This is a genomic window from Pseudomonas sp. P5_B3 (assembly GCF_056400405.1).
On sequence record NZ_JBFULI010000002.1, the window covers coordinates 56,243 to 171,585 of the forward strand.

Below are 115,343 nucleotides of genomic sequence, written 5' to 3' on the forward strand. Positions count from 1 at the left end.
ACATCGAGCGCTGTTCGGCATCGGGCTCGACGCGGTCCTTGAGGTAGCGCTTGAGCGCCTGGCTCAGCGCGGTGGTTGCACGATTGTGCAAGAGTGCAAGCCGGTCCACGGCTTGCTCGGCGGTTTGAACCACAATAAAAGCTTCGGTCACGATCAGCATCCTGTGTTCTGACTTGCAGACCTTCATCTTGCCTGCATCGTCGCTTCACGGGAACAGTGGCGTGTTGGCAATGCATCATTGCGGTATACACAGAACAACTGTAGGAGCGACGGTGCGGCGATCCGACCTGCTCGCGATAGCGGTGTATCAGCCAACACAAATGTTGAATGTTACTCCGTCATCGCGAGCAGGCTCGCTCCTACAGGTTCTCTACAGTGCTTGCGGGGTCGAGCGAGCGACAATGGCTTCCACGTCCAGGCCGCGTGGCAATGCGCCGTACACTCGGCCACCACCATCCAGACGGCTGGCAATAAACGCATCACTGACCACCACATTCCCGGCTTCCAGCAACAACTTCGCCTGCAACCCCAAGGCGATGTCCTCCGTCAACTGCCGGGCACGGTACTGAATGTCGCTGGTGTCCTTGAAGGCCGCCTGCAATTGATTGATATGCGCAGCCAGGCGCTTGTCGCCATGGCCATCGCCCAACTCGCTGAACAACGCATCGAGCACGCCCGGCTCTTTCGACAGGGCACGCAGCACGTCCAGGCACTGCACGTTGCCGGAACCTTCCCAGGTCGAATTCACTGGCGCTTCGCGGTAGAGGCGCGGCAGGATGCTGTCTTCGACATAACCGGCACCGCCCATGCATTCAGCGGCTTCGTTGATCATCCCGGGGGCACGTTTGCAGATCCAGTACTTGCCCACCGCCGTCACCAGCCGGGCGAATTTCGCTTCCTGCGAATCATCCAGATGATCCAGCGCCCGCCCCATGCGCAGACTCAAGGCCAGGGCGGCTTCGCTTTCCAGAGCCAGATCCGCCAGCACGTTCTGCATCAACGGCTGCTCGCTGAGCAGTTTGCCGCCAACCGAACGGTGAGCGCAGTGATGACTGGCCTGGGTTAGCGCCTGGCGCATCAGAGAACTGGAGCCGACCATGCAATCGAAGCGGGTCATGGCGACCATTTCGATGATCGTTGGAACACCCCGGCCCTCTTCACCGACCATCCACGCCAGTGCGCCACGGAACTCCACTTCGCTGGAAGCGTTGGAGCAGTTGCCGAGCTTGTTCTTCAGGCGCTGGATGTAGAACTGATTGCGCGTGTCGTCCGGACGATGGCGCGGCAACAGGAAACAGGTCAGGCCCTTGTCGGTCTGCGCCAGGGTCAGGAAGGCGTCGCACATCGGCGCCGAACAAAACCACTTGTGCCCCACCAGCTCATAGGCCTGGCCCGGACCGCTGGCACCGACCGGATACGCCTTGGTCGTATTGGCCCGCACATCGGTGCCGCCCTGTTTCTCGGTCATGGCCATGCCGATGGTGACCCCGGCCTTGTGGGCCATGCCGACGTTGCGCGGGTCGTATTCGGTAGCGAGGATTTTCGGCAGCCACTTTTCCGCCAGGTCCGGTTGCAGGCGCATGGCTGGAACGCTGGCGAAAGTCATGGTCAGCGGGCAGCCGCTGCCGGCTTCGGCCTGGCTGTGCAGATACGACATGCTAGCGCGGGCAACATGGGCGCCGTCCTGCGGGTGCGCCCAGGGCAGCGAGGTGAGGCCGTGCTCGACCGCCGTGCGCATCAATTGGTGATAGGCCGGATGAAATTCCACCAGGTCGATGCGATGACCAAACCGGTCATGGCTGTTGAACACCGGCTTGTTCTGATTGGCCAGGAACCCGGCTTCCATCAACGGGCCACCGGCCAGCGCGCCGTAGGCGTCGATCCGCGATTCGGCCCAACCGGCCCCGAACCGCCGCGACCATTCCTGCAACGGCAAGTCGATGCGGTACAGGTTGGCGCCGTCCAGTGACGGTGGCTGGTTGGTGACTTCGTGGGTTTCGGCGAACTGATGCAGGTTCATGACAGGGCTCCTTTGGTCGGCCAAGGGACTTCAGTTAAGCACCGCCCCTCGGCCGATCAAAGTGTCATATCCGCCTAACTGTCGGCGCTTTCACCCTGTTGCGAGCAGAGCACGCGGCGGTAGAGGGCGGCCTGCAAGTCTTCGAATTTCACCGGTTTGTTCAAGTGATCAATTACCGCGCCGGTCGGGCAGCGCTCACGGTCGCCGCCCAGGGCCATCATGAACAGCGGCAGTTCGGCATAACCGGGTAACGCGCGGATCTGGCAGCACACCGGCTCACCGCCCTGCAGCGGCAACTGACAATCGACCAGTACCGCGTCAAACACTTCGCGCTGCAAGAGATCGAGTGCAACATCGGCTCCGTCGGCCGTACGTACGCGAAAGCCCAGCTTGAGCAACATGCCGCGCATCACCAACTGGCTGATACTGTTGTCATCCACCAACAGCACGGCACAATCCTGAGGCAAGCGCAGGCGCGGAAAATCCCGGGGCATCAACGGCATCACCGGACGTTCGGCCACCGGCAGCCCGACTTCCACATCCAGCTGAAACCGGCTGCCGCGTCCTGGCTCGGTGCGATGCGTCAGGCGTCCACCCAGCAATTCGACCAACTGTCGGCAAATCGCCAGGCCAACACCCAGGCCACCGTACTCACGGGTCATCGAGCCATCGAGCTGGAAGAACCGTTGATACATCGTGGCCTCCCCCAAATCAGTGAAGCCAATGCCCGTATCGATCACCGCAAAGGTCAACGCCAGCCGGTCGGGCTCAATGGCCTTGCCGGTCACCCGCAGGGCCAGGCCGCCGATCCTGGTGAACTTGATGGCATTATCCAGCAGACATTCCAGGCACTGCGCAATCTTGACGTTGTCGCCGTGCAAACGATCCGGCACACCTGGCGCGACATCGACCTTGAAGTCCAGCGACTTGCTTGATGCGTTGCCCTCGAACTGCATGCGCAATGCCTCGACCATGCCGCGCAAGCTGAAGGTGTCGGCCGAGGCCTTGAGTTTGCCGGCCTGCAGTTCGGTGAGGGTGAGGATGCCGTTGACCATGCGCATCATGTCCCGCGCCGATCCCGCAGCCGTCAGCTGATACTGCTCGAGCTCCGGGTCCATTTCGACCGTCTGCATCAGCTCCAGCGAACCGATCACGCCGTTCATCGGCGTGCGCAGTTCGTGGGTCAGGGTGGCAAGGAACTCGTCCTTGAGCTTGTTACTGCAAGCCAGTTGCTGGTTGAGCACTTCAAGCTTCTGGCTGGCGTCGAACAGGGTTTGTGCCTGCTGCTCGCGCATGTCGTTGATGCGGTCGGCCAGTGCCAGGGACAGCAACGCCACTTCGATGGCCGAGCCGATCTGGCTGGAATACATGGTCAGGAACACGTTCGGCAGGTAGCCCAGCACCATTAGCGTATTGACGATGCCGCCGAGCAAAAACGCCGACCAGGCAATAATGAAATACCGCGCCACCCGCAGGCCCCGCAGCCAGGCAAAGATCCCGGCGGCAAAAATCACCACGGTGAACGTCAGCGCCAGCGCCGTGGCCAGCCGCAGGGCCAGGGCGTAACTGCTCATCAACGACAGTCCGACCACCAGCGCACCGAACGCAACCAGCGCCTGCAACAAGCGGTCAAGCCAGCGACTGTGGGTAGCCATTTGCAGGAAACTGCGGGCGAACTGACTGCCGAACAAACCCGCACAGCCGATGAAAAACGGCGTCGCGGCGTTGGCCCACCAAGGGTTGTCCGGCCAGAAATACTGCACAGCCGCACCGTTTACCGACAGCTGATACAAGCCGAACGAGGCGATATAGAAGATGTAGTAGAGGTAACTGGTGTCGCGCACGCTGAGGTAGATGAACAGGTTGTAGACCAGCATCCCCAGCAGCACGCCGTAGATCAGCCCCAATACGTAGAGGCGCACAGGCTGATCTTCGAGGTAGGCGGTGCTCGACCACAAGGTTACCGGTGCCTGGATCGAACCTTCGCTTTGCAATCGCAAGAATACGGTTTCGGCCTGGTCAGGTTTGAACGTCAGGTCGAACAAATAGTTGTTCTGACGAATCTCGCGGCTGGCGAACGGCAAGGCATCGCCGGTCTGCCTGACCAACTGATAGTTGCCGGCCGCATCGGGCAAATAGAGATCGAGATGATCGAGGGGCGGATAGGCCAATTCCAGCAGCCAGGTCCGTTGCGCCGCCGGATTGGCCGGACGGAAATGCAGGTCGATTTTCAGCCAGAATACCGAACGCGAGTACCCGGCGTTGAGCGTGTCTTTTTGGTGCGATTTGAAGTTGCCGGCCGCCGCTTGCGCACGGATATCCGCGATGGTCGCCTGACCACCTGCGTCCTCGTAGACCTGCAGGGTTCGGCCCAAGGGGAGGCTTTGAGTGAACTCATCGAACTCGACGGCGTTTGCCAGGAGGGGCAAACACAACAGCAACATCAGCAAATAGTGCATTGAAGCCCCAGCGTGGCCTGTCCGGTTCTGTCAGGAAGCCCCCCATTCCTTTTGAGCAGACGTAAAACCGGTATTACCTGTTATTGGTTTGGATCCACTCTAGCATAGCCGTTGATAGCCATTAAGCACCATTGAAATTTTTCCTACAAAGGCTCTAGGACGGGCGTTTCAGCAACATCACCAGAACACATTCAGAGGCAGGCAAATCACTGTGGCGAGGGAACAGCCGGACTGGATGTCGCTACACCCGAAAAACGTTGTTTGGTGGTAAGCTCGCGCACCATGAATATCTACAGCTCTCGCCCCGTTGTCCTCTGTCTCTCCGGCCACGACCCAAGTGGTGGCGCCGGCTTGCAGGCAGATATCGAAGCCCTGCTAGCTCAGGGTTGCCATGCGGCTCCGGCCGTCACCGCCCTGACCGTGCAAGACACCGTCAATGTCACTGACTTCCGCGTCCTCGACCGTGAGTGGGTACTGGCCCAGGCCAATGCCGTGCTCAACGACTCCGAAGTCGCGGCGGTCAAACTGGGCATGCTCGGTTCCCTGGAAATGGTCGACACCGTGGTCGAACTGCTTTCGGCGCATCCGCACTTGCCGGTGGTCTGCGACCCGGTGCTGCGCGCCGGCGGCGGCGGACGCCTGGGCAAGGACGAAGTCGGCTATGCCATGCGCGAACGCCTGCTGCCCTTGTCGATCATTGCGACCCCCAACCTTCCCGAAGCCCGGATCCTCGCCGAACTGCCTGAAGGCACTGCGGACGAGTGCGCTGAAAAACTGCTGCCGTTCGTCAAACACCTGCTGATCACCGGCGGCCATGGCGACGAAACCGAAATCCACAATCGCCTGTACAGCCGCGACGGCCAGCGCGAAACCTTTACCTGCCAGCGCTTGCCGGGCAGCTATCACGGTTCCGGCTGCACCCTGGCCAGTGCGCTGGCCGGTCGTCTGGCCCAGGGCGAAAACCTCGCCAGTGCCGTACAGACCGCGCTTAACTACACTTGGCGCACCCTGCGTGATGCCGAGCAGTTGGGCAAAGGCCAGTTTGTGCCGCGCCGTTTGCCACTGGATTTCTGTTCGTAACTTCTATTTGTAATGCGGTGAGGCTTGCCCGATGAAACTACGTGGCCTGTACGCCATTACCGACAGCCATTTGCTGGACGGTAAGTTGCTCAAGTACGTGGAGGCGGCGCTGGAAGGCGGCGTCACCTTGCTGCAATACCGCGACAAGAGCAGTGACGACGCCCGCCGCCTGCGTGAGGCCGAAGCCTTGCGCGAGTTGTGCGAACGTTACAAGACGCAGTTGATCATCAACGATGACGCCGAGTTGGCGGCACGCCTGAACGTGGGCGTACACCTGGGCCAGACCGATGGCCCACTGACTCCGGCCCGTGCACTGCTCGGGCGTCAGGCGATCATCGGTTCAACCTGCCACGCGCAGCTCGAACTGGCCGAACAGGCTGCCAAAGAAGGTGCCAGCTACGTCGCCTTCGGCCGCTTCTTCAATTCGAACACCAAGCCCGGCGCGCCGACCTGCAGCCTCGACCTGCTCGACCAGGCCCGCAAGCAGTTGCACTTGCCGATCTGCGCGATCGGCGGCATCACCCTGGATAACGCTGCCCCGCTGGTGGCCCATGGCGTCGATCTGCTGGCGGTGGTGCATGGCCTGTTTGGCGCCGAGAGCACGGTCGAAGTGACCCGCCGCGCCCGCGCCTTCAACGAACTACTGAAAATCTGATTTGAGAGCCCGACCATGTCTCGTTCCGAAACGCTGTTTGCCAATGCCCAAAAACACATTCCCGGTGGCGTGAACTCGCCGGTTCGCGCGTTCAAGAGCGTCGGTGGCACGCCGTTGTTCTTCAAGCACGCCGAAGGCGCCTACGTCACCGACGAAGACAACAAGCGCTATGTGGATTACGTCGGTTCCTGGGGCCCGATGATCCTCGGCCACAGCCACCCGGACGTGCTGGACGCGGTGCGCAAACAGCTTGAGCACGGCTTGTCCTACGGCGCCCCGACCGAGATGGAAACGCAGATGGCCGACCTGGTCTGCTCGCTCGTGCCGTCGATGGAAATGGTGCGCATGGTCAGCTCCGGCACCGAAGCGACCATGAGCGCTATCCGCCTGGCCCGTGGCTTCACCGGCCGCGACAGCATCATCAAGTTCGAAGGCTGCTACCACGGTCACTCCGACAGCCTGCTGGTCAAGGCCGGTTCCGGTGCACTGACCCAAGGCGTACCGAGCTCGGCCGGTGTACCGGCAGCATTTGCCAAACACACCCTGACCCTGCCGTTCAACGACATCGATGCCGTTGAGAGCATGCTGACCGAAGTCGGCCAGGACGTAGCCTGCATCATCGTCGAGCCAGTGGCCGGCAACATGAACTGCGTACCGCCTGCTCCGGGCTTCCTCGAAGGCCTGCGGACTCTGTGCGACAAGCACGGCGTGGTGCTGATTTTCGACGAAGTGATGACCGGTTTCCGTGTCGCCCTCGGCGGTGCCCAGGCGTACTACGGCGTGACACCGGACCTGACCACCTTCGGCAAGATCATCGGTGGCGGCATGCCGGTCGGCTGCTTCGGCGGCAAGCGCGAAATCATGCAGCGCATCGCTCCGCTGGGCCCGGTCTACCAGGCCGGCACGCTGTCCGGTAACCCTCTGGCGATGGCCGCCGGCCTGACCACCCTGCGCCTGATCAGCCGCCCGGGTTTCCATGCCGAGCTGACCGACTACACCACTCGCCTGCTCGACGGTCTGCAACAGCGCGCCGATGCGGCCGGCATTCCGTTCGTGACCACCCAGGCCGGCGGCATGTTCGGCCTGTATTTCAGCGGCGCCGATGACATCGTCACCTTCGATGACGTCATGGCCAGCGACGCTGCCCTGTTCGGTCGCTTCTTCCATCTGATGCTGGAAGGTGGCGTCTACCTGGCACCGAGTGCATTCGAAGCCGGCTTCACCTCGATCGCCCACGGCGAAGCTGAATTGAAGCTGACCCTGGACGCCGCCGAACGCGCCTTCGCTGCCTTGAAGTAAGCCCCTGAAGCTGACGTTGGCCATTGCCAGCGTCAGCTTTCACCTACACGCCCGCCTGTATTCCTGCGCGTTCAGCAAAAATCCCCCGCAAAACGGGTGATATATTTCCCGCGCAGCAGAAAAACGAGTAAAGACTTTGTAAGGTTGCCCCTGCTTATTTCATAATGCGCGCTTATTGGATCCCTCGATGGGTCCGCGCGCCCTTCAGAGGTAAGTCGATTCCCATGAACCGCACCGGCCGCACCCTTGCACTGGGCTGCCTGTTGCTTCTTCAGCCCCTGCTCGCGCACGCACAAGCAGGCGGCAACTCGTTGTTAATCCCAGCGATGGGTCGCTGCACCCTCAATACCCAGCCACAAGACCTGGAACAGGCGCTCGCCGCCTGCCAGAAAGCGTCGGATGAAGGGGATGCACAAGCGCAATACGAGTTGGGTGAGTTCTACTACGAAGGCAAAAACGCGCCGCGCGACCTCAATCAAGCCCTGAGCTATTTCGAAAAAGCCTCGCTGCAGGGCCACGCCCAGGCGCAATTCAAGCTCGGCACCATGTTCTTCCGCGGCGAAGGCGTGCCGGCCAATAACGTTCAGGCGTACATCCTGCTGAAGATGGCGGCGGTCAACGGTGCCGAAGATGCACTGGACACCGCCGACGAAGTCACCGAAAAAATGCCCCGCGAAGAACTCGAAGTCGCCACCCAGGTGCTCGGGCAAATTTTCCGTAAATATTTGATGGAGTTGCAGAGCGCTGACGGGCGTACGCCTTTCGCGCCTCTACCCTGATTCCTGTGTTGATCTGACTGGCCCCATCGCGAGCAAGCTCGCTCCCACAGTTGATCTCCAGCGTTTGGAAGATCAAMTGTGGGAGCGAGCTTGCTCGCGATGGGGGCAACTCGATCTTGAGATTTACTTCTCAGGCATTGGCATCGGAAACGGCATGACATTGCCGACCGCGCCACGGGCTTCGCTGATTTTCGGTGTCCCCAGACGCTCGACTTCATCGATACGCACGATCGAATGCATCGGCACAAAGCTGCGCACCACGCCTTCGAACTGAGCCTTGAGCTTTTCTTCGCTCGGATCGACGACCACTTGCGTACGCTCGCCAAAGACGAACTCTTCCACTTCCAGAAAGCCCCACAGATCACTTTGATAGATCTGCTTGGCGTACATTTCGAACACCTGGCCCTGATTGAGGAAAATCACCTTGTAGATTGGAGCTTCACGTTTGGTCATGGTGGGCGGGTAACACATCGGGGTAAAAATGAGGGCGCAAACTATAGCACGTCCGCCGGACGCGCAACGGTAGGAACCACGGGACATGTTCCCTATAATGTGCGGTTCTTTGAATCAGGTGATGACTCTTTCCATGGCCAAGAAGCTTTACATCGAAACCCACGGTTGCCAGATGAACGAGTACGACAGCTCGCGCATGGTCGATCTGCTGGGCGAACATCAGGCCCTGGAAGTCACCGCCCGTGCTGAAGACGCCGACGTGATCCTGCTCAACACTTGCTCAATCCGCGAACGTGCCCAGGATCGCGTCTACTCGCAGCTCGGCCGCTGGCGCGAACTGAAGCTGGCCAACCCGGACATGGTGATCGCCGTCGGCGGTTGCGTGGCCAGCCAGGAAGGCGCGGCCATCCGTGATCGCGCGCCGTACGTCGACGTGGTCTTCGGCCCGCAGACCCTGCACCGTCTGCCGGAAATGATCGACGCCGCGCGCATCAGCAAGCTGCCGCAAGTCGACGTCTCGTTCCCGGAAATCGAAAAATTCGACCATCTGCCCGAACCGCGCATCGACGGCCCGAGCGCTTACGTGTCGGTGATGGAAGGTTGCAGCAAGTACTGCACGTTCTGCGTGGTGCCCTACACCCGCGGCGAAGAAGTCAGCCGGCCGTTCGACGACGTGATTGCCGAGATCATCCACCTGGCCGAAAACGGCGTGCGGGAAGTGACGCTGCTGGGGCAGAACGTCAACGGCTATCGTGGGACTACTCATGATGGGCGCCTGGCCGACCTGGCCGAACTGATCCGCGTGGTCGCCGCGGTCGATGGTATCGACCGCATCCGCTACACCACGTCGCACCCACTGGAGTTCTCCGACAGCCTGATCCAGGCCCACGCCGACGTGCCGGAACTGGTCAAGCACCTGCACTTGCCGGTGCAGTCGGGCTCGGACCGCATCCTCGCCGCGATGAAGCGCAACCACACCGCGCTGGAATACAAATCCAAACTGCGCAAACTGCGCGCCGCCGTGCCGGGGATCTGCATCAGCTCGGATTTCATCGTCGGCTTCCCGGGCGAGACCGAGAAAGACTTCGAGCAAACCATGAAGCTGATTACCGACGTCGGCTTCGACTTTTCCTACTCGTTCGTCTACAGCCAGCGCCCGGGCACACCGGCCGCCGATCTGGCCGACGACACGCCGCAAGAGCTGAAAAAAGAGCGCCTGAATGCCCTGCAACACCGCTTGAACCAGCAAGGTTTCGAGATCAGCCGACAAATGGTCGGCTCGATCCAGCGGATCCTGGTGACCGATTACTCGAAAAAGGACCCGGGCGAGCTGCAGGGCCGGACCGAGAATAACCGTATCGTCAACTTCCGCTGCGACAATCCGACCCTGATCGGCCAGTTCGCGGACGTGCACATCGATGCCGCGCAGCCGCATTCGCTGCGGGGTTCGCTGATCCAATAACACCGCATACCCCTGTGGGAGCGAGCTTGCTCGCGATTGCGATCTGACATTCAGCAAAGGTATCGACTGTCACGCCGCCATCGCGAGCAAGCTCGCTCCCACAGGGATAGCGTCAGACCAGCGAATCAACTTGGTCTGTATAAGAGCTTTCGCGCCCACGCCACTGGCGCTATCCTTGATTCATCACTATTTCCCCAGGGCGGCTAAATACGACCTTGAACGCACCCATAGAACCACATCGTTTCATCCTCGAGCCTTTTGAAGCTCGTCGCTTCGCCAATCTGTGCGGGCAATTCGACGAGCATTTGCGCTTGATCGAACAGCGCCTGACCATCGAGATCCGCAATCGCGGAAACCAGTTCGAGCTGATCGGCGAACCCAAACACACCACCTCCGCGGAAAACCTCCTACGCCGCCTGTACCGGGAAACCAAGGGTACCGAGCTGTCGCCGGACATGGTTCACCTGTTCCTGCAGGAATCGGCCGTCGAACAGCTGGACAACCACTCCCCCGCCGAACCGTCCGTGGCCCTGCGCACCAAGAAAGGTATGATTCGCCCCCGCGGCTTGAATCAAGTGCGCTACGTGAAGGAAATTCTCGGTAACGACATCAACTTCGGTATCGGTCCGGCCGGTACCGGCAAGACCTATTTGGCCGTCGCCTGCGCGGTCGATGCACTGGAGCGCGAGCAGATCCGCCGCATCCTGCTGGTACGTCCGGCGGTCGAAGCGGGTGAAAAACTCGGCTTCCTGCCCGGCGATCTCGCACAGAAGATCGACCCGTACCTGCGTCCGCTCTATGACGCGCTCTACGAAATGCTCGGCTTCGAATACGTCGCCAAGCTGATCGAACGACAGGTGATCGAAGTCGCGCCGCTGGCCTACATGCGCGGCCGGACGCTGAACAACAGCTTCATCATTCTCGACGAAAGCCAGAACACCACGGTCGAGCAGATGAAGATGTTCCTGACCCGGATCGGCTTCGGCTCCACGGCCGTCATCACCGGGGACATCACCCAGGTCGACCTGCCACGCGGCACCAAGTCCGGCCTGCACCACGTGATAGAAGTGCTCAAGGATGTGCCGGGGATCAGCTTCACCCATTTCCAGCCCAAGGACGTCGTGCGCCATCCACTGGTGCAGCGCATCGTCGAAGCCTACGAGCGCTTCGAAACCAAAGCGGCCGATGATGCCGCCGCCAAGGATAGCCGCCGCGATGCTTGAGCTTGACCTGCAAATCGCCACCCAAGACTGCGCCCCCAGCGAAGCCGAGTTCCGCCAGTGGTGCGAACTGGCTTTGCGCCAGCGCACCGCCGATTCGGAGATGACCATTCGTCTGGTCGACGAAGCCGAAGGCCGCGAGCTGAACCACACCTGGCGACAAAAGGATTACGCAACCAACGTCTTGTCATTCCCGGCCGATGTGCCGGATGAGTTCCTCGACATCCCGCTGCTGGGCGATCTGGTGATCTGCGTGGCCGTGGTCGAGCGCGAAGCCGCCGAGCAAGGCAAGGAGCTCAGGGCCCATTGGGCACACCTGGTGATTCACGGCTGCTTGCATCTGCTCGGTTACGACCATATTGAAGACGACGAAGCCGAAGAGATGGAAGCACTGGAACGAACGTTGCTTGCAGAACTGGGCTTTCCCGATCCGTACGCGGACGACGAAACCGACGCATTCCCCACCGAAACAACAAAGGATTCAGAGTAATCGCTATGAGCGAAGATCGATCGAGCAACGGGCAGAAGTCATGGCTGGGTAAGCTCACCCAGGCTTTTGCCCACGAGCCGAAAAACCGCCAGGAGCTGCTGGAGCTGCTGCGCGATGCACACCAGAACAAACTGCTGGACAGCGAAGCGCTGGCCATCGTCGAAGGCGCCATCCAGGTGGCTGACTTGCAGGTTCGGGACATCATGGTCCCGCGCTCGCAAATGGTCAGCATCAAGGCGAACCAGACACCCCGCGAGTTCCTGCCTGCCGTGGTCGACTCGGCCCACTCCCGCTATCCGGTCATCGGCGAAAGCCACGATGACGTGATGGGCGTGTTGCTGGCCAAGGACTTGCTGCCGTTGATCCTCAAGGAGAACGGCGACAGCTTCAACATCAAGGACCTGCTGCGTCCGGCCACCTTCGTGCCGGAATCCAAGCGCCTTAACGTGCTGCTGCGCGAATTCCGCGCCAACCACAATCACATGGCCATCGTCATCGACGAGTACGGCGGCGTGGCCGGTTTGGTGACCATCGAAGACGTGCTGGAGCAAATCGTCGGCGACATCGAAGACGAACACGACGTCGAAGAAGACAGCTACATCAAGCCGCTGCCCAGCGGTGATTTCCTGATCAAGGCCCTGACACCGATCGAGAACTTCAACGATTTTTTCGACAGCGAGTTCTCCGACGATGAGTTCGATACCGTTGGCGGCCTGGTGATGAGCGCGTTCGGGCATTTGCCAAAACGTAACGAAATCACTGAAATCGGCCCGTACCGCTTCCGCATCCTGAACGCCGACAGCCGTCGGATTCACTTGCTTCGCCTGACGCCCATTGCTCGCTAAGGATTGAAATGCGCTGGACAACCCGCCCCGGCTGGCCCGGTAACCTGCTGGCCGTGGCGGCCGGTGCAATCACCACCCTGGCCCTGGCGCCGTTCGATATCTGGCCACTGGCACTGCTCGCCGTCGGCCTGTTCTATGCCGGTTTGCGCGAACTGAGCCCACGCCAGGCGCTGGGTCGCGGCTGGTGTTTCGGTTTCGGCCTGTTCGGTGCCGGCACCAGCTGGATCTACTACAGCATTCACCACTTCGGCGGCGCGTCGATGCTGCTGGCCGGCTTCCTGATGCTGCTCTTCACGGCGGCGATTGCCTGGTTCTTTGCCCTGCCCGCCTGGATCTGGGCGCGCTGGCTGCGTCGCAATGAGGCACCGCTGGCCGACGCACTGGCCTTCGCTGCGCTGTGGGTTGGCCAGGAAGCTTTCCGTGGTTGGTTCCTGACAGGTTTCCCGTGGCTGTATTCCGGTTACAGCCAGCTCGATGGCCCGCTGGCCGGGCTTGCTCCCATCGGCGGGATGTGGCTGATTTCCTTTACCCTGGCCCTGACAGCTGCGCTGATCTACAACGGCTTGCGCCTGGTTCGCACAGGGCGTAAAGGCTTCATCGCAGCCGGTATATTACTGCTGGTCGGCCCATGGCTGGTCGGTACGGCACTCAAGCACCACGCCTGGACCAGCCCGTCGGGCCCGCCACTGAGCGTCGCCGCCATTCAGGGCAACGTCGAACAAAGCATGAAGTGGGACCCGGCGCAGCTCAACGCGCAATTGGCGTTGTACCGCGACATGAGTTTCAGCTCCAGGCGCGCCGATCTGCTCATTTGGCCGGAAACGGCGATTCCGGTGCTCAAGGAGTCCGCCGAGGGCTACCTGAACATGATGGGAAGCTTCGCGGCCGAACGTAAATCGGCGTTCATTACCGGTGTCCCGGTGCGCATGGAAGTACGCCACGAAAAGCGACTCTTCAATGGCATCACCGCTACCGGTGAAGGCGACGGCACTTACCTGAAGCAAAAACTGGTGCCGTTTGGTGAATATGTCCCCTTGCAGGACATGCTGCGCGGACTAATCGCTTTCTTCGACCTGCCAATGTCGGACTTCGCTCGCGGCCCGGCCGACCAGCCGCTGCTGCAAGCCAAGGGTTATCAGATCGCGCCGTTCATCTGCTATGAAGTGGTTTATCCGGAGTTCGCCGCCAGCCTTGCCGCCCGCAGCGACCTGCTGCTGACCATCAGCAACGACACCTGGTTCGGCACCTCCATCGGCCCCCTGCAACACCTGCAGATGGCGCAGATGCGTGCACTGGAGGCCGGCCGCTGGATGATCCGCGCTACCAACAACGGCGTATCCGGCCTGATCAACCCGTTCGGTCAGATTACCGATCAGATCCCGCAGTTCGAGCGCGGCATCCTGTATGGCGAAGTGGTGCCGATGCATAACCTGACGCCGTACCTGGAATGGCGTTCGTGGCCATTGCTCATTGTCTGCGTGTTGTTGTTCGGTTGGGCGCTGATTGCGAGCCGGATGGCCAAGACCGTCTAAAAATTGATACAGAACACTTGTGGCGAGGGAGCAAACTCCCTCGCCACAAGGTTTAGCTCTCAGCGATAGAACAACGAATAACCGATCTGCCCCACCGCCTCGTTCATCAATTGCCCGTTCTGCCAGATCGCCTTGAACTCCGGCATCCAGCCACCCAGTGGCCGCGCGTTGTCGCCGCCCAGAAACCCTACCGGCGCCGGCACCACCTCAAACCCGGCCTTGCGGAAACTCCAGACCGCTCGTGGCATATGCCAGGCCTGAGTCACGAGTACCACACGCTTGACGCCCTGTGGCAGCAACACCTCGGCGCTGAACTGCGCATTTTCCCAGGTCGTGCGGCTGCGCCCTTCCTGCCAGCGCACGCTCACGCCAAAATCGTCACGCAAGGAGTCAGCCATCATCTGCGCTTCGCTTGGCGGCGTGTTGTAATGCAAGCCGCCGCTAGTCAGCACCGGCAGACCGGAAGCCTTGGCCAACCGCGCAGCAAAGCGCTGGCGCTCCAGGCCGACGCCCGTGGGCTGGTCGGCGCCCCAGGCCACGTCACCGCGTTCGCGCCCCGAGCCGAGGATCACGATCGCATCCGCGCGTTGCCCCAGGACGGCCCATTCATCGCGGGCCAGCGGTGGCTCCCGCTCGAGCAGGCCGGCACTCCACTGCACCACCACCGGCAGGCTCATCAGCCAGAACCCCCCCAGGCCCAGCGCAAAGCACGCACCGGCAAGCCTTGGCCTGGATCGGCGCAACCACCAGGCAAGCAAAAGCAGCAGCAATAGAATGCCGGGTGGCAAAAGAAGTTGTTTTACGAAATAACGAAAAGGCATTGAGCATCTCCCGGAGATGCCCGAAGCCTAAGTGGGTTAGCGCAATGCGACAATCATTACGCAAGGACTATGCTGCAAAAATGCATGGAGCATGGCTCTGTGCCCTATTTGAACTGGAAAGACCGGACCTTTACCGCGTCTCTACCGGGAGCCTTGTCCTTGAGCCAGATAATCTTGGCCGAACGTGGTACGTCGAGTTGCTTTACCGCCTCTGACAAGCATCCGTGTGTCTCACGCTCACTGCGATCCAGATACGCCTTGACCAGTGCAAACTCTGCGGGGCTCAGACCACGCAGTTCCAGTTCCAGAGGGTGTTCGTCGCGCAACCGGCCAGCGGTCCTTGCCGCATCCAGGGCCAAGGCCAAACGATCGATCAGCCTTTCGTACAGCTCCGGTTTTGTAGCTTTTTGCTGAGACTCAACCATCCCTCACCTCATTGGAAGATAAGACCTACTCCCCAGTTAGAGCTTAGCTTCCATGAACAAACCGGCTGAACGCCGCGACCAACGGCCCTCGCAGCGCTTTTTGCAGGACGTGCGGCAGCAATCAGGGTTTCCCTCGGTAGAGCGCGGTCATGTATGCTACGGCGCTTCCTGTAACTCCACTTCCAGCTCGGCTGGGCCTCGAAAACGCCAATGTGGCGTGTTCACCGTCCAGCGTTGCATTGAAGAGGATTAGGCCACCCCTATTCAGTTCAAAAGTAGCCATGCACGAACAATATCAGCCCCGTGAAATCGAAGCCGCCGCCCAGTCGTTCTGGGACGAGCAAAAGTCCTTTGAAGTCAGTGAACAGCCAGGCAAGGAGACTTACTACTGCCTGTCGATGTTCCCTTACCCCAGCGGCAAGCTACACATGGGGCACGTGCGCAACTACACCATCGGCGACGTGATCTCCCGCTACCAGCGCATGCAAGGCAAGAACGTCCTGCAGCCCATGGGTTGGGACGCCTTCGGCATGCCGGCGGAAAACGCCGCGATGAAGAACAACGTAGCGCCCGCCAAGTGGACCTACGAAAACATCGCCTACATGAAAAGCCAGCTGCGCAGCCTGGGCCTGGCGGTGGACTGGTCGCGCGAAGTGACCACCTGCAAGCCCGATTACTACCGCTGGGAACAATGGCTGTTCACCCGCCTGTTCGAAAAAGGTGTGATTTACAAAAAAAGCGGCACCGTGAACTGGGACCCGATCGACCAGACCGTCCTGGCCAACGAGCAAGTGATCGACGGTCGCGGCTGGCGTTCCGGCGCGCTGATCGAAAAGCGCGAAATCCCGATGTACTACTTCAAGATCACCGCCTACGCGGATGAGCTGCTGGAGAGCCTCGACGACCTGCCGGGCTGGCCTGAACAGGTCAAGACCATGCAGCGCAACTGGATCGGCAAATCCCGCGGCATGGAAGTGCAGTTCCCGTACAACGTCGATTCCATCGGCGAAGCGGGCACGCTGAAAGTCTTCACCACCCGTCCGGACACTCTCATGGGAGCGACCTACGTCGCCGTGGCCGCCGAACACCACCTCGCCACCCTCGCTGCACAGAACAATCCTGAGCTGCAAGCGTTCATCGCAGAATGCAAGGGCGGCAGCGTGGCTGAAGCCGACGTCGCCACCCAGGAGAAAAAAGGCCTGCCGACCGGCCTGTTCGTCGAGCACCCGCTGACTGGCGAAAAACTGCCGGTATGGGTCGCCAACTATGTGCTGATGCACTACGGCGATGGCGCCGTGATGGCAGTTCCGGCCCACGACGAGCGCGATTTCGAGTTCGCCCACAAGTACAACCTGCCGGTTAAATCGGTCGTGCGCACCAGTTCCGGTGACAGCAACCCGGCGCCATGGCAAGACGCCTACGGCGAGTACGGCACGCTGATCAATTCCGGCGAGTTCGATGGCCTCGACTTCGCGGGTGCCTTCGACGCCATCGAAGTGGCGCTGATCAAGAAAGAACTGGGCGCCTCGCGCACCCAGTTCCGCCTGCGCGACTGGGGCATCAGCCGTCAGCGCTACTGGGGCTGCCCGATCCCGATCATCCACTGCACCACCTGCGGTGATGTGCCGGTACCGGAAGATCAATTGCCGGTCGTACTGCCGGAAGACGTGGTGCCGGACGGCGCCGGCTCGCCACTGGCGCGCATGCCTGAGTTCTACGAGTGCAACTGCCCTAAATGTGGCCAGCCTGCCAAGCGTGAAACCGACACCATGGACACCTTCGTCGAGTCGTCGTGGTATTACGCCCGCTACGCCTCGCCGCACTTTGAAGGCGGCCTCGTGGAAAAATCCGCAGCCGACCACTGGCTGCCGGTGGATCAGTACATCGGCGGTATCGAACACGCGATCCTGCACCTGCTTTACGCACGCTTCTTCCACAAGCTGATGCGTGACGAAGGCCTGGTGAGCTCCAACGAGCCGTTCAAGAACCTGCTGACCCAGGGCATGGTGATCGCCGAGACTTACTATCGTCGCGAAGCCAATGGCGCTTACACCTGGTTCAACCCGGCGGACGTCGAGCTTGAGCGTGACAGCAAGGCCAAGGTTATCAGCGCCAAATTGAAAGCTGACGGCTTGCCGGTGGAAATCGGCGGCACCGAGAAGATGGCCAAGTCGAAGAACAACGGTGTCGACCCACAGTCGATGATCGACCAGTTCGGTGCAGACACTTGCCGCCTGTTCATGATGTTCGCCTCGCCGCCTGACATGAGCGCGGAATGGTCTGACTCCGGCGTGGAAGGTTCGCACCGTTTCCTCAAGCGTGTCTGGCGTCTGGCTCAAGCCCACGTCACCCAGGGCCTGCCGGGCAAACTGGACGTCGCCATCCTGAATGACGAGCAGAAAGCCGTTCGTCGCTCGATCCACCTGGCCATCAAGCAGGCCAGCCAGGACGTCGGCCAGAGCCACAAATTCAACACCGCCATCGCCCAGGTGATGACGCTGATGAACGTGCTGGAAAAAGCCGCGCAAGGCACCGGGCAGGATCGCGCACTGATTCACGAAGGTCTGGAAACCGTGACTCTGCTGCTGGCTCCGATCACGCCGCATATCAGCCACGAACTGTGGAATCAACTGGGTCACGCTGATCCTGTGATCGACGCCGGTTGGCCGGTGCAGGACGACAGCGCACTGGTGCAGGACAGCCTGACGCTCGTCATCCAGGTCAACGGCAAGCTGCGTGGCCAGATCGAAATGCCCGCCAGCGCCAGTCGCGAGGAAGTCGAAGCCGCCGCCCGCGCCAACGACAACGTCCTGCGCTTCGTCGACGGTCTGACCATCCGTAAAGTGATCGTAGTGCCCGGGAAACTGGTCAATATCGTCGCCAGCTAATTGGATCGGGCGCCAGGTGAGCCTGGCGCCGAGTAAAACCTTTCGGGCCGCTTGATCGGCCCACATGGTTTCAAGGGGAGCAACAAGATGATCAAACGCAATCTGCTGGTGATGGGCCTCGCGGTTCTGTTGAGCGCCTGCGGTTTCCAGCTGCGCGGCACCGGCACCGACGAACTGGCGATCAAGGAACTCGACCTGAGCGCCCGTAACGCTTACGGCCCAACCGTGACCCAATTGCGTCAGGTACTGGAGGGCAGCGGCGTCAAGGTCTACAACGGCGCACCTTACAAACTGGTGCTGACCGATGAGCAGGAAAGCCAACGCATCCTCAGCTACGCAGGTGCCGGTCGTGCTGGCGAGTACCAGGTGACCACCGTATTGAACTACGACATCCGTGGTCGCGGTGACCTGCCACTTATGAGCGACAAGCTTGAAGTGCAGAAAATCTACATGCACGACGGCAACAACCTGGTGGGTTCCGACCAGGAAGCCGCAACGGCCCGGACAGAAGCCCGCCGCGAGCTGGTTCAGCGCATGATGCTGCGCCTGCAACAACTGAGCCCAGGTCAACTGGATCAGCTGCAGCAGACGGCTGAAGCCAGGGCCAAGGCTGATGCCGCAGCACTGGAAGCGGCAAAGAAGGCTGAAGCGGATACCCCGCGTCAGTCGCCTGTCGAACTGCCGCAGCAGTAAGACTTACGGGGCGCTCAGGCGCCCCGTTCGCCCTCTCTTATGAAACTCGCCCCCGCCCAACTCGCCAAACACCTGCAAGGTGCCCTTGCGCCGGTCTACATCATCAGCGGCGATGACCCGTTGTTGTGCCAGGAGGCGGCCGACGCTGTTCGCGCCGCCGCCCGTCAGCAGGGATTCGATGAACGCCAGGTGTTTGCCGCCGACGCCAGTTTCGACTGGGGGACGCTGCTGCAAGCCGGTGCCAGCATGTCGCTGTTCGCCGAAAAGCGCCTGCTGGAACTGCGCTTGCCTTCCGGTAAACCCGGCGACAAAGGTGCCGCCGCGCTGATCGAGTACTGCTCGCGCCCGGCTGACGACACCGTACTGCTGATCAGCCTGCCGAAACTCGATGGCAGTGCGCAGAAAACCAAGTGGGGCAAAGCGCTGGTCGAAGGACAGCAGACCCAGTTCGTGCAGATCTGGCCAGTCGATGTCGCCCAGTTGCCAAGCTGGATCCGCCAACGCCTGTCCCAGGCCGGGCTTTCCGCCAGCCAGGACGCCGTTGAGCTGATCGCGGCGCGGGTCGAGGGCAATTTGCTGGCCGCCGCCCAGGAAATCGAAAAGCTCAAACTGATGGCCGAAGGGGGTCAGATCACCGTTGAAACCGTGCAGGCGGCGGTGGCCGACAGTGCGCGCTTCGACGTCTTTGGCCTGACCGATGCGGTGCTCAATGGTGAAGCGGCCCATGCGTTGCGCATGCTCGAAGGCTTGCGCGGTGAAGGCGTCGAGCCGCCGGTGATTCTCTGGGCCCTGGCCCGGGAGTTGCGCCTGCTGGCCAACATTTCGCTGCAATACAGCCAGGGCACGCCCCTGGACAAGGCCTTCAGCCAGGCCAAACCTCCGGTCTGGGACAAGCGCAAACCGTTGATGAGCAAAGCCCTGCAACGCTATTCGGCCCAACGCTGGGCGCAGCTTTTGCTCGAAGCACAGCGTATCGACGCACAGATCAAGGGCCAGGCTGCGGGTTCGCCGTGGATGAGCTTGAGCCGGTTGACGTTATTGATGGCTGGGCAAAAATTGACGTTGCCTGCCGAGTGAGATCAAGAGATCTTTCTTCCTACAAAATCCACATCCATCGCCCCTATAGACAGAACCTGTACTTCGGCCGATGATTTGCCCCGCAAAAACCACTCACTTGCGAGAAATCATCATGAGCAAAAAGCCATCGAAGCATGGCCCCAACAAGGCCAAATCCATCATTGCCCGGCCATTGTTCCGCAGCCGCCAGGAACGCCCCACCAAGGGCAAAGGCAGCTACCGCCGCGAAGCCTTCCAGTCTGACAGCTGGGAGGCTTCTTACTTTCTGGCGGCCTGAAAGGCAAGCATCCGCTCAACATGTTAAGGTCTGCACCTGATCCATATTCCCTGGACCCGTGCATGCCCTTTTGTCTTTCCCGTCGTTGGCACTTGCGCCAATTGATTGCTGCCTCCAGCCTCGTTTTGCTAGTCGCCTGCGCGGAAAAACCCACCGCCGCCGACGCCCAGCCGCTTCAGACCCTCCCTGTCGCCACCGCCCCGGCGGTTATTCCGCCTGTGGTTCCGAACGGTGAGAACCTCGACATCCAACCCACCCAGACCTTCGCTGAATGGCAGGCGGGTTTCCGCAAGGATGCCTTGGCCGCCGGTATCCGCGCCGATCTGTTTGATCGCGCTTTCGCCGATGTCAGCTTCGACCCCAGTGTGATTCGTGCCGATCGCAGCCAACCGGAATTCGCAAAACCGGTGTGGGAATACCTCGACGGCGCCTTGTCGCCACTGCGGGTACGCAAAGGCCAGTCGCTGGTCAACCAGTACGCCGACATCCTGCAAAGCATCGAGCAGCGTTACGGCGTTGATCGTCAGGCGCTGGTGGCCGTGTGGGGCATGGAAAGCAACTTTGGCCAATTCCAGGGCAGCAAGTCGGTGATCAACTCGCTGGCGACCCTGGCCTACGAAGGCCGTCGCCCCGGTTTCGCCCACGCACAATTGATTGCCGCCCTGCAAATCCTGCAACAAGGCGATATCGAACCCGAGAAGATGCTCGGATCCTGGGCCGGTGCCATGGGCCAGACCCAGTTCATCCCGACCACCTACAACACCCATGCCGTGGACTTCGATGGCGACGGACGCCGCGATATCTGGGGCAGCTCGGCTGATGCCCTGGCCTCGACCGCGCATTACCTGCAAAGCTCAGGCTGGCAGAGAGGCCAGCCGTGGGGCTTCGAAGTGCAGTTGCCAGGCGGGTTCAATTACGTGCTGGCCGATGGCACGACTCGCAAGAGCGTCGCCGAATGGCGCCAACTGGGTGTTACGCTGCCCAACGGCAGCCAGGTCCCGGCCGGCTCCGAGCAATTGTCCGCGGCCCTGCTGCTGCCGGCCGGTTACCGTGGACCGGCGTTCCTGGTGCTCGATAACTTCCGGGCGATCCTCAAGTACAACAACTCGTCCTCCTACGCCTTGGGGGTGAGCCTGTTGTCCGAACGCTTCAATGGCGCGGGACTGATCAGCGGCACGTGGCCAAAGGATGACCTGCCACTGAGCCGTACCGAGCGGATCGAGCTGCAAAACCTGCTGAGCACACAAAACTACGATGCCGGCACTGCCGACGGAATCATTGGCGCCAACACGCGCAAGGCGATCCGCAGCGCCCAACAGTCGTTTGGCTGGCCGGCGGATGGGTACCCGACGCACAAATTGCTGGAAGGATTGCGTAACCGATAGTTTGTCGTATGGCGAATACCGCCATCGCGAGCAGGCTCGCTCCCACAGGTTCAAAGGTGATCACGCCACTTGCGTACACCTCAAACTTTGTAGGAGCGAGCCTGCTCGCGATGACTGCCTGACAGGCGAAAAATATCTAGCGCCTGGTAACCACATCCTGTTCCAACAGCAACTCCTTGTTCCCCGCATCCAGCCGCACCAACGCCCCCATCGGCAACGTCAGGTTCGGGTTGCAATGCCCACTGCGCCAGCCGGACAGCACCGGAATCGGCAATGGCTCGAACGTCTGCTTGAGCAAGCGCTCCAGCGCGACCACCTCAACTCCCGCGATGTCCCCCACCAGCACCCCACGCAGCTTGTGCAGGGTTCCCGCAAGACGCAGATGGGTCAGCAACCGGTCGATGCGATACAGCGGCTCGTTGATATCTTCGATGAACAGAATGACGCCCTCGGCATCGATCTGGTAGGGCGTACCCATCGTCGCGGCAATCATCGACAGGTTGCCACCGAGCAGGCGCCCATGAGCGACACCCGGTACGATCGTTGTCAACGGGCGGCCAATCGGATGCGTGAGCACGCTACCGGCCCTGCATTGCCCACGGAGCATGTTAAAAAAAGAGGATTCGGTAGGTGGCAGCCGCTCACCCAGCAGATCGGCGTTGAGCAGCGGGCCATGGAAGGTCACAAAACCCGCATAACGGCTGATCGCCAAATGCAACGCGGTGATGTCGCTGTAGCCGATGAATGGCTTGGCGTGGTGGCGCAGCAACTGGAAATCGACGCGATCAAGCAACCGAGGCGTGCCGTATCCGCCGCGCAGGCAAATGATGGCATCGACCTCCGGGTCGGTGAACGCGGCGTGCAGGTCATTGAGTCGTACATCGTCGCTGCCGGCGAGGTAGCCATCCTTCTCGAACACCCCGGGAAATATCCGCAGCGAGTAACCACGTGCGCGCATCCAGGCTATGGCCTTGCCGGTGTCCAGCGCAGCAGGGCCGGCAGGCGCGATCACGGCGATCAACCCTTGCATCGGCAACGCCGGTACAGGCGTGTGAGGCATGAGCGTGGGGTCAGGTCTTGCGGTCATCCATGGATCTCCCAGCGTAGAAGCGTCAAGCACACATTAGTCAGGAACGGCGACAAACAGAAGGGGATCAATCGTCCCGTCGTTCGCAGGAAAGGGCCGAAATCACTGTCAGACGGGCAAAAAAAGCCCGCAAGGCCGATTAAACCTTGCGGGCACTTTTCACAGCGCAGAATCAGGACGACATCAGCTCGGCCTTGACCAGCTTGGCCTGCTCGTCAGCGTGATACGAAGAGCGTACCAACGGACCGGACGCCACGTTCTTGAAGCCCATCTTGTAGCCTTCCTCGGCGAACCAGGCGAAGGTGTCCGGGTGCACGAAGCGCTGCACCGGCAAGTGGCTGCGGGACGGTTGCAGGTACTGGCCGAGGGTCAGCATGTCGATGTCGTGTTCGCGCATGCGCTTCATGACTTCGATGACTTCTTCGTCGGTCTCGCCCAGGCCCAGCATCAGACCGGACTTGGTCGGAATGTGCGGCATCATCTGCTTGAAACGTTGCAGCAGGGTCAGCGACCACTGGTAGTCCGAGCCCGGACGCGCGGCCTTGTACAGGCGCGGCACGGTTTCCAGGTTGTGGTTGAACACATCCGGTGGCTCGGCAGCGGTGATTTGCAGCGCGATGTCCATGCGGCCACGGTAGTCCGGGACCAGGGTTTCGAGCTGCACATTCGGCGACAGTTTGCGGATTTCGCGGATGCAGTCGGCAAAGTGCTGGGCACCGCCGTCACGCAGGTCATCACGGTCCACCGAGGTGATCACCACGTACTTGAGTTTCAGGTCGGCGATGGCGATGGCCAGGCTTTCCGGCTCGTTGACGTCCAGTGGCTTCGGACGGCCGTGGCCGACGTCGCAGAACGGGCAACGACGGGTGCAGATGTCACCCATGATCATGAAGGTCGCGGTGCCGCCGGAGAAGCACTCGCCCAGGTTCGGGCAGGACGCCTCTTCGCACACGCTGTGCAGCTTGTGTTTGCGCAGCAGGGCCTTGATGCGGTCGACTTCCGGTGAAACCGGGATGCGGACACGAATCCAGTCCGGCTTTTTCGGCAATTCCGTAGTCGGGATGATCTTCACCGGGATGCGTGCAACCTTTTCGGCGCCGCGCAGCTTGACGCCGGCTTCTACCTTGGGACGCGGGGCCGGGCGCTCGGTGACATCGAGCGTCGGGATCATGGTTTGCACTGCATCAGTAGTCATATCAGTCGATTCCGCCCGTCAGGGTCGTCTGCTCAGCATAGTCGAGGTGTTTGACGAGCTGCGCGCGCAGCCGGGCACTTACCTCGGCAAATTCAATCGATCCTGCGTGATCGCTCAGCTGGGTCATCGCCAGCCCGGCATAGCCGCAGGGATTAATCCGTCGAAACGGTTCCAGGTTCATGTCCACGTTCAGGGCCAGGCCATGAAAGGAGCAGCCATGGCGGATCCGCAGACCCAGCGAGGCGATTTTCGCCCCGTCGACGTAGACACCCGGTGCATCGGGTTTGGCCACGGCGGTTACGCCGTAACTGGCCAGCAGCTCGATCAGGCACTGCTCCATCCGGGTGACCAGATCGCGCACACCAAACCCGAGCTTGCGCACGTCCAGCAGCAGATAAGCCACCAACTGGCCAGGCCCATGGTAGGTCACCTGGCCACCACGATCGACCTGCACTACCGGAATATCACCGGGGAGCAGCAAATGTTCGGCCTTGCCCGCCTGGCCCTGGGTGAACACCGGTGGATGCTCTACCAGCCAGATCTCGTCGGCGGCATCGCTGCCGCGTTCGTTGGTGAAGCGTTGCATGGCATGCCAGACCGGCTCGTAAGCCATCTGGCCGAGCTCGCGAAAGCCCAGCGCGCCAGACATCACAGCACCATGTGCACGAAACCGGTGGCCCGCAGTTCGCTGTTGATGTTGTACAGCTGGTCCTGGTCGGTCGCGACGATGTGCAACTGAATGGTGGTGTATTTGCCGTTGCTGCTCTGGCGTTCGTCAACACGCTCATCGTTGATCTTGGCGTGTTTCTCGACGATCTTGATGATCTTGTCCTTGTTGCCCACACCGGTATCGCTGATTACCTTAACGGGATAGTCAGTGACCGGGAATTCGATCTTTGGCGCCTTTACTTCGGTATCGGTCATGGCGTAACGGCCTCGTAAGCGTAAGCCGTGGCGACGGGCATGGCTGCGCGCCAGATCAACGCGGAGCCATGCAGGTGCACACTAAATTCAGTTGAACAAGCCGTAGAAGAATAGACGGATGCTATCCCACATGCGGCGGAAGATACCACCTTCCTCGACAGCGTCCAGAGCGATCAGATCAGCGCTGTGCACGACCTTGTCGTCCAGTTTCACTTCGACTTTACCGATCACGTCGCCCTTGGCGATTGGCGCGACCAGCTGCGGGTTCATGGTCATGCTGGCAGCGAGCTTTTTCAGCTGGCCTTTGGGCAGGGTCATGGTCAGGTCTTCAGCCAGGCCAGCCTTGACCTGGTTCGTGGAGCCCTTCCAGACTGGAGCCTGAGCCAGCTCGGCGCCCTTCTGATAGAAGGTCTGGGTTTCGAAGAAGCGGAAACCGTAGGTCAGCAGCTTCTGGGTTTCTGCGGCACGAGCCACTTCGCTGTTGGTGCCGAACACCACGGCGATCAGGCGCATGCCATCACGTACGGCCGAAGACACCATGCAGTAGCCGGCTTCGTCGGTGTGGCCGGTTTTCAGGCCATCGACGGTCTTGTCGCGCCACAGCAGCAGGTTACGGTTCGGTTGCTTGATGCCGTTCCAGAAGAACTCTTTCTGCGAGTAGATCGCGTAGTGAGCCGGGTCTTCGTGGATGATCGCGCGGGCCAGCACAGCCATGTCGTGAGCCGACGAATAGTGCTCAGGGTTTGGCAAGCCGGTCGGGTTCATGAAGTGGGTGTTGGTCATGCCCAGGTCGGCGACGGTCTTGTTCATCAGGTCGGCGAAAGCGTCTTCGCTGCCGGCGATGTGCTCGGAGAGCGCGACGCTGGCGTCGTTGCCCGACTGGATGATGATGCCGTGCAGCAGGTCGCTGACAGTGACCTGCGAACCGACCTTGATGAACATCCGCGAACCGCCGGTACGCCAGGCGTTTTCGCTGACGGTCACCGGATCGTTTTCGCCGATCTGGCCGCGACGGATTTCCAGGGTCGCGATGTACGCGGTCATCAGCTTGGTCAGGCTGGCCGGCGGCAGACGCTGATCACCATTGTTCTCGACCAGCACGTTGCCGCTGCTGGCATCCATGAGCACGTAGGCCTTGGCAGCCAGTTGCGGTGGCGACGGCATCATCTCGACCGCGAAGGCGGCTGGAGAGAGGAGCAGCGGGACTAGAAGGCACAGGCGTTTGGCAAAGGTGGTGATGTTCATCCGTCTCTCGAAATCGCTAATGGAAACTGCCCGAAGGCAAAATTTAATCAGATGACTTTCTAACGAGTCATCGCGTGTTCAGTTGCTCACTCCAGCCACCCTTTGCCGGGCTTTTGTTCTTCGACGAGCCAACAACCTGGTTCATCCCCCAAAACTGCAGACGAACCGTCAATCAAGTTCTACGTTTTACTCAGTCACAACACTTGGCGAACCGAGATTGGCCAGGCGCACACTGTTCTGCACCTGCTGGATTTCACCCGGCGATCCGATCGGGCCCAGGCGAACCCGATGCAGGGTCTGCTGATTGCGCACGATCGAGCTGATGAACACCGGAGCGCTCACCATCCCGCTGAGCTTCGATCTCAGGAGTTCTGCAGCGTCCGGGTTGGCGAACGCGCCCACCTGCAGATACTGGCCAGAGGCTGGTGCAGAAGCGTTTTTTTTTGCGTCAGCAAGTTGTACGGGCACAACGGCTGCGGCGTGTTGCTGCGGCGGTGGTGTCCATTGCTCGACGGTGCCGGCCGAGGCCGTGATCACCGGGGCGCTATTCTGCGCGACTTGCGGCTCGTTGAGCATTAAAGGCGCCGGACGGCCCTTGGCGGCCCACCACTGTTGTGGATCGATGCCCTCGACCTTGACCCGCGCGGTACCGGTCTCGGCATAACCGAGTTTCTTGGCGGCCGCGTATGACAGGTCGATGATCCGGTCCGAGTAGAACGGCCCACGATCGTTGACGCGCAGGATCACGCTCTTGTTGTTGTCCAGGTTGGTCACCCGAACGTAACTCGGCAGCGGTAAGGTCTTGTGTGCGGCACTCATGCCGTACAGGTCATAGACTTCGCCGTTGGCGGTGTTCTGACCATGGAACTTGGTGCCATACCAGGACGCCGTACCCGACTGCACGTACGTCTTGGATTCTTGCAACGGAAAATAGGTTTTGCCCAGTACCGAGTACGGGCTGGCCTTGTACGGGCCGGTATGCAGGGTCGGCGTGGCGTCCGGGATGCGCGACACATCGACATCCCACCATGGCGCGCCATCCTTGTGGGCACGGTTGATGTCCAGCCCCGGCGTCGAGCGCACGGCGGTGGTGGACTTCTGGGCTGGCGCGCGGCTGGTCGAACAACTGGCGACCAGCACAGCCAACGCGGCGAATGCCATCAACTTCAGGGGTTTATTGATAGGCAATGCCCGCATTACTTGACGCCCCGTGCTTGGACCAGCTGTTCAGACAGTTGATGTACGGCCATGGCGTACATCACGCTGCGGTTATAACGCGTGATCGCGTAAAAATTCTTCAGGCCCATCCAGTACTCGGAGCCATTGTCGCCTTCCAGGCGGAAAGCGGTAACCGGCATATCATCGCGCAGCGCATCATGACTTGACCACCCCAGGGCTCGCAACTCCCCGACGGTTTTCGTTGGTTCGATTCCTGCGGTCAAACCCTCGTCGACCTGATCGCCACGGACATCGGCACGGCTGACCACCGGTTCGCCGGCGCCCCAGCCATGACGCTTGAAGTAACTGGCGACACTACCAATGGCATCGTCGGGGTTGGTCCAGATGTTGATATGGCCATCACCGTCGAAATCCACCGCATAGGCGCGGAAACTGCTCGGCATGAATTGCGGCAACCCCATTGCGCCGGCGTAAGAGCCTTTGAGCGTCAACGGATCGACCTGCTCTTCGCGGGCCAGCAGCAGGAACTCACGCAATTCCTTGCGGAAAAACTCGGCACGGGGAGGATAGTCGAAACCCAGGGTCGACAAGGCATCGATCACCCGGAAATTTCCGGTATTACGGCCGAAAAAGGTTTCAACGCCGATGATCGAGACTATCACCTGGGCCGGAACGCCGTATTCCTGCTCGGCACGGGCCAACACCGCTTCGTGCTGACGCCAGAAATCCACACCCCGGGCTATGCGCGCATCGGTGATGAACATCGGGCGATATTCGCTCCACTGCTTGACCCGTTCGGCGGGTTTCGAAATGGCGTCCAGAATCGACTGCTTGCGCTCGGCTTCGCGGAACACGCCCATCAATTGTTCACCGGCGAAACCATAGTCGCGGGTCATTTCACCGACGAATTCGGCCACCTGGGGTGAGCCTTCGTAGTCGCCGGCCAACGCTTCCTGCACGGTGCCAAGGATGCTTACCAGGCCGACCCATGGCGCATACCGAGTCACCCAGCCACGCATTACTTGCATTGAAAGTTTCACCTTATTCAAACCTGTGCGATCCACTTGCGATGGGTATGGATCGACATCAAAACCCCAAACGCTGACAGCAGCGTCACCAGCGAAGTTCCTCCGTAGCTAATGAACGGCAACGGCACCCCCACCACCGGCAACAGGCCACTGACCATACCGATGTTGACGAAAACATAAACAAAAAACGTCATGGTCAGGCTGCCCGCGAGCAACTTGCCGAACAATGTCTGCGCCTGGGCGGTAATCACCAGTCCGCGGCCGATCAACAGCAGGTAGATCAGCAACAGCGCGCAGATCCCCACCAGGCCGAATTCTTCACCCATTACTGCAATGATGAAGTCGGTGTGGCTTTCCGGCAGGAAGTCCAGGTGCGACTGGGTGCCCAGCAACCAGCCCTTGCCGAACACACCGCCGGAACCGATGGCGGCCTTGGACTGGATGATGTTCCAGCCCGTACCAAGCGGATCGCTCTCCGGATCGAGGAACGTCAGAATTCGCTGCTTCTGGTAGTCGTGCATGATGAAGAACCACATGGCAACCGCCACGGGCACGGCGGCGGCCAGTACGCCGAGGATCCAGCGCCAGCGCAAGCCACCCATGAACAATACGAAAGCGCCGCCGGCCAGGATCAGCAGCGAAGTGCCGAGGTCCGGTTGACGCACGATCAGAATGAACGGCACGCCGATCAGCATCAGGCTGACGCCCACATGCTTGAGCTGGGGCGGCAAGGTGCGTTTGGACAAGTACCAGGCGATCGTCGCCGGCATCAGGATTTTCATGAATTCCGAGGGCTGGAAGCGGATCACCCCGGGAATGTTGATCCAGCGGGTGGCGCCCATGGCGTTGTGGCCCATGATGTCCACCACCAGCAACAGCATTACCCCGACCACGTAGCCCAGCGGCACCCAGCGCGCCATGAAGCGCGGCTCGAACTGGGCGATGACGATCATCGACACCAGGCCGATGCCGAACGAAGTGGCTTGCTTGCCCAGCAGATCCCAGCTTTTGCCACTGGCCGAATACAGCACGAACAGGCTGCCGGCGGCGAGAGTCAGCAGCAGGATCAACAATGGGCCGTCGATGTGCAGGCGTTGCAGCAGCGTCGCACGGCGACGCATCACATCCTCGCTGGAGAGCATGCGATCGAAGTTATTCATCACGGGCGGTAGCCTCTGCACTGATAGGGCTGGCGTATTCGGGCTTCAACCGACCGTCCTGGTCCAGGAGCCAGGCATCCATGACTTGACGCACCACAGGAGCTGCGACGCCGGAGCCGGACTCGCCGTTCTCGACCATCACCGACACCACGATTTTCGGGTCGTCGGCCGGCGCGAAGCCGACGAACAAGGCGTGGTCACGGTGACGCTCCTGGACCTTGGAGCGGTCGTACTTTTCACCCTGCTTGATCGCGACCACCTGGGCCGTACCCGACTTGCCGGCGATTCGGTATTGCGCGCCGATCGAGGCTTTGCGCGCCGTACCCCGGGCACCATGCATAACCTGCTGCATGCCGTGGTTGACCTTGGTCCAGTCCGACGGGTCGCGCAGGATAATGTCCGGCATCGGGTTAGGGTCCACTGGCTTCTCGCCTTCGATGGTCCTGGCCAGGTGCGGACGATTCCAGATGCCTTTGTTGGCCACCAGTGTGGTGGCCTGGGCCAGTTGCAACGGGGTCGATTGCATGTAGCCCTGACCGATCCCCAGAATCAGCGTTTCACCCGGGAACCAAGCCTGCCGGCGGGTCGCACGCTTCCATTCGCGGGTCGGCATCAGACCCGGCGACTCCTCGAACATATCCAGGGAAACCTTCTGACCGATGCCGAACTTGGACAGATACGACGACAACCGATCGATCCCCAGCTTGTGGGCCAGGTCATAGAAGTAGGTGTCGTTAGAACGCATGATCGCCGTATCGAGGTCGACAAAACCGTCGCCGGTACGGTTCCAGTTACGGTATTTATGGTCGTAGTTGGGCAGCATGTAGTAACCAGGGTCGAACACTCGGGTCGAAGCGGTCACCACGCCGGAATCCAGGCCGGCAATCGCCACCGCCGGCTTGATGGTCGAGCCCGGCGGGTACAGGCCACGCAGCACGCGGTTGAACAACGGCCGGTCGATGGAATCGCGCAGCTCGGAATAGGCCCTGGAGCTGATGCCGGTGACGAACAGGTTCGGGTCGAAACTCGGCTGGCTGACCATCGCCAGCACTTCACCGGTTTTCGGGTCCAGCGCTACCACCGCACCACGACGACCACCCAGCGCAGCTTCGGCGGCTTCCTGCAATTTGATGTCCAGGCTCAGGACGATGTCCTTGCCGGGAATCGGATCGGTACGCTTGAGCACGCGCAATACGCGGCCCCGGGCGTTGGTCTCGACTTCCTCGTAACCCACCTGGCCGTGCAATTCAGGCTCGTAGAAACGCTCGATGCCGGTTTTGCCAATTTGATGGGTGCCGCTGTAACTCACCGGATCCAGAGTCTTCAACTCTTTCTCGTTGATCCGCCCCATGTAACCCACCGAGTGCGCAAAATGCGCACCCTGCGGATAGTGACGGACCAGTTGCGCGACCACTTCTACGCCTGGCAGGCGGAACTGGTTCACGGCGATGCGCGCAATCTGCTCTTCGGTCAGCTCAAACAGGATCGGCACCGGCTCGAACGGCCGGCGGCCCTGACGCATGCGCTTCTCGAAGATCACCCGGTCCTCGGGCGTCAGTTGCAGCACTTCGACGATCACGTCGAGCACCTGCTGCCAGTCGCCGGAACGCTCGCGGGTCATGCTCAGGCTGAAACTCGGCCGGTTATCGGCAATCACCACGCCATTGCGGTCGAAAATCAAGCCACGGGGCGGCGGAATCGGCTGCACATGGACGCGGTTGTTTTCCGACAGGGTCGAGTGGTACTCGTACTGGATCACCTGCAGGAAATACAGGCGCGCGATCAGCACGCCAATCAGCGCCACCACTGCAATGGCCCCGAACACGACGCGGCCACGCACCAGACGGGCGTCTTTTTCGTGGTCCTTGATGCGGATCGGCTGGGACATGAGGGCAGAGCTACTTGTGGTAAGGGTGACCGGACAGCACGGTCCAGGCACGGTACAACTGTTCGCCGATCAGGATCCGCACCAGCGGGTGCGGCAAGGTCAGCGGCGACAACGACCAGCGCTGGTCAGCCCGGGCACAGACTTCCGGCGCCAGCCCTTCGGGGCCGCCGACCATGAAGTTGACCGTACGCGAGTCCAGCCGCCAGCGATCGAGCTCGACCGCCAGCTGCTCGGTGCTCCAGGGCTTGCCGTGGACTTCGAGAGTGACAATCCGCTCGTTCGGCCCGACCTTGGCCAGCATGGCTTCGCCTTCCTGACGGATGAAGCGAGCCACGTCGGCGTTCTTGCCACGGGTATTGAGCGGTATTTCCACCAGTTCCAGCGCCAGCTCGGACGGAAGACGCTTGGCATATTCATGCCAGCCTTCTTCCACCCATTTGGGCATGCGTGAACCGACGGCGATCAGTCGCAGTCGCACAGCGGTCCCTTATTCCTGGTCTTTGTTGAGCTTGTTGAAGTGCTCGTGACCAACTTCAGGGCTGTGGTGTTTGCCATCGGCCGCGCGGCTCTGCTCGGCACCTTTCCACAGGCGCTCCAGGTCGTAGAACTGGCGTGCATTGGAAGTCATCATGTGGACGATCACGTCGTCCATGTCCAGCAGCACCCAGTCGCTATCGCCCTTGCCTTCTTCACCCAGCGGCTTGATGCCCAGGGCTTTGACCGCTTCGCGGACCTTGTCCAGCATCGCGCCGATCTGGCGGTTGGAGGTACCGGTGGCGATGATCATGTAGTCGGTGATGCTCTGCTTGTCGCGAACATCGATCACCAGCACGTCCTGGGCCTTGACGTCTTCCAGGGCGGCTACGGCGATCTTGACCAGCTCGTCGCCTTTAGGCGGCTCGGCAGCGAGGACTTTCTCAGGCAGCGGGGCGCTCTTGAACGTGCCTTTGCGTTTTACTTTGGTTTCGTTGTTGCTCGTCATATAAAACTCGTTTTGCTCGTATGTTCGGGGCTTCGATACACGTTGTTGCCACGTGCCTTGAAGCACTCCTATTCAGTTCGACGCACGGTAGAGACCGTGCGCATCGATGTAGGCCAGGACCGCGTCGGGCACCAGGAAACGTACCGACTTACCGCTGGCCAGCAGTTGACGGATCTGGGTGGCGGATACCGCGAGCGGTGTCTGCCAGACGAATGCAATCTGTCCGCTCGGCCCCTTGAGGGCCAGCGGGTCGCTCACCGAGCGCGCTGCCAGCAGGTTGCGCAAGGCATCCGGCGGTTCGCTGTCGGCATCCGGGCGTTGCAACACCAGGATATGGCAATGCTGGAGCAACTCTTCCCAGCGGTGCCAAGTGGGCAGGCCGCAAAAAGCGTCCCAGCCCAAAAGCAGAAAAACCTGGGTCTCGGCGGCCAGTTCGGCGCGCATCAGCTCCAGGGTATCAATGGTGTAGGACGGTTTGTCCCGCTGCAATTCGCGGGCGTCCACCACCAACGGCGCCACACCGGCTACCGCGCACTCGACCATCGCCAGACGGTCTTTGGCTGACACCTGCGGCGTATCCCGATGGGGCGGCCTGGCACTGGGTGTCAGTCGCAGTTCATCGAGCGCCAGTGTTTCGGCGACTTCCAGCGCACCACGCAAATGGCCGATGTGCACCGGGTCGAACGTTCCGCCCAGCACGCCAATGCGGCAAGGCACTGGCTCGCTGACGGCGATCGGGGCTGGCAGGTCTAAGTCGCCCAAGTCAGGCTGGCTCCTGTCCGCGCAACTGCCCGTCGCCGACCACGATGTACTTCTCGCAGGTCAACCCTTCGAGGCCCACCGGGCCGCGGGCGTGCAGCTTATCAGTAGAAATGCCGATCTCGGCACCCAATCCGTATTCGAAGCCATCGGCGAAGCATGTCGGGGTATTGATCATCACCGACGAGGAGTCGACTTCAGCCACGAAACGCCGGGTTTCGCCCTGGTGTTCGCTGACAATCGAATCGGTGTGATGGGAACCGTAGTGGTTGATGTGCTTGATGGCCTGGTCCATTCCGTCGACTACACGGATCGACAGAATCGGCGCCAGGTATTCGGTGCTCCAGTCTTCTTCAGTGGCGACCACGGCATCGATGATTGCCCGGGTACGTTCACAACCGCGCAGTTCGACGCCTTTTTCGCGGAACTGTGCCGCCATCGCCGGCAGGAAATCCCTGGCGACGGTTTGATCCACCAGCAGCGTTTCCATGGCACCGCAGATGCCGTAACGGTAAGTCTTGGCATTGAACGCAATGCGCTGGGCCTTGGCCAGATCGGCGTGTTCACTCACGTAAACGTGGCAAATGCCGTCCAGGTGCTTGATTACCGGTACGCGGGCGTCACGGCTGACACGTTCGATCAGGCCACGACCGCCGCGCGGCACGATGACATCGACGTATTCAGGCATGGTGATCAGCGCGCCGACGGCCGCGCGATCGGTGGTTTCGACCACTTGCACCACGGCGGCCGGCAACTCTGCTTCGGCCAGACCGCGCTGAATGCACGCGGCAATCGCCCGGTTGGAATTAATCGCTTCGGAGCCACCGCGCAGGATGGTCGCGTTGCCGGACTTCAGGCACAAGCTGGCGGCATCGATGGTCACGTTAGGACGGGATTTGTAGATGATCCCGATCACGCCCAGTGGCACGCGCATCTTGCCGACCTGAATGCCCGACGGACGGAAGCTCATGTCGCGGATCGCACCGACCGGATCCGGCAGCGCAGCAACCTGACGCAGACCGACGATCATGCCGTCGATGCGTGCCGGGGTCAGTTCCAGACGCTCCAGCAACGCTGGCTCCAGACCATTGGCACGACCGGCAGCCAGATCCTGTTCATTGGCTGCTGCAAGCTCGGCGCGAGCGGCGTCCAGGGCATTGGCAGCAGCCTGCAAGGCGCGGTTTTTCTGCGCGGTGCTGGCACGGCCGATGACCCGGGAGGCTTCACGGGCGGCGCGACCCAATCGGGTCATATAGTCAAGAACGGACTCAGTCATGGTCTGCTGGGGTCTTGGCAAAGAGGAAAGCGGCAGATTATAGCTGTCGCGTCCCGGGACTAACAGCGGTGACGGGCGGATGGTCGAAATGAACGCTGATTCGCCAGCGTTCAGGCCCAATTAAGCCGTGCATTGTTATCATCACGACCTCTTCAGTCTGGATAAACGTTGCCTGCCATGTCCAATCTGACCGTTCGCAACCGCGCCGAGCGCCTGCCGCTGGGCTTACCGGATGCCTTTTTCGACCGAGATGCGCAAATGCTGGCGCAGGATCTGCTCGGTAAAGTCATCCGTCATCGGGTCGGCGATCTGTGGCTGAGCGCGCGGATCATCGAAACCGAAGCCTATTACTGCGCGGAAAAAGGCAGCCACGCCTCGCTGGGCTACACGGAAAAGCGTAAGGCTTTATTTCTGGATGGCGGCCACATCTATATGTATTACGCCCGTGGCGGCGATTCGCTGAACTTCAGCGCTCAAGGGCCAGGCAATGCGGTGCTGATCAAATCGGCTTATCCGTGGGTCGATGAAATCAGCGGGCCGGCGAGCCTTGCGCAGATGCTGCTGAACAATCCCGATGCTCAAGGACGTGCGCGGCCATCGCAGAAACTCTGCGCCGGGCAGACCTTGCTGTGCAAGGCACTGGGGTTGAAGGTTCCGATGTGGGATGCCAAGCGTTTCGATCATGACGTTCTTCTGGTAGAAGACACCGGGCCGGCGCCTTCGCACATCATTCAAACCACACGCCTGGGCATTCCCCATGGCCGTGATGAGCACCTGATGTACCGCTTTGTCGACGCGACCTACGCGCAATGGTGTACGCGCAACCCGCTGCGACGCGGCCAGGTCGAAGGCCGGGATTATTTCTTGCGGCCCTGATATGCGCTAAATCCGCGACAAATGAAATCCCACAAGGGGGAACTGAGTGCTGCTGAAGATTGCCTGCATCCTTTGGGATCAATTGAAGTTTTGATGGAGTGGTTTTATGGGCCCATGGCTCGATAGCGTGACCGGATGGCTGGCGGCCAATCCGCAGTGGCTGGCTGCTGCGGTCTTCATTGTTGCCTTTGTGGAGTGCCTGGCGATTGCCGGCTTGATCGTGCCAGGCACCGTGCTGCTGTTCGCCGTCGCCGTTTTGGCCGGCAGCGGCGCGCTATCACTGAGCGAAACTTTGTTGCTGGGCTTTCTCGGCGGGATTTTCGGTGATCTGATCTCGTACTTCCTCGGGCGCCATTTCCACCAGAACATCCGAAGACTACCGGGGTTGCGCCATCATCCTGAATGGATGGCCGGCGCTGAAAGCTATTTCCAGCGCTACGGCATTGCCAGCCTGTTGGTCGGTCGCTTCATCGGCCCGCTGCGACCGATGTTGCCAATGGTCGCCGGGATGTGCGACATGCCCTTCCCGCGCTTCGCTGCTGTCAGCCTGCTGGCCGCCGCCGGCTGGAGCCTGGCTTATCTGCTGCCGGGTTGGGCCACCGGGGCGGCCTTGCGCCTGCCATTGCCTGAAGGGTTCTGGCTGGAAGCCGGAATTGTCGCAGGCAGTATTGCGGTGATGATCGGACTCAGCGTCAACAGCAGCCTGCGCCGCCACCGTCGCGCAACCATCTGGATCGGCAGCATGAGCCTGTTGATTCTGATCGGCCTGTTCATCGGCTATCCGTACCTGACGGCACTCGATCAAGGCGTGATGACGCTGGTGCAGGAACACCGCCAACCCGTGCTGGATGAAATCGCGATCACACTCACCCTGATCGGTGAGTTCCGCAACATGCTGCTGTTCAGTGCCCTGCTCACCGGCCTGCTATTGCTGTGCCGACAATGGCGCCAGGCGCTGTTTGCCGGCGGCACCCTGCTCTGCACCGCCCTGGCCAATACCGCGACCAAGAACTTCTTCGCCCGGGTACGCCCGGAAGTGCTCAGCGACCCCTTGACCAGCTACAGCATGCCCAGTGGCCACGCTTCGGGGGCGTTTGCCTTGTTTCTGACCCTTGGGGTACTCGCCGGTCGCGGACAGCCCCCGCGTATGCGCCTGACCTGGCTGCTGCTGGCCTGCCTGCCGGCACTGTCGATCGCCTTGTCCCGGGTTTATCTCGGCGCACATTGGCCCACCGACGTGCTGGCCGGCGCCATGCTGGCAGCGTGCGTGTGTGCCGTGAGCTTGTGGCTGAGCCAACGCCAGACGTCCCTCAATGCCATGCCCTTCAAGGTCTGGTGGCTGATCCTGCCGGCACTGTTGGCATTGTTCAGTTTTTTCGCCTTGCGTCATCTGCCCCCTGCAATGTTGCGGTACGCCTACTGACATCACGGGTTCGCCAGTCTATCGACTCACAGCAACAGAGTCCCTTCTTCGCCACGCTTCAAGGAATTCTCCGACAAGCGTGGTGCTTGATCTCGCGAGTTGCCTGATTGCGACGCGGCCGCGTCTTCGCTGAACATCCGCCTGACTAATAATCGAAGTTACATATTTTCCCGTCACTTCCAAAGTCTTCACCTTTCACGACCTGAAAAATCAATTACATTAAAACCCACTTTGTCGTGAACCACGCACAATCCATATTTCAACAATGTAACTACTAACTTATCGCTTTTTCATATTCACCAAAAATGCCATCAGGCGGATCAACATAACTTATCAATTTTATTTTATAAGCGAGTTTGCCATGAGTCCCAAAACACCCCGCAAGCCACCCGTAACAACTCCGAATAAACCGGTATCAACGAACGAGCCAACAATAAGGCCTGATTCGAGCACTTCAATATTCGTGCCCCATAGAACCTGGCCTGCCGACGCCACTGCTCCTTTGAGGTCCAATAATGGTCTTGCAACTCGCCCGGACATTGATCCACCTGTCCACCCTGCCATTGAAATAACCGATTTGCCGACTCGAACAATAACCGATTCTTCGCAGAGCGATACATCATTGACCAAATACTGGTTATCTGCGAACTTTCTGCGCGGCATGCAAGCACCGGATGCAGACGGCTTGCGCTACATCGTCGGGCGCAAATTTGTCGATGTAGACGATGGCGGCGTTTTACAGACCGCTCATGTCGATCTGGATGCAAAACTCGGTGTCTATCGAATGAAGTTACTGACGGAGCAACATCCGTCCGGCCCGATCCTTTATAAAAACGAAACAGGTTCCACCTGGCGCCTGACAGCGCAGATCAGTGAAAAACCTGTTACCGGCGATGACTTCCAGACAGGCAGTGGCACCGCGACGAAGCGACCCGCGCCATCATCGAGCGAGCAGCCTGCGACAATGGTCGTACCGAAACGACCACGATCTTCGGACACGCCAACCTACATCAATCAAAGACTGTACACCGCATCGATGCGCTCGCCGGATGCCCAGGGTTATCACGAGTTCAAGCCAAGGTCGGGGTCGAATCAATCGGACACACGGTTTGCGTTCAAGGATCGTTACGGAAACTGGATTGAGGTCGACCCTCCCGCAGGAGGATTCGGCTCGCAACCCACCCACCTGACACACTGGACCGACCGGGAGATCTGGGAGCTCTACGGGATTCACGGTCGGGATATCGAGCGCTTCCGCAGCGAAGCACAAGCCTCGGGCAAGCCCCCACAGTGGGTCGAACCCAATGTAACGGAGGACCCGGTCGTCAACCTGCTGCGAGATTCACTGCGCTGGCTGCACCCGACCCTGACCTCGAACGAACGCCAGGCGCTCTTGCAATCCTACAACCTGCTGCCGAGCCAACTGTCTCGCCTGCAACAGCACCTGCAGACCGAGCTGACATTGCCGCCATGGGCACTAGCGCACAAACGCATGACTGAAGACGTTGGCAATCCACTTTACCTCGATCAATTCAGCCGAGACGCCATCAATGAGCTGAATCTCAAGCGTGATGCCCGGCATGACGGCTATGACCCCGAGACCAGCCTGACCCCCGCATTGCGCGAGGCGCTGCTGGCGAAACTGGGCTATCGGCGTAACAAGAACAACTGTCTGTATCGAACGGACATACCGGCTCTGTTCAGGGGCGACGAGCGCACCCCGTTCGAAGTGGCGAACGACGGCGCCATGCTGCCTCGCTATGCGCACCACCCCGGCGCCACCACCCATAAGCCGATGAGCGCCACCTTCAGCCTCAATGAGGGCCTGATGTACGCCTCAACCCCCGATCCCGAGTACTTGCGATTCAACTCGCAAACCAACAAATACCCAGGACGAAACACTGACGATTCGGACAGTGATGCAAGCAATGCAAGCGATACGGACAGCAGCGAATCTTCCGAATGGTCGGATGCGGGAAGTCCGATCCCCTGGGATCATGAACGCAATTACCAAAGCACCAGAGCGCGGCAAACGGAAATGTTTTTGTATGCGCTGGACACCCGCAACCTGGAAGTGGTCCCGCATGAAGAAAACCACAGTTTCAATTCAGCGGCCCGCGACACGCCGCCCACCTGGTTTCCCGACGATGACTACGAAGGATTGATTTCGGTGACTAAAAAGGGGCTGGAGGCAGAGCGTATCTGGCTGTTGAACTCAGCCCTGACAAAGGGCGCAAAGGTATACGACATCGAGGCGCAAGCCGGCAGTCGCGGCGCACGTATCGAAGCCGCTACCCATGCGGGTCACGCCAACAAACATGAATACGACCAATTGATCGATGAAGTGGAGGCCGCGGGTAAACCGATGCTGAAGCTGTCTGGCAATAAAAACGAATTTGGCTATGACGTCATATGGCCTTGAGGGAAACACCCGACCTTGCGCACCGGTAAAAACCGGGGCTTATAACATTCATTATTTAAAGGATTAAACAATGGCCAAACTTATCGAACCCGCCATGGAAACTTCAACCCACTTACCGATGCAGGTCACGGCGATCAGCGCATCGGCCAACAGTCATGCGCCGCCCGCCGGCCAGATTGATACTTCTCCCAGCGCTCCACCTCTGACACCTGGGCCAACGGACGTGATTGATACGTCTCCCAGCGCGCCACCCCTGACACCTGCGCCGGACGCTGTAACAGCCAACTCTTCATCTGCCGACACGCTTGCCTCGCTGGATAAAAAGCTGGGGCCACTGCGTTTTGGCGAAAGCACCATAAGCCGTGTGGAACTCAGCAAATTGGGCGCGAAGATCGCTGGCCAAGACATCAGCGCGGCAAACACGAACTTTAAAAAGCCCTATCAGGATTTCCTCGACGCTCTGAGCATCGATCCGGCCAAGGTCATGGCCCGGGACATTTCCGCCAATCCCGCAGACAGTGGCAAAGTGACCACGTTCATCTTCGAACTGGCCTGCTTGCGCTCGGAGAACGCCCCACGCCTCATGGCCGCCGACAAATCAATCACGCCTGGCAGCCCGACGGATCGTTTCGCGAGGCTGGCCGACGCAGCCCAGAAAATCGACATTCATCCAGCCGACGTTCCTTTGCCACCTTGGGTCAATAAAAATCTCAGCCGCTTCGGCGTAGGTATGCAGGCCTATGGCATTTACAGCGGCATGCGCGGAATCAGGGACGCCGTTGACGCCGGTGAATGGCTTGATGCAGGAATAAACGCCGGCGGTATCGCAAGCGAAGCAGGTTCACTGATCGTCGAACGAGGCCTGTCCAAAGTCGGTATAAAGATGCTCGTAGGCGGCGGAACGGCCTTCAATGGGTACTGCGCCACATCGGTGGGGAAAACCCTGAGTCGAGGGGCCGGGTTATTTGCCAGCGTCCTCACTCTGCCATTCGACATTTACGGAGCCGTCAGTTCCTTCCAGGCCGCTGCGGGCAAGCAAGGCAAGGCAGCACAGGATGACTATGTCAGCGGCGCGATGAACGTGACGAGCGCGATACTCAGTCTTTCGCTGGGCGCGGCAGCGCTGGCCGGTTTCGGCAGCGTCGCCGGTCCTGTTGGCCTCGCCGCCGCTGCGATCCTCATCGTGGGAGGGGAAATCTACCGGGCCGCACGGATCGTGGACGATATTGATGATTACGTTGAACTGGACTTTGGCGAACGGATGCTTGCCGGATTGCTCGCCTTCTTTCGTCAAGAAGTGCAAAAGGATGTGATGGACCGCTTCAAAATTAACAAGACCTTGAGTGATTACACCGCACAGTTAGAGCTTTCGGCAAAAACCTTACTTGAAGGTCCTTATAAAGAAGAACTGGAATACATCGTAAATGGCGGTTTCGACGTCACACTGAAGACAATCAAAATCTGGCACTACCAATGGGACGAAAACGCCGGAGAAGAACCCTACAAGCTTGATACGGAGCCGGCTATCGTTGAGACCGACGATATTATCCTTGCGCGTGACGGGCTTCCGTCAAACCTCAAAGGCAGTGTCAAAGGCAGCGGAGGCGAAAACAAAGGCATTCTTTGGCGACTCGGTGACGGCGATGATCAGGTCTACGCCCCCAAGGACAAGCCCAATATTTTCGTCTATCGCAACGGGGTCAAAAAACTGGTCGGTGGTGACAAGAATGACAGTTTTTACTTCGAAACAACCGAAGCGGAACTGAACCGGCCAGTGCAGCCGGCACGCACCAGTGTTCTGGACGGTTTTGAGGGCTCCGACACCCTGGCCTTCGAGGGTTCCCGTCCCCGCGCTGATACACTTCATGTCGGTTACGATGTCAACCTGCAGACCGGCAAGGTGGCCTTGCGTCATGAGGACCGTGCGAAAGACGACATCCTGATCGCGGAGTTCACCTCCATCGAAAACATCTCGACCTTGCGAAAGGGTTCAAATCGAGTCACCGGGGACGACAAAGCCAATCAGATCTCGGCCAACGGTTACGACCACATCGATGCCGGACCAGGAGATGACACGATCGCGATCCGCGGCTGGGACGCTCGGGTTGATGGCGGCCCCGGAACGGACCGCTACTACATTGCGGATACAAACGCTCGAGTATCACTAGTCGAAGACGGCGAACAAGCGAGCCTCATCGAATTCGGCTGGCCCATGGAGCGCATTCAAAGCTGGAGGATCATCGATACCTCGCTGGTCATCCGTTCGTTGCGGGACACGGACGGCGAGCTCCCGCAACACGCGCTGACCGTCGAGAATATCTATGAACATGTCGACGGTCTGCGCCGGGTGAAAAACAACCGGTTGCAGTTTAGAACCCAGGACGGTTACCAGCTGGTGCCCATCTTGCCTGCTCAACTGCCTGACTCACTCGATTACGATGTAGAGTGCGAGGCGACTGGCGGCCCCCCGGCGCCGGCGCCCTATATAACCAACAGCGGAGCAGTGGTGATCGCCAAGCGGGATTCGCCGCACTACTTTGTTTCGCGCGATGGCCGCAGAGTCAACTTCATCGCCGAAGCCAACACGCCTGAAACTTCCGTCGCGGTATATCTGGACTACAAAGATGAGGAAATAGATGAAATTAAAGTCAGCTATACCGTCGAAGCGGAAACGGGCATCTCGGGCTACACGTTTCTGAAGTATTCAAACTTCAATATATGGATTTTTCTGCCTTCGAAAATTGTTAATCTCACAGGCATCATTCGCGAAAAACAACAGCGACACATAGCGGCCTATATGAATAGCGGCATTCGGATCGCCGGCATTCACTGCGCGCATGACGTTGTCCTGGTGATGCAGGATGGCAAATCCTATCGACTGGTCCCCCCGAATATTTCCTACCGTGAGGACGCAACCAATCCGGGTTACAAATCACGTAGCACCCGGGAATGCCTGAAGCTTCGTCACGGGCACTATCGCTTTCTCAACCCCGTACGCATCAAGCCTTATTTGCTTGCCGCCAGTCCGCAGAAGGTCAACTTCCCCCCGCCCCCGCATAAAGGGATCTATGTCGTGCATGGCCAAGCCTCGACCTACGATGTGTATCCCCTCAGCAACACCCTGTTCAGCCTGTCCACACCGGGTGCCGTCGCGCAAACCTCTAACGCATCGACCTGGACCCTCTTCAGTACGCAATTGACAGAAACCGTTACGCGCAACGAAATACACCTGACGTCCGAAAAACTGAAAGTCGGTAGCGCAGCGATCCTGTTGCCGAGTGTGGACCATCCGGGGCCGGTAGACTCCATCAGCGTAGCGACTTCATCCGGAAACATTTATTCCGTCGAGCTTTTATTTGAAGTGCTGCAACTCTACCTGATCAACGCGCGAGGCTACGCCAGCATCGATGCCTTGCTAATCGACATCCGGGCCCACCGGCAGCGAGAAGAACTGGCCGCAAAAATTGTTGTTGAACATATCGGCTTCTCGCCACGGATTGACGGAACGGTGTACTACAACTCAACCGACGATTATTGGGGCATCGATACGGATCCCGACTACCGCATTGCCCCCCAGGCTCTGTTTATACAACCGATCCAGCCTGGTTGATCAGCCTGTCATCGACTTATCACCGCAAGCCCGACGTGACGTTCATCGTCACGTCGGCGCTGGCCTCATTCAGCCGAAGGAATGGCTGATTCATTAAAGATGGAGTGCACCCTCATGCGTCAAAAACCTGGAATCCGTCCCACCACCCCAACGGTCGAAGCACCAGGAACCTCAACGCAGCGACCGAGAACGCCGGACGGCTCGACCGACGATCCAGTGTTCGGTCCAGCAAACCGATTCTGGCCCGAAGGCTCAACCGTCTCCTCCGCCCCTGTGAAACCGGCCCAGGACCCTGCGCTCGACAACACTGCGCTCAAGTTACCAATCGTGGTGGCGACCGGAATCCCTGCTCCCGCCACATCCCACCATGATGTCAGGACTCCACTGTTGGAGCCCTATGTACAACAGGTTTCCAGCAAGTTACCCGCACCCGACGAGAATGGACTGAGGATTTTCAAGAACAGACGGTTTGTCGACGTCGAGGTCGTCGACGGCGTGGGTAACAGTACACAAACAGTGATGGTCGAGTTCGATACCAGACTCAACACTTACCGCGCAAAGTCACCCCAAGAACAAGGCGCTTTCGGGCCACCGCTTTATCGAAGCGTCACGGGCGATGTCTGGAGCCTGAACAAACCCACCACTTACTTCGACAGCAACCGATACACCGTCAGCCATCTACCGGATGCCCAGGGGTATTACGCAGTCAGCTACGGCGGCTCGCCTTTTCAAGCCCCCGAGAGTGGTTTCGCCTTCAGGGATGAACAACACCGATGGGTTCGCGTGGATCCAGCCCAAGCCAGGGGTGATGCGTCTGTACCGGTGAACCTGGCGCAATGGACCGATGGCGACATCTGGAAACTGTATCGGATTCACGGCCCGGAAATTTTGCTATTCCGGGCAGAAGTGCAACAAACCGGTAAAGTGCCGTTATGGGTCAGGCGTTTCGCAGAACCTGCCACCCACCTCTATTTAACCGATTCATTGAAATGGGTTTATCCGCAGCATTCCTTTGCCGAGCGCGCGAAACTGCTGCGCAGCTACAACCTGAGCGAGAACCAACAGGCACGGTTGCGCCAGGAACTGGCAAGCGGACAAATGCCTGAGTGGGCTGAACAACACAAGCTTTTGACTCAAAATAAAGACGACGATCAGAGATTTAAACTGGTCGCTGAAGAGCTGGAACCGTACATCTTAAAATTGCGAAATGAAGGCGACGATTATGGCCGCCAGCACAAACTTCGGGATAGGTTTACTGAAGAATTCTTTGACGAATTTCTGCAACACGCTGGCTATCAGCGCAACCTGCACGGCGCTTTATACCGAACGGATATTCCATCGATGTTCAGGGGCGATCATCGTACACCGATGGAATTGGCCCGAGACAGGCGCATGATCCACCTTAAAGGCAATGCAACCGGCTCCACCACAAAACGGGGATTCAGCGTAACGTTCAGTCTGGGTAACGCCATCGGGTATAAAAAACATCTCGGCGGTTATGAGCACCCACTGAAGTACAACTCTCAAGCCAACCTCTACCCCGCCAGGAATTCGGATTCGGACAGCACTGTTACAGAAGGAAATCGTGACGGCTCCGAGTCGGACTCTGACAGCTCCTTTGTGTTTGACGACTCAAAAGACTATCCGGCGCTCAGACGCAACCAACACTTGGGATTCATCTATGTCATTGACACACGCGGGATCGAGGTCGTACCCGGCTGGGAAAACATTGAACTAAATCGAACTGGAATACATTTTGACCCGGATGCACTGGAAGGCCGCATATCAATGCCCACCCGAGGCATCAGTGCGGAGAGGATCTGGCTGGTGAATTCAGAATTGACCCGGGCCGCCAGGGTCGACGATATTTACACACAAGCCGGGGCCGACGCTGACGCTATCGAGAAAGCAACCTGGGCGGGAGACAACCAGGCCGTATCCTATCGAAAGGAGGTAGTGCCGGGTGATGGGACTTTCTTCGTACCGGTGACTCGCTATGATCAGCTGATAGACGAGGTTGCCGCTTCGGGAAAACCGGTGCTGGAACTTCCCAGAGATGTGGAGGTATTTGCCAACGATATCGTCTGGCCAGTTCCCGAGCATTACAGAACCTGATTCTGTAAAATCGATCCCACCCACCGGCGTGCTACCCATAAAAAACGACGCCTGGAGACTATCCTGGCGTCGCTATGGGTTATCGATGGGCGGCAGGTGCTTCACTGCTCACGGAGCGAACAAACTGCCAGATAAGCAACAAAAAAAGTCAGCGCCTCAGGCAAACAACTCCCCTTGCAACTCATCCAGCAACGCCTGAATCGCATCCAGTCGTTGCTGCGGATCGTCGAGTTGCAGCAGGTCGATCTTGTCCAGTTCAGCGAAGGGCAACAAGTACGCCAACTGATTGGCCAGTGACTGTTGCCCGGTCGCTTCAGTGCCCATGTTCAAGGCTTCAACCATCGGGTGTTCCGCCAGGGCCTTGAGCAATGCCACCAGGTCGGCGTCCTCGTCCTGCAGTGGCTGCTCCGGTTCGTCTTCCAGCCACTCGACCTCGGCGACGGTCAATTGATCGCGCTGGATTTCCGATCGTAATACATGGAAACGCCGTCCGCCTCGAACCCGAATCCCCAACAGACCGTTGTCCTGTTGATTGAAATCGGTGATCAGCGCTTCGCAACCCACCAGCGCGTAGCCGGCCGGGGCGATCCCGACCTCTTCACCCTCGAGGATGCACACCACGCCGAAACCACCGCCCTGTTTCATGCAGCGGCCGATCATGTCCAGATAGCGCGCTTCGAAAATCTGCAGGTCGAGGATGCAGCCTGGAAACAGCACTGTGTTCAACGGAAAAAGCGGCAGACTCATAGACATTTCCTTACACCACCATCGACACCGCCAGCGGCAGGAGAACCGCCGTGGCCACACCCATCAGACTCATCGCCAGCGCCGCGAAGGCGCCGCACTCTTCATTTTCCTGCATCGCCACGGCCGTGCCGACAGCGTGGGCCGTCATGCCCAGCGCCATCCCCCTGGCTTCCGGGCTGTGCACGCCGAGCCGGGTCAACAGGGCCGGGCCGAAAATCGCCCCGATCACACCCGTAATCAAGACGAACACCGCTGCCAGCGCCGCGACACCACCGATCTGCTCAGCCACCAACATGGCAATCGGCGAGGTTACCGACTTCGGCGCCATGGTCATCAGGATCATGTGTTCGGCACCGAACCACCAGCCCAGCAGCACGCCCATGCCCGTAGCCACGACACCACCTATCACCAGCGTAGTAAATATCGGCCAGAACAACTGCCGAATCCGTCGCAGGTTGAGGTAAAGCGGCACCGCCAGCGCGACAGTGGCCGGGCCGAGCAGGATGCTCAGGATCTCGGTGCTCTTGCGGTACTCGGCGTAGGTCAGGCCGCAGCCCGCCAGCACGCCGATCACCAGTAACATGGAGACCAGCACCGGCTGCAAAAAGATCCAACGGGTTTTCTCGAATGCCGCCAGGACGAGTTGATAGGCGCCAAGGGTAATGCCTATGCCGAACAATGGATGGTGAATCACCGACGTCCAGGCGCCGTGCCAGTCAAAGATCATTGGCTGTCCTCGGAGTGAGCGTGACGCTTGACCATGCGCTGCATCAGCACCCCGGCGAAGGCCATCGAAAGCAGCAGCGACAACACCAGCGCACCGACAATGGCCCAGAAGTCCGCCGCGATGTCAGTGGCATAGACCATCACGCCCACGGCTGGCGGCACCAGCAACAGCGGCAGGTAGCGCAACAGGCTGCTGGCCGCCAGGTTCAGTGGCTCGCCGACCTGTCCGCGATAGATGAGGTACACCAGCAACAGCAGCAACCCCACAATCGGCCCCGGCAGCACGGGCAAAAACAAATGATTGATCGCCGTGCCGAGCAATTGGAACAGCACCAGCCACGTCAGACCCCGTAGCAACATTGTTGACCTCCCGCAAAATCCGTCACCCGCATTGGCCGGGCATTATAAGCATGCCCGCGCTATAGACCGGCATTCGCCAAAAGCATGGTCAGTTGACCGGAGCGTTTGGTCATGTTGATCTAAAGTGGTAAGCCGGGAGGTCAGATCCCCGCAAGCCAAAACTAAAAAACCGATGAACCCAAGGAGAGTCTCAATGCCCTATGTTCCAGTTGCAGAGCTCAAAGATTATGTCGGCAAGGAACTTGGACGTTCCGAATGGCTCACTATCGATCAGGAGCGCATCAACCTGTTCGCCGAAGCCACAGGGGACTTTCAGTTCATCCACGTCGACCCGGTCAAGGCCGCGCAAACGCCATTTGGCAGCACCATCGCTCACGGCTTTCTGACGCTGTCGCTGATCCCGAAACTGATGGAAGACATCCTCGTCATGCCCGAAGGCTTGAAGATGGTGGTCAACTACGGCCTCGACAGCGTGCGCTTCATTCAGCCGGTCAAGGTCAATTCGAAAGTGCGACTCAAGGTCGACCTGACCGAAGTCATCGAGAAAAAACCCGGCCAATGGCTGCTCAAGGCCACCACCACCCTGGAAATCGAAGGTTCGGACAAGCCGGCGTACATCGCCGAACCCCTGTCCCTGTGCTTCGTATAAACCTTCCCGGATGCGAAGCAGCTCATGCTGTTTCGCGCCTTCTAGCGGCACCTCACCCTATATAAGGACACATAGCTGCGGCATACTCCCTCGCCTAATTGCCCGGAATCCGCTATGCGCCCACTTGCACTCCTTGCCTTGACCCTGATGCTCACCGCTTGCGGCGACGGCGAATCGCTTTTGGCCCCCGACGCCCGCCTGCCGGATGGCGGACGCTATCGTGGTGACCTGGTCAATGGCTTGCTGCAAGGCAAGGGACGCATCGACTACCCGAACGGCAGCTGGTACGCCGGCGAATTCGACAAAGGCCAGTGGCATGGCCAGGGCGAATGGCACGGCAGCAACGGCGAGGTCTATCGCGGGCAGTTCAATCAGGGACTGTTCGACGGCCAGGGGGCGCTGACCACCAATACCAGCAATTACAGCGGCGGCTTCAAGGCCGGCCGACGCGACGGCGAAGGCACCCTCAAAGAAAACGGCATGAGCTATCGCGGAGAGTTCAAGGCCGATCAATTCGCCGGCCTGGGTCGCCTCGAACTTGAAGACGGCAGCACCTATCAGGGCCAGTTCGCCCACGGCAAACCCAATGGCGAAGGCCAGCGCAGTGACGGCAACGGCAATCAGTTCACCGGGCACTTCGTCGAAGGCCAACTGGAAGGCAACGGCACGTTCAACAGTGCCGATGGCGACATCTATGTCGGCAGCTTCAAGAACAATCAACTGCACGGCAAAGGCCGCTACGAAAACGCCGACGGCGATGTCTGGCTGGGCCAGTTCAAGGAAGGCTCGCTGAACGGCAAGGGCGAGTTGATCGGCACTGACGGCAGCCACTACATCGGCCAGTTCAATGACTGGCGCTTTTCCGGCCAGGGCCGACTGAACCTGTCTGACGGCAGTTTTTACACCGGTCAGTTCGACAACGACAGTTACCAGGGGCGCGGCACATTGGTGCTGACCGACGGCACCGTGCTCAGCGGCACCTGGATCAGCGGCCAGCGCGTGCGCGACGCCGAGGGCAAGTTATTGCCCGACACCCTGGAACTCGGCCTGCTGGCCCAGGGGCGCTTGCTCGACGCAGCGCTGACCAATATTCCGCCCTCGACCCCAGCGGTGGAACTGTATTCGTTGACCCTGGGCGGTGATGGCAAGCAAAGCGTGTTTCTGCGCGAATCCGACTACGTCGCCAATATGCTCAACAGCCGTTTCGGCGCTTTCGGCCAGATCCGCCTGGTGAACCATCGCGATCACCTCGCCGACCGCCCGATGGCGACTCGGGAAAACCTGCGCCGTGCCGCCCTGACGCTCGCCGAGCGCAGCGGGCCGGAAGACCTGATTTTCATCTACCTGACCAGCCATGGCACCAGCGAACACGAGCTGGTGCTTGACCAGCCACGCATGGAGTTGGCCGACCTGCCAGCCGACGAAATGGCTGCTGTCCTCGCCCCGTTGAAAAACCGCGACAAGATCATCGTGATTTCGGCCTGTTACTCCGGCGGATTCCTCCCCGCCCTCAAGGATGAACGAACCCTGATCATGACAGCCTCGCGGGCCGACCGGGTGTCTTTCGGTTGCTCGGAAGAGGCCAACTTCACTTACTTCGGCGATGCACTGTTCGCCCAGGCCCTGAACCAGACCGATGATCTGGAACAAGCCTTCAAACTGGCCAAGGCCACTGTCGCCGAACGTGAACTGGCAGACGGTTTCGAAGCCTCCGAACCACAGATCTGGGCACCGAAAACCGTCCTCTCGCATTGGCAATTACTGCGCAAACAGCAGGCACGAAAAGCCCTGCAAAGTGCGTCTATCGAAAGCAAGGATGCAAACAGCAACTAAGCTGAACAGTATCAAGGGAGAAACACTATGTACTTGACGCCCCAGCACGTGCTGCTTGCCGGAGCCACTGGTTTGACGGGTGAACACCTGCTTGATCGCCTGCTTAACGAGCCAACGATTGCCCGGGTATTGGCACCCTCACGCCGGCCCCTGGCCAAGCACCCCCACCTTGAAAACCCGGTCGGCGACCCGGTGGAGCTTCTGCCGCAGTTGAACGGTCGTGTCGACATCGCCTACTGCTGCCTGGGCACCACCATCAAACAGGCGGGCTCGGAACAGGCGTTCCGCGCGGTGGACCTGGACATGGTCGTGGCCTTTGCCAAACGCGCACGGGAGATGGGCGCAAGGCATTTGATCGTGATCAGTGCACTGGGAGCCGATCGCAGATCCACAATTTTCTACAACCGGGTCAAAGGCGAGATGGAGTACGCACTGCGCGCGCAGGACTGGCCGCAGCTGACTATTTGCCGACCTTCGCTGTTGCTGGGCGAACGCACCGAACCGCGACTGGGCGAGAAAGTCGCCGGCCCGTTGTCACGACTGATCCCTGGCAAATACCATGGTATCGAGGCCTGCCAACTTGCTCGCGCGATGTGGCGCCTGGCGCTGGAAGAGCAGGACGGGGTCAGGATTGTCGAGTCGGATGAGCTGAGGAAGTTGGGCAAGTAATTTTATAGTGCCTGAGCGGGCCTCATCGCGGGCAAGCCCGCTCCCACAGGATTTTGTGTCGTACACAAATTTTGTAATCGCTGAAAAACCTGTGGGAGCGAGCTTGCTCGCGATAGAGCGCGAAGCGCTCTCTTACAATCCACCCGTCGCCTGAAAATTCACGCCCAAAACCGTGAGCAACGACAGCGGCAACAGCAGCGTGTCGAGCAACGCACTGGCCGGCAGGTCGACACCGGGATAGCTCGGCGCTTCGGCTCCGAAACGGTCCTTGGCGCAGCACCCACCGTTCATCGCGTACAAATCCAGACGAGTCCCCGAGTACACCACTGGCGCCCCCGGCTTCGCCGCATCGAGCGTGCGCGCCGTGGCGCACCCGACCAATTGCAGCGCCAGTACCATCACCAGCAGCTTATTCATCGCTGGTCAAATGATGCTCGCCCCAGCGCGGCAACATGTCCTGAGGAATATTCAGCAGGTTGAGAATCCGTGCCACGACGAAATCGATCAGGTCGTCGATGGTTTGCGGCTGATGATAGAAGCCCGGAGATGCCGGCAGGATTGTCACGCCCATGTTCGACAACTTGAGCATGTGCTCCAAGTGAATGCTCGAATACGGAGCTTCACGAGGCACGAGAATCAGCTGGCGACGCTCTTTGAGCGTCACATCGGCGGCACGCTCGATCAGGTTGTTGCAGGCACCCGTGGCGATGGCCGACAAAGTACCCGTCGAACACGGCACCACCACCATCGCCGCTGGTGCGCCAGAGCCCGAAGCCACTGGCGACATCCAGTCTTCCTTGCCGTACACCCGAATCTGCCCGGCGGCAGCGCCCGTGTATTCGGTGAGGAACGCCTGCATCATCTGCGGTTTGTTCGGCAGCGTGACGTCAGTTTCGGTGGCCATCACCAACTGCGCGGCTTTGGAAATCATGAAGTGCACTTCACGATCCTCCCGCACCAGGCAGTCGAGCAGGCGCAAACCGTACTGGGCGCCGGAAGCGCCGGTCATCGCCAGCGTGATGCGGTCCGGGCCGTTGTTCACTTGAGCGCCTCGGCCAGCTTGCCGTGCAGGCCGCCAAAGCCGCCATTGCTCATGATCACCACGTGGGTGCCCGGTTGCGCCTGGCTCTTCACGCGCTCGATGATGCCTTCCAGCGAATCGCTGACAATCGACGGCACAGTGCACAGCGCCGCAGTACCCGCCAGGTCCCAGCCGAGGTTGGCTGGTGCATACCAGATCACCTGATCGGCATCGACCACGCTTTCCGGCAATCCGTCACGGTGCGCGCCAAGCTTCATGGAGTTGGAACGCGGCTCGATGATCGCGATCAACGGTGCATCGCCGATGCGCTTGCGCAGCCCGTCGAGGGTGGTGGCGATGGCAGTCGGGTGGTGCGCGAAGTCGTCATAGATGGTGATGCCACGGACTTCCGCAACTTTCTCCATCCGGCGCTTCACGCTTTTGAAGGCGCTCAACGCGGCGATGCCCATGGACGGCACCACGCCGACGTGGCGTGCGGCAGCCAGGGTCGCCAGGGCGTTGGCGACGTTGTGCTGACCAGTCATGTCCCACTCGACCACACCCTGGGCGACGCCATCGAACATCACTTCGAACTTCGAGCCATCTTCACTGAGCAGCTTGACCTGCCACTGACCGCCGGCACCGGTGGTTTGCACCGGCGTCCAGCAGCCCATCTCGATAACACGCTGCAACGCCGGCTCAGTGGTCGGATGAATCACCAGGCCTTCGCTCGGGATGGTCCGCACCAGGTGATGGAACTGTCGCTCGATGGCCGGCAGGTCCGGAAAGATGTCCGCATGATCGAATTCGAGGTTGTTCAGGATTGCCGTACGCGGACGGTAGTGCACGAACTTCGAACGCTTGTCGAAGAACGCACTGTCGTACTCGTCGGCTTCGATGACGAAGAACGGCGTATCGCCCAGGCGCGCCGACACCGAGAAGTTTTGTGGCACGCCGCCGATCAGGAAACCCGGGGCCATGCCCGCGTGCTCCAGTACCCAGGCCAGCATGCTGCTGGTGGTGGTCTTGCCGTGCGTACCGGCAACGGCCAGTACCCAACGACCTTGCAGCACGTGATCGGCCAGCCATTGCGGGCCTGAGACGTAAGGCAGGCCTTTGTTCAGCACGTACTCCACAGCCGGGTTACCCCGGGACATGGCGTTGCCGATCACTACCAGATCAGGGGCCGGATCAAGTTGCGCCGGGTCGTAGCCTTGGGTCAATTCGATACCCTGGGCTTGCAGCTGAGTGCTCATCGGCGGATAGACGTTGGCATCGGAGCCCGTCACGTGATGGCCCAGCTCTTTGGCCAGAACCGCCATTGACCCCATGAAAGTGCCGCAGATACCAAGAATATGAATGTGCATAGTCGACCTCGTAAAACTTGGTCGCAGGTTAGCTTAGGGAGGGGAAAATCGCACTCTTTAGCTGAGATTCGCTGTGGTCATTGTGGCGAGGGAGCTTGCTCCCTCGCTACAAAAGCTTTTATCGGGCAATCCCATGTTTACGCAGCTTCCGATAGAGGGTATTTCGACTGACCCCCAACTGCTCCGCCGTATGCGTCATATGCCACCGCGCCTGCTCCAGCGCCGCGAGCAACGCCAGCCGCTCGGCATCTTCCAGCGGATGCTCCGACGCCTCTTCAATCGTCGACACCACCGGCCGCGCCTGGCGAATCATTGCCGGCAAATCCTCCAGGCCGATCCGCCCGTCTTCACACAGTGCCGCCAACGTACGCAGCACATTACGCAACTGCCGCACGTTGCCCGGCCAAGCGAATCCCAATAAGGCCTCCCGCGCCGGTCCGTCGATCAACACCGTTTCCGCGCCCGCCTCCTCGGCCAGCAAAAAGTCGAGCAACCGGGATTTGTCGCTACGCTCGCGCAACGGCGGCAATGCGACTTCCAGCCCGTTGAGGCGGTAATACAAATCCTCGCGGAAGCTGCCGTCCTCCACGCGATCCAGCAAGTTGCGGTGGGTGGCACTGATGATCCGCACATTCACCGCTTCCGGCTCGCCACCGATCGGCACCACTTGCCGGTCCTCCAGCACTCTGAGCAATCGCGTCTGCAGGGCCAGTGGCATGTCACCGATTTCATCGAGGAACAAGGTCCCGCCATCAGCCTGTTGCAACTTGCCGCGCATGCCTTCCTTGCGCGCACCGGTAAAGCTGCCGCCGCGATATCCGAACAGTTCGCTTTCGATCAGGCTTTCGGGAATGGCCGCGCAATTGAGGGCGACAAAGGCTTTTTCCGCCCGCTGGCTGGCGTGGTGCACGGCTTTGGCGAAAGCTTCCTTGCCGGAGCCGGTTTCGCCATTGATCAGCAGCGGCACGTCGCGCTCGTACACGCGCAGGGCCTTGCGGAAATCCGCCTGCAACGCTGCGTCATCCAGGCAAATACCCGACAGTCGCGGCGCCTGCGCAACCTTGAGAGCAGGCATCACCGGAGTTGGCAGCGACCGCCTCGCCTCACCACGCAATACCGCGAACAACTTGCGACCATCACGGGTGCGCAAGGGCCAACTGGCGGCGGCATTAGTGCTCGCGCGACCGAGCAACTCATCGAGCGAACAATCGAAAAACGCCTCAACCGACTTACCCAACAAGCCGCCGCGAATATGTCCCAGCAGGTTCAGCGCACTCTGGTTCACCGCGCAAATGCGCCCTTCTCCGTCGAATGCCAGCAACCCTTCACTGAACAAACCGACAGACTCGGCCTGCAAATGAAAACGCAGCAACCATTGATTGTCGAAGCAGCGCAGGAAGTAGCAGCTCTCGATCATCTTCGCCGACAGATTGACCAGCGCCATGGTGTGGAACTGACTTTGCCTTGAGGCATCACGGCGCGCCGACGACACGTCGAGCACCGCCAGCAGTTCGCCATGAGGATCGAAGACCGGGCTCGCCGAACAGGTCAGGCCGGTGTGGCGGCCGCGAAAGTGTTCGTCCTGATGAATGGTCAGCGACTGACGCTCCACCAGGCAGGTGCCGATGCCGTTGGTGCCTTCACAGGCTTCGCTCCAGTCGGCGCCGAGCCAGAGTCCGGCACGCTCGAAAATCTGCCGCTCGGCGGGCGCAGTGACGCAATTGAGGATCACGCCGCGGGCGTCGGTCAGCAATACCGCATGGCCGGCACCGGAGAGCTGCTGGTGCAGGCTGGTCATTTCATTGCCGGCAATGTGCAGCACTTGCTGCAAGCGTTCGCGGCTTTCCAGGACGCGACCATGTTCCAGCACCGTCGGCGCGATGCTCAAGGCCGGATCGAGGTGATAGTCCTCAAGGCAGCGCAGCCAGGAACGGGCGATGGACGGATCGCTGCCGGGACCGTGCAGGTGGGCCTTGCCCTGGGTCACGGTCAATACTTGCTGGGCATGGCGACTCAAATGGTTGTCGTGCATTTCTTGTTATTCTCCCCGGGGCTCGGCGTCCCGTGCATGAGGTGATGCCGAGCATCCTCCAGCCTGGCCTGCATTGCAATGCTTGCAAGACTACCCAGTCACAGGTTGTGCCAGAAACGGTACAAAGTGTCACGCCGGCTGTACCGCAAGCGTCACAGGCATGCTCCATCCGTCCGACAAAAAATGCGCAAGGCCTTGATTTGCCTGAGCTGCAGCGCACTGGCCCGACCCTTGCTCTACGCTTAAAGCAAGCGCACATGCGCGACTCCCTATAAGCACAAAAGCAAGGAGAAACCACTATGCGTTACGCTCACCCCGGTACTGAAGGCGCTATCGTTTCGTTCAAAGCCAAATACGGTAACTACATCGGCGGCGAGTTCGTCGCGCCTGTCAAAGGTCAGTACTTCACCAATACCTCGCCAGTGAATGGCCAACCGATTGCCGAATTCCCCCGTTCCACGGCCGAAGACATCGACAAGGCCCTGGACGCTGCCCACGCCGCTGCCGACGCGTGGGGTGCCACGTCCGCCCAGGCGCGCTCGCTGGTGCTGCTGAAAATCGCCGACCGCATCGAACAGAACCTCGAACTGCTGGCAATCACCGAATCCTGGGACAACGGCAAAGCCGTGCGCGAAACGCTTAACGCCGACATCCCGCTGGCCGCCGACCACTTTCGCTACTTCGCCGGTTGCATCCGTGCCCAGGAAGGCAGCGCTGCCGAAATCGACGGCAACACCGTGGCCTATCACATCCATGAACCGCTGGGCGTGGTCGGGCAGATCATTCCGTGGAACTTCCCGATCCTGATGGCCGCCTGGAAACTCGCCCCGGCCCTGGCCGCCGGCAACTGCGTGGTGCTCAAGCCTGCCGAGCAAACCCCGCTGGGCATTACCGTGCTGGTCGAACTGATCGGCGACCTGCTGCCACCGGGCGTGCTGAACATTGTGCAAGGCTTCGGCAAAGAGGCCGGCGAAGCGCTGGCCACCAGCAAACGCATCGCCAAGATTGCCTTTACCGGCTCGACCCCGGTCGGCTCGCACATCATGAAATGCGCAGCGGAAAACATCATTCCGTCCACTGTGGAGCTGGGCGGCAAGTCGCCAAACATTTTCTTCGAAGACATCATGAAGGCCGAACCGTCCTTCATCGAGAAAGCCGCCGAAGGCCTGGTGCTGGCATTTTTCAACCAGGGCGAAGTCTGCACCTGCCCTTCCCGTGCGCTGGTGCAAGAGTCGATCTACGACGAGTTCATGCAAGTGGTGATGAAGAAGGTCCTGCAAATCAAACGTGGCGACCCGCTGGACACCGAGACCATGGTCGGCGCCCAGGCGTCCGAGCAGCAATTCGATAAAATCCTTTCGTACCTGGAAATCGCCAAGGGCGAAGGCGCCGAGCTGCTGACCGGCGGCAAAGTGGAAAAACTCGAGGGCAACCTGGCAAGCGGATATTACATCCAGCCGACCCTGCTCAAGGGCACCAACAAAATGCGTGTGTTCCAGGAAGAAATCTTCGGCCCGGTGGTGAGCATCACCACCTTCAAGGACGAAGCCGAAGCCCTGGCCATCGCCAACGACACCGAGTTCGGCCTGGGTGCCGGCCTCTGGACCCGCGACATCAACCGCGCCTACCGCATGGGCCGCGCCATCAAGGCCGGTCGTGTGTGGACCAACTGCTACCACCTGTACCCGGCGCACGCCGCGTTCGGTGGCTACAAGAAGTYCGGCGTCGGTCGTGAAACCCACAAGATGATGCTCGACCACTACCAACAGACCAAAAACCTGCTGGTGAGCTACGACATCAATCCGCTGGGCTTCTTCTAAAAACCGGGGGCGACACAGATATTTCTGTGTCGCCCTTCAAGCAGCCATCGCGAGCAAGCTCGCTCCCACACTGATTTGAGTAAGCCTCAAAAAGTGGATTTACCCACAACCCTGTGGGAGCGAGCTTGCTCGCGATGGCGTCCTAAATGACTCAACACCCAAGGCCTGGCCGCTCTGGCACGGGCCTTGCCTACCCATCATTCAGGATTTGCACCCAACCCGTCGCACCCGAAAGTCCAAAAGATCGAACAATAAAAAATAGAGAGGACTTATGACTACTTCTTCCACACAGCTCAAACCTACACTCGGCACCCTGCATCTATGGGGCATTGCCGTCGGCCTGGTGATTTCCGGCGAGTACTTCGGCTGGAGTTACGGCTGGGGCACCGCAGGCACACTGGGTTTTCTCGTCACCGCACTGATGGTGGCGACGATGTACACCTGCTTCATTTTCAGCTTCACCGAACTGACGACTGCGATTCCCCACGCTGGCGGGCCGTTTGCCTATAGCCGCCGGGCCTTTGGCGAAAAAGGCGGGTTGATCGCCGGCATCGCCACCCTGATCGAATTCGTCTTTGCACCACCGGCCATCGCCATGGCCATCGGCGCCTACCTCAACGTGCAATACCCGGAACTGGACCCGAAGATCGCCGCCGTTGGCGCCTATTTCGTGTTCATGGGCCTGAACATCCTCGGCGTCAGCATCGCCGCCACCTTCGAGTTGGTGGTCACTGTGCTGGCGGTCGCTGAACTGCTGGTGTTCATGGGCGTGGTCGCCCCGGGCTTCAGCTTCAGCAACTTTGTACTCAATGGCTGGTCGGGTGCCAATGAATTCACGATGGGCTCGATTCCCGGTATTTTCGCCGCCATTCCCTTCGCGATCTGGTTCTTTCTCGCGATCGAAGGTGCAGCCATGGCCGCCGAAGAAGCCAAGGACCCGAAACGCACCATCCCCAAAGCCTATGTCAGCGGCATTTTGACCCTGGTGTTCCTGGCCATCGGCGTGATGGTGATGGCCGGTGGTGTCGGCGACTGGCGTCAACTGTCGAACATCAACGATCCGTTGCCTCAGGCGATGAAAGCCGTGGTCGGCAACAATTCGTCCTGGATGCACATGCTGGTGTGGATCGGTTTGTTCGGCCTGGTGGCGAGCTTTCACGGGATCATTCTTGGCTATTCACGGCAGTTCTTCGCCCTGGCTCGCGCCGGTTACCTGCCCAAAGGCCTGGCCAAACTCTCGCGCTTCCAGACTCCGCACCGGGCAATTCTGGCCGGCGGTGTGATCGGCATCGCGGCGATCTACAGCGACGGTCTGGTCAACCTGCAAGGCATGACCCTGACGGCGGCAATGATCACCATGTCGGTATTCGGCGCCATCGTGATGTACATCATCAGTATGCTGAGCCTGTTCAAACTGCGTAAAACCGAACCGAACCTGGAACGCACCTTCCGCGCCCCGGGCTATCCGATCGTACCGGGGATCGCGCTGTTTCTGGCGGTGGTGTGCCTGGTGGCGATGGCCTGGTTCAACACCGTGATCGGCCTGGTTTTCCTCGGTTTCATGGTTGCCGGTTACCTGTACTTCCAGTTGACCGCCAAGCAACGTTCCGAGGCACCGGCAGACGCTATGCTCGAAGGTATCTAAATGCACCGGCACCGGGCCGCGAGCCTGGTGCCTGCATTATTGAAGTGCATGCAATTCCCTTGTGGGAGCGGGCTTGCTCGCGAAGGCGGTGTGTCAGTCAGCACATGTGGCGGATGCAAGACTGCTATCGCGAGCAAGCTCGCTCCCACAGAACAGCGCATCGAATTTTTGAATTGATCAGGAGGCCCCGCCCCATGGCCGTATATGCCCATACCGTCGGCGCCCAGACTTACCGCTTCGACAGCCTCAAGGATGTGATGGCCAAGGCCAGCCCGGCGCGCTCCGGGGATTTTCTGGCCGGCGTCGCGGCCCTCAATGACGGCGAGCGTGTCGCGGCACAGATGGCTTTGGCCGACACGCCGCTAAGCCACTTCCTGCAGGAAGCGCTGATCCCCTACGAATCCGATGAAGTCACCCGCCTGATCATCGACACCCATGACAAACAAGCCTTCGCGGTCGTCAGCCACCTCACCGTCGGCGGCTTTCGCGACTGGCTGCTCAGCGATGCCGCCGACGAACAGGTCCTGCGCGCCCTGGCCCCCGGCCTGACTCCGGAAATGGCCGCCGCCGTGTCGAAGATCATGCGTGTGCAGGATCTGGTACTGGTGGCGCAAAAAATCCGCGTGGTTACACAGTTTCGCGGCACCCTGGGCCTGCGCGGTCGACTGTCCACACGCCTGCAACCGAACCACCCCACCGACGAACCGGCCGGTATCGCCGCAAGCATTCTCGACGGTCTGCTGCACGGTAATGGCGACGCAATGATCGGCATCAACCCCGCCACCGACAGCATCGCTTCGATTTGCGCCATGCTGGAGATGCTCGACGCGATCATCCAGCGCTACGAAATCCCGACCCAGGCTTGTGTGCTGACCCATGTCACCACGTCGATCGAAGCGGTCAATCGCGGCGTCCCGCTGGATCTGGTGTTCCAGTCGATCGCCGGCACCGAAGCGGCCAACGCCAGTTTCGGCATTAACCTGAGTATATTGAGGGAGGGCCATGACGCCGGTTTGAGTCTGAATCGCGGTACGCTGGGCCAGAACCTGATGTACTTCGAAACCGGTCAGGGCAGCGCCCTGTCGGCCAACGCCCACCATGGCGTCGATCAACAAACCTGCGAAACCCGGGCCTACGCCGTCGCGCGTCATTTCAACCCGTTCCTGGTCAACACCGTCGTCGGTTTCATCGGCCCGGAATACCTGTACAACGGCAAACAGATCATCCGCGCCGGCCTGGAAGACCACTTCTGCGGCAAGCTTTTGGGCGTGCCCATGGGTTGCGACATCTGCTACACCAACCACGCCGAAGCCGACCAGGACGATATGGACACCCTGCTGACCCTGCTGGGCGTCGCCGGGATCAACTTCATCATGGGTATCCCCGGCTCCGACGACATCATGCTCAACTACCAGACCACCTCGTTCCACGATGCGCTCTACGCCCGGCAGACCCTGGGGTTGAAGCCCGCGCCGGAGTTCGAGCAGTGGCTGGCGAAAATGGGCATCTTCACCCAGGCGGACGGCCGGGTTCTGTTTGGCAACAGCCTGCCGCCGGCCTTTCGCCAGGCATTGGCGCAACTGGGATGAAAACTGACATGGATAAACTACCCTTCGATCCCCACAATCCATGGCTGGAACTGCGACGCCTGACACCGGCGCGAATTGCCCTGGGCCGAACCGGCACCAGCATTCCCACTCGCGCACAACTGGACTTCCAATACGCCCATGCTCAGGCGCGGGATGCGGTGCACTTGCCGTTCGATCATGCGGCACTCAGCTCACAACTGGCCGAACGCGGACACGAAAGCCTTGTACTGCACAGCGCAGCGATCGACCGCAACAGTTACCTGCAACGCCCGGACCTGGGACGAAAACTGAGTGACGCATCGGCAAAGACCTTGCGTGAATACGCTTCGGCGCATCCTGGCGGGGTCGATTTGGTGATAGTGATCGCTGACGGCCTGTCGGCACTGGCCGTTCATCGCCATACCCTGCCCTTTCTGGCGCGCCTCGAAGAACAGATTGCAGCGCAAGGCTGGACGGTAGCGCCGGTGATTTTGGTGGAACAGGGGCGCGTGGCGGTCGCTGACGAAATCGGTGAATTGCTCGGAGCGAAAATGACCGTGATCCTCATCGGCGAACGCCCTGGCCTGAGCTCCCCGGATAGCCTGGGTTTATATTTCACCTACAATCCCAAGATCGGCCTTACCGATGCCTACCGTAATTGCATCTCCAACGTGCGGCTTGAAGGCCTGAGTTACGGCATGGCGGCACACCGTTTGCTTTATTTGATGCGCGAAGCCTGCCGGCGGCAGTTGTCAGGGGTCAATCTGAAGGATGAAGCGCAGGTTCAGACACTGGAGTCGGACGCGCAAGCCGACATGAAAGGTAATTTCCTGCTTGGCCCGCCGAATGCCTGAACCGCTTGCGCGTTGCACATTCGTACCAGTTTCAGGCAGGATCGTGGCACGGCCGCCAAGGGTTTCCCATCGCCGTCAGAGACGTAAGACAGCCACTTGAAGACGAGACCTACCATGCGGATTATTCAAGCGACCCTCGAACACCTGGACCTGCTGACCCCGTTGTTCGTCAAATATCGCGAGTTTTATGGTTCCCTGCCGTATCCGGACTCGTCCCGGGCGTTCCTCGAAAAGCGCCTGCGCCGCAAGGAGTCGGTGATCTACCTGGCGCTGTCCGATGACGACAGCAACAGACTGATGGGTTTCTGCCAGCTATACCCGAGCTTCTCCTCGCTTTCGCTCAAACGCGTGTGGATCCTCAACGATATTTATGTCGCCGAGGATGCCCGCCGCCAGTTGGTGGCCGACAACCTGATCCGCACCGCAAAAAAAATGGCCAAGGAAACCAATGCCGTGCGCATGCGTGTTTCCACCAGCAGCAACAACGAAGTCGCGCAGAAAACCTATGAGTCCATCGGATTCAAGGAAGACACCGAATTCAAGAACTATGTGCTGCCGATCAGCGACGAACTCTGAATCACCTGCACCTGTGGGAGCGAGCCGGCTCGCTCCCACGGGTTCGGTATCAAGCCATCGGTCTTGTCATGACATTCCCCGCTACAATCTCGACGCGATTTTCACCTCTCGCCTCGTATAATCCCGAACTCCCCGGCTTGTAAGAAAAACTACCCTTATCCGTAGTCTTACGCGAAGTCATCCGCACAGGCCTGCTGAGTCGGGCCATTACCACAGGTGCTTTCCATGGATTTCAACCCGATCGACATCGTCCTGCATCTCGACGTCTACCTCGACATGCTTGTAACCAACTACGGGGCATGGATCTACGCCATCCTGTTTATGGTGATCTTCTGTGAAACCGGTCTGGTGGTCATGCCCTTCCTGCCGGGCGACTCCCTGCTGTTCATTGCCGGCGCCGTGGCGGCCGGTGGCGGCATGGACCCGGTACTGCTCGGCGGCCTGCTTATGCTCGCGGCGATTCTGGGTGACAGCACCAACTACATCATCGGACGAACGGCGGGTGAAAAACTGTTCAGCAATCCGAATTCGAAGATTTTCCGCCGCGATTACCTGCAACAAACCCACGATTTCTACGACAAACATGGCGGCAAAACCGTGACCCTGGCGCGTTTCCTGCCGATCATCCGCACCTTTGCACCGTTCGTCGCCGGTGTCGGGAAAATGCCTTATCCGCGTTTCTTCGCCTTCAGTGTCTTCGGCACTGTTTTGTGGGTCGGCGGGCTGGTGACCCTCGGTTACTTCTTCGGCAACGTGCCGTTCATCAAGAAGAACCTGTCGCTGCTGGTAGTCGGCATCATCCTGCTCTCGCTGGTGCCGATGATCATTGGCATGGTGCGTAACCGCCTTGCGGGTTCGAGCTCCAAAGCCGAATCGCGATGACACGATGTGGTCCCTGAGCGCCTGGCGTCGCCGGCGCACCCTGGCCAGGCACCCGATTGCCGATGACATGTGGCAACGGGTGCGCCATCACCTGAGTTTTCTCGATGGCATCAGTGCCGCCGAAGACCAATGGCTGCGCGAAGCCTGCGTGCTGTTCCTCGAAGACAAGCATCTGACCGCCCTGCCCGGTGTCGAACTGCATCAGGAGCAACGCTTGCTGCTCGCGGCCCAGGCGCAACTGCCGCTGCTGAACCTCGGCGACCTGAACTGGTATCAGGGCTTCCACGAAATCATTCTCTACCCCGACGACTTCCTCAGCCCCCAGCGCCATCGCGATGTCGGCGGCGTCGAGCACGAATGGGTGGGTGAGCACAGCGGTGAAGCGTGGCAGCAAGGCCCGATCATCCTTGCCTGGCCGGGCGTAATGGCCAGCGGAGGCTGGGAAGGCTACAACCTGGTCATCCACGAACTGGCGCACAAACTCGACATGCTCAATGGCGTCGCCAACGGCTTGCCGCCGTTGCACCCGGACATGCGGGTCAGCGACTGGGCCAGCGTCATGCAAAAGGCCTACGACGACCTCGACCGGCAACTGGAACGCAATCCCGATGCCAAAACTGCCATCGACCCGTATGCCGCCGAAAACCCTGCCGAGTTCTTCGCCGTCACCAGCGAATACTTCTTCAGCGCCCCGGATTTGCTGCACAAGGCTTATCCACAGGTGTACCAGCAGCTGAAGTTGTTCTATCGCCAGGACCCGCTGGCGAGGTTGAAGCAACTAAAGGCGCATGACCCTGTCTATCAGGCACACCAGTGAGCGCCATACGACTTCTGGTGCGTGGCGTCGATCCAGGAATATGCCTATAATCGCCGCCACTTTTTGGTCAATCCGGCCAAGTATTTCTGGTCAACTAACGGGGGCAACGCCCAATGAGCTACAGCAAGATTCCGGCTGGCAAAGACCTGCCGAACGACATCTACGTCGCGATCGAGATTCCGGCCAACCACGCGCCGATCAAATACGAAATCGACAAAGACAGCGATTGCCTGTTCGTTGACCGTTTCATGGCCACCCCAATGTTCTACCCGGCCAACTACGGTTACATCCCGAACACCCTGGCTGACGACGGTGATCCCCTCGACGTGCTGGTCGTAACCCCTTACCCGGTTGCTCCAGGTTCGGTGATCCGCGCGCGTCCGGTCGGCATCCTGAACATGACCGACGATGGCGGCGGCGATGCCAAGGTCATCGCAGTCCCACACGACAAGCTGTCCCAGCTGTACGTCGACGTGAAGGAATACACCGACCTGCCAGCGCTGCTGATCCAGCAGATCGAGCACTTCTTCGCGAACTACAAAGATCTCGAAAAAGGCAAATGGGTGAAGATCGAAGGCTGGGCCGGCGCAGACGCCGCCCGCGACGCGATCACCAAGTCGGTTGCTGCCTATAAAGGCTAAGTCCGGCTGCAGGCTTTCAGCTGCAAGCGCCCACAAAAAACCCCGGGAGATCCGGGTTTTTTTGTGGGCGCTTGATAAGCACGCCAAACACATCGTTTAAACAGACCGTCCAATGGTTTTTGCTTGTTTAACTCCCCCCAAGAATGTCTTACATCCGGTCGTAAATTACCCGCGAAATTTGAACGAGGTGTTTATTCAAACCCTGGTTAGCCGTCAGTAGACTCGCGTTCATGAAAAAGAACACTAGCGGCCCACGCTTTAAAGCGCTCCTTGCAGCAGCGAACATCACGACCACAGGATTTGCCGAATTCCTGGATACGGCTCCGCAAAATGTACATAACTGGTACACCCGCGGTGTGCCCGCCCATTGCATGGAAGAAGTCGCCAGAAAACTCTCCGTCAGCAGCGACTGGCTGAAAACCGGCGAAGGCTCGAAAGATGCCCAGCACCTGCGCCTGCTCGACGAATCCGGCAACACCTTCGATGCCCAAACCATCCGCGGTGTCTACACGGTCATCGAGCCTGTCGACGTCGAACTGCCATTCCTCAAGGAAGCTGTCACCGCCCCGGGTTCCAACAAAACCCACGTCATAGAAGACCCCGAGAAATCCATCCGCCTGCCCCGCAGCCACCTCGATTCCCTGGAAATCAACCACGCCGACGCTATCTGCGCCCTTATGAGCGGCAATAGCATGGGGGAAAAAATCGAAGACGGTTCGACCCTGGCGATTGACCGTGGCCTGACCCAGATTGTCGATGGCGAGATCTACGCCATCGAACATGACGGCATGCTGCGCATCAAGTACCTGCACCGTCTACCGGGCAATTCCCTGCGACTGCGCAGCCACAACCGCGCCGAATACCCGGACGAAATCTTCAGGGCCGCACAAATCGAAGAGCAGAACATCAGGGTGCTGGGTTGGGTGTTCTGGTGGTCGACCCTGAACAAACGACGGCCGGCGGTGCCATTTCTTTAAGGCATCCCAGAACAGCCATCGGCCACCCACCCGGGTGGCCGATGGCTCTGCCCGGCACTTCCCGCTGGGAATTTCCCTCAAACCTGCGTATGCTGCGCCCCACATTTACGCATCGACCCGCCCCGCGGCCCAGATGCACTGACCTGACAGATGACTTTCTCACCAGGTCCCACAGCCGGACGCAAGATCCGGGTGTACGTTTTGAAGGCTGGCGCGGTTTACCAAAAATGATCCAAGCCAGTCCCCGAGAAGCCGGCCACAAGCCGGCTTTTTAATGCCTGAAAGAAAATGATCAACGACAAAAATCACTCAACGCCTTCAATATTCAGCGCATAAAACTCCTGCAGTTTGGCTTGCAACAATTTCTTGTCTGGCAATTGGGTGTGGTACTCCGCGATCAAGGCAGGCGACAGTGAGCGGTTCAGGGCGTACTCGACGATTTCGTCCTCTTTGCTCGCGCACAGCAATACGCCGAGCGCCGGGTTTTCGTGTGGCTTGCGGACATTGCGGTCCAACGCTTCAAGATAAAAATCCATCTTCCCCAGGTATTCCGGTTCAAAGCGCCCGACCTTGAGTTCGATCGCCACCAGGCAGTTCAGCCCACGGTGGAAAAACAACAGATCCAGCGCAAAGTCACGCCCACCTACCTGCAACGGATATTGCGAACCCACAAAGCAGAAGTCCCTGCCCAGTTCGATCAGAAAATCCCTGAGCTTATGCAGCAGGCCTCCGTGCAAATCTGTCTCTGCATGACCACGCTCCAGAGCCAGAAACTCGACCACGTAGGCATCCTTGAACACCTCCAGGGCTTGGGGATGAATTTGTCTCAGCGGTGCTGAGACTTTTGCCGGGCTGACCACTGAACGTTCAAACAGAGCGGCCTTGAACTGCCGCTCCAGTTCGCGGCTCGACCACTTCTCCTGGATTGTCATGCGCAGGTAAAACTCACGCTCCTCCGGGTGTTTGCTCTGGTTGAGGATGATCAGATTCTGGGTCCAGGGTAATTGTGTCAGCAGTGCTGACACTTTTTCATCACCCCTGTACGCCTCATAGAACTGGCGCATTCGAAATAGATTTCGTCGCGTAAACCCACGCAGTCCAGGCTGTGTACGCTCAAGGTGCATAGCCAACTGGGCAACGACTCCATCACCCCACTCCGCCGCTTCAATTTTGCAACTGATGTAGGCCCCAACCTGCCAGTGCAGCTCAATCAGCTCTGTGTTGACCGCCTGCATAGCGCGTTGTCGCGCGGTCACAATCAGTTGGGTAATTTCGCTGAAAGCTGAATCGAGGGAGGTATTGCCAGGAAGGTCATTCACGTCAGGGCATTTCCATGTCAGTTGGAGGGCCCTTTCAATTACTCCTGATGCCGATGCAGGAACATTCACAATGTATTTCTGCATGAAACAACGCTAATAGGCCTCCACCTCGCCGTGTGCAAAGCCTGCGCAAGTTACACCTCAACCTCACGGATAGCTGAACCCCTTCACCAACGTCAACTCCCCCACCGCACGCATCGGCACCAGGAACGTCTCCATCTTCTCGCTCGGCGTTCCTTCCTCGGTAATCACCGTCACCTGCGCCGTGGTCAGCGCTTGCACCGCGTCTTCCTGCCCCTCTTCATCACTGCTGTACCCGCCGCCGAAGTAGTTCACGTAGACCAGATATTGGCCCTTGATCGGTGCGGGCATGGCGAAGATTTCCGGGCCGTAGCCAGTGGTGACGTCGACGTCGAGCGCAGCGCCGTTGGGGGCGACGCGGTCGCCGTACCAGATGTGCGCGCCGTCGGGGGTGATCAGGTGCAGGTCGAGGTCGGTGTTGTCGCTGTCCCAGGACAGCAAAACGCGCAATTTGGCCGGGGTCGCACCGCCGCTGCTGTTGAGAAACTGCGTGCGGTGACGTTGTTGGCCATCAGGGCTGCGAACCTCGACGCTGTTGCTGCCGTTGGGGAACGAGAACGGGCGATCGAAGCGGCCGGCCGGGTCGATTTTCAGCGGCATGCTCACCCCGTTGACGATCAGCCGGCCGGGCTCTGTGGATTTTGGCGTGGCTTTGATCTGCCCACTGATGCGAGCGGTGTTGGCCTGCCCTGCCGGGGTGTTCACCGACGAGGCCGGATAGTTGACGGTCTGCCTGAAGTTTTCCCCTTCGCCCTCAGGCGCGCCGGCGCGCCAACCGCCTGCGGGGGTATCGAGTCTGACGCTGTCCGCCGCCATCACCGATGGCAACGCCACCAGCGAACAGATAAACAGCAAGACCTGTGGATAACGGAGTTTCATGGCCTATTCCAGCAAGAGGTGGCGGGCGAGCCCTTCGATGTAGGTTTCATCCTGGCCGTTGGGGTGTGCTTCGAAGGCCAGGTGCAGGTATTCGTGGGTCAGGTCGAGACGGTCTTGTAGTGTCTGCGCGCCACGCACGTAGATGCGCTGGCGTTCGCGGTCGACATAGGGGCGGCCGAAGGCCAGACGGCATACGGCGAAGGTGCTGACTTCGCTGTAGCCGGTTTCGCTTTCAAGCCTTGGGCGCCAGCCGCGCCGTTGTTTCTGCAGCCATGTTTGTGCGGCGGGCAACGCTTCGCAGGACGCGACCGGGTTGTCCCAGCGACTGAGACTGGCGCGTGGGTAGGCGTGCAGCAGGATGGCGTCGTAGCGCTGGCCGGCACGGGCCTGTTCGACGGCTTGCTGCCAGGACAGTTTGTCCGGGCCGGGCTGGTCGGAATGGTAGGTGACGGTGCTGCCGGCCAGCACCAGGTCGCTGGTCCAGGCGGCGATGTCGCGTGACCCGGGCGACGCCGGACGCGGTGCGACCCGCTGACGGCTGCTGCTGTCGTCGATGCTCAGGCAGTCACCGCTGCGCGTAGCGTTTTGCAGCAGGTAGGTGCGGATGGCCACGGCCAGGGCTTTGGCGGCTTCGACCGGTTCGGCACTGGCTTCGCGCTGGAGAACACGGGCGACGTACTCTTCGCGATCCAGACGAGCCACGAGTTTGTCGTTCAGCAGAAACAGTTCGCCGTCGCTGTGAATATCCAGCGCATTCCCATTGGCGAATTCGACGCGGTAGTCACCCTGCAATGCCCCGGAAGTCAAAGCGGTGCCGCCTGACAGCACACGCCGAAGTGGATAGCGAGAGAACAGGTCGACCTCTACGCATCTCCCTGCATCCGCAGGCCATGAAACGGGAATCACCGTCGACATTGCCTGCGCGTAATCACGCAGTACCCGCTGACTGGTGCCCCGCCCTCCGGCCCAGACCGGTGTGCCATCCGCCATCCAACCGGCGAATCCACCCTGACGCGATATTGCGTCCTGATCCGCCAACCAGCTCCAGGTCTTCACCCGCAGACGACTGCCGAGTTCACCGACGACTTGGCCATCGGCGGCATTGAGCACTACATCGAGCAACACACGCCGGGCTTGATCCTGCGCCGGCAGCACGGCCAACACCTTCAACAGTTCCGCCACCGAAACCCGGGTAGCCGGTTGCAACGAAGGCAAATCCAGCAACCATTGCGGCGCCTGCCGCGCCTGCCAATAGGCTCGCCAGTCGGCATCGCCGATGCCCAACCGAGCGGGTTCGAAATACAGACCGCATGACTTCACCAACGCCTGATCTCGCTCGATCCTGCCGCCCGTCGTGCAGCAATAAACTTCTTCCTTCGACTGGCCGCGACATTCATACGCCGGCTCACGCGCGCCGGTGTCCACTAGCCAGGCGTAGACGAATAACTTCCACACACTGCCCAGCGGCGTCTGCAAGGTCTGCGGCAAGGGTTCGCGGGCGATCACCTGAGTTCGGTTCAGCGACAACAAATCGCCCTTGAAGGCCAGGCGCAGCGGTTCGTCCTGCGCCGTCGCCAGCGCAGGGATCAAACACAGCAAGCAACCTATCAGCAGCCTGTGCACGTCAGTGAACCGTGAGCTGGCCAAGAGCTGCTTTTTGCTCAAGCGCCTGATGCTGCGGCGCATAAACCTGGGTGAACCGCACCGGTGGCAAGTTGAACTGCCCCTTCTGCGAGAAACGCACCAAGTGCCGCAGGCGCAATTCGCCACTCAAGGCATCGACCGGAATGGCGTAGGCCATTTGTCCCGGTTCGAATCGCGCCTTTTCCAGTGACGTCGGCTCGGTGCCGGCCTTGCCCATGAGTTTGATGCCCCAGGTCGTGCGTTCGACATCAGCACCAGGCGGCAGCGGCACTTCCAGCATGCCGTAACGCAACGGTCTGGCGGCTTTGCTGGTGACGATCACTTCGTCGAGATAGAGGTTGTCGCTGGACAGCGGCGCGTTGCCGACCGCTTCAAGTTTGAAGGTGAAAGCCTCATCCCCCGGCACCAGTCGCGACAGGCGACGGGTGATGGTCACGGCCATCGGATCGACCACCGGCTGTTGGCTGCGGTAGCTCAATGCAGCGCGCAACGGACGCTCTTGCGCACCGGTCAGCGTCAATACCGCCGGCACGAGCGCAGCCCCCTGCCACGTCCAATACATCTCACCAGAAACTCCGTACTGCTTCTTCCAGCCTTCACCCGGCGCCAATGCAATGGTGGGAGATGCCTGCTCGATGCTGCGTTGCAGCCAGGTAAGTGCCAATGCACGTTCCAGGGTCGATTGCTGTGGCAATAGACGTTGCAACAACGCTTGAGCGTGAGCCTGATCGAAGGGTTGCAGCGACAGGTTCAGCGCTTCGGCAAACGGCTGGGAGCTGACCGCCAGACGCTGCTGCGCGTCGGCCAGTTGCCGATTGAACGCGTCCGGCAAAGCCACCTTCGCTTGCCTGGCCAGCGATGCCGTCAGCACCCGTGCGGCAGCCAGCCCCAACGCGGAATCCGGATCGCTCATGACGAGGCTGTCTTCGCCGTCTTCCATCAGATTCGCGGCAGTGCCCTCGCCCGCTTTCGCCAGGTCGTCCATCAAGCCACTGAGCAAGGTGTTGACCGGCAACTGCATCTGTCGGGCAAACGACAGGGTCAGCGCCCGCTGCAACAGCGGCGTGTTCTTCGCCTGCTTGGCGTAGACCTCCAGCACCCGCTGCCAATGCTCCGGCGGCAGGCTCAGTTCAAGCACCTGGCTGGCATGCCAGTCGGCGTAATAGGCGTAAGCGGTGAGGAACGCATCCGGCTCGCCGTCCATGCCCCACCAGGTGAAACACGCCGAAGGGCCGGCCATTTGCACCAGGCGCAAACGACTGTTTTGCATGATCAGGCGCAGGCGATCGCGGATCTGCGGATTCGCCGCCAGCGTCGGGTAGGCGATGCTCAACGGCAACAAGCGACTGGCGGTCTGCTCGACGCCACCGTAGGGGTAGCTCAGCAGGTCGTCGAGGGCAGAGCGGAACAACGCTTGCGGACTGTCATCCAGGCGCAGGCGAATATCACTGGCGTCTGCCGGCAACGTCAGCGGCGTATCACCCTCACCCACATCAAGGCTCTGGGTTTGAGTCACCTGCCAGCCTTCACCGGTCGCGCTCAGGCGCACCGCCAGGGCATCTGCGGTTTTGCCGTCCTGCACCAGCTCGGCGCTCCACTCGCCATTGGCCAGCTCAAAGGCCGGCAACGGGATGTAGTTGATGCCGCTGTTCAGGATTACAGGCAAGCGCTGTTCGTTGCCGACGTAACGGGTCACCAGTTCGGCCTTGACCGGTTTCTCGGCCTGACTGAAGGCGAACACGCCGAGGTCCGGTTTGTCGCCGGCGCGGAATCGAGTCGGGCCGCTCCACTTCAGGTACAGCGGTTTTTCCGAGCGCACGAATTGCTTCTTCTGCCCGACCTGCCCGCCATCGGCGATGGCCCTGGCGGTGATGCGCCAGCGGGTCAGGGAGTCGGGCATCTTGAAGGTGAAGCGGGTTTTGCCATTGGCATCGGTCAGCAACTCAGGTTGCCACGCCGCCGTGTCGACATCCTCGCGACGCGGTCGCTCCAGCACTTTCACGCCGCGCTCACTGCGATTGGCTTTGCCCGGTGCACCGGGGCTGCCCGGCAAGGCGACGTCATAACTGATGAACGACAAACTGGCGCTGGTGCGCACGTTGTTGCGCCGTGGGTGATAGAAGAACTGGTCGATGCTCGGCGCGACTTCCGGTTGCAGGGCGTAGACCATTTCATCGACCACGCTGACCGTCAGGTGCGCGGAAATCGCTTTGCCGGCGAACCGGGTGGTCAGGTCTACCGAGACGGTTTCACCTGGCTGATAGGTTTCCTTATCCGTGGCGATGGTCACGTCGATCTGTGGTGTCACCACCTTTATGCCGGCGTTCTGGAAACTGTACTGGCCGCCCTTGGTGTACAGCACCGAGAAGGTCAGGTTCGGCGCGAAACCGTCCTTCACCGGGATGCGTGCGCGATATTGGGTATCGCTGAGTTTTTCCAGTTTCAGCCAGTCACCGCCCCTGGACAGCAGCGCGGTCGCTTCGACCTTGTCCCGTTCCAGCGACAGCAGGGCATCGCTGACCGGTTCCGGGAAAGTGATCAACGCCAGCGCTTCATCGCCGGCGATGAACTCGGGCTTGTCGAGGATGATTTCCACGGTGCCGGGTACGGCTTTGACACCTTCGCCGGTAACCGAATGGCCGGTGGCGCCGACCACCCGACCATGATCATCCTTGAGCGTCAGGTTGTAGGTGCCCGGCCGGTCGAAGGCCAGGGTGAAACCTTTGTCGGTTGCCGCGAGTTTGCCTTCGCCGGTGCTCTGGTCCTCCAAACGCACCCAGCCATAGCTGCCCGGTGTAACGGCATCGGCCTGCTCGCCTTCGCGGGCGTAGCTGAAGGCAACCTTGTCACCCACTGCGCTGAAGCGTTGAGGCGCGCTCAAGCGGAAATTCGCCGCGCCACGGTCGATCAGGATTTCCTTGGTGGCCTTGACCCGATACGCCGCACCGTCGCTGGCAAATACAGTCAGCATGTAGCGACTCGGTTTGTCCGCTGCCGGCAAATCGAGGGACGCATTGCCCCTGGCGTCGGTGGTCAATTCGGTGCTGGTCAGCTCCACCGGAAATTGCCCGAGGTATTGCAGTTCGTTGTCGACCATCGACAGCTGTTGGGCGCGCAGGCTCAGGCTCAATTTCGCATTGGCCACCGGCTTGCCGTCCGGGTACAGCAGCACCAGGTTGCCCTTGACCGGCTCGCCAGTACGGTAATCCTGCTTGGCCAGATTGAGCGAAATCTCGAAATGCGGCTTGATGTATTCAGCGACGCGAAAGGCGCTGCTGTAGGCCTGATCCTTGTAGTTGAAACGCAGTTCATAACCACCGGCCACGGCATTGTCCGGTAACTGGAAACGGCCCTGGGTGCCGGCCCTGGAATCGAGCGTCAAGTCGAGGGATTGCAGCGCTGTGCCGGTCGCATCGAGCACGGTCACGTTGACGTCGGCCGCGGTGGGCTGCACCGAATCCCGGGCATTCTTGAACTCCCGTCCGACGATTTTCAGCGACACCCAGTCCCCCGGCCGATACAGCGGCCGGTCGGTGAAGGCATAGAGTTTGGTGTCGTAGATTTCGCTGTCGTAGTAGAAGTTTTCCGAGACGAACACCCCGCCCTCTTCGTCTTCACCGATCACGAACGAGCGCTCGGGGCTGACGTGTTTCAGGCGCAGCAAGCCATCAGTATCCGTAGCGCCGCTGCTCATAACGCCGAGGCCATCGGTCCACAGCACATTGACCTTCGGCACCGAACTCCCTTCGTGTTTGCGTGCGGCCCACACCAGCAGTTCGTCACCGGCAATCTTGCTCACCGCTACTGTGTTGGAGACGAACACCATGGTGGTCGCGCGGTACTTGCCGATCAGCGCTTCCACCAGATAAAGACCCGGTTTGAGATTGCCCAACGGGATGTACACGTTGCCCGGCGCGACACTGACGAACTCGCTGGAAGAACCGGCCAGGTTCACCCCTGCAGGTGGCTGAATCGGCTTGGCCTGCCACAACGGATAACGGAACTGGCTGACCACCGGCAACCCCGGTATCAGCGCGAATTGCGGCTGCGCATCGTAGGGCGTTGGCGCAGCCATCGCGTTGCCCATCTTCAGTTCCGGCACTTGCTCGGTGACTTGTTTACGCGACTCGTAGGAAAACGCCCGCTGCATCACCCGACGGGATTTGCGATACCAGTTGTCCCACAGGTAAGCGAGGGTGTTGGACAGGCCTTCACCCTTGAACTGGCCATCGCTGACCACCCGATGCAGGTTCTTCTGGCGCTTGAGGAAATCCAGCGGTTTGTCGATGCGATACACCCGAATGTCGGCGCCGCCGTAGGGCTCCATGCGAAACCGACGATAGTCGCGACCCGGTGCTTCGAGGCGCACCATCGCCTGTTCATCGCTGGCAAAGCTGCTGTCGGCCAGCAGGAAAAAACTCTCGCCGGCCACCGGCGCATAGCCGCTGGCCGGGACCGAATCGTCGGCGTTTACCGCCGTGAAAGGCAGCACCAATACCCACATCAGAGACAGAAAACGCAGCATGCGGGCACCGGTCATTGGGAAAGAAAATTCAGTCGATAGACGCCGATGAAGTTGGGGTTGGCTGCGTCGGGTATCCATCGGGTGTCCTTCCATGTCATGAGTTGCTGCAGGCTTGCCGAACGCATGCCGTTGTCGGTGGGTGTGCTGGTGCCGGTGTGATAGGCGATGTAACGGCCCATCCAGATCATCAGGTGCTGGTCGTCGCCCTGATCGAAAAACATCAGGTCGCCAGGTCGCGCCTGAGCCACATCGCGACTGACCAGACGGCTGTTGAACTGGATCAATTTGATTGCATTGACGTATGGCCCGACCTTGCCGCCGCCCTGCTGCCATTGCTGGGCAAGACCGCGCTGGGCATCGCTCAGTTGCAGCTCCGGCGGCAGGTAGCGATTGGACAGTCCATTGCTGCGCAGCCATTTGTCGTCATGGACTTTCAACGCTTCATTGGCAGCGAAGCGCACCAGCCCGGCGCAGTCCTGTTGATACCAGCGCGGGCTCGGGCCCTGGCTCAATTGCTCCTGGGCGATACGCACGAACCAGGCGCGGAACACCTGGGATTGCTGTGGGTCGAGTGACAGTGCCTCGACAGCGCGGGCACTCGCGCTCAGCAACAGCGCAAGCAGGCCGAGACTCCGCATCAATGCCGTCACAGGGCTTTCCACTCCAGCGGCAGCCACTGCCAGTGGCCGTCTGGCTCGCTGCCTTCGGGCAAGGTCAGGGCGTACTTGCCGTAGCCGCCGAGCTTGCGCAGTTTCGGGATCAGGTAGGTTTGCGCGGCGTTGTAGAACACCGGTTCCATGTCCTGGGGCAGGCTGTCGAGGGTTTCCTGCTGCATCAGTTGCGCCATGGAATCCGGGCCGAAATAGACCGGCATCAACAGGTCTTTCGGCACCACGTCGGCCATCGGCGGGAAGCGTTTGTCGAGGGTGCCGAGGGCCTTGTCCACCAGCTTGTCATCGAGGGAGAACAGCAGCGTTGAACCGTGCCGCGCCAGGCTGACTTTCATGAATGCCTTGCCGGTGATGGCGTCGGGGTCTTCAGCGTCCTTGGCCGCATAGGGGCCGAAACTGGAGCTGACCTGGCGTTGCCATTGATGGCTCTGGCCTTCTTGTTTTTCCACCACCGGGAAGGCGCCTGCTTCGACATTGGGCTCAAAGGCACCGACCATCGAGCCAAACAGGCTGCCCAGATCTCCATCCAGTTTGCCGCTGTCGTCATCAATGAGGCTGGCCACCAGCAAGGGCGTGTACAACCGCGAATCGGCATACCAGCACAGGCCCGCCGCGCCGGTCATGTGTTTGGTCAATGCCTGGGCCACCGTATCCTGCGCACCGAGTTTCACCAGCAGCGGTTTCTGTTGTTCGGCAGCCAGCGGCAACGCCACGCAAGCGCTGGCGCCCATGGGCATGGCTTGCCAGATCGGTTTGAAATCGAAGTCCGGCTGATTCTCCAGTTCGTCCATGGCCAGAAAGCTGTGCCAGCCCTTGTCGTCCATGTCGAAACGCAGGCCGGCGAAGTTCGGGATGAAACGCTGGTAACCCATGGCCAGCACGCTGGCATTCACCGACAGGCGTTGTTTCACCTGCGGCGTACGAGGTGGCAGGCCGAAGGCTTCGGGGAACAGTTTGTCGCCATTGAGCAACGCGGCAATGGCCGTGGTCGACACGCTGCCCGGTTCTTCCGTTGCACCGCTTTGCGGATCGTAGAGTTTCGCCGGGTTGGACAGCACCACCAGTTTGTCGCCATGGGACGCAAACAGCAGCGCCTTGCTCGCGTTGTAGTTGAGTTGATAGAGCGCCACGTCGTCGGTGCCGACCTTCACGTCAGCGACCTTGCTCAGCTGCGAGTCGTCCAGCGCCACTTTGGCCAACGGCTCCAGCACCTTGGCCAACCCGCCGCGATCCATCACCAGCAGGAAATCCTTCAGCCGCCCATCCGCCCCGCGCCACAACGCTACGTCGGCAGGCTGATCGAACAGCTGCTCGATCAAGGTGTCCTGCAGTTTCAGGTCGTGCTCGTAGATGATCCGCCGCAGACTGCCGATCAAGCCCAGGCGATCGGCGTGGCTTTCGTAATAGAAGACGAAATCTTCGGTCAGGGTTTCCTTGAGAAACGGTACCGCCAGCAAGTCCTTGGGCAACTGGCTCAGGGAATGGGTTTCCAGCAGGCCATCCGGGCGACTCATGCCCAGTTTGTCACTGGCCAACGCAGGCGCCGGGGCCTTGGGCTTGTGCATGAACCACCACAACCCACCGGCCACGACAACGACCAGGCATAACCCGATCAGCAGCGTCGGCCAATGCAGGGAAGGTTTGGCCGCGGGTGCGCCAGCGGCCGGAGTAACAGTGCTATCACTCATGTTCACAAAACCCGATGTTCATCCGTGGAGCGGGGATGCTTAGTAGTTGAAAGTCTTGACCAGCAGCAGGTCGCCGATTGCGCGTAGGGGCACGACGAACGTCTCGCGTTTTTCATCGACGGTGTTTTCGTTGAGCACCAGGTTGATCTGCGAGGTAATCACCTCGTTCTGGTTGCCGGACTCATCGAAGTTATAGCCGTCGCTGCCGAAGTTGCCCCAATAGTTCACGTAAACCAGATAGGTGCCATGCAGCGGTGCGGTCATGGTGAACATTTCCGGGCCCGGGCCATCGACGCCATCAGGGTCGAGGCCGCCGCCGTTGCTCATCGCCGGGCGCGCCCAGAAGGCATGCTGGCCGTCGGGGGTAATGATGTGCAGGTCGAGTTCGGCCTTCGGATCGTCCCAACCCAGCACCACGCGAATCCGCGCCGGGGTGCGCAGGTTGTTGGCTTCATAGAATTGAACACGCTTGAGGGACTGGCTTTCGGCGCTGCGCACTTCGACGCTGTTGGAGCCGGCGCCAAACGCATAGGGTCGGGCGAAACGCCCTTGCTCGTCGGTGTAGAGGTTCAGCGGATTGCCGTTGACCGCCAACGTGTGCGGCCCGCGCTGGGTGCCGATGGCCTTGAGCCGGCCTTCGATCATCGTGCGATTGCGCTGCACACCCCGGTCGATGGGTGGCGTGGGATAGGCGACTTGCGGGTTTTCGCTACGGTCCAGCAGACCGTTGTAACGCCAGCCACCCACCGGTTCCGATAACTCGGCATTCGGCGCAGCCAGAATCACGGGCGCGATAGTCAACCCGATCAGCAGCAAAAGAAATGAGCGCATGCGACGCCTCCTGCCATGCATGACGAAACCTTGCGCCCGATCCTCGGCGCGTTACAGATGTGGATACTGTGTTTCGTCTGAAAGACCCGTGACTATTGGGCCGTAGATGGCGCAAAGGTTAGCCAGTTGGTTGTTTTTTAACAATCGGATGGCTCCGAAATTGCGGCGGGAGTCACGGTAATGGGTGGACGGTGAGCCGAATACGCGTCATATTCGGCTCATTATGTGAGCCGAATAGCCCATCTAATCGGCTCACCCCTACTTAGAGCATCAAGTTCATGACACCTCAATGGATATGGCAGCAACCTGATTGGCCGGGTTTCACCTGGAGCGCCGAACGCTTGGCGCCCTTGTTACGCGAGTGCGTTCAAGCACAAGGTCGGCTAATGGGCATGGCCAGTTCCGTGGGCAGTTCGCTGAGCGCACAAAGTGAACTGGATGCATTGCTGCAGAACATCGTCACCTCGTCGGCGATAGAAGGCGAACAGCTGAATGTCGGTTCAGTTCGTTCTTCATTGGCGCGGCGATTGGGGTTGGAGCTCAATGATGGCGACAACGTCAGCAAGCGCAGTGAAGGACTCGCGCAATTAATGCTCGATGCGACGCAGCGTTTTGCCGAGCCGCTGACACTTGAACGATTGCTGGATTGGCATGAGTGGCTGTTTCCAGAACAGGAAATCGGCTTGGCCGCGCAAAGCATTCGTGTAGGTGCTTTGCGCGGCGATGATCCAATGCAAGTGGTTTCCGGTCGTCTCGACAGACCGACCGTGCACTTCGAAGCACCGCCTCGCCTGGGCCTTGAGCGCCAACTCGATGCTTTCCTCGAATGGTTTGAAACCAGCCGAAATCAGTCCGAGCTCGACCCTTTGCTGCGAGCTGGCATCGCACACTTCTGGTTTGTCACACTCCACCCGTTTGACGACGGCAACGGTCGCCTGACCAGGACGATCACCGACCTTGCATTGGCTCAAGGCGAGGCTCAGGCGATCCGTTTTTATGCCATGTCGGCGAGTATTCTCGAGGATCGATCTGGCTATTACCGGGTGCTGGAAACCTGCCAGAAATCCAACACGGACGTTACTGTTTGGCTCGAATGGTTCCTGCAAACTCTATTGCGCAGCCTGCAACAGGCCATGGCACGGATCGAATCCGTGCTGGGCAAAGCGCGCTTCTGGCAGGCGCACCGGGAGTCCGAGCTGTCGACCGAGCAGACCAAAGTACTGAATCGTTTGCTGGACGCAGGGGAGCGTGGATTCGAAGGCGGGATCAGTGCGGCGCAGTATCAAGCCGTTGCGAAAGTCTCCAAAGCGACCGCGACCCGGCATCTGGCCGAACTGCTGGAAAAGGAATGCCTGCAACGCCTGCCGGGTGGCGGGCGCAGTACTCGCTACCAGATCAAATATCCCGACCAAGCGCATCCTGAGCGCTGAAACCCTTGCACCAACCACCCCGCTCATTTGCCCATAACCCCCCTATCTGCTAGTGTCGCGCCGGTTTAACGTCAACCGGAAATCGCCGCCATGGCCCGCAAAAAAGCTGCACTGGATTTCGAACAGTCCCTCGCCGACCTGCAAACGCTGGTGGAGCATCTGGAGAATGGCGAATTGTCGCTGGAGGAGTCGCTGGCCGCTTTCGAGCAAGGCATCGGTCTGACCCGCGATTGCCAGGCGGCGCTGGCCCAGGCCGAGCAAAAGGTTCAGGTGCTGCTCGAGCGTGATGGCGAGTTGGCCGAGGAACCCTTCGACGCGGATCAGCCAGAATGATTGCAGCGTACTCGGCCACCAGCCAGGCCCGCGTCAATGCGGCTCTGGAAACCCTGTTCATCGCGCCGAGCCCTGAGCTGACGCGGCTGTATGAGGCCATGCGCTACAGCGTGATGAACGGCGGCAAACGCGTGCGTCCCCTGCTGGCCTACGCCGCGTGTGAAGCGTTGGGCGGCAAGCCCGAGCAAGCCAACGGTGCGGCCTGCGCCGTGGAACTGATCCACGCCTATTCGCTAGTGCATGACGATTTGCCGGCGATGGACGATGACGATCTGCGTCGCGGCCAGCCCACTACCCACAAGAAATTCGATGAAGCCTGTGCGATCCTCGCCGGCGACGGCTTGCAGAGCCTGGCCTTCAGCGCCCTGCTCGATCCACGCCTGAGCACGTCGGATGCCGAAATCCGCCTGCAAATGGTCAGCGCCCTGGCACTGGCCGCAGGCCCGGCGGGCATGGTCGGTGGTCAGGCCATCGACCTCGGCTCGGTCGGTCTGAAGCTTGACCAGAAAGCCCTGGAGTACATGCACCGGCACAAGACCGGCGCGCTGATCGAAGTCAGCGTCAAGCTCGGTGCACTGGCCAGCGGCCGTGCCGAGAAAGACGAACTCAAGTCCCTGCAGACTTATGCACAGGCCATCGGCCTGGCATTCCAGGTGCAGGACGACATTCTCGACGTCGAAAGCGATACCGAAACCCTCGGCAAACGCCAGGGCGCCGACATTGCCCGGGACAAACCGACCTATCCGGCCCTGCTCGGCCTCGACGCCGCCAAGGCTTATGCCCTGGAGCTGCGCGACCAGGCTCTGCACGCACTGCGACCGTTTGACGCGGCGGCCGAGCCGTTGCGCGATCTGGCCCGGTATATCGTCGATCGCCGCAGCTGACGGCGAATCCGCCAAAAAAAACCAACGCGTGGGCAGGGACCGATGCATCAGGTAAACTGCCGCATCTTTTATACCTATAACGATTCGCCTGATGCCCACGACGTTTCATGAGATTCCCCGCAAACGCCCAACCACGCCCCTGCTCGACCGCGCGAATACGCCGGACGGCCTGCGCCGGTTAGGCGAAGCCGAGCTGGAAACCCTGGCCGATGAGTTGCGCCTGGAATTGCTCTACACGGTCGGCCAGACCGGTGGGCATTTCGGTGCCGGGCTGGGCGTGATCGAGCTGACCATCGCGCTGCATTACGTCTTCGACACTCCGGACGACCGTCTGGTGTGGGACGTGGGTCATCAGGCTTATCCGCACAAGATCCTCACCGGTCGTCGCGAGCGCATGGGCACCCTGCGCCAGAAGGACGGCGTCGCTGCGTTCCCACGCCGCTCCGAAAGCGAGTACGACACCTTTGGCGTCGGCCACTCCAGCACCTCGATCAGTGCCGCGCTGGGCATGGCGATTGCCGCCCGCCTGCAAAACAGCGAGCGCAAGGCCATCGCGGTGATCGGCGACGGCGCGTTGACCGCGGGCATGGCGTTCGAGGCGCTGAACCATGCGCCGGAAGTGGACGCCAACATGCTGGTGATCCTCAACGACAACGACATGTCGATCTCGCGCAACGTCGGTGGTTTGTCGAACTATCTGGCGAAGATCCTTTCCAGCCGCACCTACGCCAGCATGCGCGAGGGCAGTAAAAAGGTCCTGTCGCGCCTGCCCGGTGCCTGGGAAATCGCCCGCCGTACCGAAGAATATGCCAAAGGCATGCTGGTTCCCGGCACGCTGTTCGAAGAGCTGGGCTGGAACTACATCGGCCCGATCGATGGCCACGACCTGCCGACCCTGATCGCTACCTTGCGCAACATGCGCGACCTGAAAGGTCCGCAGTTCCTGCACGTCGTCACCAAGAAAGGCAAAGGCTTCGCCCCGGCGGAAGTCGACCCGATCGGTTACCACGCCATTACCAAACTCGAACCGCTGGACGCCCCGGCCGTTGCGCCGAAAAAGGCCAGTGGACCGAAATATTCCGGTGTGTTCGGCGAATGGCTGTGTGACATGGCGGCTGCCGATCCGCGCCTGGTCGGGATTACCCCGGCGATGAAGGAAGGCTCGGATCTGGTCGCTTTCAGCGAACGATTCCCGCTGCGCTACTTCGACGTGGCCATTGCCGAGCAGCACGCCGTCACCTTCGCGGCCGGCATGGCCTGCGAAGGCGCCAAACCTGTGGTAGCCATTTATTCGACCTTCCTGCAGCGCGGCTACGACCAGTTGGTGCATGACGTCGCCGTGCAGAACCTCGACGTACTGTTCGCCATCGACCGCGCAGGACTGGTGGGCGAAGACGGTCCGACCCACGCCGGCAGTTTCGACCTTTCGTACCTGCGCTGCATCCCCGGCATGCTGGTGATGACTCCGAGCGATGAAAACGAGCTGCGCAAAATGCTCACCACCGGTCACCTGTATGAAGGCCCGGCGGCCGTGCGTTATCCACGCGGTAATGGTCCGAACGCGACCATCGAGAAAGACCTGGAGCCGATCGAGATCGGCAAGGGAGTGATTCGCCGCCATGGCAGCAAAGTCGCCCTGCTGGTGTTCGGCGTGCAACTGGCCGAAGCCCTGAAAGTCGCCGAGACGCTGGACGCGACCGTGGTCGACATGCGTTTCGTCAAGCCCCTGGATGAAGCGCTGGTTCGCGAAATCGCCGGCAGCCATGAACTGCTGGTGACCGTCGAAGAAAACGCAATCATGGGCGGCGCCGGTGGCGCGGTCAGCGAATTCCTCGCCCGCGAAAACATCCTCAAGTCGATGCTGCACCTGGGCTTGCCCGACATCTACGTCGAACACGCCAAGCCTGCGCAAATGCTGGCCGAGTGTGGTTTGGATGAAGCGGGAATCGAAGCGTCCATTCGCGAGCGCCTGCAACTGCTCAACATCTAAACGCAAAACCCTGTGGGAGCGAGCTTGCTCGCGATAGCGGTCTGTCAGTCGACTCAGATGTACTGCTGGCCGACACCTTCGAACGCGATCAGGCCCTGAAGCTGCCCGATGTGTTGATCAGTGCCAACCGCCAGGTCGAAGCGCGCAATGACAGCAGTGCAGCCAACAGCGTCTTTACCCGCGAAGACATCGATCGCCTGCAACCCAATAGCGTCACCGACCTGCTGCGTCGCGTACCGGGCGTGCAAGTCGTGCAAACCGGCGGGCGCGGCAGCCTTCCGGGTGTCTACATTCGCGGCACCCAGTCGGCCCAGAGCCTGGTACTGGTGGACGGCCAGCGTATCGGCAGCTCGAGCTCCGGCGACAGCAACCTGCAACACATCAACATCGAACAAGTCGAGCGCGTGGAAGTGCTGCGCGGCTCCCGCTCGGTGATTTATGGCAGCGATGCGATTGGCGGGGTGATCCAGATCTTCACCCGTCGTAGTGGCGAACAGGGCCTGCAACCTCGACTGCATATGGGCTTTGGCAGCAACCAGACTTGGGAGCGCAGCCTCGGTTTGTCCGGTGGCGATGCACACACCCGCTTCAACCTCGGCGCCAGCCTCGACGAAACCGCCGGGATCAATCGCACCCACGAGTCGTATCCCAGCGACGGCGACCATGACGAATACCGCAACAAATCCGTCAGCCTGAGCCTCAGCCATGCGCTGACCGATGACATCGAAGTCGGTGCCAACCTGCTGGATAACCGCGGCAAAAGCGAGTTCGACAACCCGTTCGGGCGCTTCGACATGAATACGTTCAAGTCGGTCCAACAACAGCCCTACAACGAATTCGATGTGAGCAGTGTCAGCAGTTACATCGACGCGCGCATCAATGATCTGTGGAAAACCCGCATCGAGTTCGGCCATAGCGAAAACCGCGAGAAGACCCTGGACAAGCTCAGCGATGAGCGCAGCGTGTTCAACACCTACCGCGATTCGGTGAACTGGCAGAACGACCTGACGCTCAACGAGCGCAATAGCTTGCTGCTCGGAGGTGACTGGTATGAAGACCGCATCAACAGCAGCACCGCGTTCGATGAGGACAGTCGCTGGAACCGAGCGGCGTACATCCAGCACCGCTATCAGGCCGACAGTTTCTCCACGGAGCTGGGCCTGCGTCATGACGATAACCAGCAGTTTGGCAGCCAGAATACCTGGAGCGGCACCCTCACTCTGCCGCTGAACCCGGACAACGAAATGCTACTGACCTACAGCGAAGGCTTCCGCGCGCCGACGTTCAACGATCTGTACTACCCCGACTTCAGTAACCCGGACCTGAAGCCGGAGACGTCGAAAAGCTATGAGCTGCAATGGCGCAGTCAATTGACCGAGAGCAGTCGCCTGGAGGCGTCGCTGTATCGTACCGACCTCGAAGACGCAATCATCGCCGGCAGCAACTCGCCCCCCCAGAACGTCGCCTCGGCGCGAATCAACGGCTTCGAAGCCGCACTGAAGCAGGACCTGTTCGGCTGGCAGAGCAACCTCGGCGTGGCGATCATCGACCCGCGCGACCGTGACACGGGCCGCACCCTGGCCCGTCGTGCGCGGCGCACCTTGAGCTGGGATCTGGACCGTCAGTTCGATCGCCTTGGCCTCGGTGCCAGTTGGCAAGCGGTCAGCAGCAGCTATGACGACTTGAACAATCAACAGCCGCTGGGTGGTTATGCTCTGTTGGGATTGCGCAGCAGCTGGGAGCTCAATCGTGAAATCAGTCTGGAGCTGAAGGTCGACAACCTGCTGGACAAGGGTTACAGCCGGGCGCTGTACAGCTTCCAAGGTAGCCAGTACGGGTATCGCGAAGAGGGTCGGGCGTGGATGTTCGGGGTGACGTGGACGCCGGAGATCTGATCTGAAGTTTTCGGCACATGGAATGGCCTCATCGCGAGCAAGCTCGCTCCCACAGGTTTTGGATTGGATTACAGATTTGCAATCAAACCGAATCCCTGTGGGAGCGAGCTTGCTCGCGATGAAGGCACCTCGGTCTCAGCGATCCGGCGCGATCAAGCTACACAGCTTTGCAGTCGCCTCGATCATCTGCCCACTCGGCCGCTCCAGGCCCTTGTCTGTCACCAATCGCAACTGCCCCTGTGCCACGGCCGCCACCTGCGGCCAGGCTTTCCACGCATCGAGTTGCGCCTGATCGCTGGCCAGAATCACCTCGGGATTACGCTGCAATACGGCTTCCACACTGACCTGCGGTGCCGGCAGTTTCAGGTCACCAAATACGTTTTGCGCACCGCAGACCTGTAGCGCATCGCTGATGATCTGCTCGCCGCCAACCGTATACAGCGGCCGGTCCCAGACCTGATAGAACACTCGTAACGGCTTGTCCCGGCGATAGCGTTGGCGCAATTCATCCAGYCGCTGGCGTAAGTCGTTGGCCAATGAAGTTCCGCGTTCAGGCCGACCAAGCCGAGCGGCAATGGTCTCGATCTGTGCGGCGAGCTGGTTCAGGCTGTGGGGTTCGGCGACGTAGGTGGGAATATTCAGGCGCTTGAGCTGGTCACGCTGGGCCGGGCCGACGCTACCGGGCCATAGCAGCAACAGATCGGGATTCAGGCTGAGTAACCGCTCCATGTCCAGCTGGCCATAGCGGCCAACGGAGGGCAGGTTCTTGAGTTCGGCAGGTCGTTCACCAGCGTCAAGTACACCGACCAGGAGGTCGGCGGAGCCCAGTTCAACGACGATTTCAGAGAGCGACGGTGCAAGGCTGACAACCCGCTCGACCGCGATGGCCGAGCTGCTGGCGGCCAGCAGCAACACCGCCAGCCAGAGCGCGCGCATCAACCGAGTTGACGCGGAATACGGTAGAGGTAGAACAGCACGACGGTCGACAGCGCCAGCAGCATCAGCGGCACCGCTTCAAGACCGACGAACACCGCCAGGGCAGCGATCCAGGCCGGCAGGCCGGCGGCAAGGAATGCCGTGCGCCGCTTGGCCGCCAGACTGATCCAGGCAGCAGGCTCATCCGGGGTATCGAGGGCTTTCTGGGTGGCGATCAGCGCGTGTTTGTAGGCACCGAAAAACCTCAGGCTGACAAACATCGAGGCGACTCCAGCGATGAACAACGGCATCGCCAGTACAGGCAGGATGGCTTCGCTCTGGCCGAACACCGCGTTGATCACAAACAGCGGCAACAAGGCCAGTGCCAGGTACTGCCACCAGTTGACGGACAGTCGCCGCCGCACCTGACCGCGGGTCACGCCCGGTCTACCTCGCCCTGATGCTCATTGCCCATCATGTGATCGAGCTTGCTGGCCTTGGTCGCCAGGTAGAGTCGGTTATGCGGGTTGTGGCCGGTGTGCAGCGGCACGCGTTCGGCGACCACGATACCCATGTCGGTCAGGGCCTTGACCTTGCGTGGGTTGTTGGTCATCAGGCGCAATGACTTCACGCCCAGGTGCTCCAGCATCGGCAGGCACATGGCGTAGTCACGCTGGTCGGCGGCAAAGCCCAGGCGTTCGTTGGCTTCGACGGTGTCGGCACCACCGTCCTGCAGCTCATAGGCGCGGATCTTGTTCAGCAGGCCAATGCCCCGACCTTCCTGACGCAGGTAGAGCAAAACGCCGCGACCTTCGCGGGCAATGGCCTGCAAGGCGGCCTCCAGTTGCGAGCCGCAGTCGCAACGCTGGCTGAACAAGGCATCGCCCGTCAGGCATTCGGAGTGCAACCGGCCGAGTACCGGGGCACCGTCGGCGAATTCACCCAGGCTCAGCACAACGTGCTCGCGGCCGGTGGCTTCATCGAGAAAGCCGTGCATGGTGAATTGCGCAAAAGGCGTTGGCAGCTTGGAAGCGGCGACAAAAACGACAGGCACCGGTGTGCTCCTGATCTAAAGAGTCTGAAGATTCGCAGAGCCGGCATTGTAACAGCAGGTTCCGGGCGACGCTTAGGCTGAATTATCGGCGATAACTATCAAAAAGTTTGATATTCGCCCGCAAGACACTACCCCTGTGGGAGCGAGCTTGCTCGCGATAGCGGTGTATCAGCAGCGTATTCGTCAACTGAAAGTCCGCCATCGCGAGCAAGCTCGCTCCCACAGGGTGACGGCGGTGTCCCCCCCGGTCAGGCGAAAAACCACACCAGTCCCTGCATCGCCAACCAGGCGAACACCCCGGCCAGGACATCATCGAGCATGATGCCGACGCCGCCATGTACGTGCCGGTCAATCCAGCGAATCGGCCACGGTTTGAGGATGTCGAAGAAGCGGAATATCAAGAAACCCGCGAGCAACCATTGCCAACCTTCCGGCACCAGCCACAGGGTGATCCACATCCCGACCATTTCGTCCCAGACGATGCCTTCATGGTCGTGTACCCGTAAATCGTCGGCCACTTTGCCGCACAGCCAGAAGCCGAACAACATGGTGATGCCCAGCATCAGCCAGTAACCCCAGTCGGGAAGCATTTGCCACAACGGGATAAAAGGCAGCGCAACTAACGACCCCCAAGTGCCCGGCGCCTTTGGCAAGGTGCCCGAGCCGAAGCCGAACGCCAAAAAATGCCACGGATTACGCCAGACCGACGGCGGTACGTTTTCCGCCGGGACCTGCTTGGGATGATCTGTCACGGTGACTCCCGAAAATGTTGATAACCCCGGGTTTGCGGGGTGATGTCTTTGCCATCGGCGTCCAGCAGTGTCACGCCCTGCCCCGTTACCACCCGCCCAATCACATGGATCGGCCAACCGTCGGCCAGCAATAGCGGCAACTCGACGGACGGTAAGGTGAAGACCAGGACGTAATCGTCGCCGCCGCTCAGGGCCGCAGCTTGTGCGCCCGCTTGACCGAGAAAGTCGAGCAGCGCTTTGGAGAGCGGCAGGCGATCTCGCTCGACTTGAATACCGACCTTCGAAGCCAGCGCGATATGCCCGCAATCAGCGAGTAGACCGTCGGAGATATCCATTGCCGAAGTGGCCTTGCCCCGCAGCGCCTGACCCAAGCCGAGCTGCGGTTGCGGCGACCAGTAATGCGCCAGCAACGGCTCGGCGATGCTCGCTGGGGCCGTGCGCTGGCCGAGCACCAATGGCAAGGCACCCGCTGCATTGCCCAGGTCGCCGCCGACACACAACAGGTCGCCCGGTTGTGCGCCGCTGCGGGTCAACGCCAGGCCATCCGGTACGCGACCGAATACGGTCATGGTCATGCTTAACGGCCCACGGGTGGTATCGCCACCTACCAACGCCACACCGCAGCTTTGCGCCATGGTGTTCAAACCACGGGCATAGTCCTGCAACCATTCGGCAGTCACCGTCGGCAAGGTCAGGGCAAGGGTAAAGGCAACCGGGGTGGCGCCCATGGCAGCCAGGTCGCTGACGGCCACGGCCAACGAGCGCTGACCGAGCAGAAACGGATCGCAGGGATCGGCGAAGTGCACGCCGGCCACCAACGTATCGGTAGAGATCGCCATCTGTTCCCCCGGGGGAACAGTCAGCAAGGCGCAGTCATCGCCAATCCCGAGGGCAACGCCTTCGCCGCCCTGCGCACAAGGCGCGGCAGCGAAGAAATTGCGGATCAGCTCAAACTCGCCCATGGCTTCGTGTCGACATTCCAAGCGCCAATCAGCGCTTGAACGCCTTCACTTCAGCTTCACGCAGACGCGGGGCCAGCTTGTCGAGCACACCGTTGACGAACTTGTGGCCGTCGGTGGAACCGAAGACCTTGGCCAGTTCGATACCCTCGTTGATCACAACGCGGTACGGCACGTCGACGCGCTTGAGCAGTTCCCAGGTGGACAGGCGCAGAACCGCCAGTTCAACCGGGTCGAGCTCTTCGATGGTCAAGTCCAGGCATGGCGTGAGTGCGGTGTCGATTTCGGTCTTGAACTGCGGAACCCCGTGCAGGATTTCGCGGAAGTACGCGCCGTCGACATCGGTGAAATCGTTATCGACCCGGAACTGCGCTTCGATCTCGTTCAGCGACTGCTTGGCCATGTGCCATTGGTACAGCGCCTGAGTCGCGAGCTGACGGGCTTCGCGACGCTTGACGCTTTTCGATGGCTTGCCGGCATCCGCAGGCTTTGGGTCGCGTGGGTTGAATCGATCGCTTTCGTCGCTAATCACTTGGCCTCCAACTGCGCCAGCAGGCTGACCATTTCCAGAGCGGACAGGGCAGCTTCAGCACCTTTGTTACCGGCCTTGGTGCCGGAACGTTCAATGGCTTGCTCGATGGAATCAACGGTCAGCACGCCGAATGCGACCGGAACGCCGAACTCCATGGACACCTGGGCCAGGCCCTTGGTGCATTCGCCAGCCACGTATTCGAAGTGCGGAGTGCCGCCACGAATGACCGCGCCCAAGGCGATGATTGCCGCGAATTCGCCTTTTTGGGCGACTTTCTGCGCAACCAGCGGAATTTCGAAGGCGCCAGGCGCGCGGATGATGGTGATGTCGCTTTCGCTCACGCCGTGGCGAACCAGGGCATCAACTGCACCGCTGACCAGGCTTTCAACGACGAAGCTGTTGAAACGGCCCACTACCAGAGCGTAGCGGCCTTTAGGGGCGATGAAGGTACCTTCGATGGTCTTCAGGGTCATTCGATAGATCTCTTAAAGAGCCGGGACGCGTCTCGTACGCGTCCCTCGGTGATATTTGAACCGCGAATTCAGGGCCGGAAACAACCGGTCATTATTCGGAGGGCACGTATTCTACAACTTCCAGATCGAAACCGGATATCGCATTAAATTTCATGGGTGCCGACATCAGGCGCATTTTGCGCACACCGAGGTCACGCAGGATCTGCGAACCGGCACCGACAATGCTGTAGGTGGTCGGTTTTTTCACGGCCGCGTGGTCGGCGGTTTCGCGGATGTGCGCCAGCAACACGTCGCCATCGAGCGGGTGACCCAGCAACAACACCACGCCACTGCCCGCCTCGGCGACCGCAGCCATGGCGGCGCGCAGGCTCCAGCGGCCCGGTTGCTTGACCATCAGCAGGTCACGCAGCGGGTCCATGTTGTGCACGCGAACCAGGGTCGGTTCTTCGGCACACACGTTGCCCAGGGTCAGGGCCATGTGCACGTCGCCTTCCACCGAATCACGGTAGGTCACCAGGTTGAATTGGCCCAGTTCGCTGTCCAGTGGCTGCTCGGCAATCCGCTGAACGGTACGTTCGTGGATCATCCGGTAGTGAATCAGGTCGGCGATGGTGCCGATCTTGATGTCGTGTTCGGCGGCAAAAGCTTCCAGCTCGGCGCGACGGGACATGGTGCCGTCGTCGTTCATCACTTCACAGATCACACCGCTCGGCTCGAAACCGGCCATGCGCGCCAGGTCGCAGGCGGCTTCGGTGTGGCCGGCGCGGGCCAGGGTACCGCCGGCCTGGGCCATCAGCGGGAAGATGTGACCGGGGCTGACGATGTCTTCAGCCTTGGCATCACGGGCGGCGGCGGCCTGCACGGTGCGCGCACGGTCGGCGGCGGAAATGCCGGTGGTCACGCCGGTGGCCGCTTCGATCGATACGGTGAACTTGGTGCCGAAACCGGAACCGTTGCGCGGCGCCATCAACGGCAGCTTGAGCAGTTCGCAGCGCTCGCGGCTCATCGGCATGCAGATCAGGCCACGGGCGTGCTTGGCCATGAAGTTGATGTGCTCGGGCTTGCAGCACTCGGCGGCCATGATCAGGTCGCCTTCGTTCTCGCGGTCTTCGTCATCCATGAGGATGACCATCTTGCCTTGGCGGATGTCTTCAACCAGTTCTTCGATGCTATTGAGCGCCACAAGGCACCCCCTTGAGTCAGGATTTGAGGTAGCCGTTGGCGGCCAGAAAGCTTTCGGTAATGGTGCTGCCGGCGGTCGGCTCTGCAGCCTTGTCGCCCAAAAGCAGACGTTCCAGGTAACGGGCCAGCAAGTCCACTTCCAGGTTCACCCGGCGACCTGGCTGGTACGACGCCATGATGGTTTCGCTCAGGGTGTGCGGAATGATGGTCAGCAGGAACTCGGCGCCATCGACTGCGTTCACGGTCAGGCTGGTGCCGTCGACGGTGATCGAGCCTTTATGGGCGATGTACTTGGCCAGGTCCTTCGGCGCGCGGATGCGGAATTCCACGGCCCGCGCGTTCTCGGTACGGGCAACCACTTCGCCCACGCCGTCGACGTGACCGCTGACCAGATGCCCGCCGAGGCGAGTGGTCGGGGTCAGGGCTTTTTCCAGGTTGACCGGGCTGCCGCTTTTCAGGTCGTTCATGGCGGTGCAGTCGAGGGTTTCGCGACTGACGTCGGCGGCAAAGCCGTTGCCCGGCAACTCAACGGCGGTCAGGCACACGCCGTTGACCGCGATGCTGTCGCCCAGTTTGACGTCGCTCAGATCGAGCTTGCCGGTTTCGACGTGTACCCGTACATCACCGCCCTTTGGGGTCAATGCACGAATACTGCCGATGGATTCGATGATGCCGGTAAACATGAGGTTCTCCTCGAGAACAAAGCCCGCGCTTGCGCGATGGCCGGAAATTATACGCTTGCTGCTGGCAAAGGAATGGCAGTGACTCGCCAGTCATCGCCAACCGCACGAATTTCGGTGATTTTGAGTTCCGGCGCATCCTTCATTTGCGCGAGCGGCCAGTCCAGCAGCGGCCGCGCCGAGGAACCCAAAAACTTGCCGGCGATGAAAATCTGGAACTCGTCCACCAAACCGAGTTGGGCAAAGGCACCTGCCAGACGCGGGCCGGCCTCGACCAACACTTCGTTGACGCCACGGGCGGCGAGCTCGACCAGCAGCTGACGCAGGTCGACCTGACCATCGTAGCCGGGCACGATCAGGCATTCCGGACCGTTGGCATACTGCTCTTCCACCGCCACGCAGGTGGCGACCAGCGCCGGACCAGCCTTGAAGAACGGTGCATCCAGCGGCACCCGCAGGCGACCGTCGACCAGCACCCGCAGCGGTGGACGGCTCATGGCCAAGGCCGTTTGCTCGGCGTCCAAACCCAGCTCATCGGCGCGCACGGTCAAACGAGCGTTGTCCGCCAGCACCGTATCGGCACCGGTCAGCACCACGCTGGCCTGGGCACGCAGGCGTTGTACTGCCGAACGTGCGGCCGGACCGGTAATCCATTGGCTTTCGCCGCTTTCCATTGCCGTGCGACCGTCGAGGCTCATCGCCAATTTGACCCGCACGAACGGTAAGCCATGTTCCATGCGTTTCAGGAAACCTTGATTGAGTTTTCGCGCTTCACCCTCCAGCACACCACTTTCGGTGGCAATACCGGCCTGAGCCAGACGCTCCAGACCACGACCGGCGACTTCCGGGTTCGGGTCCTGCATCGCCGCGACCACCCGCGCCACACCGGCATTCACCAGCGCATCGGCACACGGCGGCGTACGGCCGTGATGGCTGCACGGTTCAAGCGTGACATAGGCAGTAGCGCCACGGGCCAACTCACCGGCCGCGCGCAGGGCGTGGACTTCGGCATGGGGTTCACCGGCGCGCTCGTGCCAGCCTTCGCCGACAATCTGCCCTCCTTGCACGATCACGCAGCCGACCCGTGGATTGGGGTGCGTCGTGTAATGGCCCTTGCGCGCCAGTTCCAGGGCACGGGCCATGTAGTGGGCATCGAGGATGGCAAGTTCTGCGGGCGTGTTCATTCTTTCACCGGTTCACGGGCCAGGCGATCGATCTCTTCGCGGAACTCGTTGAGGTCCTGGAAGCGGCGATATACCGAAGCGAAGCGGATGTAGGCGACTTCGTCGAGTTTCTGCAACTCGGCCATCACCAGTTCGCCGACCACGAGGGATTTGACCTCCCGTTCGCCGGTGGCACGCAGTTTGTGTTTGATGTGCACCAACGACGATTCGAGGCGCTCGACGCTCACCGGGCGCTTTTCCAGCGCACGCTGCATGCCGGCGCGGAGTTTTTCTTCATCGAACGGCTGGCGACTGCCGTCGGTTTTAATCAGGCGCGGCAACACCAGTTCAGCCGTCTCGAACGTCGTGAAACGCTCGCCGCAGGCCAGGCATTCACGCCGGCGGCGCACCTGTTCGCCCTCGGCGACCAGACGCGAGTCGATGACCTTGGTGTCGTTGGCACCGCAGAAGGGACAGTGCATGGTGGCAGGCAACAAAAAAAGGGAGGGCCATGGTAGCGCATCCCGGTGGCAAGACAAGCCATAGGGTTTGCGGTATACAGACGGGATGATCACTTGATCCATGGAATTCAGCTTTATGGAGCCACCAATGTCGTTACGTCCGCTCATTTTGCTCAGTGTTTTCAGCCTGCTGGTGGCTTGCGGCAGCGACGCACCCAAGCCCCAGCCGCCAACGCCTGGCCCGGCGCCGCAGCAAGCGCAGAAGAAAGCCCGGGAGGCCGCCGAACTTGGCCCGCTACCCGCGTATCAGCGTGAATTGAGCGGCACCTTGCAAGGTGTGCCGGCCGGCGCCGAAGTCGAGCTGGCGCTGTTGGTGATCGACGATAAAGACCGTCCGCAGCAATTGCTCGCCAGTTCCAGCCTGATCGGCAACAACCAGGTGTTGCCGTTTCACCTGCGCTTCAACCCGGATGCCTTTCCGGTCGGCGCCCGCGTTGAACTGCGAGGCCGCGCCAGCCAGTCCGGGCAGTTGATCCTGCACTTGCCGTCGCAGCTGATTACCCAGCCGACCACCCAGGCCTTGGGCCAACTGCAATTCGTCAAAGCCCCATGAGTGCACCGCTCGACCTGCAAATGGCCTTGGGGGATCTGCTCGGTGACGCGCGATTGGTGGACTGTGATTTACCCGGAACCGATTTGAAACTGTGGCTGATCGACGGCGACAACATGGACCGCGCTTTCAGCCCGGAAGAAACCCGGCGCATTCTGCATGAGCCGCCGTACTGGAGTTTCTGCTGGGCCAGCGGCCTCGCCGTAGCCCGTTATCTGGCCGCAAACCCGCATTGGGTCGAAGGCAAGCGGGTACTGGATTTCGGTGCCGGTTCCGGGGTGGCAGGGATTGCCGCGGCCAAGGCCGGAGCGCTCGAAGTATTGGCCTGCGACCTCGACCCGCTGGCGATTGCCGCGTGCCGGGCCAATGCCGAGCTCAATGACGTGCAGCTCAATTACTCCACGGATTTTTTCGCCGAGGCCGATCGCTTCGATCTGATCCTGGTGGCGGATGTGCTGTACGACCGGGCGAACCTGCCACTGCTCGACCAGTTCCTCAGTCGCGGCCGAGAAGCGCTGGTGGCGGATTCCCGAGTGCGGGACTTTCGCCATCCGTTGTACCGGCGCATAGAGATGCTGGAGGCGATGACCCTGCCGGACCTGGCCGAGCCCCGCGAGTTTCGGCATGTGAGCCTCTACCACGCGCAGCGTTAGCCAAGAGCTTCGCGAGCAGGCTCACTCCTACAGGGATTGGTGTGAACCACAAATCTTGTGGCCGACTTCAATCCCTGTGGGAGCGAGCTTGCTCGCGATGACGGTTTGTCAGGCAACAGAAGACTAGCGGCCAACAGCTTCCGGCCGCCCCCCACCAAGCCGTATAGTTGCCCCATTCACGCTTCCAAGAGATTGCCCATGAGTCAGGAAACGCCGTACATCTTCGACGCCACGACTGCCGATTTCGACCAGTCGGTGATCGAGAACTCTTTCCACAAGCCGGTGCTGGTGGATTTCTGGGCCGAATGGTGCGCGCCCTGCAAAGTGCTGATGCCGATGTTGCAGAGCATTACCGAGAGTTATCAGGGTGAATTGCTGCTGGCCAAGGTCAACTGTGACATCGAGCAAGACATCGTCGCCCGCTTCGGCATCCGCAGCCTGCCGACCGTGGTGCTGTTCAAGGACGGCCAGCCTGTCGACGGCTTTGCCGGTGCGCAGCCGGAATCCGCCATCCGCGCCCTGCTCGAACCCCATGTGCAAATGCCGCCACCGGCCGCCGCCGATCCGTTCGAACAGGCCCAGGCACTATTCGATGACAGCCGCTTTGCCGATGCCGAAGCCCAGCTCAAAGTACTGCTGGGTGAAGACAACACCAACGCCAAGGCACTGATCCTGTACGCCCGCTGCCTGACCGAGCGCGGTGAACTGGGCGAAGCGCAAACCGTGCTGGATGCGGTCAAGAGCGACGAGCACAAGGCTGCGCTGGCCGGCGCCAAGGCACAGATCAAGTTTCTCGGTTTGGCCAAGGACTTGCCGGATGCCGCCGACCTGAAGGCCCGACTGGCGAAAGACCCGCTGGACGATGAGGCGGTCTATCAACTGGCGATCCAGCAACTGGCCCGTCAGCAGTACGACGCCGCGCTGGACGCATTGCTCAAGTTGTTCATCCGCAACCGCAGCTACAGCGAAGGCTTGCCGCACAAGACCTTGCTGCAGGTGTTCGAGTTGCTGGGCAACGATCATCCGTTGGTGAGCACCTACCGCCGCAAGTTGTTCGCCGCGCTGTACTGATCACGACCTTGTAGGAGCGAGCTTGCTCGCTCCTACAACAACCAGCGGTAGAGCGGCGTATCTCCGCCGCTCTCCACCTTCACATCCGGACTGTGGCGCAGGCGCACCAGCAGGCGCTTGCCCGCCGCCGCACTGCCGGTCAACCCTTCCAACTGATCGAGCAAATCCGGTCCGCTGAGCTGCCCGGCCTTGCGCAGCAAATCCCTGGCGATCTGCCACAGCGCATCATCCTGATTCAGAGGTTTGGCCGCTGGCGCGCTGACGGTGGATTTTTCCACCTGCAACTGCGCTCCTAGTCGCGCCCAGTCCGCGTCGTCCATCTCCAGGGTCAAATCCACCGGCCAGTCGCCGATGCTTCCGCGAATTCGCAACATAGGTCTGCTCCCGCACTTTTCTTCCCGGCATGCTCCCATGGGACTTGTGCAACGCCAAGCAGGCAGTCAAACTCTCCGCACATACGTTATAAGATTACATAACATTTTCTTCATTTTACTTTTCGGAGACTCGCCATGCGTCGTCTGCTTCTCGCCCTGCCGTTTGCCATATTGCCGCTGGCTATCGCCCATGCTGCGGACGAACACGATCATGAGCATGGCAGCCTGGGTGCCCACGAACATGGCGTTGGACGCCTGAACGCCGGGCTGGACGGGCAGACCCTGGAGCTGGAGCTGGAAAGCCCGGCCATGAACCTGGTGGGTTTCGAGCACGTCGCCACCAGCGATGCAGACAAGGCCAAAGTCGCCGCCGCCCGCGCCCGGCTTGAACAGCCACTGGCCTTGTTCAACCTGCCAAAAGCCGCCGGTTGCGTGGTGGAAAACCAGGAACTGGAAAGCCCGCTGTTCGGCGACCAGCCCGATGCTGACAATGATCACGATGAAGACGCCAAGGACGAAGACGGCCACGAACATCACCATGATCACAGCGAAATCCACGCTCATTATCAGCTCACCTGCGCCACGCCGGCGGCCCTGAAGACGCTGGACCTGGCGAATATCTTCACCAGTTTCCCGGCCACCCGGACAATTCAGGTACAACTGATCGGCCCGAGCGGGCAGCAGGGGGTTGATGTGACGGCCAAGGCTGCCAGCCTTAAATTCTGAATTCACTGAAGACCCCCTGTAGGAGCGAGCCTGCTCGCGATGGTGTGCCAGTCGACATCAACATGGCTGACACTCCTTCGCGAGCAGGCTCGCTCCTACAGGAGTTCACCACCAACCAGACCGGTTTCACATGACCCAAGCACTCATCGAACTGTCCGACCTGGGCTTCAGCTGGCCCGGTCACCCGCCACTGCTGGACATCCCGGCGTTTCGCCTGGAGCGCGGGGAAACCCTGTTCCTCAAAGGCCCCAGCGGCAGCGGCAAGACCACCCTGCTCGGCCTGCTCGGCGGCGTGCAAAAGCCTGATCGCGGCAGCATCCGCCTGCTCGGCCAGGAACTGACGCAACTCTCGGCCGGCGCCCGTGACCACTTTCGCGTCGATCACACCGGCTACATCTTTCAGCAGTTCAACCTGCTGCCGTTTCTGTCGGTGCGTGAAAACGTCGAACTTCCCTGCCACTTCTCCAGACTGCGCGCCGAACGGGCGAAACAACGTCACGGCAGCGTCGACAAAGCCGCCGCCACGCTGCTCGCCCACCTGGGTTTGAAAGATGAAAACATCCTCGGTCGCCGCGCCGACTCGCTGTCCATCGGCCAGCAGCAACGGGTCGCCGCCGCCCGCGCGCTGATCGGTCAACCGGAATTGGTGATCGCCGACGAGCCGACCTCGGCCCTCGATTACGACGCCCGCGAGAACTTCATTCGCCTGTTGTTCGCCGAATGCCGCGAAGCCGGCTCGAGCCTGTTGTTTGTCAGCCACGACCAGAGCCTGGCGCCGCTGTTCGATCACAACCTGTCGCTGGCCGAACTCAATCGCGCCGCTACCCCGTCCGAGGTCTGAGATGTATCTGTTTCGTCTAGCCATGGCCAGCCTGGTTAATCGCCGCTTCACCGCGATCCTCACCGCGTTCGCCATCGCCTTGTCGGTGTGCCTGTTGCTGGCGGTGGAGCGTGTGCGCACCGAAGCCAAGGCCAGTTTCGCCAGCACCATCAGCGGCACCGACCTGATCGTCGGCGCCCGCTCCGGCTCGGTGAACCTGTTGCTGTACTCGGTGTTCCGCATCGGCAATGCCACCAACAACATTCGTTGGGATAGCTTCGAACACTTCGCCAGCAACCCAAAAGTGAAGTGGGCAATCCCGATGTCCCTCGGTGACTCCCATCGTGGCTACCGAGTGATGGGCACCACGGAAGCCTACTTCGAGCATTACCAGTACGGACGCCAGCAACACCTGGAACTGACCGATGGCCGGGCGTTTGCAACCGACCCGTTCGAAGTGGTGCTCGGTGCCGAAGTGGCCCAGGCACTGCACTACAAACTGGGCGATAAACTGGTGCTGGCCCACGGCGTGGCGGCGATCAGCCTGGTCAAGCACGACGACAAGCCGTTCACCGTGGTCGGCATTCTCAAACGCACCGGCACACCGGTGGACCGCACACTGCACATCAGCCTCGGCGGCATGGAAGCGATTCACATCGACTGGCATAACGGCGTGCCGGCCCGGGGCGAGGGTCGCATCACCGCCGATCAGGCGCGCAACATGGACCTCACGCCGCAAGCGATCACCGCGTTCATGCTCGGTCTCAACAACAAGATTTCGACCTTTGCCCTGCAACGGGAAATCAACGAATTCCGTGGTGAGCCGATGCTGGCGATCCTGCCGGGCGTGGCGTTGCAAGAGCTGTGGAGTCTGATGGGCACTGCGGAAAAAGCCTTGTTCGTGGTCTCGCTGTTTGTGGTGCTGACCGGATTGATCGGCATGCTCACGGCCATTCTCACCAGCCTCAACGAACGCCGCCGGGAAATGGCGATCCTGCGCTCGGTGGGTGCTCGGCCATGGCATATCGCGACGTTGTTGGTGCTCGAAGCCTTTGCCCTGGCGTTGTCGGGCGTGATCGCCGGCGTAGCGTTGCTGTATGTGTGTATCGCGGCGGCCCAGGGTTATGTGCAAGCCAACTACGGCCTGTTCCTGCCGCTGTCCTGGCCGAGCGAGTATGAATGGACGCTGCTCGGTGGCATCCAGATCGCCGCGCTGCTGATGGGCAGCGTGCCGGCCTGGCGCGCCTATCGCCAATCCCTGGCCGATGGCCTGTCGATCCGTTTATGAGGACGTTGAAAATGCCCCGCGCTGTACTTGCGCTATTGATGCTGGTCGCCCTGCCCCTGTGGGCGGCCCAGCCAAAAGACCTGACCTGGTCGGAGATGATCCCGCCCGACGCGCCGAAAGAAGTGCCGAACATGACGCCGCTGCACGATCTGTCGCAGATGAGCAGCATGCTCTCGGCAGAGTCGGCGCCAGCAGCCAAACAGGACATGCCCAACGCACCGGTGGTCAAGGCCCTCGATGGCCAGAACATTCGCCTGCCGGGTTACATCGTGCCGCTGGAAGTGAGCGAGGAAGGACGCACCACGGATTTCCTGCTGGTGCCGTATTTTGGCGCCTGCATCCATGTGCCGCCACCGCCGTCGAACCAGATCGTGCACGTCAAAAGCGAAGTCGGCGTGAAACTCGACGAGTTGTATCAGCCGTACTGGATCGAAGGCGCGTTGCAGGTCAAGGCGTCCAGCAGTGAGCTGGCGGATGCGGGGTATCAGATGGAGGCGGACAAGATTTACTTGTATGAACTGCCGGAGTGAAAACCAGCCAGCCTGAAGTTGCAGGGTTGCCCTGCAACATGGAACCTCCCGCCTGGCTAGTGATTATCTGAAAGGTATTGGGCACACTGACGGTCTGTTTATTTACAACCCAACCTGACTGAGAGGACTGATCATGGTTCTGCGCTCGGAAATCCTGGTGAACAAAAACGTGCTCCCGACTAAAGAACAAGCTCTGCCCGGCCGCGAAACCGCGATGACCCTGCCTGAAAAGCACTTTGTGTTTAAAGACACCCCCTTGCTTGGCCCATTCTTCGAAGATGTCGACTTCGCGATCTTCGGCCTCGGCTGCTTCTGGGGCGCGGAACGTCGCTTCTGGCAGCGTGAAGGCGTGGTCAGCACCGTGGTCGGCTACGCCGGCGGTTTCACGCCGAACCCGACCTACGAAGAAGTCTGCTCGGGCCTGACCGGCCACGCCGAAGTGGTGCTGGTGGTGTATGACAAGGCCAGGGTCAGCTACGAAGAACTGCTGGCGATGTTCTGGGAACTGCACAACCCGACGCAGGGCATGCGCCAGGGCAATGACATCGGCACCCAGTACCGTTCGGTGATCTACGCCACTAGCCAGGAACAACTGGACGCGGCGCTCAAGAGCAAGGAAATCTACCAGGCCGAGCTGACCAAGGCCGGTCTCGGTGAAATCAGCACTGAAATCGACCAGGCCCCAACCGTCTACTTTGCCGAGGCTTATCACCAGCAGTACCTGGCGAAAAATCCGGAAGGCTATTGCGGGATTGGCGGTACCGGCGTGTGCATGCCACCGAGCCTGGCGGGCAACTAACCCTGAACGGTGGCGAGGGAGCTTGCTCCCTCGCCACCGTTTGTTGATTGCTGATCAACTCTCGGCAATCAACCAATCCATCCGCCACCCACCCTGGGTCTGCCCCAGCTTCTGGGACAACCACGGCAGCAACTCACGCAACTCTTCCTCCAGCCCCCACGGCGGATTGGCAATCGCCAGCCCTGAACCGTTCAAACTGTTCGGCGTATCCAGCGGATGCACCAGCAACTCCACCCGCAACAACTTCGGCGCACCGGTACCAGCCAGATCCTGATAGAAACGACGCAGCGCACGCTGATCCTTCACCGGGTACCAGATCGCCGCCACGGTCTGACGCATCCGGCCAATCGCTTCCTTCAACGACGCGGCACAACGCTGCATTTCGTCGAGCTTCTCGAACGGCGGATCGATCAACATCACCGCACGCTTTTCCGGCACCGGCAGCAAGGCCCGGGGCACATGCCAGCCTTCGCCCAGGTGTACCTTGACCCGGCGATCACCGGCCATGTTGTCCTTGAGCAGCACGCCGTCTTCCGGGTGTTTCTCGTTAAGCAACACACGGTCCTGCGGGCGAGTCAGGCGTCGCGCCAACTCCGGCGACCCCGGGTAATAGCGCAACTGGCCATCCGGGTTCATCTCGTGCAGCACCTGCATGTAATCGGCGGTCAGGATCGGCAGATCCGGCTGATCCCACAAACGCGCAATGCCTTCCAGGTACTCACCGGTACGGTTGGCCTGATCGCCTTGAAGGTCATACAGACCGATGCCGGCGTGGGTGTCGAGATAGGCAAACGGCTGCTCCTTGCGCGACATCAGGGCGATGAGGCGGGTCAAGGTCAGGTGTTTGAACACATCGGCGTGATTGCCGGCATGGAAGGCGTGACGATAATTCATGGCTGCTCCTGCGAAGGCCGGGGAGTTTACCTTTTACCGGCCGGCAAGTCAGGACCTGGCGGCCGAGCGGACACTCCGAGCATTCATAGCGGCAACAAACATGCACAATCACTCGACAAATTCAGAAACGCCTCACAACAGGAAGATTCCCGAACCTGCAAACCGGCGTGATAGCGTTCTTTGTCGAAAAAAGCAAAGGACGCACCAATGACCATTCGCTACGCAAAGATTGCAATGACCCTGGCGCTCGCCGCATTCGCCTTCATGACCGTGTTCAACAACATCACCGACTACGGTTCCAACTTCAACTTCGTCCGGCACGTGCTGAGCATGGACACCACCTTCCCTGACAACGCCGCCCGGTATCGCGCAATTGATCTGCCTTGGGTGTGGCATGGGGCCTACTGGCTGATCATCCTTGGCGAAGCCATTACCTGCGGACTTCTTGGCTACGGCGCACTACAGCTCTGGCGTTCACGGTCAGCCGGTGGGCATGAATTCAGACAGGCCAGGAAGTGGGCCGTAGCGGGTTTGACGACTGGGTTTTTCGTGTGGTTTTTCGGCTTCATGGTTGTTGGAGGCGAGTGGTTTCTGATGTGGCAATCCGACATCTGGAATGGCCAGGACGCAGCCTTCAGGTTCTACATGGCAATACTGGGCGTGCTGATCTTTCTGAATCAGCCCGATGCCGATCTTGACTGATCCCCAATAAAAGACGGCCCGCATCCATCGGATGCGGGCCGTCTTCTTCAATCAGGAAGCTAAAAGCCTCGCTGAAAGCCTCATCTGTTCAGCATGAAGCCCGGGATCTCTTGATCTTGTGGCGACGCCTACGCCGCAGCGGTAGGCCGCCCCCGCAACCGCCGCCCAACCACATCCAGCACATCACAGCCATCGCGCAACGTAATAGCGCAGAGCAAGGCGAAATCGCTGAGGATGAACGACTCACACTCGATCGAACCGCGCATCGACAGGTTCTCAAGCACTTGGGTAACTGCGCGGATTCTGTAGTTGGCGGCGTCGGTGAGGATGTCGAGTGGCGCGTGGGTGTCGACGAATAGGGTGGGCATGTCGGAGCAGTTGCTGGTCAATGCCATGAAGCGGTTGTCGGGATGGGGGGTTGGTTTTTCGTAGGGTGGATCGGGATGTATTGATTTCATTTTTAACGCTCTAAGGAAGAAATGGACCTGCCATTAGCCTTCCTACGGGCCAGGGTGGCAGCTATGCACGGGGTAGGAATATCGAGACCCTTAGAGCAAAACTCGACCACGCCGAAGCGTGCCCGCGCATAGCCACCGCAACTGATCTTACGGCCGCATGCAAACGGCCGCAAACCAAGCAGTGACGCCAAAGTAGCTCTAACGGTCTTGAGAGGTTCCTACACCCCACCACTGAATTGTCAGTGACCGCCAAAGACTAACGACGGAACTCACATCGCACCAGTTCATGAAAACCGCTAGGGTTTGAAGGAAACGTCCTAGGACCTCACCCGAAAAAGCTGTAACAGCTACAATTTATCAAATTAATTTGAGGCTGAATGGCGCAAAGGGAGAACCTTATCGACCGACTTACGATGCGCTTGTCAATTGCCAACTGTTAGCTGCCTGGTTATTTCCGAAAAAAAGAATATAGAAATCAAGTACAAAATCCAACCAGCGTGAAAGCTGTACCTTATTACCTTTTTATAAGTATGATCGCTAGAATGCCGATGACAATTGGAAATAATTAACGACAAAAAGCTTATTGAAAACACCGGCATCAGCACTCCAAGCCCTGAAAACTCTACCAGAAATGGTTGACCGCGAGCGCCTCCAGGCAATAGGAGATATTGATAATATATTGCATAAATTGAAAGCGTTATAAAAATCAACGAAGCCCCACCAAGTAGAACTTTCAACCGGAGTGGTGCTTCCTTCAAAATATTAAAGTTTCCCATCTCGTACTTTTTTAATCGACATGAAAGACAGCACTCACCTTCTATTAGCGACAAGCCGTCTCTATCCAGCACTCCACATTTCTTGCATTTCTTGCATTTCTTTACTCTAGACTTCATTTATGCACGATCCACCTGTTCAAGCCGGGCAAGTCATTGAAGGACAGCGTTAATCCGTAAGTCGTCCTCCAAGCCCAAGTAGCGGGTAGGGGGATGGAGTGAAAAATGGGCACACCAACCAAGTTTGGGGCCCATTATCTTGAGTTACTTGAGTATCCCTGACTTTCCTATTGCGACAAGCAATACCATTGCAACCACAAGCCAAATAAAACCCCATTGCAACATTACAAGTTGTCGTTTAAGTGGGATGGGGAAGCTGTCTATGTCCTCGGCATTGGCTAGACCTCGTTTAAGGAAGAACCCTGGAAATGCAAGAATGCTAGAAATGCTTCCTACCAACTTTAACCTTCCATAGAGGCTTGTACGTCTATATATTCCGAAAGTCAGTAGAGACGAACTATTTTTGAAGTGCGACAACATCAAGTCACCTTTCGCATAGCTCAGATACAAGGCTATTCCAATGCAGATGAATTGGCAGATAATTACCACGCCACCCAAACCGCCAATGATTAGTTTAGCTGTAGTCACTTCACCGCCTCGTAAATTTGCTCTCCAACCATTTCGCCGAGTGCGCCACCAAATTCTCCTCCTGCATAAGAACTAATTCCAACGACCAAAATGCTACATGCCAATGGCGCAACTCCGGCAGTAGGTACAGTTAATGCCACACAGAGTCCACCCACTAAGGGAGCAGTCAAACCGCCAGTCAATGCGCCGCCCCCAATCCCGCCAGCAAAGCTCCCTGCCTCAGTGAATTTAACTCGCTTGCAGGCCTCGGCATTGCCCGCCGTGCACACATCCTGAACCTTCATGGCCGAGGCCCCTCCACCAATGGCCGTGCCAACCCAGCCCCCGTACTGGAGGTACTTGGAGGCTTTGGCCACCCCCTCAAGATGAGTCGCATACCCCGGTATCTGCCCCACGCCACCGGCTTCGGTCCAGCGGTGAACCAGACTGGGAGGCGAGAGGAACAGCGCCCGATTCAAGTTGGGGTGGTCCGGGAAACCGATGCCTTTGCGCGTCAGGCTGGTCAGGTGGCTATCGAGTTGTGCCAGCAGCTTTTGCCGTTCTGCCACGAATGTCGGCGAGCTCAGGTGGCCATCGCGCAGAAATGACTGTTGATGCAACGCTTCGATTTTTTTCAGGGTGTCGCTGACGTTATCCAGATTGTTTTTGAAAATACTCGCGCCGACACCTATTGCGCCCGAGCCATAGGTCAGAAAGGTCTGGATGACATCACGGTGCTGCACCATGAAATCCGCCTCTTCCGGGCTGAGCGTTGCAAGTACCTGGTTGGTCTTGGCTGCCACGTCCATGAGCAGGGCTTCTTCACGGGTGCATTGGTAGTTATTGGGGTCGCTCAGCACGATCATCGAGCCGGCTTTAATGTCGCCCGGGTCGGGATTGAGCAACTTGAATTTGCCCATCACCGCCGGGTCGCGCAGGGTGAACAGCGAGGCCTCGAGTTGTTCGCGGGTGGTGCTCTTCGGGACGATGAAAAAGCCTGGCTCTACCGCCTCCGTGCCGTTGTCACGCACCGGCATGGGAGGGGTTGGCGCAGGCGCGAAGCTGGTTGATCGCGACGTTACTGGAGCGCTGGTAGCGGCGGGCGCAACCTGCGCAGTGGCGGTTCGCGTGGCGTGAGGTGCAGCACTGCGCTCGGACTGGTAGCCCGCCGTGTCCTGCGATGGGATCAGCCCGGCTTTGCAAGGACAACTACTGAAACTATCCAGCGATCCCGCTACCATCCTGCCATTGCTTGTGAAGTAGGAAACACCGCCAGCGATCACGTAAATTTTATTGTCTTTGCCGCAGGAAACCGGGTCACCGTCGCGCGCATGGGCGAAGCCAAACATCATGATATGAGTATCGCACTCCAGAACTTTGCCACCGCAAGTGGTCTCGTCACCTTCGCGAATGAAGTACCCCTTGGCCATTGCTGTTCTCCCTTTCTACGGCGCCTCAGTTATGAGAGCGCACCACTGACTCGCGATGAGCTGGCTAACGCAAAGTACGTGGACAGAGAGGAAACTCAAGATGGCCGAGAAAATCAGGAAATGTCTTACGACCAGCACTGAAAAGGACCACGGATATTGGAGGGCCAATGCCTGTTTTCGGAGCTGGCTTGCAAAAAAAACGGCCCGCACCATATAGCTGCGAGCCGTTCTTTTATCAGGGACGGGAAGAGTTCAACCCATCACTTATCACTTGTTCAAACGATAATCACTCTCTGCAGCCGCAAAACGCTGGAACATGCCAGCAGTCGGCGTGCCCATTTTGCTGACGAAGTAGATCGCCAGGCTGGCGAAGATGAAGCCTGGGATGATTTCGTACAGGCCCAGCAGCTCGTAGTGTTTCCAGACGATCACGGTGATCGCGCCGACCAGGATACCGGCCAGTGCGCCGTTGCGGGTCATGTCTTTCCAGATCACGGAGATCAGTACGACCGGACCGAATGCGGCACCGAAACCGGCCCAGGCGTAGCTCACCAGACCCAGTACACGGTTTTCCGGGTTGGCCGCCAGCGCGATAGCAATCAGGGCAACCAACAGCACCATGGCACGGCCGACCCAGACCAGTTCAACCTGGGAAGCGGATTTACGCAGGAAGGTTTTGTAGAAGTCTTCGGTCAGGGCGCTCGAGCACACCAGCAACTGGCAGCTCAGGGTGCTCATCACCGCAGCCAGAATGGCCGACAACAGGATACCGGCGATCCATGGGTTGAAGAGGATCTTGGCCAGTTCGATGAACACACGCTCGTGGTTTTCACTCACTGGCATGGCCACGGCCGGGTTGGCCGAGAAGTAGGCGATACCGAAGAAGCCGACTGCCACGGTGCCGCCCAGGCACAGGATCATCCAGGTCATGGAAATGCGACGGGCCTTGGCGATCGATTTAACCGAATCGGCAGCCATGAAACGCGCCAGGATGTGCGGCTGGCCGAAGTAGCCCAGACCCCAGCCCATCAGCGAGATGATGCCGATGAAAGTGGTGCCCTTGAGCATGTCGAAGTTGCCTGGATCTTGCGCTTCGATGGCCAGGAAGGTGGTGTCGACGCCGCCAGTGGCCAGCAGCACGATAACCGGTGTCAGGATCAACGCGAAGATCATCAGGGTGGCTTGTACGGTATCGGTCCAGCTCACGGCCAGGAATCCGCCGACAAAGGTGTAGGCAATCGTCGCCGCAGCACCGGCCCACAGCGCCGTCTCGTAGGACATGCCGAAGGTGCTTTCGAACAGACGGGCGCCAGCCACGATGCCGGAAGCGCAGTAGATGGTGAAGAACACCAGGATCACGACCGCGGAGATGATCCGCAGCAGGCCGCTCTTGTCTTCGAAGCGACTGGAGAAGTAGTCCGGCAGGGTCAGTGCATCGCCGTTGTGCTCGGTCTGCACACGCAGACGGCCGGCGACGAACAGCCAGTTCAGGTAGGCGCCGACGATCAGGCCAATGGCGATCCAGCTTTCGGAAAGACCGGACATGTAGATCGCGCCGGGCAAGCCCATCAACAACCAGCCACTCATGTCGGAGGCGCCGGCGGACAGTGCGGTCACGACGCTGCCCAGGCTACGGCCGCCCAGGATGTAATCGGAAAGGTTGTTGGTGGAGCGATAGGCCATCAAGCCGATCAGCACCATTGCTGCGATGTAGATCACGAACGTGATCAAGGTTGGATTGCTTACGCTCATTAAGTTACGCCCTGGCTTTGTTTTTATGTAGCGGCGGCTGGTGAACCGCTCGCAAACGCATAGGTTTGACAGACGATCCGGATTCCCGCGCATTTATGACTGATGTTTCCCCAGGAAAGCCATCAGCCGGAGCACCCGGCTTTTGTCCGGGTTGCACCTTGGGCGCGAATGCTATTCAACAAAGCAAATAAGGTGCAACCAGTTTCTTGGGAATAAGTTGCACCTAGTCGGAAATAAACGTTAAAAAACGTTTTTTGCTCCTTTTCGGAGCAAAAACGAGTGTTAACTCGCTGGAAAAGCACCAGGCAAATGCAGCACAGCCGTACGAGAATTTATTTCCTGACGAGCTGCGTAATATTCCGACAAAAAAAGGGTTGCACCCGGTTGCACCTCAACAGCTGCACGGCTAATCTTGCCGCCAGCTGATGCCACGCAGTCGTGGCAAACATGAGGATAAAAACATGGCTACCACCACCCTTGGGGTCAAACTTGACGACCCGACCCGCGAACGCCTCAAGGCCGCCGCGACCTCGATTGATCGCACGCCGCACTGGCTGATCAAGCAGGCAATCTTCAATTACCTGGAAAAACTCGAGGGTGGTGCAACCCTGACCGAGCTGAGCGGTTTGACCAAGGATTCCGACGACAGCGTCGACGCGCCTCTGGATCACGCCCACCAGTGCTTCCTTGAATTCGCCGAAAGCATCCTGCCGCAATCGGTACTGCGCGCCTCGATCACCGCCGCCTACCGTCGCCCTGAGCCGGAAGTGGTGCCGATGCTGATCGAGCAGGCGCGTCTGCCGGCACCGATGGCCGAAGCCACCAACAAACTCGCTGCCTCGATTGCGGAAAAACTGCGCAACCAGAAGAGCGCCGGCGGCCGTGCCGGCATCGTCCAGGGCCTGCTACAGGAGTTCTCCCTGTCGTCCCAGGAAGGCGTGGCGCTGATGTGCCTGGCCGAAGCGCTGCTGCGCATCCCGGACAAAGGCACCCGCGACGCCCTGATCCGCGACAAGATCAGCACCGGCAACTGGCAGCCGCACCTGGGCAACAGCCCGTCGTTGTTCGTCAACGCCGCCACCTGGGGCTTGCTGCTGACCGGCAAGCTGGTGTCCACGCACAACGAAGCCGGCCTGACATCGTCCCTGAGCCGCATCATCGGCAAGAGCGGCGAGCCGATGATCCGCAAGGGCGTCGACATGGCCATGCGCCTGATGGGCGAGCAGTTCGTGACCGGCGAAACCATCGCCGAAGCCCTGGCCAACGCGAGCAAGTTCGAAGCCAAGGGCTTCCGTTATTCCTACGACATGCTGGGTGAAGCCGCACTCACCGAGCACGACGCGCAGAAGTACCTGGCCTCGTACGAACAAGCCATCCACTCGATCGGCAAAGCCTCCCACGGTCGCGGGATTTATGAAGGCCCGGGCATTTCGATCAAGCTGTCGGCCCTGCACCCACGCTACAGCCGCGCCCAGTACGAGCGCGTGATGGACGAGCTGTACCCGCGCCTGCTGTCGCTGACCCTGCTGGCCAAGCACTACGACATCGGCCTGAACATCGATGCCGAAGAAGCCGACCGCCTCGAGCTGTCGCTGGATCTGCTCGAACGCCTGTGCTTCGAGCCGCAACTGACTGGCTGGAACGGCATCGGTTTCGTGATCCAGGCTTATCAGAAGCGTTGCCCGTACGTGATCGACTACGTGATCGACCTGGCTCGTCGCAGCCGTCATCGCCTGATGATCCGCCTGGTGAAAGGGGCGTACTGGGACAGCGAAATCAAGCGCGCCCAGGTCGAAGGCCTGGAAGGCTACCCGGTGTACACCCGCAAGGTGTACACCGACGTGTCCTACATCGCTTGCGCCCGCAAACTGCTGTCGGTGCCGGAAGTCATCTACCCGCAGTTCGCCACGCACAACGCCCACACCCTGTCGGCCATTTATCACATCGCTGGTCAGAACTATTACCCGGGCCAGTACGAGTTCCAGTGCCTGCACGGCATGGGTGAACCGCTGTACGAACAAGTTGTAGGCAAAGTTTCCGAAGGCAAGCTGAACCGTCCGTGCCGCGTGTACGCACCGGTCGGAACCCACGAAACACTGCTGGCCTACCTTGTGCGTCGCCTGCTGGAAAACGGCGCGAACACCTCGTTCGTCAACCGTATCGCCGACCAGTCGATCTCCATCCAGGAACTGGTGGCCGATCCGGTAGCCAGCATCGAGCAGATGGCGACCGTGGAAGGTGGTTTCGGCCTGCCGCACCCGCGCATTCCGCTGCCGCGTGACCTGTATGGCTCCGAACGCGCCAACTCCAGCGGCATCGACATGGCCAACGAACATCGTCTGGCGTCGCTGTCTTGCGCCCTGCTGGCTACCGCGCACAACCACTGGAAAGCGGCGCCGATGCTCGGTTGCGCTTCCAGCAACGAAGCTCCAACCCCTGTGCTGAACCCGTCCGATCTGCGTGACGTGGTCGGCCATGTACAGGAAGCGACCGTCGAAGACGTCGACAACGCCATCCAGTGCGCCCTGAACGCTGCACCGATCTGGCAGGCCACGCCGCCCGCCGAACGCGCTGCGATCCTGGAACGCGCCGCCGATCTGATGGAAGCCGAGATCCAGCCGCTGATGGGCCTGCTGGCCCGCGAAGCTGGCAAGACCTTCGCCAACGCCATCGCCGAAGTGCGTGAAGCCGTGGACTTCCTGCGTTATTACGCAGTGCAGGCACGCAACGATTTCACCAATGACGCTCACCGTCCGTTGGGTCCAGTGGTGTGCATCAGCCCGTGGAACTTCCCGCTGGCGATCTTCAGTGGTCAAGTGGCTGCCGCACTGGCTGCCGGTAACCCGGTATTGGCCAAGCCTGCGGAACAGACTCCGCTGGTCGCCGCTCAAGCCGTGCGCCTGCTGCTCGAAGCAGGGATTCCGCAAGGCGTGCTGCAATTGCTGCCGGGTCGCGGTGAAACCGTCGGTGCCGGCCTGGTCGGCGACGAACGCGTCAAAGGCGTGATGTTCACCGGCTCCACCGAAGTCGCGCGCTTGCTGCAACGCAACATCGCCGGCCGCCTGGACAGTCAGGGCCGTCCGATCCCGCTGATCGCCGAAACCGGTGGCCAGAACGCAATGATCGTCGACTCCTCGGCACTGACCGAACAGGTTGTGATCGACGTGGTTTCGTCGGCCTTCGACAGCGCCGGCCAGCGCTGCTCGGCCCTGCGCGTCCTGTGCTTGCAGGAAGACTCCGCCGACCGCGTCATCGAAATGCTCAAAGGTGCCATGGCCGAAAGCCGTCTCGGCAACCCTGAGCGCCTGTCCGTGGACATCGGCCCGGTGATCGACGCCGAAGCCAAGGCGGGTATCGAGAAGCACATCCAGGCCATGCGCGACAAAGGTCGCAGCGTGTACCAGGTGGCCATCGCCGATGCCGAAGAAGTCAAACGCGGCACCTTCGTGATGCCGACGCTGATCGAACTGGAAAGCTTCGACGAGTTGCAGCGGGAGATCTTCGGCCCGGTGCTGCACGTGGTTCGCTACAAGCGCAAAGACATCGATCAACTGATCGGCCAGATCAACGCTTCGGGTTACGGCCTGACGCTGGGCGTTCACACCCGCATCGACGAGACCATCGCCAAGGTGATCGACAACGTCAACGCCGGTAACGTCTACGTCAACCGCAACATCGTTGGTGCAGTAGTAGGCGTGCAGCCGTTCGGCGGCGAAGGCCTGTCGGGCACCGGCCCGAAAGCCGGCGGCCCGCTGTACCTGTACCGTCTGTTGTCGACCCGCCCTGCGGATGCGATCGAACAATCCTTCGCTCGTGGCGATGCTGCCGCAGCACCGGACGTTCGTCTGCGCGACGCCATGAGCAAACCGCTGACCGCCCTGAAAGCCTGGGCCGACAGCCACAAGTTCGCCGACCTGAGCACCCTGTGCGTGCAGTTCGCCGCACAATCGCAAAGCGGCATCACCCGCGTTCTGGCTGGCCCGACCGGCGAGCGCAACAGCTACGCGATCCTGCCACGTGAGCACGTGTTGTGCCTGGCGGAAGTCGAAGGCGACTTGCTGACTCAACTGGCGGCAGTACTGGCTGTCGGTGGTTCGGCGGTCTGGCCGGAAGCTGAACTGACCAAGGCATTGTTCGCACGTCTGCCGAAGGATATTCAGGCGCGCATCAAGCTGGTTTCCGACTGGAACAAGGACGAAGTGGTGATTGATGCGGTTGTGCATCACGGCCATTCCGACCAGTTGCGTGCGGTGTGCCAGCAGGTTGCCAAGCGTGCCGGCGCCATCGTCGGTGTGCAGGGTCTGTCGCAAGGCGAAACCAATATTGCGCTGGAGCGTTTGGTGATCGAGCGGGCATTGAGTGTTAACACTGCGGCGGCGGGTGGTAATGCCAGTTTGATGACCATCGGCTAAACCCGATACGCCAGGCAGCTGCAATGGCTGCCTGGCAATCAAATCCCTGTAGGAGTGAGCCTGCTCGCGATAGCGGTCTGTCGGTCACATCTGTTTCGGATGTGCCGCCGTCATCGCGAGCAGGCTCACTCCTACATTTGTTTTGTGGTGCCTGCTAAGTCGCTGCTCTGCCCCACCATCACGCTCATCAATCATCCTGTTCAGCCTCTATTCCCACGCCTAGACTCGGCCCATTCCAACAATAGGTAGGCCGCCATGTCCGAGACGTTGCTCAGTTCCCGTAATCTGGCTTTCGAGCTGTATGAAGTCCTTGATGCCGAGGGCCTGACCCAGCGTGAGCGTTTCGCCGAACACAATCGCGAAACCTTCGATGCGGCCATTGGCACCGCCCGCAGCATCGCCGAGAAGTTCTTCGCCCCGCACAACCGCAAGGGCGACGAGAACGAGCCGCGCTATGACAACGGTCAGGCAATTCTGATTCCGGAAGTGAAACCGGCGGTGGACGCCTTTCTCGAAGCCGGTTTCCTCAACGCCGCGCGCAGTTTCGACGCCGGCGGCATGCAGCTTCCTACGCTGCTGTCCCAGGCCTGCTTCGCGCACTTTCAATCGGCCAATGCTGCTTCGACGTCGTACCCGTTCCTGACCATGGGCGCGGCCAACCTGATCGAAAGCTTCGGCACCGAGGAGCAAAAGCGCCGCTTCCTGCAACCGATGATCGACGGCCGTTTCTTCGGCACCATGGCCCTGACCGAACCCCACGCGGGCTCGTCGCTGTCGGATATTCGTACCCGCGCAGAGCCGGCGCCCGACGGCACTTATCGCCTCAAGGGCAACAAAATCTTCATCTCCGGTGGCGATCACCCGCTGTCGGAAAACATCGTGCACATGGTGCTGGCCAAGCTGCCGGACGCGCCGGCCGGGGTGAAAGGCATTTCGCTGTTCATCGTGCCCAAGTTCCTGGTCAACGACGATGGCAGTCTCGGTCAGCGTAACGATGTGCTGCTGGCCGGGCTGTTCCACAAGATGGGCTGGCGTGGCACCACGTCCACCGCACTGAACTTCGGCGATAACGGTGAGTGTGTCGGCTATCTGGTGGGCAAGCCGCACCAGGGCTTGAGCTACATGTTCCAGATGATGAACGAGGCGCGGATCGGCGTCGGCATGGGTGCGGTGATGCTCGGTTACGCCGGCTACCTGTACTCGCTGGAATATGCCCGCGAGCGTCCGCAGGGCCGCGTGCCGGACAGCAAGGACCCGAACACTGCGCCGGTGGCGATCATCCAGCACGCCGACGTCAAACGCATGTTGCTGACACAAAAGGCTTACGTCGAAGGCTCATTCGATCTCGGCCTGTACGCGGCGCGACTGTTCGACGACACCACCACGCTTGCGACCGAAGCTGAACGAAAACAGGCCCATGAATTGCTGGATTTGCTGACACCAATCGTCAAATCCTGGCCGTCGGAGTTCTGCCTTAAGGCCAACGAACTGGCGATCCAGATCCTCGGCGGCCACGGCTACACCCGCGAATACCCGGTGGAACAGTACTACCGCGACAACCGCCTGAACCCGATCCACGAAGGCACCCACGGCATTCAGTCGCTGGACTTGCTGGGCCGCAAACTGGCGCAGAACGGCGGTGCGGGACTCAAGCAACTGATCCGCCTGATCGCTGACACCGCCGAACGCGCGCAGACGTTTGAGTCGCTGACGCCACTGCGCGAACCGCTGGAGAAACTGGTGGCGCGTCTGCAAACCGTGACCATCGGCCTGCTGACTGATCTGGCACAAGGCAATGTCAACAGCAGCCTGGCGAATTCGGCGCTGTACCTGAAGGTGTTCGGGCACACGGTGATTGGTTGGCGCTGGCTGGAGCAGGCGGTCCGTGCCGAGGAAGGCCTGACCAAAGGTAATGCGGCGGATGTGAGCTTCTATAAAGGCAAGCTGCAGGCGGCGCGGTATTTCCTGACGTGGGAAGTGCCGGGTTGCCACCATGAGCTGGCGATTCTTGAGGCGCGGGATGATGTGTGCCTGGGGATGCAGGATGAGTGGTTCTGACCCCGGATCTATGGTGTAGCTGAAGTCCAATCGCGAGCAGGCTCGCTCCTACAGGTATCTCTGTTGTTCACAAATCCTGTGTTCAACACACAACCCCTGTGGGAGCGAGCTTGCTCGCGATGGCGCCAGCACTATCAACACATCACTTCAGCTTGAACCCACCCATCTGCCGCGCCAGATCATCCGCCAACCGCTGCAACGTCTGACAATCATCCCGGCAAGCCCTGACCTCCCCCGCCGTGGCCCGGGCCAGATCGGAAATCCCCTGCACGTTACGGTTGATCTCTTCGGTCACCGCCGACTGCTCTTCGGTCGCGGTCGCCACCTGATGGTTCATATCGCTGATGCGCTCAACCTGCCCGGTGATCGCGGTCAACGAAGTGCCGGTACGCTGGCTCGACTCGACCCCCGTACCCGTCGCCGCCTGCCCGGAATGCATCGACGACACCGCGTTTTCCGCGCCTTGCTTGAGGCTGCCGATCATCTGCTGGATTTCATCGGTGGACGATTGCGTACGTCGCGCCAGGGTGCGCACTTCATCGGCGACCACGGCAAACCCGCGCCCCATGTCCCCGGCCCGCGCCGCTTCGATAGCGGCGTTGAGCGCCAGCAGGTTGGTTTGCTCGGAAATCCCGCGAATCACCGCCAGCACCTGATCGATGGACGCCACTTGATGGGCCAGTTCACCCACCGCCGTGGCCGCGACGCCGATTTCCCGGGACATGCTTTCAATGTGGCGGATCGAACCACCCACCACTTCCCGCGCCTGCATCGCCTCATCCCGAGCTGTTTGCGACGCGACCGCTGCATTGCCTGCGTTCTGGGCGATTTCCTGTACCGTCAGGCCCATTTCGTGAACAGCGGTGGCGACCATGTCGGTCATTTCCTGTTGGCGGCCAGAGCGTTCGGCGGTGTTGTCCACCACTCGAGCCACCTGCCCGACCGCAGTGCGCAATCGTTCACTGGTGGTCAGTACTTCGCCGATCATGTCGCGCTGGCTGTCGAGGAACCGATTGAACCCGCGCGCCAGATCACCCAGCTCATCGGCGCGGCTGGAATCTAACCGGCGGGTCAAATCGCCACCACCGCTACCAATGGCAACCAGCGCGGCTGTTACCTGACGAATCGGCCGTACCAGCCCACGGGCCAGCAACACCACCAGCAACAGGCACACAATCGCCACCGCCAAGCCGATGCCGCTGCTCATCCACATGGCACGGCGGGCTTCGGCGTAGATCTGTGATTGCGGCACTTCCGCCACCAGGGTCCAGCCGAGATCGCGCAATGGCAGGCTTAACGCAAGAAAGTCCTCGCCTTCCCGCTGGAAGCTGCTGCTGGTGGTGGCAGTTTTTTGACCCATCACTGCCTGTGCCGCCGTAGCACCAATCTGTTCGGTCAGGCTGCGCTTGCCACTCAATTGCGCCTCGGGATGGACCTGGATCAAACCGTCGGAACGCACGAGATAGACCTTGCCGCGCTCCCCGAAGCTGAAGTTGTGGATCAGCTCCGACAGCTCTTTCATGCTCAGGCCAAGCCCGGCAACGCCCACGACTTTACCGGCCTGCTCGACTTTGAAGTCGATGAAAAGCGCCAATTCTCCGGTTGCCGTGTCATTGTCGATATTGAGGGTGCGCGGCTGGTTACTGTCGAGAAATGAGTAGAACCAGGCGTCTTTCGGATTGGATCGGCTGAGGGTCCGGTCCAGGCCTTTTTCGGTGAAGTAATGGTTGGACGCGGTGCCGACAATAATCGCGGTAAAAGCCTTGTGCTCGGCGCGGATGCCTTCGAGATAGGTAGTAAAGGTGTTGGCCTGGGCACCGTCTTCACCCCCTGCCAGCCAGTCGCGCACCATGCTGTTGCTGGCGATGTCCTTGGCGGCGGTGAGGGGTTGGACGAGGATGCGCTCGATGTCGTTGCGCATCGCTTCGATGCTCGATGGCAAGGCTTGCTCGACCAGATAGCTCTGGGCGAGACGATTGACCACCAGGGTATAAATGCCCACCACGATCAGAATACTGACCAGCAAGGAGCTGCCCATACTCAGGATCAACTGCCATTGAATACTGCGTCGCCAGAACTGCATGGAGCACCCCCAAAGAATAAGAGGCTGAAACACTGCAACAGCCGTGCCGATTGTATACAATCCAACCGACAATTTATTCTTTGGTTGTGCGCAAAGCCGATCAGGCCTGATTGATCGTCTTTGAGATCACTTCAACCGTGGCGCTGACTTGCTCTTGGTAACGGTCGAGTTCGAGCTTGTGCTGTTTCTGCATTTCGATCTGCTGGGAGCACAGATTCATCGCCGCCAGCACCAGCAGTCGGTCACCGATCAGCGTCGGGTACTTCCTTTTGGTGTCGGCCAGGGCTGCCTTCAACATCATCGCGGCGTCCAGCAGGGTCTGCTCTTCCCCGGCCGGTGCCTTGATCGAATAGTCCTCCCCCAGGATCGAGACGACTTTTACCCCTGCGGCGTTGTAACTCATGCGCTGACAGGACCTGCGCTGACGCGCTCAACCAAGGCCTGAATGCGAGCCGCCGTGGCGCCTTGCTTCTCTTCGTGTTCCATCAGGCTCAGTTGCAGGCTTTCGTTTTCATCTTTGGCCTGGGCCAGTTCCGCGGTCAGGTTCTGGTTCTGTTGCACCAGGTCGCTGACCAGTTGTTCCAATTGGCTTAGGGATGCTTCCAACATTTTGATTTTCCGGGCTTTTTCAATGGGCGCGTACGATAAAGAAAAGTCACCCTGGATGCCAGGGTTATACAGGCGCAAAGCCTTGATTTTGCTGACGGGCAACCTTCCTCGCGAGTTTTAAAGACTGTGATTGGCCAATCTGGTTCCTGCACTTCGTCGCCACAAGGTGCAACCGGCTAAAACAGGCCGGGCTCAAGACTTCAGCCAGGCGACCGATAAGTCATTCATACAGCAGCCTCAGCCGCGCACGGATGCGCTCTTTTCGGTGATCGCCATGTCCCTTCGTAATATGAATATCGCCCCTCGGGCGTTCCTCAGCTTTGCCCTGATCGGCGGCTTGATGATGGTTCTGGGGGTGTTTGCCTTGAATCAGATGAGCAAGATCCGCGGCGCCGCCGAGAACATCACCAACAACAGTGTGCCGAGCATCAAGAGCCTGGACGAGTTCACCCAACTCACTTTGCGCCTGCGCGTGTTGTCGTACCGCTTGCTGGTGAATCGCGAGCCGGACGTGCAGCAGAAAACCGTGGAATTGCTGGAGACGCGCAACCAGCAGATTCGCAGCGCCCAGGCGACCTACGAAAAACTGATCTCCAGCCCGCAGGAACGTGCGGCCTACGATCAATACATACAGTTGCTGGGTCAGTACCGCCAGATCGAAGACCGGATGAAAAGCCTGTCGCGCAACAATCAGGTCGACGAACTGCGCAGCTTGCTCAACACCGATTTGCTCAACAACTCCGAAGCGGTCAACGCCGTGTTGAACCGCCTGCTGGAGATCAACACCCAGCAGAGCCACGACACCAACCAGCAGGCAGCCGATCAGTATGATTCGGCGTTCAACCTGGTGATCACCCTGTTGGTGATCGCCACTGCCCTGACGTTGCTGTTCGCCTGGTTGCTGACCAACAGCATCACCCAACCGCTCGCCAACGCCCTGAGCGCCGCCGAACAAATTGCCGAAGGCAACCTGACCCGCCCGATCAACGTCGACGGCAAAGACGAAGCCGGCCGCTTGCTGCTGGCCATGGCGAAGATGCAGGACAAGCTGCGTGACACGCTGCAGCGCATTTCCGGCTCGGCCACGCAGCTGGCGTCCGCTGCCGAAGAACTCAACAGCGTTACTGACGAAAGCGCCCGTGGCCTGACCCAACAGAACAACGAAATCGAACAGGCCGCCACGGCAGTCAATGAAATGACCAGCGCCGTGGAAGAAGTCGCGCGCAATGCGGTCAGCACGTCCGAGGCGTCGAAGAACGCCACCACGTCTGCCGGCGACGGCCGTGACTTGGTACAGGAAACCGTGAGCGCCATCGAACGCATGAGCGCCGACGTGCAGAGCACCGCGACCCTGATCGGCGACCTGGCCAACGAGTCCCGCGACATCGGCAAGGTGCTGGACGTGATCCGTGGCCTGGCCGACCAGACCAACCTGCTGGCTTTGAACGCCGCCATCGAGGCCGCACGCGCCGGTGAGGCCGGTCGTGGTTTCGCCGTGGTGGCCGATGAGGTGCGCGCCCTGGCCCACCGCACCCAGCAGTCGACCAGCGAAATCGAACGCATGATCGGCAGCATCCAGAGCGGTACCGAGCACGCGGTGGATTCGATGCGCAACAGCACCGAACGCGCCGAATCGACCCTGAACATCGCCCGTGGTGCCGGGATGTCGCTGGACACCATCAATAGCGCCATCGTCGAAATCAACGAGCGCAACCTGGTGATCGCCAGCGCCGCCGAAGAACAGGCGCAGGTGGCCCGTGAAGTGGATCGCAACCTGGTGAACATTCGCGATCTGTCGGTGCAGTCGGCCACCGGGGCGAATCAGACGAGTGCGGCGAGCAATGAGCTATCGCGTTTGGCGGTGGACCTGAACACGATGGTTGGGCGGTTTAGCCTCTAATCATCCGGTAACGCGCCCCCTGTGGGAGCGAGCTTGCTCGCGACGAGGCCGGCACATTCAACATTGATGGCGACTGATACACCGCTATCGTCGGAACGCCGCCCGGAGCAAGCTCGCTCCCACAGGGGTTCTGCGATGACTCAAAAGCTTTTTGACAGCATCACATTTCAACAGGTTAGAATCGCTGGCACGCAGACTGCATGGTCAGTTTGCGCCCGCC

At 60.1% G+C, this 115,343-nt stretch carries 101 protein-coding genes and 2 pseudogenes (1 of these 103 cut by a window edge); 49 read left to right on the forward strand and 54 right to left on the reverse strand.

What is annotated here, in order from left to right:
• The 3 genes from amn to AC1DRN_RS01500 form a co-directional block, all read right to left on the reverse strand.
• Positions 1-187, reverse strand: partial view of an AMP nucleosidase gene (amn, locus tag AC1DRN_RS01490; protein WP_477786611.1) — the start only. Its footprint begins 1,313 nt before the window's first position; the window shows 187 of its 1,500 coding nt (coding positions 1-187); it begins with the start codon at positions 185-187; its stop codon lies off the left edge, out of view.
• Positions 188-370: 183 nt separating this feature from the next.
• A complete protein-coding gene (locus AC1DRN_RS01495) occupies positions 371-2,020 on the reverse strand; it encodes an acyl-CoA dehydrogenase family protein (RefSeq protein ID WP_223460947.1) in 1,650 nt (549 codons plus the stop codon).
• Between the two features lie 74 nt (positions 2,021-2,094).
• Positions 2,095-4,479 carry a hybrid sensor histidine kinase/response regulator gene (locus tag AC1DRN_RS01500; RefSeq protein ID WP_223460945.1) on the reverse strand — a complete coding sequence of 795 codons (2,385 nt, stop codon included), beginning with the start codon at positions 4,477-4,479 and terminating at the stop codon, positions 2,095-2,097.
• 282 nt (positions 4,480-4,761) lie between these two features.
• On the opposite strand from AC1DRN_RS01500, the gene AC1DRN_RS01505 reads away from it, so the two are divergent.
• From AC1DRN_RS01505 to AC1DRN_RS01520, 4 genes are all read left to right on the forward strand, one after another.
• Positions 4,762-5,559 carry a hydroxymethylpyrimidine/phosphomethylpyrimidine kinase gene (locus AC1DRN_RS01505; protein ID WP_223460943.1) on the forward strand — a complete coding sequence of 266 codons (798 nt, stop codon included), beginning with the start codon at positions 4,762-4,764 and terminating at the stop codon, positions 5,557-5,559.
• A 31-nt stretch (positions 5,560-5,590) separates the two neighbouring features.
• Complete coding sequence (gene thiE, locus AC1DRN_RS01510; RefSeq protein WP_223460941.1) at positions 5,591-6,214, forward strand: thiamine phosphate synthase; 624 nt, start codon at positions 5,591-5,593, stop codon at positions 6,212-6,214.
• Between the two features lie 15 nt (positions 6,215-6,229).
• Entirely contained in the window at positions 6,230-7,513 is a 1,284-nt protein-coding gene (hemL, locus tag AC1DRN_RS01515; protein WP_223460939.1) for a glutamate-1-semialdehyde 2,1-aminomutase, read from the forward strand.
• 224 nt (positions 7,514-7,737) lie between these two features.
• Complete coding sequence (locus tag AC1DRN_RS01520; protein ID WP_223460936.1) at positions 7,738-8,292, forward strand: tetratricopeptide repeat protein; 555 nt, start codon at positions 7,738-7,740, stop codon at positions 8,290-8,292.
• 123 nt (positions 8,293-8,415) lie between these two features.
• On the opposite strand, the gene AC1DRN_RS01525 is transcribed toward AC1DRN_RS01520, so the two are convergent.
• The gene (locus AC1DRN_RS01525; RefSeq protein ID WP_003185742.1) at positions 8,416-8,745 is read right to left on the reverse strand and encodes a DUF1820 family protein; all 330 of its coding nucleotides are present in this window, start codon (positions 8,743-8,745) and stop codon (positions 8,416-8,418) included.
• Between the two features lie 133 nt (positions 8,746-8,878).
• Here AC1DRN_RS01525 and miaB point away from each other — a divergent pair, with 133 nt between their 5' ends.
• From miaB to lnt, 5 genes are all read left to right on the forward strand, one after another.
• Positions 8,879-10,207 (forward strand): tRNA (N6-isopentenyl adenosine(37)-C2)-methylthiotransferase MiaB, encoded by a 1,329-nt coding sequence (miaB, locus tag AC1DRN_RS01530; protein WP_223460934.1) that lies wholly within the window; start codon positions 8,879-8,881, stop codon positions 10,205-10,207.
• 215 nt (positions 10,208-10,422) lie between these two features.
• Positions 10,423-11,430 carry a PhoH family protein gene (locus AC1DRN_RS01535; protein ID WP_223460932.1) on the forward strand — a complete coding sequence of 336 codons (1,008 nt, stop codon included), beginning with the start codon at positions 10,423-10,425 and terminating at the stop codon, positions 11,428-11,430.
• On the forward strand, positions 11,423-11,917 hold the full coding sequence (gene ybeY / locus AC1DRN_RS01540; protein ID WP_223460930.1) for an rRNA maturation RNase YbeY: 495 nt from the start codon (positions 11,423-11,425) through the stop codon (positions 11,915-11,917). The genes AC1DRN_RS01535 and ybeY overlap by 8 nt, the downstream gene beginning before the upstream one ends.
• Before the next feature lie 5 nt (positions 11,918-11,922).
• Positions 11,923-12,762: an HlyC/CorC family transporter gene (locus tag AC1DRN_RS01545; protein ID WP_223460928.1), complete on the forward strand. Its 840-nt coding sequence runs from the start codon at positions 11,923-11,925 to the stop codon at positions 12,760-12,762.
• 8 nt (positions 12,763-12,770) lie between these two features.
• Complete coding sequence (lnt, locus tag AC1DRN_RS01550; RefSeq protein ID WP_223460926.1) at positions 12,771-14,294, forward strand: apolipoprotein N-acyltransferase; 1,524 nt, start codon at positions 12,771-12,773, stop codon at positions 14,292-14,294.
• Between the two features lie 59 nt (positions 14,295-14,353).
• On the opposite strand, the gene AC1DRN_RS01555 is transcribed toward lnt, so the two are convergent.
• Both AC1DRN_RS01555 and AC1DRN_RS01560 read right to left on the reverse strand, forming a co-directional pair.
• Positions 14,354-15,115 carry a YdcF family protein gene (locus AC1DRN_RS01555; RefSeq protein ID WP_223460924.1) on the reverse strand — a complete coding sequence of 254 codons (762 nt, stop codon included), beginning with the start codon at positions 15,113-15,115 and terminating at the stop codon, positions 14,354-14,356.
• 104 nt (positions 15,116-15,219) lie between these two features.
• Positions 15,220-15,540 carry a hypothetical protein gene (locus AC1DRN_RS01560; RefSeq protein ID WP_223460922.1) on the reverse strand — a complete coding sequence of 107 codons (321 nt, stop codon included), beginning with the start codon at positions 15,538-15,540 and terminating at the stop codon, positions 15,220-15,222.
• Positions 15,541-15,821: 281 nt separating this feature from the next.
• Here AC1DRN_RS01560 and leuS point away from each other — a divergent pair, with 281 nt between their 5' ends.
• From leuS to AC1DRN_RS01585, 5 genes are all read left to right on the forward strand, one after another.
• The gene (gene leuS / locus AC1DRN_RS01565; RefSeq protein WP_223460920.1) at positions 15,822-18,428 is read left to right on the forward strand and encodes a leucine--tRNA ligase; all 2,607 of its coding nucleotides are present in this window, start codon (positions 15,822-15,824) and stop codon (positions 18,426-18,428) included.
• A gap of 87 nt (positions 18,429-18,515) precedes the next feature.
• Complete coding sequence (locus AC1DRN_RS01570; protein ID WP_223460918.1) at positions 18,516-19,121, forward strand: LPS-assembly lipoprotein LptE; 606 nt, start codon at positions 18,516-18,518, stop codon at positions 19,119-19,121.
• 39 nt (positions 19,122-19,160) lie between these two features.
• Positions 19,161-20,198: a DNA polymerase III subunit delta gene (gene holA / locus AC1DRN_RS01575; protein WP_223460916.1), complete on the forward strand. Its 1,038-nt coding sequence runs from the start codon at positions 19,161-19,163 to the stop codon at positions 20,196-20,198.
• Positions 20,199-20,310: 112 nt separating this feature from the next.
• Positions 20,311-20,475, forward strand: coding sequence for an alternative ribosome rescue factor ArfA (arfA, locus tag AC1DRN_RS01580; RefSeq protein ID WP_223460913.1), 165 nt, complete (start codon positions 20,311-20,313; stop codon positions 20,473-20,475).
• 62 nt (positions 20,476-20,537) lie between these two features.
• Positions 20,538-21,860 carry a lytic murein transglycosylase gene (locus tag AC1DRN_RS01585; RefSeq protein ID WP_223460911.1) on the forward strand — a complete coding sequence of 441 codons (1,323 nt, stop codon included), beginning with the start codon at positions 20,538-20,540 and terminating at the stop codon, positions 21,858-21,860.
• A gap of 136 nt (positions 21,861-21,996) precedes the next feature.
• Here AC1DRN_RS01585 and AC1DRN_RS01590 read toward each other — a convergent pair whose 3' ends face one another.
• From AC1DRN_RS01590 to AC1DRN_RS01650, 13 genes are all read right to left on the reverse strand, one after another.
• Complete coding sequence (locus AC1DRN_RS01590) at positions 21,997-22,947, reverse strand: S66 peptidase family protein (protein WP_223460909.1); 951 nt, start codon at positions 22,945-22,947, stop codon at positions 21,997-21,999.
• Positions 22,948-23,119: 172 nt separating this feature from the next.
• The gene (gene lipA, locus AC1DRN_RS01595; RefSeq protein WP_160385797.1) at positions 23,120-24,118 is read right to left on the reverse strand and encodes a lipoyl synthase; all 999 of its coding nucleotides are present in this window, start codon (positions 24,116-24,118) and stop codon (positions 23,120-23,122) included.
• Positions 24,119-24,143: 25 nt separating this feature from the next.
• A complete protein-coding gene (lipB, locus tag AC1DRN_RS01600; RefSeq protein WP_223460907.1) occupies positions 24,144-24,791 on the reverse strand; it encodes a lipoyl(octanoyl) transferase LipB in 648 nt (215 codons plus the stop codon).
• Positions 24,791-25,066 carry a DUF493 domain-containing protein gene (locus AC1DRN_RS01605; protein ID WP_007990615.1) on the reverse strand — a complete coding sequence of 92 codons (276 nt, stop codon included), beginning with the start codon at positions 25,064-25,066 and terminating at the stop codon, positions 24,791-24,793. The genes lipB and AC1DRN_RS01605 overlap by 1 nt, the downstream gene beginning before the upstream one ends.
• 87 nt (positions 25,067-25,153) lie before the next feature.
• Positions 25,154-26,311: a D-alanyl-D-alanine carboxypeptidase family protein gene (locus AC1DRN_RS01610; RefSeq protein ID WP_223460905.1), complete on the reverse strand. Its 1,158-nt coding sequence runs from the start codon at positions 26,309-26,311 to the stop codon at positions 25,154-25,156.
• Positions 26,312-26,497: 186 nt separating this feature from the next.
• Entirely contained in the window at positions 26,498-27,508 is a 1,011-nt protein-coding gene (locus AC1DRN_RS01615) for a septal ring lytic transglycosylase RlpA family protein (RefSeq protein WP_223460903.1), read from the reverse strand.
• A complete protein-coding gene (mltB, locus tag AC1DRN_RS01620) occupies positions 27,508-28,518 on the reverse strand; it encodes a lytic murein transglycosylase B (RefSeq protein ID WP_223460901.1) in 1,011 nt (336 codons plus the stop codon). The genes AC1DRN_RS01615 and mltB overlap by 1 nt, the downstream gene beginning before the upstream one ends.
• Positions 28,519-28,535: 17 nt before the next feature.
• A complete protein-coding gene (gene rodA / locus AC1DRN_RS01625; RefSeq protein ID WP_108216488.1) occupies positions 28,536-29,639 on the reverse strand; it encodes a rod shape-determining protein RodA in 1,104 nt (367 codons plus the stop codon).
• Between the two features lie 31 nt (positions 29,640-29,670).
• Entirely contained in the window at positions 29,671-31,566 is a 1,896-nt protein-coding gene (gene mrdA / locus AC1DRN_RS01630; RefSeq protein WP_223460899.1) for a penicillin-binding protein 2, read from the reverse strand.
• 10 nt (positions 31,567-31,576) lie between these two features.
• Complete coding sequence (gene rlmH / locus AC1DRN_RS01635) at positions 31,577-32,044, reverse strand: 23S rRNA (pseudouridine(1915)-N(3))-methyltransferase RlmH (RefSeq protein WP_003185785.1); 468 nt, start codon at positions 32,042-32,044, stop codon at positions 31,577-31,579.
• Between the two features lie 9 nt (positions 32,045-32,053).
• Entirely contained in the window at positions 32,054-32,548 is a 495-nt protein-coding gene (rsfS, locus tag AC1DRN_RS01640) for a ribosome silencing factor (protein WP_110658309.1), read from the reverse strand.
• A 72-nt stretch (positions 32,549-32,620) separates the two neighbouring features.
• On the reverse strand, positions 32,621-33,310 hold the full coding sequence (nadD, locus tag AC1DRN_RS01645; RefSeq protein WP_263289728.1) for a nicotinate-nucleotide adenylyltransferase: 690 nt from the start codon (positions 33,308-33,310) through the stop codon (positions 32,621-32,623).
• 1 nt (position 33,311) lies between these two features.
• Positions 33,312-34,583 carry a glutamate-5-semialdehyde dehydrogenase gene (locus AC1DRN_RS01650; protein ID WP_477786612.1) on the reverse strand — a complete coding sequence of 424 codons (1,272 nt, stop codon included), beginning with the start codon at positions 34,581-34,583 and terminating at the stop codon, positions 33,312-33,314.
• A 177-nt stretch (positions 34,584-34,760) separates the two neighbouring features.
• On the opposite strand from AC1DRN_RS01650, the gene AC1DRN_RS01655 reads away from it, so the two are divergent.
• Together AC1DRN_RS01655 and AC1DRN_RS01660 are read left to right on the forward strand one after the other, a co-directional pair.
• Positions 34,761-35,459 carry a DNA-3-methyladenine glycosylase gene (locus tag AC1DRN_RS01655; RefSeq protein ID WP_223460895.1) on the forward strand — a complete coding sequence of 233 codons (699 nt, stop codon included), beginning with the start codon at positions 34,761-34,763 and terminating at the stop codon, positions 35,457-35,459.
• 106 nt (positions 35,460-35,565) lie between these two features.
• A complete protein-coding gene (locus AC1DRN_RS01660) occupies positions 35,566-36,882 on the forward strand; it encodes a bifunctional DedA family/phosphatase PAP2 family protein (protein ID WP_223460893.1) in 1,317 nt (438 codons plus the stop codon).
• 339 nt (positions 36,883-37,221) lie between these two features.
• Here the strand turns inward: AC1DRN_RS01660 and AC1DRN_RS01665 are convergent, their stop codons facing one another.
• Complete coding sequence (locus AC1DRN_RS01665) at positions 37,222-37,545, reverse strand: hypothetical protein (protein WP_223460891.1); 324 nt, start codon at positions 37,543-37,545, stop codon at positions 37,222-37,224.
• 22 nt (positions 37,546-37,567) lie between these two features.
• On the opposite strand from AC1DRN_RS01665, the gene AC1DRN_RS01670 reads away from it, so the two are divergent.
• From AC1DRN_RS01670 to AC1DRN_RS01680, 3 genes are all read left to right on the forward strand, one after another.
• Positions 37,568-39,304: a hypothetical protein gene (locus AC1DRN_RS01670; RefSeq protein ID WP_223460889.1), complete on the forward strand. Its 1,737-nt coding sequence runs from the start codon at positions 37,568-37,570 to the stop codon at positions 39,302-39,304.
• A 70-nt stretch (positions 39,305-39,374) separates the two neighbouring features.
• Positions 39,375-42,914, forward strand: coding sequence for a calcium-binding protein (locus AC1DRN_RS01675; protein ID WP_223460887.1), 3,540 nt, complete (start codon positions 39,375-39,377; stop codon positions 42,912-42,914).
• A 114-nt stretch (positions 42,915-43,028) separates the two neighbouring features.
• Positions 43,029-45,029 carry a hypothetical protein gene (locus AC1DRN_RS01680; protein WP_223460885.1) on the forward strand — a complete coding sequence of 667 codons (2,001 nt, stop codon included), beginning with the start codon at positions 43,029-43,031 and terminating at the stop codon, positions 45,027-45,029.
• Positions 45,030-45,185: 156 nt separating this feature from the next.
• On the opposite strand, the gene AC1DRN_RS01685 is transcribed toward AC1DRN_RS01680, so the two are convergent.
• The 3 genes from AC1DRN_RS01685 to AC1DRN_RS01695 are packed head-to-tail and all read right to left on the reverse strand — an operon-like array spanning position 45,186 to position 46,862.
• Entirely contained in the window at positions 45,186-45,776 is a 591-nt protein-coding gene (locus AC1DRN_RS01685) for an LON peptidase substrate-binding domain-containing protein (RefSeq protein ID WP_223460883.1), read from the reverse strand.
• Positions 45,777-45,786: 10 nt separating this feature from the next.
• The gene (locus tag AC1DRN_RS01690) at positions 45,787-46,503 is read right to left on the reverse strand and encodes an LrgB family protein (RefSeq protein WP_223460881.1); all 717 of its coding nucleotides are present in this window, start codon (positions 46,501-46,503) and stop codon (positions 45,787-45,789) included.
• A complete protein-coding gene (locus AC1DRN_RS01695) occupies positions 46,500-46,862 on the reverse strand; it encodes a CidA/LrgA family protein (RefSeq protein ID WP_223460879.1) in 363 nt (120 codons plus the stop codon). The genes AC1DRN_RS01690 and AC1DRN_RS01695 overlap by 4 nt, the downstream gene beginning before the upstream one ends.
• A 193-nt stretch (positions 46,863-47,055) precedes the next feature.
• Here AC1DRN_RS01695 and AC1DRN_RS01700 point away from each other — a divergent pair, with 193 nt between their 5' ends.
• The 3 genes from AC1DRN_RS01700 (at position 47,056) to AC1DRN_RS01710 (ending at position 50,013) form a co-directional block, all read left to right on the forward strand.
• The gene (locus AC1DRN_RS01700) at positions 47,056-47,511 is read left to right on the forward strand and encodes a MaoC family dehydratase (protein ID WP_223460876.1); all 456 of its coding nucleotides are present in this window, start codon (positions 47,056-47,058) and stop codon (positions 47,509-47,511) included.
• 114 nt (positions 47,512-47,625) lie between these two features.
• Positions 47,626-49,344, forward strand: a complete 1,719-nt coding sequence (locus AC1DRN_RS01705; protein ID WP_223460874.1) for a C13 family peptidase — start codon at positions 47,626-47,628, stop codon at positions 49,342-49,344.
• A gap of 27 nt (positions 49,345-49,371) precedes the next feature.
• On the forward strand, positions 49,372-50,013 hold the full coding sequence (locus tag AC1DRN_RS01710) for an oxidoreductase (RefSeq protein WP_223460871.1): 642 nt from the start codon (positions 49,372-49,374) through the stop codon (positions 50,011-50,013).
• 132 nt (positions 50,014-50,145) lie between these two features.
• On the opposite strand, the gene AC1DRN_RS01715 is transcribed toward AC1DRN_RS01710, so the two are convergent.
• From AC1DRN_RS01715 to AC1DRN_RS01730, 4 genes are all read right to left on the reverse strand, one after another.
• Positions 50,146-50,430, reverse strand: coding sequence for a YceK/YidQ family lipoprotein (locus AC1DRN_RS01715; RefSeq protein ID WP_223460869.1), 285 nt, complete (start codon positions 50,428-50,430; stop codon positions 50,146-50,148).
• A complete protein-coding gene (gene ubiX / locus AC1DRN_RS01720) occupies positions 50,423-51,055 on the reverse strand; it encodes a flavin prenyltransferase UbiX (protein WP_223460866.1) in 633 nt (210 codons plus the stop codon). The genes AC1DRN_RS01715 and ubiX overlap by 8 nt, the downstream gene beginning before the upstream one ends.
• A complete protein-coding gene (mpl, locus tag AC1DRN_RS01725) occupies positions 51,052-52,401 on the reverse strand; it encodes a UDP-N-acetylmuramate:L-alanyl-gamma-D-glutamyl-meso-diaminopimelate ligase (protein WP_223460865.1) in 1,350 nt (449 codons plus the stop codon). Before mpl ends, ubiX begins: the two co-directional genes overlap by 4 nt.
• A gap of 118 nt (positions 52,402-52,519) precedes the next feature.
• The gene (locus AC1DRN_RS01730; protein ID WP_223460863.1) at positions 52,520-54,433 is read right to left on the reverse strand and encodes a sigma-54-dependent Fis family transcriptional regulator; all 1,914 of its coding nucleotides are present in this window, start codon (positions 54,431-54,433) and stop codon (positions 52,520-52,522) included.
• A gap of 299 nt (positions 54,434-54,732) precedes the next feature.
• On the opposite strand from AC1DRN_RS01730, the gene exaC reads away from it, so the two are divergent.
• From exaC to AC1DRN_RS01775, 9 genes are all read left to right on the forward strand, one after another.
• Entirely contained in the window at positions 54,733-56,253 is a 1,521-nt protein-coding gene (gene exaC, locus AC1DRN_RS01735; RefSeq protein WP_477786613.1) for an acetaldehyde dehydrogenase ExaC, read from the forward strand.
• Between the two features lie 271 nt (positions 56,254-56,524).
• Positions 56,525-57,898 (forward strand): ethanolamine permease, encoded by a 1,374-nt coding sequence (gene eat / locus AC1DRN_RS01740; RefSeq protein ID WP_223460858.1) that lies wholly within the window; start codon positions 56,525-56,527, stop codon positions 57,896-57,898.
• Between the two features lie 194 nt (positions 57,899-58,092).
• The gene (locus AC1DRN_RS01745) at positions 58,093-59,487 is read left to right on the forward strand and encodes an ethanolamine ammonia-lyase subunit EutB (protein ID WP_223460857.1); all 1,395 of its coding nucleotides are present in this window, start codon (positions 58,093-58,095) and stop codon (positions 59,485-59,487) included.
• An 8-nt stretch (positions 59,488-59,495) separates the two neighbouring features.
• Complete coding sequence (gene eutC / locus AC1DRN_RS01750; RefSeq protein ID WP_223460854.1) at positions 59,496-60,320, forward strand: ethanolamine ammonia-lyase subunit EutC; 825 nt, start codon at positions 59,496-59,498, stop codon at positions 60,318-60,320.
• 114 nt (positions 60,321-60,434) lie between these two features.
• Positions 60,435-60,896: a GNAT family N-acetyltransferase gene (locus AC1DRN_RS01755; protein WP_223460852.1), complete on the forward strand. Its 462-nt coding sequence runs from the start codon at positions 60,435-60,437 to the stop codon at positions 60,894-60,896.
• 225 nt (positions 60,897-61,121) lie between these two features.
• The gene (locus AC1DRN_RS01760) at positions 61,122-61,778 is read left to right on the forward strand and encodes a DedA family protein (RefSeq protein WP_046041661.1); all 657 of its coding nucleotides are present in this window, start codon (positions 61,122-61,124) and stop codon (positions 61,776-61,778) included.
• A gap of 4 nt (positions 61,779-61,782) precedes the next feature.
• A complete protein-coding gene (locus tag AC1DRN_RS01765; protein WP_223460849.1) occupies positions 61,783-62,595 on the forward strand; it encodes a M90 family metallopeptidase in 813 nt (270 codons plus the stop codon).
• 113 nt (positions 62,596-62,708) lie between these two features.
• Positions 62,709-63,236, forward strand: coding sequence for an inorganic diphosphatase (gene ppa, locus AC1DRN_RS01770; protein WP_007894323.1), 528 nt, complete (start codon positions 62,709-62,711; stop codon positions 63,234-63,236).
• A 230-nt stretch (positions 63,237-63,466) separates the two neighbouring features.
• A complete protein-coding gene (locus AC1DRN_RS01775) occupies positions 63,467-64,213 on the forward strand; it encodes a S24 family peptidase (protein WP_223460847.1) in 747 nt (248 codons plus the stop codon).
• 305 nt (positions 64,214-64,518) lie between these two features.
• Here the strand turns inward: AC1DRN_RS01775 and AC1DRN_RS01780 are convergent, their stop codons facing one another.
• The 7 genes from AC1DRN_RS01780 to AC1DRN_RS01810 all read right to left on the reverse strand — a co-directional run bounded on the left by AC1DRN_RS01780 (position 64,519) and on the right by AC1DRN_RS01810 (position 75,851).
• Positions 64,519-65,532, reverse strand: coding sequence for a PDDEXK nuclease domain-containing protein (locus tag AC1DRN_RS01780; protein ID WP_223460845.1), 1,014 nt, complete (start codon positions 65,530-65,532; stop codon positions 64,519-64,521).
• A gap of 147 nt (positions 65,533-65,679) precedes the next feature.
• Complete coding sequence (locus AC1DRN_RS01785) at positions 65,680-66,492, reverse strand: YfaP family protein (protein ID WP_223460842.1); 813 nt, start codon at positions 66,490-66,492, stop codon at positions 65,680-65,682.
• Positions 66,493-66,495: 3 nt separating this feature from the next.
• A complete protein-coding gene (locus tag AC1DRN_RS01790; RefSeq protein WP_263289727.1) occupies positions 66,496-68,139 on the reverse strand; it encodes a DUF2300 domain-containing protein in 1,644 nt (547 codons plus the stop codon).
• Positions 68,117-72,676 carry an alpha-2-macroglobulin family protein gene (locus tag AC1DRN_RS01795; protein ID WP_223460837.1) on the reverse strand — a complete coding sequence of 1,520 codons (4,560 nt, stop codon included), beginning with the start codon at positions 72,674-72,676 and terminating at the stop codon, positions 68,117-68,119. The genes AC1DRN_RS01790 and AC1DRN_RS01795 overlap by 23 nt, the downstream gene beginning before the upstream one ends.
• Positions 72,673-73,299 carry a DUF1175 domain-containing protein gene (locus AC1DRN_RS01800; protein WP_223461060.1) on the reverse strand — a complete coding sequence of 209 codons (627 nt, stop codon included), beginning with the start codon at positions 73,297-73,299 and terminating at the stop codon, positions 72,673-72,675. The genes AC1DRN_RS01795 and AC1DRN_RS01800 overlap by 4 nt, the downstream gene beginning before the upstream one ends.
• An 8-nt stretch (positions 73,300-73,307) precedes the next feature.
• Positions 73,308-75,020 carry a DUF2138 domain-containing protein gene (locus AC1DRN_RS01805; RefSeq protein WP_223460834.1) on the reverse strand — a complete coding sequence of 571 codons (1,713 nt, stop codon included), beginning with the start codon at positions 75,018-75,020 and terminating at the stop codon, positions 73,308-73,310.
• A gap of 39 nt (positions 75,021-75,059) precedes the next feature.
• Positions 75,060-75,851 carry a YfaP family protein gene (locus AC1DRN_RS01810; RefSeq protein ID WP_223460832.1) on the reverse strand — a complete coding sequence of 264 codons (792 nt, stop codon included), beginning with the start codon at positions 75,849-75,851 and terminating at the stop codon, positions 75,060-75,062.
• A gap of 278 nt (positions 75,852-76,129) precedes the next feature.
• On the opposite strand from AC1DRN_RS01810, the gene AC1DRN_RS01815 reads away from it, so the two are divergent.
• From AC1DRN_RS01815 to AC1DRN_RS01835, 5 genes are all read left to right on the forward strand, one after another.
• Positions 76,130-77,281 carry a Fic family protein gene (locus AC1DRN_RS01815; protein ID WP_223460829.1) on the forward strand — a complete coding sequence of 384 codons (1,152 nt, stop codon included), beginning with the start codon at positions 76,130-76,132 and terminating at the stop codon, positions 77,279-77,281.
• 90 nt (positions 77,282-77,371) lie between these two features.
• On the forward strand, positions 77,372-77,614 hold the full coding sequence (locus tag AC1DRN_RS01820) for an exodeoxyribonuclease VII small subunit (RefSeq protein ID WP_223460827.1): 243 nt from the start codon (positions 77,372-77,374) through the stop codon (positions 77,612-77,614).
• Positions 77,611-78,498, forward strand: coding sequence for a (2E,6E)-farnesyl diphosphate synthase (ispA, locus tag AC1DRN_RS01825; RefSeq protein WP_223460825.1), 888 nt, complete (start codon positions 77,611-77,613; stop codon positions 78,496-78,498). The genes AC1DRN_RS01820 and ispA overlap by 4 nt, the downstream gene beginning before the upstream one ends.
• 91 nt (positions 78,499-78,589) lie before the next feature.
• Complete coding sequence (gene dxs, locus AC1DRN_RS01830; protein ID WP_223460823.1) at positions 78,590-80,488, forward strand: 1-deoxy-D-xylulose-5-phosphate synthase; 1,899 nt, start codon at positions 78,590-78,592, stop codon at positions 80,486-80,488.
• A 41-nt stretch (positions 80,489-80,529) separates the two neighbouring features.
• The gene (locus AC1DRN_RS01835) at positions 80,530-82,383 is read left to right on the forward strand and encodes a TonB-dependent receptor domain-containing protein (protein ID WP_477786621.1); all 1,854 of its coding nucleotides are present in this window, start codon (positions 80,530-80,532) and stop codon (positions 82,381-82,383) included.
• A gap of 135 nt (positions 82,384-82,518) precedes the next feature.
• On the opposite strand, the gene AC1DRN_RS01840 is transcribed toward AC1DRN_RS01835, so the two are convergent.
• The 11 genes from AC1DRN_RS01840 to nrdR form a co-directional block, all read right to left on the reverse strand.
• The gene (locus AC1DRN_RS01840) at positions 82,519-83,319 is read right to left on the reverse strand and encodes a cobalamin-binding protein (RefSeq protein ID WP_223457666.1); all 801 of its coding nucleotides are present in this window, start codon (positions 83,317-83,319) and stop codon (positions 82,519-82,521) included.
• Entirely contained in the window at positions 83,319-83,738 is a 420-nt protein-coding gene (locus tag AC1DRN_RS01845; protein WP_223457667.1) for an MFS transporter, read from the reverse strand. The genes AC1DRN_RS01840 and AC1DRN_RS01845 overlap by 1 nt, the downstream gene beginning before the upstream one ends.
• The gene (gene ribA / locus AC1DRN_RS01850) at positions 83,735-84,352 is read right to left on the reverse strand and encodes a GTP cyclohydrolase II (RefSeq protein WP_150726901.1); all 618 of its coding nucleotides are present in this window, start codon (positions 84,350-84,352) and stop codon (positions 83,735-83,737) included. The genes AC1DRN_RS01845 and ribA overlap by 4 nt, the downstream gene beginning before the upstream one ends.
• A gap of 248 nt (positions 84,353-84,600) precedes the next feature.
• Positions 84,601-85,104, reverse strand: coding sequence for a phosphatidylglycerophosphatase A family protein (locus AC1DRN_RS01855; RefSeq protein WP_223457668.1), 504 nt, complete (start codon positions 85,102-85,104; stop codon positions 84,601-84,603).
• A complete protein-coding gene (gene thiL / locus AC1DRN_RS01860) occupies positions 85,101-86,066 on the reverse strand; it encodes a thiamine-phosphate kinase (protein ID WP_223457670.1) in 966 nt (321 codons plus the stop codon). Before thiL ends, AC1DRN_RS01855 begins: the two co-directional genes overlap by 4 nt.
• A 28-nt stretch (positions 86,067-86,094) precedes the next feature.
• The gene (nusB, locus tag AC1DRN_RS01865; protein ID WP_008053839.1) at positions 86,095-86,595 is read right to left on the reverse strand and encodes a transcription antitermination factor NusB; all 501 of its coding nucleotides are present in this window, start codon (positions 86,593-86,595) and stop codon (positions 86,095-86,097) included.
• The gene (gene ribH / locus AC1DRN_RS01870) at positions 86,592-87,068 is read right to left on the reverse strand and encodes a 6,7-dimethyl-8-ribityllumazine synthase (RefSeq protein WP_003228649.1); all 477 of its coding nucleotides are present in this window, start codon (positions 87,066-87,068) and stop codon (positions 86,592-86,594) included. The genes nusB and ribH overlap by 4 nt, the downstream gene beginning before the upstream one ends.
• Before the next feature lie 91 nt (positions 87,069-87,159).
• Positions 87,160-88,251 carry a bifunctional 3,4-dihydroxy-2-butanone-4-phosphate synthase/GTP cyclohydrolase II gene (gene ribBA, locus AC1DRN_RS01875; protein ID WP_090325554.1) on the reverse strand — a complete coding sequence of 364 codons (1,092 nt, stop codon included), beginning with the start codon at positions 88,249-88,251 and terminating at the stop codon, positions 87,160-87,162.
• A 16-nt stretch (positions 88,252-88,267) separates the two neighbouring features.
• Positions 88,268-88,933, reverse strand: coding sequence for a riboflavin synthase (locus AC1DRN_RS01880; RefSeq protein ID WP_008018158.1), 666 nt, complete (start codon positions 88,931-88,933; stop codon positions 88,268-88,270).
• A gap of 47 nt (positions 88,934-88,980) precedes the next feature.
• Positions 88,981-90,114 (reverse strand): bifunctional diaminohydroxyphosphoribosylaminopyrimidine deaminase/5-amino-6-(5-phosphoribosylamino)uracil reductase RibD, encoded by a 1,134-nt coding sequence (gene ribD / locus AC1DRN_RS01885; protein WP_223457672.1) that lies wholly within the window; start codon positions 90,112-90,114, stop codon positions 88,981-88,983.
• Positions 90,111-90,575: a transcriptional regulator NrdR gene (gene nrdR, locus AC1DRN_RS01890; protein ID WP_003228656.1), complete on the reverse strand. Its 465-nt coding sequence runs from the start codon at positions 90,573-90,575 to the stop codon at positions 90,111-90,113. The genes ribD and nrdR overlap by 4 nt, the downstream gene beginning before the upstream one ends.
• A gap of 127 nt (positions 90,576-90,702) precedes the next feature.
• Here nrdR and AC1DRN_RS01895 point away from each other — a divergent pair, with 127 nt between their 5' ends.
• From AC1DRN_RS01895 to trxA, 3 genes are all read left to right on the forward strand, one after another.
• Positions 90,703-91,167: a YbaY family lipoprotein gene (locus AC1DRN_RS01895; protein WP_108216297.1), complete on the forward strand. Its 465-nt coding sequence runs from the start codon at positions 90,703-90,705 to the stop codon at positions 91,165-91,167.
• On the forward strand, positions 91,164-91,817 hold the full coding sequence (locus AC1DRN_RS01900; RefSeq protein ID WP_223457674.1) for a class I SAM-dependent methyltransferase: 654 nt from the start codon (positions 91,164-91,166) through the stop codon (positions 91,815-91,817). The genes AC1DRN_RS01895 and AC1DRN_RS01900 overlap by 4 nt, the downstream gene beginning before the upstream one ends.
• Before the next feature lie 198 nt (positions 91,818-92,015).
• Positions 92,016-92,888, forward strand: coding sequence for a thioredoxin (trxA, locus tag AC1DRN_RS01905; protein ID WP_223457676.1), 873 nt, complete (start codon positions 92,016-92,018; stop codon positions 92,886-92,888).
• Between the two features lie 32 nt (positions 92,889-92,920).
• On the opposite strand, the gene AC1DRN_RS01910 is transcribed toward trxA, so the two are convergent.
• Entirely contained in the window at positions 92,921-93,262 is a 342-nt protein-coding gene (locus tag AC1DRN_RS01910; RefSeq protein ID WP_223457677.1) for a hypothetical protein, read from the reverse strand.
• A gap of 135 nt (positions 93,263-93,397) precedes the next feature.
• Between AC1DRN_RS01910 and AC1DRN_RS01915 the strand changes: the two genes are divergently transcribed.
• The 5 genes from AC1DRN_RS01915 to msrA all read left to right on the forward strand — a co-directional run bounded on the left by AC1DRN_RS01915 (position 93,398) and on the right by msrA (position 97,425).
• Positions 93,398-93,988: a DUF2796 domain-containing protein gene (locus AC1DRN_RS01915; protein WP_223457678.1), complete on the forward strand. Its 591-nt coding sequence runs from the start codon at positions 93,398-93,400 to the stop codon at positions 93,986-93,988.
• A gap of 130 nt (positions 93,989-94,118) precedes the next feature.
• Positions 94,119-94,829 carry an ABC transporter ATP-binding protein gene (locus AC1DRN_RS01920; protein ID WP_223457679.1) on the forward strand — a complete coding sequence of 237 codons (711 nt, stop codon included), beginning with the start codon at positions 94,119-94,121 and terminating at the stop codon, positions 94,827-94,829.
• 1 nt (position 94,830) lies between these two features.
• On the forward strand, positions 94,831-96,096 hold the full coding sequence (locus AC1DRN_RS01925) for an ABC transporter permease (protein ID WP_223457680.1): 1,266 nt from the start codon (positions 94,831-94,833) through the stop codon (positions 96,094-96,096).
• A gap of 11 nt (positions 96,097-96,107) precedes the next feature.
• The gene (locus AC1DRN_RS01930; RefSeq protein ID WP_223457681.1) at positions 96,108-96,626 is read left to right on the forward strand and encodes a DUF3299 domain-containing protein; all 519 of its coding nucleotides are present in this window, start codon (positions 96,108-96,110) and stop codon (positions 96,624-96,626) included.
• A 133-nt stretch (positions 96,627-96,759) separates the two neighbouring features.
• On the forward strand, positions 96,760-97,425 hold the full coding sequence (gene msrA, locus AC1DRN_RS01935; protein WP_223457682.1) for a peptide-methionine (S)-S-oxide reductase MsrA: 666 nt from the start codon (positions 96,760-96,762) through the stop codon (positions 97,423-97,425).
• A 54-nt stretch (positions 97,426-97,479) separates the two neighbouring features.
• On the opposite strand, the gene AC1DRN_RS01940 is transcribed toward msrA, so the two are convergent.
• Positions 97,480-98,319, reverse strand: coding sequence for a 23S rRNA (adenine(2030)-N(6))-methyltransferase RlmJ (locus AC1DRN_RS01940; RefSeq protein ID WP_223457684.1), 840 nt, complete (start codon positions 98,317-98,319; stop codon positions 97,480-97,482).
• Positions 98,320-98,526: 207 nt separating this feature from the next.
• Here AC1DRN_RS01940 and AC1DRN_RS01945 point away from each other — a divergent pair, with 207 nt between their 5' ends.
• On the forward strand, positions 98,527-99,021 hold the full coding sequence (locus tag AC1DRN_RS01945) for a DUF2165 family protein (protein ID WP_095943224.1): 495 nt from the start codon (positions 98,527-98,529) through the stop codon (positions 99,019-99,021).
• A gap of 128 nt (positions 99,022-99,149) precedes the next feature.
• Here AC1DRN_RS01945 and AC1DRN_RS01950 read toward each other — a convergent pair whose 3' ends face one another.
• The 3 genes from AC1DRN_RS01950 to putP all read right to left on the reverse strand — a co-directional run bounded on the left by AC1DRN_RS01950 (position 99,150) and on the right by putP (position 104,061).
• Positions 99,150-99,479, reverse strand: a complete 330-nt coding sequence (locus tag AC1DRN_RS01950) for a hypothetical protein (RefSeq protein ID WP_223457686.1) — start codon at positions 99,477-99,479, stop codon at positions 99,150-99,152.
• A gap of 1,417 nt (positions 99,480-100,896) precedes the next feature.
• On the reverse strand, positions 100,897-102,309 hold the full coding sequence (locus tag AC1DRN_RS01955; RefSeq protein ID WP_223457689.1) for a PAAR domain-containing protein: 1,413 nt from the start codon (positions 102,307-102,309) through the stop codon (positions 100,897-100,899).
• Between the two features lie 267 nt (positions 102,310-102,576).
• Positions 102,577-104,061, reverse strand: a complete 1,485-nt coding sequence (gene putP, locus AC1DRN_RS01960; protein ID WP_223457691.1) for a sodium/proline symporter PutP — start codon at positions 104,059-104,061, stop codon at positions 102,577-102,579.
• Positions 104,062-104,522: 461 nt separating this feature from the next.
• On the opposite strand from putP, the gene putA reads away from it, so the two are divergent.
• Positions 104,523-108,473, forward strand: a complete 3,951-nt coding sequence (putA, locus tag AC1DRN_RS01965) for a trifunctional transcriptional regulator/proline dehydrogenase/L-glutamate gamma-semialdehyde dehydrogenase (RefSeq protein WP_223457693.1) — start codon at positions 104,523-104,525, stop codon at positions 108,471-108,473.
• 255 nt (positions 108,474-108,728) lie between these two features.
• Entirely contained in the window at positions 108,729-110,531 is a 1,803-nt protein-coding gene (locus AC1DRN_RS01970; RefSeq protein ID WP_223457695.1) for an acyl-CoA dehydrogenase, read from the forward strand.
• Positions 110,532-110,673: 142 nt separating this feature from the next.
• Here the strand turns inward: AC1DRN_RS01970 and AC1DRN_RS01975 are convergent, their stop codons facing one another.
• From AC1DRN_RS01975 to AC1DRN_RS01990, 4 genes and pseudogenes are all read right to left on the reverse strand, one after another.
• Complete coding sequence (locus AC1DRN_RS01975) at positions 110,674-111,519, reverse strand: methyl-accepting chemotaxis protein (protein ID WP_411740690.1); 846 nt, start codon at positions 111,517-111,519, stop codon at positions 110,674-110,676.
• Positions 111,520-111,537: 18 nt separating this feature from the next.
• A pseudogene (locus AC1DRN_RS01980) lies at positions 111,538-112,614 on the reverse strand (HAMP domain-containing protein); the annotation flags it as partial.
• A gap of 100 nt (positions 112,615-112,714) precedes the next feature.
• Entirely contained in the window at positions 112,715-113,017 is a 303-nt protein-coding gene (locus AC1DRN_RS01985) for a cell division protein ZapA (protein WP_102698611.1), read from the reverse strand.
• Positions 113,014-113,223: a hypothetical protein gene (locus tag AC1DRN_RS01990; RefSeq protein ID WP_095943263.1), complete on the reverse strand. Its 210-nt coding sequence runs from the start codon at positions 113,221-113,223 to the stop codon at positions 113,014-113,016. Before AC1DRN_RS01990 ends, AC1DRN_RS01985 begins: the two co-directional genes overlap by 4 nt.
• A gap of 289 nt (positions 113,224-113,512) precedes the next feature.
• On the opposite strand from AC1DRN_RS01990, the pseudogene AC1DRN_RS01995 reads away from it, so the two are divergent.
• Positions 113,513-114,268 (forward strand): annotated as a pseudogene (locus AC1DRN_RS01995) (MCP four helix bundle domain-containing protein); the annotation flags it as partial.
• Complete coding sequence (locus AC1DRN_RS02000; RefSeq protein ID WP_371850925.1) at positions 114,260-115,123, forward strand: methyl-accepting chemotaxis protein; 864 nt, start codon at positions 114,260-114,262, stop codon at positions 115,121-115,123. The pseudogene AC1DRN_RS01995 and the gene AC1DRN_RS02000, both read left to right, overlap by 9 nt.
• Positions 115,124-115,343: the final 220 nt, after the last annotated feature.

Excerpts from the sequence above, each read along its gene's own strand:
- AC1DRN_RS01495 (WP_223460947.1), bottom strand. The coding sequence starts at position 2,020 with ATGAACCTGCATCAGTTCGCCGAAACCCACGAAGTCACCAACCAGCCA.
- AC1DRN_RS01500 (WP_223460945.1), bottom strand. The coding sequence starts at position 4,479 with ATGCACTATTTGCTGATGTTGCTGTTGTGTTTGCCCCTCCTGGCAAAC.
- AC1DRN_RS01505 (WP_223460943.1), top strand. The coding sequence starts at position 4,762 with ATGAATATCTACAGCTCTCGCCCCGTTGTCCTCTGTCTCTCCGGCCAC.
- thiE (WP_223460941.1), top strand. The coding sequence starts at position 5,591 with ATGAAACTACGTGGCCTGTACGCCATTACCGACAGCCATTTGCTGGAC.
- hemL (WP_223460939.1), top strand. The coding sequence starts at position 6,230 with ATGTCTCGTTCCGAAACGCTGTTTGCCAATGCCCAAAAACACATTCCC.
- AC1DRN_RS01520 (WP_223460936.1), top strand. The coding sequence starts at position 7,738 with ATGAACCGCACCGGCCGCACCCTTGCACTGGGCTGCCTGTTGCTTCTT.
- AC1DRN_RS01525 (WP_003185742.1), bottom strand. The coding sequence starts at position 8,745 with ATGACCAAACGTGAAGCTCCAATCTACAAGGTGATTTTCCTCAATCAG.
- miaB (WP_223460934.1), top strand. The coding sequence starts at position 8,879 with ATGGCCAAGAAGCTTTACATCGAAACCCACGGTTGCCAGATGAACGAG.
- ybeY (WP_223460930.1), top strand. The coding sequence starts at position 11,423 with ATGCTTGAGCTTGACCTGCAAATCGCCACCCAAGACTGCGCCCCCAGC.
- AC1DRN_RS01545 (WP_223460928.1), top strand. The coding sequence starts at position 11,923 with ATGAGCGAAGATCGATCGAGCAACGGGCAGAAGTCATGGCTGGGTAAG.
- lnt (WP_223460926.1), top strand. The coding sequence starts at position 12,771 with ATGCGCTGGACAACCCGCCCCGGCTGGCCCGGTAACCTGCTGGCCGTG.
- AC1DRN_RS01555 (WP_223460924.1), bottom strand. The coding sequence starts at position 15,115 with ATGCCTTTTCGTTATTTCGTAAAACAACTTCTTTTGCCACCCGGCATT.
- AC1DRN_RS01560 (WP_223460922.1), bottom strand. The coding sequence starts at position 15,540 with ATGGTTGAGTCTCAGCAAAAAGCTACAAAACCGGAGCTGTACGAAAGG.
- leuS (WP_223460920.1), top strand. The coding sequence starts at position 15,822 with ATGCACGAACAATATCAGCCCCGTGAAATCGAAGCCGCCGCCCAGTCG.
- AC1DRN_RS01570 (WP_223460918.1), top strand. The coding sequence starts at position 18,516 with ATGATCAAACGCAATCTGCTGGTGATGGGCCTCGCGGTTCTGTTGAGC.
- holA (WP_223460916.1), top strand. The coding sequence starts at position 19,161 with ATGAAACTCGCCCCCGCCCAACTCGCCAAACACCTGCAAGGTGCCCTT.
- arfA (WP_223460913.1), top strand. The coding sequence starts at position 20,311 with ATGAGCAAAAAGCCATCGAAGCATGGCCCCAACAAGGCCAAATCCATC.
- AC1DRN_RS01585 (WP_223460911.1), top strand. The coding sequence starts at position 20,538 with ATGCCCTTTTGTCTTTCCCGTCGTTGGCACTTGCGCCAATTGATTGCT.
- AC1DRN_RS01590 (WP_223460909.1), bottom strand. The coding sequence starts at position 22,947 with ATGACCGCAAGACCTGACCCCACGCTCATGCCTCACACGCCTGTACCG.
- lipA (WP_160385797.1), bottom strand. The coding sequence starts at position 24,118 with ATGATCCCGACGCTCGATGTCACCGAGCGCCCGGCCCCGCGTCCCAAG.
- lipB (WP_223460907.1), bottom strand. The coding sequence starts at position 24,791 with ATGTCTGGCGCGCTGGGCTTTCGCGAGCTCGGCCAGATGGCTTACGAG.
- AC1DRN_RS01605 (WP_007990615.1), bottom strand. The coding sequence starts at position 25,066 with ATGACCGATACCGAAGTAAAGGCGCCAAAGATCGAATTCCCGGTCACT.
- AC1DRN_RS01610 (WP_223460905.1), bottom strand. The coding sequence starts at position 26,311 with ATGAACATCACCACCTTTGCCAAACGCCTGTGCCTTCTAGTCCCGCTG.
- AC1DRN_RS01615 (WP_223460903.1), bottom strand. The coding sequence starts at position 27,508 with ATGCGGGCATTGCCTATCAATAAACCCCTGAAGTTGATGGCATTCGCC.
- mltB (WP_223460901.1), bottom strand. The coding sequence starts at position 28,518 with ATGCAAGTAATGCGTGGCTGGGTGACTCGGTATGCGCCATGGGTCGGC.
- rodA (WP_108216488.1), bottom strand. The coding sequence starts at position 29,639 with ATGCGTCGCCGTGCGACGCTGCTGCAACGCCTGCACATCGACGGCCCA.
- mrdA (WP_223460899.1), bottom strand. The coding sequence starts at position 31,566 with ATGTCCCAGCCGATCCGCATCAAGGACCACGAAAAAGACGCCCGTCTG.
- rsfS (WP_110658309.1), bottom strand. The coding sequence starts at position 32,548 with ATGACGAGCAACAACGAAACCAAAGTAAAACGCAAAGGCACGTTCAAG.
- AC1DRN_RS01650 (WP_477786612.1), bottom strand. The coding sequence starts at position 34,583 with ATGACTGAGTCCGTTCTTGACTATATGACCCGATTGGGTCGCGCCGCC.
- AC1DRN_RS01655 (WP_223460895.1), top strand. The coding sequence starts at position 34,761 with ATGTCCAATCTGACCGTTCGCAACCGCGCCGAGCGCCTGCCGCTGGGC.
- AC1DRN_RS01660 (WP_223460893.1), top strand. The coding sequence starts at position 35,566 with ATGGGCCCATGGCTCGATAGCGTGACCGGATGGCTGGCGGCCAATCCG.
- AC1DRN_RS01665 (WP_223460891.1), bottom strand. The coding sequence starts at position 37,545 with ATGCCGCGCAGAAAGTTCGCAGATAACCAGTATTTGGTCAATGATGTA.
- AC1DRN_RS01675 (WP_223460887.1), top strand. The coding sequence starts at position 39,375 with ATGGCCAAACTTATCGAACCCGCCATGGAAACTTCAACCCACTTACCG.
- AC1DRN_RS01680 (WP_223460885.1), top strand. The coding sequence starts at position 43,029 with ATGCGTCAAAAACCTGGAATCCGTCCCACCACCCCAACGGTCGAAGCA.
- AC1DRN_RS01685 (WP_223460883.1), bottom strand. The coding sequence starts at position 45,776 with ATGAGTCTGCCGCTTTTTCCGTTGAACACAGTGCTGTTTCCAGGCTGC.
- AC1DRN_RS01690 (WP_223460881.1), bottom strand. The coding sequence starts at position 46,503 with ATGATCTTTGACTGGCACGGCGCCTGGACGTCGGTGATTCACCATCCA.
- AC1DRN_RS01695 (WP_223460879.1), bottom strand. The coding sequence starts at position 46,862 with ATGTTGCTACGGGGTCTGACGTGGCTGGTGCTGTTCCAATTGCTCGGC.
- AC1DRN_RS01700 (WP_223460876.1), top strand. The coding sequence starts at position 47,056 with ATGCCCTATGTTCCAGTTGCAGAGCTCAAAGATTATGTCGGCAAGGAA.
- AC1DRN_RS01705 (WP_223460874.1), top strand. The coding sequence starts at position 47,626 with ATGCGCCCACTTGCACTCCTTGCCTTGACCCTGATGCTCACCGCTTGC.
- AC1DRN_RS01710 (WP_223460871.1), top strand. The coding sequence starts at position 49,372 with ATGTACTTGACGCCCCAGCACGTGCTGCTTGCCGGAGCCACTGGTTTG.
- AC1DRN_RS01715 (WP_223460869.1), bottom strand. The coding sequence starts at position 50,430 with ATGAATAAGCTGCTGGTGATGGTACTGGCGCTGCAATTGGTCGGGTGC.
- mpl (WP_223460865.1), bottom strand. The coding sequence starts at position 52,401 with ATGCACATTCATATTCTTGGTATCTGCGGCACTTTCATGGGGTCAATG.
- AC1DRN_RS01730 (WP_223460863.1), bottom strand. The coding sequence starts at position 54,433 with ATGCACGACAACCATTTGAGTCGCCATGCCCAGCAAGTATTGACCGTG.
- eat (WP_223460858.1), top strand. The coding sequence starts at position 56,525 with ATGACTACTTCTTCCACACAGCTCAAACCTACACTCGGCACCCTGCAT.
- AC1DRN_RS01745 (WP_223460857.1), top strand. The coding sequence starts at position 58,093 with ATGGCCGTATATGCCCATACCGTCGGCGCCCAGACTTACCGCTTCGAC.
- eutC (WP_223460854.1), top strand. The coding sequence starts at position 59,496 with ATGGATAAACTACCCTTCGATCCCCACAATCCATGGCTGGAACTGCGA.
- AC1DRN_RS01755 (WP_223460852.1), top strand. The coding sequence starts at position 60,435 with ATGCGGATTATTCAAGCGACCCTCGAACACCTGGACCTGCTGACCCCG.
- AC1DRN_RS01760 (WP_046041661.1), top strand. The coding sequence starts at position 61,122 with ATGGATTTCAACCCGATCGACATCGTCCTGCATCTCGACGTCTACCTC.
- AC1DRN_RS01765 (WP_223460849.1), top strand. The coding sequence starts at position 61,783 with ATGTGGTCCCTGAGCGCCTGGCGTCGCCGGCGCACCCTGGCCAGGCAC.
- ppa (WP_007894323.1), top strand. The coding sequence starts at position 62,709 with ATGAGCTACAGCAAGATTCCGGCTGGCAAAGACCTGCCGAACGACATC.
- AC1DRN_RS01775 (WP_223460847.1), top strand. The coding sequence starts at position 63,467 with ATGAAAAAGAACACTAGCGGCCCACGCTTTAAAGCGCTCCTTGCAGCA.
- AC1DRN_RS01785 (WP_223460842.1), bottom strand. The coding sequence starts at position 66,492 with ATGAAACTCCGTTATCCACAGGTCTTGCTGTTTATCTGTTCGCTGGTG.
- AC1DRN_RS01795 (WP_223460837.1), bottom strand. The coding sequence starts at position 72,676 with ATGACCGGTGCCCGCATGCTGCGTTTTCTGTCTCTGATGTGGGTATTG.
- AC1DRN_RS01800 (WP_223461060.1), bottom strand. The coding sequence starts at position 73,299 with ATGCGGAGTCTCGGCCTGCTTGCGCTGTTGCTGAGCGCGAGTGCCCGC.
- AC1DRN_RS01805 (WP_223460834.1), bottom strand. The coding sequence starts at position 75,020 with ATGAGTGATAGCACTGTTACTCCGGCCGCTGGCGCACCCGCGGCCAAA.
- AC1DRN_RS01810 (WP_223460832.1), bottom strand. The coding sequence starts at position 75,851 with ATGCGCTCATTTCTTTTGCTGCTGATCGGGTTGACTATCGCGCCCGTG.
- AC1DRN_RS01815 (WP_223460829.1), top strand. The coding sequence starts at position 76,130 with ATGACACCTCAATGGATATGGCAGCAACCTGATTGGCCGGGTTTCACC.
- AC1DRN_RS01820 (WP_223460827.1), top strand. The coding sequence starts at position 77,372 with ATGGCCCGCAAAAAAGCTGCACTGGATTTCGAACAGTCCCTCGCCGAC.
- ispA (WP_223460825.1), top strand. The coding sequence starts at position 77,611 with ATGATTGCAGCGTACTCGGCCACCAGCCAGGCCCGCGTCAATGCGGCT.
- dxs (WP_223460823.1), top strand. The coding sequence starts at position 78,590 with ATGCCCACGACGTTTCATGAGATTCCCCGCAAACGCCCAACCACGCCC.
- thiL (WP_223457670.1), bottom strand. The coding sequence starts at position 86,066 with ATGGGCGAGTTTGAGCTGATCCGCAATTTCTTCGCTGCCGCGCCTTGT.
- ribH (WP_003228649.1), bottom strand. The coding sequence starts at position 87,068 with ATGACCCTGAAGACCATCGAAGGTACCTTCATCGCCCCTAAAGGCCGC.
- AC1DRN_RS01880 (WP_008018158.1), bottom strand. The coding sequence starts at position 88,933 with ATGTTTACCGGCATCATCGAATCCATCGGCAGTATTCGTGCATTGACC.
- ribD (WP_223457672.1), bottom strand. The coding sequence starts at position 90,114 with ATGAACACGCCCGCAGAACTTGCCATCCTCGATGCCCACTACATGGCC.
- nrdR (WP_003228656.1), bottom strand. The coding sequence starts at position 90,575 with ATGCACTGTCCCTTCTGCGGTGCCAACGACACCAAGGTCATCGACTCG.
- AC1DRN_RS01895 (WP_108216297.1), top strand. The coding sequence starts at position 90,703 with ATGTCGTTACGTCCGCTCATTTTGCTCAGTGTTTTCAGCCTGCTGGTG.
- AC1DRN_RS01900 (WP_223457674.1), top strand. The coding sequence starts at position 91,164 with ATGAGTGCACCGCTCGACCTGCAAATGGCCTTGGGGGATCTGCTCGGT.
- trxA (WP_223457676.1), top strand. The coding sequence starts at position 92,016 with ATGAGTCAGGAAACGCCGTACATCTTCGACGCCACGACTGCCGATTTC.
- AC1DRN_RS01910 (WP_223457677.1), bottom strand. The coding sequence starts at position 93,262 with ATGTTGCGAATTCGCGGAAGCATCGGCGACTGGCCGGTGGATTTGACC.
- AC1DRN_RS01915 (WP_223457678.1), top strand. The coding sequence starts at position 93,398 with ATGCGTCGTCTGCTTCTCGCCCTGCCGTTTGCCATATTGCCGCTGGCT.
- AC1DRN_RS01920 (WP_223457679.1), top strand. The coding sequence starts at position 94,119 with ATGACCCAAGCACTCATCGAACTGTCCGACCTGGGCTTCAGCTGGCCC.
- AC1DRN_RS01925 (WP_223457680.1), top strand. The coding sequence starts at position 94,831 with ATGTATCTGTTTCGTCTAGCCATGGCCAGCCTGGTTAATCGCCGCTTC.
- AC1DRN_RS01930 (WP_223457681.1), top strand. The coding sequence starts at position 96,108 with ATGCCCCGCGCTGTACTTGCGCTATTGATGCTGGTCGCCCTGCCCCTG.
- msrA (WP_223457682.1), top strand. The coding sequence starts at position 96,760 with ATGGTTCTGCGCTCGGAAATCCTGGTGAACAAAAACGTGCTCCCGACT.
- AC1DRN_RS01940 (WP_223457684.1), bottom strand. The coding sequence starts at position 98,319 with ATGAATTATCGTCACGCCTTCCATGCCGGCAATCACGCCGATGTGTTC.
- AC1DRN_RS01945 (WP_095943224.1), top strand. The coding sequence starts at position 98,527 with ATGACCATTCGCTACGCAAAGATTGCAATGACCCTGGCGCTCGCCGCA.
- AC1DRN_RS01950 (WP_223457686.1), bottom strand. The coding sequence starts at position 99,479 with ATGAAATCAATACATCCCGATCCACCCTACGAAAAACCAACCCCCCAT.
- AC1DRN_RS01955 (WP_223457689.1), bottom strand. The coding sequence starts at position 102,309 with ATGGCCAAGGGGTACTTCATTCGCGAAGGTGACGAGACCACTTGCGGT.
- putP (WP_223457691.1), bottom strand. The coding sequence starts at position 104,061 with ATGAGCGTAAGCAATCCAACCTTGATCACGTTCGTGATCTACATCGCA.
- putA (WP_223457693.1), top strand. The coding sequence starts at position 104,523 with ATGGCTACCACCACCCTTGGGGTCAAACTTGACGACCCGACCCGCGAA.
- AC1DRN_RS01970 (WP_223457695.1), top strand. The coding sequence starts at position 108,729 with ATGTCCGAGACGTTGCTCAGTTCCCGTAATCTGGCTTTCGAGCTGTAT.
- AC1DRN_RS01975 (WP_411740690.1), bottom strand. The coding sequence starts at position 111,519 with ATGATCGGCGAAGTACTGACCACCAGTGAACGATTGCGCACTGCGGTC.
- AC1DRN_RS01985 (WP_102698611.1), bottom strand. The coding sequence starts at position 113,017 with ATGAGTTACAACGCCGCAGGGGTAAAAGTCGTCTCGATCCTGGGGGAG.
- AC1DRN_RS01990 (WP_095943263.1), bottom strand. The coding sequence starts at position 113,223 with ATGTTGGAAGCATCCCTAAGCCAATTGGAACAACTGGTCAGCGACCTG.
- AC1DRN_RS02000 (WP_371850925.1), top strand. The coding sequence starts at position 114,260 with ATGCAGGACAAGCTGCGTGACACGCTGCAGCGCATTTCCGGCTCGGCC.